At 67.9% G+C, this 113,225-nt stretch carries 109 protein-coding genes, 1 tRNA gene, 1 pseudogene and 1 other annotated feature (1 of these 112 cut by a window edge); of the genes and pseudogenes, 60 read left to right on the top strand and 51 right to left on the bottom strand.

Annotated features, from left to right (window positions below; genetic code table 11):
* The first annotated feature begins 8 nt into the window (after positions 1-8).
* Both JS278_RS14575 and JS278_RS14570 read left to right on the top strand, forming a co-directional pair.
* Positions 9-221, top strand: coding sequence for an antitoxin VbhA family protein (locus JS278_RS14575; protein ID WP_114045821.1), 213 nt, complete (start codon positions 9-11; stop codon positions 219-221).
* Positions 222-453: 232 nt separating this feature from the next.
* On the top strand, positions 454-1,008 hold the full coding sequence (locus JS278_RS14570; RefSeq protein ID WP_245935136.1) for a DUF4232 domain-containing protein: 555 nt from the start codon (positions 454-456) through the stop codon (positions 1,006-1,008).
* An 11-nt stretch (positions 1,009-1,019) separates the two neighbouring features.
* Here JS278_RS14570 and JS278_RS14565 read toward each other — a convergent pair whose 3' ends face one another.
* Positions 1,020-1,958 carry a right-handed parallel beta-helix repeat-containing protein gene (locus JS278_RS14565; protein ID WP_181833753.1) on the bottom strand — a complete coding sequence of 313 codons (939 nt, stop codon included), beginning with the start codon at positions 1,956-1,958 and terminating at the stop codon, positions 1,020-1,022.
* 87 nt (positions 1,959-2,045) lie between these two features.
* Here JS278_RS14565 and JS278_RS14560 point away from each other — a divergent pair, with 87 nt between their 5' ends.
* From JS278_RS14560 to JS278_RS14545, 5 genes are all read left to right on the top strand, one after another.
* Complete coding sequence (locus tag JS278_RS14560; protein WP_114045818.1) at positions 2,046-3,080, top strand: NAD(P)-dependent alcohol dehydrogenase; 1,035 nt, start codon at positions 2,046-2,048, stop codon at positions 3,078-3,080.
* Positions 3,081-3,104: 24 nt separating this feature from the next.
* Positions 3,105-3,263 (top strand): hypothetical protein, encoded by a 159-nt coding sequence (locus JS278_RS16085; RefSeq protein WP_181833752.1) that lies wholly within the window; start codon positions 3,105-3,107, stop codon positions 3,261-3,263.
* 236 nt (positions 3,264-3,499) lie between these two features.
* Positions 3,500-4,207 carry a DUF4232 domain-containing protein gene (locus JS278_RS16480; RefSeq protein WP_245935135.1) on the top strand — a complete coding sequence of 236 codons (708 nt, stop codon included), beginning with the start codon at positions 3,500-3,502 and terminating at the stop codon, positions 4,205-4,207.
* A gap of 93 nt (positions 4,208-4,300) precedes the next feature.
* Complete coding sequence (locus JS278_RS14550) at positions 4,301-6,175, top strand: transketolase (RefSeq protein WP_114045816.1); 1,875 nt, start codon at positions 4,301-4,303, stop codon at positions 6,173-6,175.
* 17 nt (positions 6,176-6,192) lie between these two features.
* Complete coding sequence (locus JS278_RS14545) at positions 6,193-6,996, top strand: Cof-type HAD-IIB family hydrolase (RefSeq protein ID WP_147243239.1); 804 nt, start codon at positions 6,193-6,195, stop codon at positions 6,994-6,996.
* On the opposite strand, the gene JS278_RS14540 is transcribed toward JS278_RS14545, so the two are convergent.
* Positions 6,993-7,529 (bottom strand): GNAT family N-acetyltransferase, encoded by a 537-nt coding sequence (locus tag JS278_RS14540; RefSeq protein WP_114045814.1) that lies wholly within the window; start codon positions 7,527-7,529, stop codon positions 6,993-6,995. The genes JS278_RS14545 and JS278_RS14540 overlap by 4 nt on opposite strands.
* Between JS278_RS14540 and JS278_RS14535 the strand changes: the two genes are divergently transcribed.
* Positions 7,507-7,911 (top strand): AbrB/MazE/SpoVT family DNA-binding domain-containing protein, encoded by a 405-nt coding sequence (locus tag JS278_RS14535; RefSeq protein WP_220149992.1) that lies wholly within the window; start codon positions 7,507-7,509, stop codon positions 7,909-7,911. The genes JS278_RS14540 and JS278_RS14535 overlap by 23 nt on opposite strands.
* A gap of 305 nt (positions 7,912-8,216) precedes the next feature.
* Here the strand turns inward: JS278_RS14535 and JS278_RS14525 are convergent, their stop codons facing one another.
* Both JS278_RS14525 and JS278_RS14520 read right to left on the bottom strand, forming a co-directional pair.
* On the bottom strand, positions 8,217-9,260 hold the full coding sequence (locus JS278_RS14525) for a hemolysin family protein (protein ID WP_114045813.1): 1,044 nt from the start codon (positions 9,258-9,260) through the stop codon (positions 8,217-8,219).
* Positions 9,257-10,594 carry a hemolysin family protein gene (locus tag JS278_RS14520; protein WP_220149991.1) on the bottom strand — a complete coding sequence of 446 codons (1,338 nt, stop codon included), beginning with the start codon at positions 10,592-10,594 and terminating at the stop codon, positions 9,257-9,259. Before JS278_RS14520 ends, JS278_RS14525 begins: the two co-directional genes overlap by 4 nt.
* A 441-nt stretch (positions 10,595-11,035) precedes the next feature.
* Between JS278_RS14520 and JS278_RS14515 the strand changes: the two genes are divergently transcribed.
* Entirely contained in the window at positions 11,036-11,707 is a 672-nt protein-coding gene (locus tag JS278_RS14515; RefSeq protein WP_114045811.1) for an MOSC domain-containing protein, read from the top strand.
* A gap of 21 nt (positions 11,708-11,728) precedes the next feature.
* Here JS278_RS14515 and JS278_RS14510 read toward each other — a convergent pair whose 3' ends face one another.
* The gene (locus tag JS278_RS14510) at positions 11,729-12,256 is read right to left on the bottom strand and encodes a GNAT family N-acetyltransferase (protein WP_114045810.1); all 528 of its coding nucleotides are present in this window, start codon (positions 12,254-12,256) and stop codon (positions 11,729-11,731) included.
* 104 nt (positions 12,257-12,360) lie between these two features.
* On the opposite strand from JS278_RS14510, the gene JS278_RS14505 reads away from it, so the two are divergent.
* Entirely contained in the window at positions 12,361-12,759 is a 399-nt protein-coding gene (locus JS278_RS14505) for a VOC family protein (protein ID WP_114045809.1), read from the top strand.
* A 184-nt stretch (positions 12,760-12,943) separates the two neighbouring features.
* Here JS278_RS14505 and JS278_RS14500 read toward each other — a convergent pair whose 3' ends face one another.
* A complete protein-coding gene (locus JS278_RS14500; RefSeq protein WP_245935134.1) occupies positions 12,944-14,557 on the bottom strand; it encodes an HNH endonuclease signature motif containing protein in 1,614 nt (537 codons plus the stop codon).
* Positions 14,558-14,938: 381 nt separating this feature from the next.
* Between JS278_RS14500 and JS278_RS14495 the strand changes: the two genes are divergently transcribed.
* A complete protein-coding gene (locus JS278_RS14495; RefSeq protein WP_245935133.1) occupies positions 14,939-16,066 on the top strand; it encodes an NAD(P)-binding domain-containing protein in 1,128 nt (375 codons plus the stop codon).
* 295 nt (positions 16,067-16,361) lie between these two features.
* Positions 16,362-16,928, top strand: coding sequence for an alpha/beta hydrolase (locus JS278_RS14490; protein WP_342767027.1), 567 nt, complete (start codon positions 16,362-16,364; stop codon positions 16,926-16,928).
* Between the two features lie 160 nt (positions 16,929-17,088).
* Here JS278_RS14490 and JS278_RS14485 read toward each other — a convergent pair whose 3' ends face one another.
* Both JS278_RS14485 and JS278_RS14480 read right to left on the bottom strand, forming a co-directional pair.
* Positions 17,089-18,012 carry an aminoglycoside phosphotransferase family protein gene (locus JS278_RS14485; protein ID WP_245935132.1) on the bottom strand — a complete coding sequence of 308 codons (924 nt, stop codon included), beginning with the start codon at positions 18,010-18,012 and terminating at the stop codon, positions 17,089-17,091.
* 43 nt (positions 18,013-18,055) lie between these two features.
* The gene (locus JS278_RS14480) at positions 18,056-18,430 is read right to left on the bottom strand and encodes a VOC family protein (protein WP_114045807.1); all 375 of its coding nucleotides are present in this window, start codon (positions 18,428-18,430) and stop codon (positions 18,056-18,058) included.
* 430 nt (positions 18,431-18,860) lie between these two features.
* Here JS278_RS14480 and JS278_RS14475 point away from each other — a divergent pair, with 430 nt between their 5' ends.
* A complete protein-coding gene (locus JS278_RS14475) occupies positions 18,861-19,481 on the top strand; it encodes a dihydrofolate reductase family protein (protein WP_114045806.1) in 621 nt (206 codons plus the stop codon).
* Between the two features lie 106 nt (positions 19,482-19,587).
* On the opposite strand, the gene JS278_RS14470 is transcribed toward JS278_RS14475, so the two are convergent.
* The 3 genes from JS278_RS14470 to JS278_RS14460 all read right to left on the bottom strand — a co-directional run bounded on the left by JS278_RS14470 (position 19,588) and on the right by JS278_RS14460 (position 22,293).
* Positions 19,588-20,454, bottom strand: coding sequence for a hypothetical protein (locus JS278_RS14470; protein ID WP_147243238.1), 867 nt, complete (start codon positions 20,452-20,454; stop codon positions 19,588-19,590).
* Between the two features lie 325 nt (positions 20,455-20,779).
* Positions 20,780-21,238, bottom strand: a complete 459-nt coding sequence (locus tag JS278_RS14465; RefSeq protein WP_114045804.1) for a Cif family virulence factor — start codon at positions 21,236-21,238, stop codon at positions 20,780-20,782.
* Between the two features lie 65 nt (positions 21,239-21,303).
* Entirely contained in the window at positions 21,304-22,293 is a 990-nt protein-coding gene (locus tag JS278_RS14460) for an alcohol dehydrogenase catalytic domain-containing protein (protein ID WP_220149990.1), read from the bottom strand.
* 113 nt (positions 22,294-22,406) lie between these two features.
* Here JS278_RS14460 and JS278_RS14455 point away from each other — a divergent pair, with 113 nt between their 5' ends.
* From JS278_RS14455 to JS278_RS14445, 3 genes are all read left to right on the top strand, one after another.
* On the top strand, positions 22,407-22,841 hold the full coding sequence (locus tag JS278_RS14455; protein ID WP_220149989.1) for an MmcQ/YjbR family DNA-binding protein: 435 nt from the start codon (positions 22,407-22,409) through the stop codon (positions 22,839-22,841).
* The gene (locus JS278_RS14450) at positions 22,838-23,227 is read left to right on the top strand and encodes an MmcQ/YjbR family DNA-binding protein (RefSeq protein WP_220149988.1); all 390 of its coding nucleotides are present in this window, start codon (positions 22,838-22,840) and stop codon (positions 23,225-23,227) included. The genes JS278_RS14455 and JS278_RS14450 overlap by 4 nt, the downstream gene beginning before the upstream one ends.
* Positions 23,228-23,364: 137 nt before the next feature.
* The gene (locus tag JS278_RS14445; RefSeq protein ID WP_114045802.1) at positions 23,365-23,958 is read left to right on the top strand and encodes a TetR/AcrR family transcriptional regulator; all 594 of its coding nucleotides are present in this window, start codon (positions 23,365-23,367) and stop codon (positions 23,956-23,958) included.
* Positions 23,959-24,244: 286 nt separating this feature from the next.
* Here JS278_RS14445 and JS278_RS14440 read toward each other — a convergent pair whose 3' ends face one another.
* The 3 genes and pseudogenes from JS278_RS14440 to JS278_RS16690 form a co-directional block, all read right to left on the bottom strand.
* The gene (locus JS278_RS14440; RefSeq protein ID WP_245935131.1) at positions 24,245-24,769 is read right to left on the bottom strand and encodes a transposase; all 525 of its coding nucleotides are present in this window, start codon (positions 24,767-24,769) and stop codon (positions 24,245-24,247) included.
* A gap of 7 nt (positions 24,770-24,776) precedes the next feature.
* Positions 24,777-24,887, bottom strand: a pseudogene (locus JS278_RS16820) (hypothetical protein); the annotation flags it as partial.
* Between the two features lie 113 nt (positions 24,888-25,000).
* A complete protein-coding gene (locus JS278_RS16690) occupies positions 25,001-25,177 on the bottom strand; it encodes a putative immunity protein (protein WP_342767026.1) in 177 nt (58 codons plus the stop codon).
* A 201-nt stretch (positions 25,178-25,378) separates the two neighbouring features.
* Between JS278_RS16690 and JS278_RS14435 the strand changes: the two genes are divergently transcribed.
* On the top strand, positions 25,379-25,732 hold the full coding sequence (locus tag JS278_RS14435) for a type II toxin-antitoxin system RelE/ParE family toxin (RefSeq protein WP_114045801.1): 354 nt from the start codon (positions 25,379-25,381) through the stop codon (positions 25,730-25,732).
* A 1-nt stretch (position 25,733) separates the two neighbouring features.
* A complete protein-coding gene (locus JS278_RS14430; protein WP_114045800.1) occupies positions 25,734-26,057 on the top strand; it encodes a helix-turn-helix domain-containing protein in 324 nt (107 codons plus the stop codon).
* 621 nt (positions 26,058-26,678) lie between these two features.
* Here JS278_RS14430 and JS278_RS14425 read toward each other — a convergent pair.
* The gene (locus JS278_RS14425) at positions 26,679-27,059 is read right to left on the bottom strand and encodes a VOC family protein (protein WP_114045799.1); all 381 of its coding nucleotides are present in this window, start codon (positions 27,057-27,059) and stop codon (positions 26,679-26,681) included.
* A gap of 66 nt (positions 27,060-27,125) precedes the next feature.
* Here JS278_RS14425 and JS278_RS14420 point away from each other — a divergent pair, with 66 nt between their 5' ends.
* On the top strand, positions 27,126-27,857 hold the full coding sequence (locus JS278_RS14420; RefSeq protein WP_114045798.1) for a TetR/AcrR family transcriptional regulator: 732 nt from the start codon (positions 27,126-27,128) through the stop codon (positions 27,855-27,857).
* Positions 27,858-28,126: 269 nt separating this feature from the next.
* Here the strand turns inward: JS278_RS14420 and JS278_RS14415 are convergent.
* From JS278_RS14415 to JS278_RS14390, 6 genes are all read right to left on the bottom strand, one after another.
* Positions 28,127-29,322 (bottom strand): IS3 family transposase gene (locus JS278_RS14415; protein ID WP_425451447.1). Its coding sequence is split into 2 segments (ribosomal slippage): positions 28,127-29,088 and positions 29,088-29,322, totalling 1,197 coding nucleotides; the frame shifts between segments, so codons are not numbered across the junction.
* Positions 28,967-29,095 (bottom strand) — a sequence feature (AL1L pseudoknot). It overlaps the preceding gene by 129 nt.
* A gap of 68 nt (positions 29,323-29,390) precedes the next feature.
* Positions 29,391-30,527, bottom strand: coding sequence for an ISAs1 family transposase (locus tag JS278_RS16475; RefSeq protein ID WP_245935063.1), 1,137 nt, complete (start codon positions 30,525-30,527; stop codon positions 29,391-29,393).
* Between the two features lie 330 nt (positions 30,528-30,857).
* Positions 30,858-31,721: an IS3 family transposase gene (locus JS278_RS14405; RefSeq protein ID WP_245935328.1), complete on the bottom strand. Its 864-nt coding sequence runs from the start codon at positions 31,719-31,721 to the stop codon at positions 30,858-30,860.
* A 17-nt stretch (positions 31,722-31,738) separates the two neighbouring features.
* Positions 31,739-32,026, bottom strand: coding sequence for a transposase (locus JS278_RS14400; RefSeq protein WP_114045796.1), 288 nt, complete (start codon positions 32,024-32,026; stop codon positions 31,739-31,741).
* Between the two features lie 560 nt (positions 32,027-32,586).
* Entirely contained in the window at positions 32,587-33,633 is a 1,047-nt protein-coding gene (locus tag JS278_RS14395) for an NADP-dependent oxidoreductase (RefSeq protein WP_114045795.1), read from the bottom strand.
* Positions 33,634-33,710: 77 nt separating this feature from the next.
* The gene (locus tag JS278_RS14390) at positions 33,711-34,097 is read right to left on the bottom strand and encodes a DUF1304 domain-containing protein (protein WP_114045794.1); all 387 of its coding nucleotides are present in this window, start codon (positions 34,095-34,097) and stop codon (positions 33,711-33,713) included.
* Positions 34,098-34,187: 90 nt separating this feature from the next.
* On the opposite strand from JS278_RS14390, the gene JS278_RS14385 reads away from it, so the two are divergent.
* The 3 genes from JS278_RS14385 (at position 34,188) to JS278_RS14375 (ending at position 36,544) form a co-directional block, all read left to right on the top strand.
* A complete protein-coding gene (locus JS278_RS14385) occupies positions 34,188-34,766 on the top strand; it encodes a TetR/AcrR family transcriptional regulator (protein WP_062818758.1) in 579 nt (192 codons plus the stop codon).
* Positions 34,767-34,991: 225 nt separating this feature from the next.
* A complete protein-coding gene (locus JS278_RS14380; protein WP_062818757.1) occupies positions 34,992-35,318 on the top strand; it encodes a hypothetical protein in 327 nt (108 codons plus the stop codon).
* A 75-nt stretch (positions 35,319-35,393) separates the two neighbouring features.
* Positions 35,394-36,544, top strand: a protein-coding gene (locus JS278_RS14375) for an IS3 family transposase (RefSeq protein WP_114045793.1) whose coding sequence is annotated in 2 segments (ribosomal slippage) — positions 35,394-35,664 and positions 35,664-36,544 — 1,152 coding nt in all. Because the reading frame shifts where the segments join, the coding sequence is not laid out codon by codon here.
* Positions 36,545-36,774: 230 nt separating this feature from the next.
* On the opposite strand, the gene JS278_RS14370 is transcribed toward JS278_RS14375, so the two are convergent.
* The 3 genes from JS278_RS14370 to JS278_RS14360 form a co-directional block, all read right to left on the bottom strand.
* A tRNA-Ala gene (locus tag JS278_RS14370) sits at positions 36,775-36,850 on the bottom strand.
* 98 nt (positions 36,851-36,948) lie between these two features.
* Positions 36,949-38,202, bottom strand: coding sequence for a M16 family metallopeptidase (locus tag JS278_RS14365; RefSeq protein WP_181833916.1), 1,254 nt, complete (start codon positions 38,200-38,202; stop codon positions 36,949-36,951).
* Between the two features lie 146 nt (positions 38,203-38,348).
* The gene (locus tag JS278_RS14360) at positions 38,349-39,659 is read right to left on the bottom strand and encodes a M16 family metallopeptidase (protein ID WP_114045792.1); all 1,311 of its coding nucleotides are present in this window, start codon (positions 39,657-39,659) and stop codon (positions 38,349-38,351) included.
* Between the two features lie 80 nt (positions 39,660-39,739).
* Here JS278_RS14360 and JS278_RS14355 point away from each other — a divergent pair, with 80 nt between their 5' ends.
* From JS278_RS14355 to JS278_RS14320, 8 genes are all read left to right on the top strand, one after another.
* Positions 39,740-40,159: a DUF5318 family protein gene (locus JS278_RS14355; RefSeq protein ID WP_114045791.1), complete on the top strand. Its 420-nt coding sequence runs from the start codon at positions 39,740-39,742 to the stop codon at positions 40,157-40,159.
* Positions 40,152-42,419 carry a transglycosylase domain-containing protein gene (locus tag JS278_RS14350; RefSeq protein WP_114045790.1) on the top strand — a complete coding sequence of 756 codons (2,268 nt, stop codon included), beginning with the start codon at positions 40,152-40,154 and terminating at the stop codon, positions 42,417-42,419. Before JS278_RS14355 ends, JS278_RS14350 begins: the two co-directional genes overlap by 8 nt.
* 114 nt (positions 42,420-42,533) lie before the next feature.
* Positions 42,534-43,946: a hypothetical protein gene (locus tag JS278_RS14345; protein ID WP_114046360.1), complete on the top strand. Its 1,413-nt coding sequence runs from the start codon at positions 42,534-42,536 to the stop codon at positions 43,944-43,946.
* A 29-nt stretch (positions 43,947-43,975) separates the two neighbouring features.
* Positions 43,976-45,133 carry a glycosyltransferase family protein gene (locus JS278_RS14340; protein ID WP_114046359.1) on the top strand — a complete coding sequence of 386 codons (1,158 nt, stop codon included), beginning with the start codon at positions 43,976-43,978 and terminating at the stop codon, positions 45,131-45,133.
* 20 nt (positions 45,134-45,153) lie between these two features.
* Positions 45,154-46,425, top strand: a complete 1,272-nt coding sequence (locus JS278_RS14335) for an O-antigen ligase family protein (RefSeq protein ID WP_181833749.1) — start codon at positions 45,154-45,156, stop codon at positions 46,423-46,425.
* Between the two features lie 9 nt (positions 46,426-46,434).
* Positions 46,435-47,418, top strand: coding sequence for a glycosyltransferase family 2 protein (locus tag JS278_RS14330; protein WP_114045788.1), 984 nt, complete (start codon positions 46,435-46,437; stop codon positions 47,416-47,418).
* 85 nt (positions 47,419-47,503) lie between these two features.
* Positions 47,504-48,751: a hypothetical protein gene (locus tag JS278_RS14325; protein WP_114045787.1), complete on the top strand. Its 1,248-nt coding sequence runs from the start codon at positions 47,504-47,506 to the stop codon at positions 48,749-48,751.
* On the top strand, positions 48,751-49,227 hold the full coding sequence (locus JS278_RS14320; RefSeq protein WP_114045786.1) for a GtrA family protein: 477 nt from the start codon (positions 48,751-48,753) through the stop codon (positions 49,225-49,227). The genes JS278_RS14325 and JS278_RS14320 overlap by 1 nt, the downstream gene beginning before the upstream one ends.
* Here JS278_RS14320 and JS278_RS14315 read toward each other — a convergent pair.
* The gene (locus JS278_RS14315; RefSeq protein ID WP_114045785.1) at positions 49,185-50,453 is read right to left on the bottom strand and encodes a glycosyltransferase; all 1,269 of its coding nucleotides are present in this window, start codon (positions 50,451-50,453) and stop codon (positions 49,185-49,187) included. The two genes, JS278_RS14320 and JS278_RS14315, sit on opposite strands and share 43 nt — an antisense overlap.
* Positions 50,454-50,466: 13 nt before the next feature.
* On the bottom strand, positions 50,467-51,738 hold the full coding sequence (locus JS278_RS14310) for a glycosyltransferase (protein ID WP_114045784.1): 1,272 nt from the start codon (positions 51,736-51,738) through the stop codon (positions 50,467-50,469).
* A gap of 68 nt (positions 51,739-51,806) precedes the next feature.
* Between JS278_RS14310 and JS278_RS14305 the strand changes: the two genes are divergently transcribed.
* From JS278_RS14305 to JS278_RS14295, 3 genes are all read left to right on the top strand, one after another.
* Complete coding sequence (locus tag JS278_RS14305) at positions 51,807-52,919, top strand: glycosyltransferase (RefSeq protein ID WP_114045783.1); 1,113 nt, start codon at positions 51,807-51,809, stop codon at positions 52,917-52,919.
* 257 nt (positions 52,920-53,176) lie between these two features.
* Entirely contained in the window at positions 53,177-54,295 is a 1,119-nt protein-coding gene (locus JS278_RS14300; RefSeq protein ID WP_245935128.1) for an O-antigen ligase family protein, read from the top strand.
* A gap of 676 nt (positions 54,296-54,971) precedes the next feature.
* On the top strand, positions 54,972-56,312 hold the full coding sequence (locus JS278_RS14295) for an O-antigen ligase family protein (RefSeq protein ID WP_114045781.1): 1,341 nt from the start codon (positions 54,972-54,974) through the stop codon (positions 56,310-56,312).
* Here JS278_RS14295 and JS278_RS14290 read toward each other — a convergent pair.
* The gene (locus tag JS278_RS14290) at positions 56,251-57,537 is read right to left on the bottom strand and encodes a tyrosine-protein kinase domain-containing protein (protein ID WP_114045780.1); all 1,287 of its coding nucleotides are present in this window, start codon (positions 57,535-57,537) and stop codon (positions 56,251-56,253) included. The genes JS278_RS14295 and JS278_RS14290 overlap by 62 nt on opposite strands.
* 111 nt (positions 57,538-57,648) lie before the next feature.
* Here JS278_RS14290 and JS278_RS14285 point away from each other — a divergent pair, with 111 nt between their 5' ends.
* From JS278_RS14285 to JS278_RS14250, 8 genes are all read left to right on the top strand, one after another.
* Positions 57,649-58,923, top strand: a complete 1,275-nt coding sequence (locus tag JS278_RS14285) for a glycosyltransferase (RefSeq protein WP_114045779.1) — start codon at positions 57,649-57,651, stop codon at positions 58,921-58,923.
* A gap of 11 nt (positions 58,924-58,934) precedes the next feature.
* Positions 58,935-60,338 (top strand): O-antigen ligase family protein, encoded by a 1,404-nt coding sequence (locus JS278_RS14280; RefSeq protein WP_114045778.1) that lies wholly within the window; start codon positions 58,935-58,937, stop codon positions 60,336-60,338.
* Between the two features lie 39 nt (positions 60,339-60,377).
* On the top strand, positions 60,378-60,986 hold the full coding sequence (locus tag JS278_RS14275; protein WP_114045777.1) for an acyltransferase: 609 nt from the start codon (positions 60,378-60,380) through the stop codon (positions 60,984-60,986).
* A gap of 78 nt (positions 60,987-61,064) precedes the next feature.
* On the top strand, positions 61,065-62,177 hold the full coding sequence (locus JS278_RS14270) for a DegT/DnrJ/EryC1/StrS family aminotransferase (RefSeq protein WP_114045776.1): 1,113 nt from the start codon (positions 61,065-61,067) through the stop codon (positions 62,175-62,177).
* Position 62,178: 1 nt separating this feature from the next.
* Positions 62,179-63,171 (top strand): Gfo/Idh/MocA family protein, encoded by a 993-nt coding sequence (locus JS278_RS14265; protein ID WP_114045775.1) that lies wholly within the window; start codon positions 62,179-62,181, stop codon positions 63,169-63,171.
* Positions 63,172-63,278: 107 nt separating this feature from the next.
* Positions 63,279-64,718, top strand: coding sequence for an O-antigen ligase family protein (locus JS278_RS14260; protein ID WP_147243237.1), 1,440 nt, complete (start codon positions 63,279-63,281; stop codon positions 64,716-64,718).
* 326 nt (positions 64,719-65,044) lie between these two features.
* Positions 65,045-65,560 (top strand): hypothetical protein, encoded by a 516-nt coding sequence (locus JS278_RS14255; protein ID WP_147243236.1) that lies wholly within the window; start codon positions 65,045-65,047, stop codon positions 65,558-65,560.
* A complete protein-coding gene (locus JS278_RS14250) occupies positions 65,560-65,889 on the top strand; it encodes a hypothetical protein (RefSeq protein ID WP_147243235.1) in 330 nt (109 codons plus the stop codon). The genes JS278_RS14255 and JS278_RS14250 overlap by 1 nt, the downstream gene beginning before the upstream one ends.
* Before the next feature lie 327 nt (positions 65,890-66,216).
* On the opposite strand, the gene JS278_RS14245 is transcribed toward JS278_RS14250, so the two are convergent.
* The 3 genes from JS278_RS14245 to JS278_RS14235 all read right to left on the bottom strand — a co-directional run bounded on the left by JS278_RS14245 (position 66,217) and on the right by JS278_RS14235 (position 69,853).
* Positions 66,217-66,474 (bottom strand): HPr family phosphocarrier protein, encoded by a 258-nt coding sequence (locus JS278_RS14245; RefSeq protein WP_114045771.1) that lies wholly within the window; start codon positions 66,472-66,474, stop codon positions 66,217-66,219.
* A 252-nt stretch (positions 66,475-66,726) separates the two neighbouring features.
* Positions 66,727-68,805, bottom strand: a complete 2,079-nt coding sequence (locus JS278_RS14240) for a PTS fructose transporter subunit IIABC (RefSeq protein WP_114045770.1) — start codon at positions 68,803-68,805, stop codon at positions 66,727-66,729.
* A gap of 88 nt (positions 68,806-68,893) precedes the next feature.
* Positions 68,894-69,853, bottom strand: a complete 960-nt coding sequence (locus JS278_RS14235) for a 1-phosphofructokinase family hexose kinase (protein WP_114045769.1) — start codon at positions 69,851-69,853, stop codon at positions 68,894-68,896.
* Positions 69,854-70,215: 362 nt separating this feature from the next.
* Here JS278_RS14235 and JS278_RS14230 point away from each other — a divergent pair, with 362 nt between their 5' ends.
* Entirely contained in the window at positions 70,216-71,694 is a 1,479-nt protein-coding gene (locus JS278_RS14230) for a hypothetical protein (protein WP_147243234.1), read from the top strand.
* 2 nt (positions 71,695-71,696) lie between these two features.
* Complete coding sequence (locus tag JS278_RS16220) at positions 71,697-72,317, top strand: hypothetical protein (protein WP_220149987.1); 621 nt, start codon at positions 71,697-71,699, stop codon at positions 72,315-72,317.
* A gap of 60 nt (positions 72,318-72,377) precedes the next feature.
* Here the strand turns inward: JS278_RS16220 and JS278_RS14220 are convergent, their stop codons facing one another.
* The 5 genes from JS278_RS14220 to JS278_RS14200 all read right to left on the bottom strand — a co-directional run bounded on the left by JS278_RS14220 (position 72,378) and on the right by JS278_RS14200 (position 76,710).
* Entirely contained in the window at positions 72,378-73,145 is a 768-nt protein-coding gene (locus JS278_RS14220) for a DeoR/GlpR family DNA-binding transcription regulator (RefSeq protein ID WP_114045767.1), read from the bottom strand.
* A 191-nt stretch (positions 73,146-73,336) separates the two neighbouring features.
* Positions 73,337-74,251, bottom strand: a complete 915-nt coding sequence (locus JS278_RS14215; RefSeq protein ID WP_114045766.1) for an amino acid ABC transporter permease — start codon at positions 74,249-74,251, stop codon at positions 73,337-73,339.
* Entirely contained in the window at positions 74,248-74,931 is a 684-nt protein-coding gene (locus tag JS278_RS14210; RefSeq protein ID WP_114045765.1) for an amino acid ABC transporter permease, read from the bottom strand. Before JS278_RS14210 ends, JS278_RS14215 begins: the two co-directional genes overlap by 4 nt.
* Positions 74,932-75,030: 99 nt before the next feature.
* Complete coding sequence (locus JS278_RS14205) at positions 75,031-75,873, bottom strand: glutamate ABC transporter substrate-binding protein (RefSeq protein WP_114045764.1); 843 nt, start codon at positions 75,871-75,873, stop codon at positions 75,031-75,033.
* 54 nt (positions 75,874-75,927) lie between these two features.
* Positions 75,928-76,710, bottom strand: coding sequence for an amino acid ABC transporter ATP-binding protein (locus tag JS278_RS14200; RefSeq protein ID WP_114045763.1), 783 nt, complete (start codon positions 76,708-76,710; stop codon positions 75,928-75,930).
* 261 nt (positions 76,711-76,971) lie between these two features.
* Here JS278_RS14200 and JS278_RS14195 point away from each other — a divergent pair, with 261 nt between their 5' ends.
* The 4 genes from JS278_RS14195 (at position 76,972) to wecB (ending at position 82,047) form a co-directional block, all read left to right on the top strand.
* Entirely contained in the window at positions 76,972-78,273 is a 1,302-nt protein-coding gene (locus JS278_RS14195) for a nucleotide sugar dehydrogenase (protein ID WP_114045762.1), read from the top strand.
* 54 nt (positions 78,274-78,327) lie between these two features.
* On the top strand, positions 78,328-79,641 hold the full coding sequence (locus tag JS278_RS14190) for an O-antigen ligase family protein (RefSeq protein WP_114045761.1): 1,314 nt from the start codon (positions 78,328-78,330) through the stop codon (positions 79,639-79,641).
* A gap of 113 nt (positions 79,642-79,754) precedes the next feature.
* The gene (locus tag JS278_RS14185) at positions 79,755-80,888 is read left to right on the top strand and encodes a glycosyltransferase family 4 protein (RefSeq protein WP_114045760.1); all 1,134 of its coding nucleotides are present in this window, start codon (positions 79,755-79,757) and stop codon (positions 80,886-80,888) included.
* An 85-nt stretch (positions 80,889-80,973) separates the two neighbouring features.
* Positions 80,974-82,047: a non-hydrolyzing UDP-N-acetylglucosamine 2-epimerase gene (gene wecB / locus JS278_RS14180; protein ID WP_114045759.1), complete on the top strand. Its 1,074-nt coding sequence runs from the start codon at positions 80,974-80,976 to the stop codon at positions 82,045-82,047.
* A gap of 25 nt (positions 82,048-82,072) precedes the next feature.
* On the opposite strand, the gene JS278_RS14175 is transcribed toward wecB, so the two are convergent.
* The 4 genes from JS278_RS14175 to JS278_RS14160 form a co-directional block, all read right to left on the bottom strand.
* Positions 82,073-82,552, bottom strand: coding sequence for a GtrA family protein (locus JS278_RS14175; protein ID WP_245935127.1), 480 nt, complete (start codon positions 82,550-82,552; stop codon positions 82,073-82,075).
* Positions 82,553-82,610: 58 nt separating this feature from the next.
* Positions 82,611-83,669, bottom strand: coding sequence for a glycosyltransferase family 2 protein (locus JS278_RS14170; RefSeq protein ID WP_114045757.1), 1,059 nt, complete (start codon positions 83,667-83,669; stop codon positions 82,611-82,613).
* Positions 83,666-86,188, bottom strand: a complete 2,523-nt coding sequence (locus JS278_RS14165; RefSeq protein WP_181833748.1) for a YfhO family protein — start codon at positions 86,186-86,188, stop codon at positions 83,666-83,668. Before JS278_RS14165 ends, JS278_RS14170 begins: the two co-directional genes overlap by 4 nt.
* 185 nt (positions 86,189-86,373) lie before the next feature.
* A complete protein-coding gene (locus tag JS278_RS14160; RefSeq protein WP_147243233.1) occupies positions 86,374-89,004 on the bottom strand; it encodes a YfhO family protein in 2,631 nt (876 codons plus the stop codon).
* A gap of 203 nt (positions 89,005-89,207) precedes the next feature.
* On the opposite strand from JS278_RS14160, the gene JS278_RS14155 reads away from it, so the two are divergent.
* Both JS278_RS14155 and JS278_RS14150 read left to right on the top strand, forming a co-directional pair.
* The gene (locus tag JS278_RS14155) at positions 89,208-90,353 is read left to right on the top strand and encodes a glycosyltransferase (RefSeq protein WP_114045755.1); all 1,146 of its coding nucleotides are present in this window, start codon (positions 89,208-89,210) and stop codon (positions 90,351-90,353) included.
* Positions 90,354-90,454: 101 nt separating this feature from the next.
* Positions 90,455-92,185, top strand: a complete 1,731-nt coding sequence (locus JS278_RS14150) for a hypothetical protein (RefSeq protein WP_147243232.1) — start codon at positions 90,455-90,457, stop codon at positions 92,183-92,185.
* Positions 92,186-92,269: 84 nt separating this feature from the next.
* On the opposite strand, the gene JS278_RS14145 is transcribed toward JS278_RS14150, so the two are convergent.
* Positions 92,270-93,091: a hypothetical protein gene (locus JS278_RS14145; protein ID WP_114045753.1), complete on the bottom strand. Its 822-nt coding sequence runs from the start codon at positions 93,089-93,091 to the stop codon at positions 92,270-92,272.
* Between the two features lie 227 nt (positions 93,092-93,318).
* Here JS278_RS14145 and JS278_RS14140 point away from each other — a divergent pair, with 227 nt between their 5' ends.
* Positions 93,319-93,759: a hypothetical protein gene (locus JS278_RS14140; RefSeq protein WP_114045752.1), complete on the top strand. Its 441-nt coding sequence runs from the start codon at positions 93,319-93,321 to the stop codon at positions 93,757-93,759.
* On the opposite strand, the gene JS278_RS14135 is transcribed toward JS278_RS14140, so the two are convergent.
* Positions 93,744-93,989 (bottom strand): hypothetical protein, encoded by a 246-nt coding sequence (locus tag JS278_RS14135; protein ID WP_147243231.1) that lies wholly within the window; start codon positions 93,987-93,989, stop codon positions 93,744-93,746. The two genes, JS278_RS14140 and JS278_RS14135, sit on opposite strands and share 16 nt — an antisense overlap.
* A 132-nt stretch (positions 93,990-94,121) precedes the next feature.
* On the opposite strand from JS278_RS14135, the gene JS278_RS14130 reads away from it, so the two are divergent.
* Positions 94,122-94,949 carry a sulfurtransferase gene (locus JS278_RS14130; protein ID WP_220149986.1) on the top strand — a complete coding sequence of 276 codons (828 nt, stop codon included), beginning with the start codon at positions 94,122-94,124 and terminating at the stop codon, positions 94,947-94,949.
* A gap of 21 nt (positions 94,950-94,970) precedes the next feature.
* Here JS278_RS14130 and JS278_RS14125 read toward each other — a convergent pair whose 3' ends face one another.
* The gene (locus JS278_RS14125; protein ID WP_114045750.1) at positions 94,971-96,326 is read right to left on the bottom strand and encodes an NAD(P)/FAD-dependent oxidoreductase; all 1,356 of its coding nucleotides are present in this window, start codon (positions 96,324-96,326) and stop codon (positions 94,971-94,973) included.
* A gap of 171 nt (positions 96,327-96,497) precedes the next feature.
* Here JS278_RS14125 and JS278_RS14120 point away from each other — a divergent pair, with 171 nt between their 5' ends.
* The 3 genes from JS278_RS14120 to JS278_RS14110 all read left to right on the top strand — a co-directional run bounded on the left by JS278_RS14120 (position 96,498) and on the right by JS278_RS14110 (position 100,908).
* On the top strand, positions 96,498-97,112 hold the full coding sequence (locus JS278_RS14120) for an NUDIX hydrolase (protein ID WP_114045749.1): 615 nt from the start codon (positions 96,498-96,500) through the stop codon (positions 97,110-97,112).
* Complete coding sequence (gene hrpB / locus JS278_RS14115; RefSeq protein ID WP_245935126.1) at positions 97,109-99,649, top strand: ATP-dependent helicase HrpB; 2,541 nt, start codon at positions 97,109-97,111, stop codon at positions 99,647-99,649. The genes JS278_RS14120 and hrpB overlap by 4 nt, the downstream gene beginning before the upstream one ends.
* Before the next feature lie 83 nt (positions 99,650-99,732).
* A complete protein-coding gene (locus JS278_RS14110; protein ID WP_114045748.1) occupies positions 99,733-100,908 on the top strand; it encodes a glycosyltransferase family 4 protein in 1,176 nt (391 codons plus the stop codon).
* 173 nt (positions 100,909-101,081) lie between these two features.
* Here JS278_RS14110 and JS278_RS14105 read toward each other — a convergent pair whose 3' ends face one another.
* Positions 101,082-101,741 (bottom strand): DNA-3-methyladenine glycosylase, encoded by a 660-nt coding sequence (locus JS278_RS14105; RefSeq protein WP_114045747.1) that lies wholly within the window; start codon positions 101,739-101,741, stop codon positions 101,082-101,084.
* A 49-nt stretch (positions 101,742-101,790) separates the two neighbouring features.
* On the opposite strand from JS278_RS14105, the gene thpR reads away from it, so the two are divergent.
* Positions 101,791-102,408, top strand: a complete 618-nt coding sequence (gene thpR, locus JS278_RS14100; protein WP_114045746.1) for an RNA 2',3'-cyclic phosphodiesterase — start codon at positions 101,791-101,793, stop codon at positions 102,406-102,408.
* Here thpR and JS278_RS14095 read toward each other — a convergent pair.
* Positions 102,384-102,704, bottom strand: coding sequence for a hypothetical protein (locus JS278_RS14095; RefSeq protein ID WP_114045745.1), 321 nt, complete (start codon positions 102,702-102,704; stop codon positions 102,384-102,386). The genes thpR and JS278_RS14095 overlap by 25 nt on opposite strands.
* Before the next feature lie 91 nt (positions 102,705-102,795).
* Positions 102,796-103,794, bottom strand: coding sequence for a zinc-binding alcohol dehydrogenase family protein (locus JS278_RS14090; RefSeq protein WP_114046354.1), 999 nt, complete (start codon positions 103,792-103,794; stop codon positions 102,796-102,798).
* A 110-nt stretch (positions 103,795-103,904) separates the two neighbouring features.
* Between JS278_RS14090 and JS278_RS14085 the strand changes: the two genes are divergently transcribed.
* The 4 genes from JS278_RS14085 to trxA are packed head-to-tail and all read left to right on the top strand — an operon-like array spanning position 103,905 to position 106,341.
* Positions 103,905-104,402 carry a MarR family winged helix-turn-helix transcriptional regulator gene (locus JS278_RS14085; protein ID WP_114045744.1) on the top strand — a complete coding sequence of 166 codons (498 nt, stop codon included), beginning with the start codon at positions 103,905-103,907 and terminating at the stop codon, positions 104,400-104,402.
* 13 nt (positions 104,403-104,415) lie between these two features.
* On the top strand, positions 104,416-104,934 hold the full coding sequence (locus tag JS278_RS14080) for a glutathione peroxidase (RefSeq protein ID WP_114045743.1): 519 nt from the start codon (positions 104,416-104,418) through the stop codon (positions 104,932-104,934).
* A gap of 39 nt (positions 104,935-104,973) precedes the next feature.
* Positions 104,974-105,984, top strand: coding sequence for a thioredoxin-disulfide reductase (trxB, locus tag JS278_RS14075; protein WP_114045742.1), 1,011 nt, complete (start codon positions 104,974-104,976; stop codon positions 105,982-105,984).
* A 39-nt stretch (positions 105,985-106,023) separates the two neighbouring features.
* Positions 106,024-106,341: a thioredoxin gene (gene trxA, locus JS278_RS14070; protein WP_114045741.1), complete on the top strand. Its 318-nt coding sequence runs from the start codon at positions 106,024-106,026 to the stop codon at positions 106,339-106,341.
* A 333-nt stretch (positions 106,342-106,674) separates the two neighbouring features.
* Here the strand turns inward: trxA and JS278_RS14065 are convergent, their stop codons facing one another.
* The 4 genes from JS278_RS14065 to JS278_RS14050 form a co-directional block, all read right to left on the bottom strand.
* Positions 106,675-107,922, bottom strand: coding sequence for an MFS transporter (locus JS278_RS14065; protein WP_114046353.1), 1,248 nt, complete (start codon positions 107,920-107,922; stop codon positions 106,675-106,677).
* Positions 107,923-107,960: 38 nt separating this feature from the next.
* A complete protein-coding gene (locus JS278_RS14060) occupies positions 107,961-108,455 on the bottom strand; it encodes a hypothetical protein (RefSeq protein ID WP_114045740.1) in 495 nt (164 codons plus the stop codon).
* A gap of 4 nt (positions 108,456-108,459) precedes the next feature.
* The gene (locus JS278_RS14055; RefSeq protein WP_114045739.1) at positions 108,460-108,738 is read right to left on the bottom strand and encodes a hypothetical protein; all 279 of its coding nucleotides are present in this window, start codon (positions 108,736-108,738) and stop codon (positions 108,460-108,462) included.
* Between the two features lie 75 nt (positions 108,739-108,813).
* A complete protein-coding gene (locus tag JS278_RS14050) occupies positions 108,814-109,149 on the bottom strand; it encodes a hypothetical protein (protein ID WP_114045738.1) in 336 nt (111 codons plus the stop codon).
* A gap of 242 nt (positions 109,150-109,391) precedes the next feature.
* Here JS278_RS14050 and JS278_RS14045 point away from each other — a divergent pair, with 242 nt between their 5' ends.
* Positions 109,392-110,099 (top strand): NPCBM/NEW2 domain-containing protein, encoded by a 708-nt coding sequence (locus tag JS278_RS14045; RefSeq protein WP_181833747.1) that lies wholly within the window; start codon positions 109,392-109,394, stop codon positions 110,097-110,099.
* Positions 110,100-110,108: 9 nt separating this feature from the next.
* Here JS278_RS14045 and nhaA read toward each other — a convergent pair whose 3' ends face one another.
* Both nhaA and dnaB read right to left on the bottom strand, forming a co-directional pair.
* Positions 110,109-111,938: a Na+/H+ antiporter NhaA gene (nhaA, locus tag JS278_RS14040; RefSeq protein WP_114045736.1), complete on the bottom strand. Its 1,830-nt coding sequence runs from the start codon at positions 111,936-111,938 to the stop codon at positions 110,109-110,111.
* A gap of 357 nt (positions 111,939-112,295) precedes the next feature.
* Positions 112,296-113,225, bottom strand: the 3' portion of a protein-coding gene (gene dnaB, locus JS278_RS14035) for a replicative DNA helicase (RefSeq protein ID WP_114045735.1). It continues 426 nt past the right edge of the window; only the last 930 of its 1,356 coding nucleotides appear in the window; the start codon falls outside the window, past its right edge; its stop codon occupies positions 112,296-112,298.

Genomic DNA, 113,225 nt, shown 5'->3' with positions numbered 1-113,225 from the left:
GGAGATGCATGATGCCGGAGGAGTTCGACGTTGAGAGGCGATGGCCGGATCTGTTCGACAAGCTCGGGGGCCAGCAGCGAAGGTCGGTGGCCCAGGCGCTGGAGGAGGCGCGCGCGGAGGGGCGCGAGGTGACCCGTCAGGAGGTCGCCGATCTCATCGAGGAGACCCGCGGCACGATCGGTGCCGACGAGTACACCCGCAAGGACATGCCGCCGCGGTGACCGCCCGGGGCCGGCCTGTGCGCCTGACCTGAGAATGCGCCTGACCTGAGAATATGAGAAGCACCCCGCCAAGATGAGGAAATCTGATCCGGGGAATTCTTAGAATCGGGCAAAGTCACTTGCCAGCCCGATGAACACGGACGTTCTCGCGAATAAGAACGGCCGATGAATGTACCCGCCTGAACCTGTGCCGACCTATGGTTGATGGCGCAATTCAGAAAGGGGTACGGAAATGAAGACACGCAGATTCACCAGGACTGCCGCAGTCGCAAGCGCCGCCCTTCTCGGACTGGGGACGGTTGGTGCGGCAGCAACCACGGCCGATGCCGCGGGGGTTCCGAGCCAGACCGTCCCGGAATGCACGCAGGCGATGCTGAGCGCCTCCGTGACCCACATCCCGGGCTCTGACGGCGCCGGCCACACCGCCTACCAGCTGCGCCTCCAGAACGTCTCGACCCAGAACTGCCGCATCGCCGGATACCCGGGCGTCTCGGTGGTCGGCCACGGTGACGGCACCCAGATCGGACGGCCGGCCGATCGGCTCGATCCCGATGGGCAGCCGAAGGTGCTGATTCCCAATGCCAGCTCGTACGCCAGAATCGTCACCGTCAATATCGACAAGAACGGTGGCCCGCTGGGCTCGGACTGTCAGGTCGTGAATGCCGACGGGTGGCGGATCTACCCGCCGAATGAGACGAAGGCCCTCTACGCCCCGTCCCCGGGCCTGATGGCCTGTTCCAGTGACGTCAACTGGATTCAGGTGACCCAGATGAACACGTCACGCTGAGTGATCACGGGTCACAACCTGAAACCCAGCCGGGTCAGGAGCGGGTGGAGTCGTGGGAAGGCGCGGCCCCGCCCGCTCCATGCGGGGACCGGCTCGGCCTGCCAGATGGAGAAGGGTCGGCGATAGCGGTGGACGCGGTTGTCATGGACCCGGCCGGTCGCCGGGTTCCCCTCGATCCCCCGGAAGGCCACCGCCTCGAGTGCCGCCGTCCTGGCCCCGGTGGCGTCGATCAGGTTCCGCGTCACCAGGCACCGCTGCGGTGCGACGATCCGGCTCTCGTTGCCCGAGACCACCGCGATGCCGCGGGCGCATCCGCGCACCGTGTTGTCGGTGATCCGGATCCCCAGCCCGCCATGGGTGTCGATGCCCTCGCGGTCCACCAGTTCGATGACATTGCGCACCGCCCGGCAGCGGCGCGAGCGGGAGGCCTCGGTGTTGTCGGCGTCGGAGAAGGCGATGCCGTAGCCGTCGACGGTGCCCTCGGTCAGCGGGATGTCGACGATTCGGTTGCCGGCCACCAGCACGTCGACGCACGACAGGCACATCACCCCGGCGTAGAGCACGTGGTCGATCGAGTTCTCGAGCACCGACGCCCCCCGGCACCATTCCAGTCTCACGGCGTCCGATCGGCTGGCGGACAGGGAGCATCCTCGGATGACGACGTCGCGCAGCGGCGCCGCCGACGAGCCGTGGGCGCGGATGAGCTGTTCGCCCGGATCGCGCGTCGATCCCGGGACGGCCGACCCGCGGATGCGGACTCCCTCGATCCGTACCCGTGACGAGGCGATGTCGAATGCGGGTGCCCCCGGGGGAGCGACGACGTCCCCACCGATCAGGATGGTCGGCCGGGTGATGGGAAGCGGCTCCTGAAGCTCCAGGGGTGCGGTCGAGGAGACTCGCACGAGCCCTCCCGCATCCAGTGCTCGGCGCAGCGAATCGACAGTGTCCACCCGCCCAAGCATGCCCGATCGGGGCCGTGAAGGCCTTGACCGCGTCGGTGCCGCACCTACCGTCGGAGGTGGAAGGGGGACATAGCTGTGAAGGCTGTCGTACTCGAGAAGAAGAACGAACTCACTGTCCGCGAGGTCCCCGATCCGGGTCGTCCGGGAGAGGGCGAGCTGCGGATCGCACCGAGGTCAGTGGGGATCTGCGGATCCGACGTCCACTACGTCGAGAACGGGCGGATCGGGAAGTTCGTCGTGGAGAAGCCCATGGTGCTGGGCCACGAGGCCTCCGGGGTGGTGACCGAGGTGGGCCCCGGCGTCGAGGGATTCGCCGTCGGCGACCGGGTGGCGATGGAACCCGGAATCCCAGACCTGTCATCGAAGGCCTCCCGGCTGGGCATGTACAACGTCGACCCGGCCGTCCGGTTCTGGGCCACCCCGCCCGTCGACGGCTGTCTGTGCGAGGCCGTCGTCCACCCCGCCGATTTCACCTACCACCTGCCCGACGAGCTGAGCTTCGGCGAGGGGGCGCTGCTGGAGCCGATGGCGGTGGCCGTGCACGCCGTCGAGAAGGGCGGCGTGAAGCCCGGCGACACCGTGGCCGTCTCCGGCGCCGGAACCGTTGGGCTGCTCACCGCCTGCATCGCCCTGGCCTGCGGCGCGGGGAAGGTGTACATCTCCGACGTCGCCGTGGCGAAACTCGACACCGCCGGTCAGATTCCCGGCCTGCGCACCGTCAACCTCCAGCAGGAGGTGCTCTCCCAGGCCGTCGCCGACGAGACCGACGGCTGGGGAGCCGACGTCGTGCTGGAGGCGTCCGGGGCGATGAGCGCCTACAAGGACCTCTGGAAGGTCGGTGCTCCGGGCAACACCACGGTGCTGGTGGGGATGCCGGCCGGCGAGGTGCCGGTCGACGTCGTGGAGCTGCAGAGCCGCGAGACACAGGTCGAGACCGTGTTCCGCTACGCCAACGACTACCCGAGGGCGATCGAGCTGGCCGCCTCCGGGAGGGTCGACCTGTCGAGGTTCATCACCGAGACGTTCAGGATGGAGGACGCCGTACGCGTCTTCCAGCGGGCCGCCGAGTCCCGTCCCACGGACCTGAAACTGCAGTTCGATCTGAGCTGAGCCCCGGAAGGAGACGATGGGAAGATGACCAGGAGATTCCGGATCCGAATTCCCGGCCTGCTGCGCTCTACCGCCAGGACCAGGCGCCGCGGCTCCTGGGGAGTGTCGGTCAAGCGCCGCGGCCGCCCGAGGCGCTCCGTCACGGTGCGCACCGGCGGGCGCCGGCGCCGGGCGCGCCGCTGAGGCCGACAGACACCGGAGGAGCCGAGATGGGCAACGGCAGGAACAGTGGGAAGAGGGCAGTACCGCCCGACGTCGCGCCGACCCTGCATGCCAGGAGTCCGATGGTGCGCCGTCTCCCGCGCCCGGCCTCCGGCACGCCTGACGGGCTGCCGAGTATCGGCCGATGAGCCATTTCGGTTCACCCTCCCCGGAGTACGGTGCCGGAAAATGCATTCGATCAGCATTGGGGTGGGCTCATGATCAACCGGAATGCGACACGTACCGCGGCACTGACCGGGGCGGCCCTGCTCGGCCTTACGATGACGGCCTGCGGAGGCGACGGCGGCTCCTCGGCCGCCACGCCGACGGCAGGTGACGGCAGCTCGACTGCCGCCGCACCGACGTCGGCGTCGAGCCCCAGCAGCGTTCAGACCACATTCGCGTCCTCGGGCACCGGTGGGGACCAGACGACGCCGACCGGCACTACCAGTTCGTCGGGGTCGTCAGGCACAACTGGATCGGGCGACCGGCAGCCGGCGCGTTGCGGCACATCGGCACTCAAGGTGAGCGTCGCCGAGGGCCATCCCGCGGCCGGGCACCTGAGCTACCGCATCCGTTTCCAGAACACGTCGGGGCACCCCTGCGTCATCCAGGGCTTCCCGGGCGTCTCGGCGGTCGGCCACGACAACGGCACCCAGCTGGGCAAGGCCGCCTCCCGTTCCGGGGACAGCGGCAGCAGGATCACGCTGATTCCCGGCGCCAGCGGCTACGCCTCCATCTACGCGGTCAATATCGGTGACGGCGGAGGTCCGCTCGGAGACGAGTGCAAGGTCGCGAAGGCCGACGGATGGCGGATCTACCCGCCGGGTGAGACGCGCGCCGTCTATGTGGCCCAGTCGGGGATGACGGCCTGCACCTCGCAGTCCGACTGGCTGCAGATCGGCTCGGTCCAGCCCGCCTCGTGACCGAATTCACTCAGGAGAAGGGCTGGTCTGCGCGTCGCAGCGTGCAACAGTGGGCACAGATATCAGCGGTGAACCTCTCGTGAGGAGCATTCGATGACCACATCCGCGACAAACACAGACCAGATCAACACAGAGCAGCTGCGGGAGTTGGCCGCCCAGCTGCGGGTCGACTCGATCCGCTCCAGCACCAGCGCCGGATCCGGCCACCCGACGTCCTCCCTGTCGGCGGCCGACCTGCTGGCGGTGCTGATGAGCCGGCATCTGCGCTACGACTGGGACGAGCCGGAGAACCCGGCCAACGACCATCTCATCTTCTCCAAGGGGCACGCCTCCCCGCTCATCTACTCGGTGTTCAAGGCCGCCGGGCAGATCACCGAGGAGGAGCTCGTGGAGGGCTACCGGCGCTTCGGCTCTCGGCTTCAGGGTCACCCGACCCCGGTTCTGCCGTGGGTCGACGTCGCCACCGGCTCGCTGGGGCAGGGCCTGCCCGACGGGGTCGGCGTCGCCTTGGCCGGCAAGTACCTCGACAAGCTGCCCTACCGGGTCTGGGTGGTGTGCGGCGATTCCGAGCTCGCCGAGGGATCCATCTGGGAGGCCGTCGACAAGGCCTCCTACTACGACCTCGACAACCTCGTCGCGATCGTCGACGTCAACCGGCTCGGCCAGCGCGGCGCCACCGAACTGGGCTGGGACGTCGACGCCTACGCCCGCCGGTTCGAGGCCTTCGGCGCCCGCGTGATCACCATCGACGGCCACGACCTCGATGCCATCGACGCCGCCCTGACCGACGCCGAGAATCCCGACGGGCGGCCCACCGTCATCCTGGCCCGGACCGTCAAGGGCAAGGGCGTCCCGCAGGTCGAGGACAGCCCCGACTGGCACGGCAAGCCGCTGCCCTCCGACATCGCCGATGCCGCGATCGAGAGCCTCGGCGGGGTGCGCAACGACGTCGTCACGGGGCCGCGACCGGGCGTGACGACCCCGTCCCCGGCCCCGCTCGCCACCACGGTGGAACTGCCGAGCTACGAACCCGGCCAGGAGATGGCCACCCGCAAGGCCTACGGTGCGGCGCTCACCGCGGTGGGCCGGGCTGATCCCAAGGTCGTCGCCCTGGACGCCGAGGTGTCCAACTCCACGGGCACCGGCGACTTCGTCAAGGCCATCCCGGAGCGCTACTTCGAGATGTTCATCTCGGAGGCTCAGCTCATCGGCTCGGCCACCGGGCTGAGCGTGCGCGGCTACAAGCCCTTCGTGTCGACCTTCGCGGCGTTCCTCACCCGCGCCTTCGACTTCATCCGAATGGGTGCCATCTCACAGGCGGATCTGCGCATAGCCGGCTCTCACGCCGGGGTGGAGATCGGCGCCGACGGCCCCTCCCAGATGGCCCTGGAGGATCTGGCCATGATGCGCGCCGTGGAGGGTTCCACGGTGCTGTATCCCAGCGACGCCACCAGCACGGTGGCGCTGGTGGCCCGGATGGCGGCCACCGACGGCATCAGCTACCTGCGCACCACGCGCGGCGGCTACCCGGTGCTCTACGACTCCGACGAGACCTTCCAGATCGGCGGGTCGAAGGTGCTGCGCTCCGGCGAGCAGGACCAGGTGACCCTGGTCGGCGCCGGGGTGACGGTGCATCAGGCTATCGCGGCGGCCGACCGACTCGCCGAACAGGGTATCGGCGCCACGGTGATCGACGCCTACTCGGTCAAGCCGATCGACGCCGGCACCCTGGAGAGGGCCGTGCGCCGGACCAACGGGAGACTCGTCATCGCCGAGGACCACCACCCGCAGGGCGGCCTGGGCGAGGCGGTGCTCTCGGGGCTGGCCACCTTCGGGATCCGCGACCTCGACGTCGCCCACCTGGCGGTGCGCGGCATTCCCGGATCGGGTACGAGCGCCGAACTGCTCGGGTGGGCGGGCATCGACGCCGACGGGATCGCGAAGGCGGCGAAGCGCCTCATCGGCTGACCCCCTAGGCTGGGGCCGTGAGCGCAGCAGGCGGGACGGGCCGGGTGCGGGCGATGGCCTTCGACATCGACGGGACGCTGGCCGGGGGCGACATGCAGGTCTCGGAGCGGTCCTGCCGGGTGCTCGCACGGCTTCCCGCCGCCGGCATCACGCCGATCACCATCACCGGGCGCGCCCTGCCCGCGGCGCGGCTCCCGCTGGAATCGGTCGGCACCCCCGGCTACGTGGTGGGCTGCGGCGGCGGCATCGCGATCTCCACCCCCGGCCAGGACGTCCTGTTCCGCAGGCCGATGCCCCCGGCGGTCGTCGATGAGGTGCTCGGGATCGCCGAGGAGTTCGGCCTGGTGCCGACCGTCTTCGGCGACGAGGAACTGTACGCCACGACCCGCGACGACCGCTCGGCGCGGATCCTGGAGGCCTCCAATCTGCACCGCCGCGTCGTCGTCACCGATGACCTGCGCGGCGTCGAGGCCATCAAGATGATGGTGCAGGGTCCGAAGGATCATCTCGACCGGATCACTCCGCGGATCAAGGCGCGGTTCCCCACCATGCACAGATCGCTGCCCGAGTTCTTCGAGACCTCGGCGCCGGGGGCCGACAAGAAGCCCGCCATCCTGGACGTGCTCGACCGGATCGGCGTCGAGGCGTCCGACTGCATGGGATTCGGGGACGGGGAGAACGACGTCGCCTGGCTCGAGGCGATCGGCCACCCGATCGCGATGGGCAATGCCCGGGACGACGTCAAGGCCGTCGCCGGGCGGGTGATCGGGCCCAACACCGACGACGGGGTCGCCCGGTTCCTGGAGGACTGGCTGGGCTAAAGGCCCATCGAGAACTCGACGAAATGCAGCCCCTCCACCCGCGGGATGCCGAACCGCTCGTCGCCGTAGGGGAACGGCGAGGTGGCGCCGGTGGGGCGGAATCCGCGACGCTCGTACCAGGCGATGAGATCGGTGCGCGCAGCGATGACGGTCAGACGCATCTCCGCCAGCCCCCAGTCCTCGCGGGCCACCCGGCAGGCCTCGGACAGCAGGTGCTTGCCCAGCCCGTGGGCCTGGGCCGCCGGGTCGACGGCGAACATTCCGAAGTAGGCGTGATCGGGCCTGCGCTCCACCTGGCAGGTGGCCACGATGCGGCTCCCCTCGCGCAGGGTCAGCAGGCCGCCGTCGCGCTGGTCGATGAGGTCGCCGATCTCCTCCAGATCGGTGCGCTGGCCGTCGAGCAGCCCCGACTCGGTGGTCCAGCCCGCGCCTTCCCCCTTGGCCCGGTAGGCGGCCTCCACGATCCGGTGGATGCGTCCGGCGTCGTCGGGGGCGGCGAAGCAGGTGCTCATGGTGGTGGTCACATCGGTCACGACGGCAAGTATGCGTCCGGACCCGCCCCGTATAGAGCCATGTTCATCTGTCGACGACTCGGGTAGAATGTCGGAAAGTCTGATTGTCGAACCAGGTGAGGTGATGAGGATGAAGACGCGTCTACGTGGCAAGGGCCAGATCACCCTGCCGGCGGAGGTCCGGAAGTATCTTCACGTCCGAGAAGGGGATGACATCGCCTTCACTCTCGAGTCAGGGCGCGTCGTCCTGACCGGGCTGACCGAGGTGCCAACGGATCAATCGTGGTTCTGGACGGAGGGTTGGCAGCAGGGGGAGCGAGAGGTCAACGAGCAGATCGCTCGCGGGGAAGGCACCGTCCACGGCGACGGGGACGAGTTCTTGGCCGCACTCGACGAGCGCTGATGGCGCCCACATTCGAGACCGAACCGCGATTCTTCAAGGACCTACGGGCGCTCAGTCCGACCGATCGGCGTCGCTTCAGATCCGCAGTGACACAGTTCATCGAAGACCTCAGGAGGGGAGACGGATTCCGTAAAGGCCTGCGGGTGAAACGTGTCGAGGGCACCGCAGACATCTGGGAGATGACTTTCGCGCCAAATGGTCGGGCTACCTGGCAGTACGGGGATGAAGTGCATCCAGGTGAGCCTCATGTCATCTGGCGTCGCGTCGGAACCCATCAGATCTTCGGGCGGCCGTGAGGCGCCCCATCAGCCCTGGTCGCGCTGCAGCCCGTCGCGCACCTCTCCGACCAGCTCCTCGAGGATGTCCTCCAGGAAGAGCACCCCCCTCACCGTGCCGTCGGCGTCGACCACCTCGGCGCAGTGGCCGCCGGTGCGCTGCATGTGGTGCATCGCGTCCTCCACCTCGTCGGTGTCGTGGACCCGCTCCATCCGCCGGATCCGCCACGGCGTCACCGGTTGGTCGCGATCCGGGCCCTGGGCGTAGAGCACGTCCTTGAGGTGCAGGTAGCCGACGATGACGCCGCTGGGGTCGGCGACCGGGAAGCGGGAGAAGCCGGTCACCGCCACCTCGTGCTCCACCTGGGCGGGTGTGCAGTCGGCCGGCAGGACGTCGAGTTCGGTCAACGGGACCATCGCGTCGCCGGCCGAGCGCTCCGAGAACTCCAGGGATCCCGACAGCAGCCCCAGGTCGTCGCGGATCTTGCCCTCCTGCTCGGACTGCTCGACGATCGAGGCCACCTCCTCGGCGGTGAAGGCCGCCGAGATCTCGGAGCGCGGCGTCAGCCCGGCCTTGCGGACGAACCAGTTCGCGACGTGATCCATCAGGTAGATCACCGGTTTGAAGACCCTGCCGATCGCCACCAGCGGTGGAGCCAGCAGGAGCAGCGCGTTCTGCGGCATCGCGATCGAGAGGTTCTTGGGCACCATCTCGCCGAAGACCACATGGAGGTACACCACCAGCAGGAGGGCGACGGCGAAACCGACGACGTGGGAGGACGCCTCCGGCAGTCCGGCGGCGACCAGCGGGCCCTCGACCAGGTGGGCGATGGCCGGCTCGGCGACCACACCGAGGGTGGTCGACGCCACGGTGACCCCCAGCTGGCAGATCGACAGCATGTGGGAGACGTGCTCCAGGGCGTACATCGCCGTCGTCGATCCGCGCCTGCCCTCGGCGTACAGCGGCTCGATCTGGGCGCGCCGCGACGAGGTCACGGCGAACTCCCCGGCCACGAAGAAGGCGTTGACGCCCAGCAGCAGGACGGTGATGAGAAGACCGGTCACGGGGCTCACCTGTCGGCCTCCTCGTTCTCTTCCTCGGGTTCGGGAGCCGGTGTGACGGTCAGCGTCAGCACCCGCCTCTCGCGCATCCGCGCCACCTGGAGGCCGACGCCGTCGACCTCGACGCGATCTCCCGCCTCGGGGATCTTCTCGAGGTATGCCATCACGAGTCCGCCGAGAGTCTCGTAGCGGGCGTCCTCGGGCACGACGACGCCGGTGCGCTCCTTGAGCTCGTCGGGCCGCAGCCGTCCGGGCACCAGGTAGGTGCCGTCGGGCAGCGGCCGGATTCCCAGGCGGCGCTGGTCGTGCTCATCGGCGACCTCCCCGACGATCTCCTCCACGACGTCCTCCAGGGTGACCACCCCGGATACGCCGCCGTACTCGTCGACGACGACCGCCATCTGGAGGCCCTCCTCGCGCAGCCGCACGAGCAGCGTCTGCAGATTCACGGTCTCGGGTACCCGGGGGGCCTCGGCGATCAGCGAGGAGGACATCACCGGGACCTGCTCGCGGCGCTCGAAGGGCACGCCCACCGCCCGGCGCAGGCTCACCAGGCCGAGCACGTCGTCGAAACTGCTCCCGATCACCGGGAAGCGGGAGTGGCCGGTCTCCTCCGCCAGAGCGACGACGTCGGCCGCCGTCGCGGACTCGGGAAGGGTGGTGACCAGGCCGCGGTCGGTCATGACGTCGACAGCGGTGAGCTCCTTGATGTGGATGGACTTGGTGAGCAGGCTGGCGGTGGAGATGTCCAGGGTGCCCTCCTCGGCGCTGTGACGCACCAGGGCCGCGAGCTCGGTGGCCGAGCGGGCCGAGGAGATCTCCTCCCGGGGTTCGATGCCCATCCGGTGCAGCAGCCAGTTCGCTGAACCGTTGAGGACGACGATGAGGGGGCGGAAGAGGGTGGTGAAGAACATCTGGACCGGGGCCACCTTGCCGGCGGTCCACATCGGGTGGGCCATCGCCATGTTCTTGGGCACCAGTTCGCCGAAGAGCATCGAGAACAGGTTGATGAGGACGGCGGCGACGAAGGCGGCGATGGCGGTGGCCAGGGCCTGGGCGAGGCCGGCATTGCCGAGCGCGCCGGTGAGCATGTCGGCGATCGACGTCTGGGTGGTGTAGCCCAGCAGGATCGTGGTGAGGGTGATGCCCACCTGGGTACCCGACAGCTGGGTGGACAGCGATCGGGAGGCCTTGAGGACGGTGGCGGCCCCGGACTCCCCGGAGGCGGCCTTGCGCTCCACGGAGGCCTGGTCGAGGGCGACCAGGGAGAACTCCGCGGACACGAAGATCGCGTTGCCGGCCACCAGCATGACGCCGAGAACCAGCATGAGGATGTCAAACCACACGGAGCGCCTCCTGGAGGTGGGTCTCCGGGGTGGCGGGGGCCTCAGGAATGGAGGGAGGAGCCGGTAATCGGCCGCTACTGTCACTGTCCATGGTGGGGCCAGTGTAGTGACTTCCGGCCGGCGGCGACCCGGTGCCGGGCCTTCGCCAACAGCTCACAGGGTCGATGACCGGCTTCCCGCACATGCCTGTTGGCTGCGTCGCAGATCGCGTTACGGTGATGATTGTCCCCAACGAGAGGAGACCATATGGCCGAGGATCAAAGTAGGTAAGGACGGCTTCGGGCACGTGCCCGTGTCGTCGACACAACGAACCCTGTGGGGGCGCACCGCTTCGGTGCGCCCCCACAGGCGCGTCCGGGGTGGATAGCGGCGGCCGCCCTCGGGGGGCCGCGTGCTGTGCTCACCGATTGCTCACCGATTGCTCACCGATAGAGTGCCGTCATGCCAGGGGTGATCGAAGCCGTCAACGTCGTCTCCCAGTTGCACCGGTCCCCGGGGACCGTCGGGGTGACGGCCATCGACAAGCGGCCGGTCGAGGGGGCTGTCGCGGTGCGGCCGTACGGGCTCTACCGGGACGTCCAGGCCGATCGGAAGCATCACGGCGGGCTGTTCCAGGCCGTCTACGCCTTCTCCCGCGAGGAGTACCGCTACTGGCGGGGACAGTTCGGACGGGATCTGGAGGCGGGGGAGTTCGGGGAGAATCTCACGACCTCGGGCATCGCGCTGGATGATCTGGAGATCGGCGCGACGGTGCGGGCCGGTTCCGCGGTGCTGGAGGCCACGGCGCCGCGCACGCCCTGCAATGTCTTCGCCGACTTCCTGGAGCGGAAGAACCTCATCAAGGAGTTCACCGCCCACGGGCGCACCGGGGTGTATTTCCGGGTGGTGCGTCGCGGGGAGGTGAGCGCCGGCGATCAGATCACCGTGCTGGCGACGCCGGGGCACGGCGTCAGCGTGGCGGACGTGTTCGGCGGGGTCGACGAGGCGTCGGCGCGTGCGCTGATCGACTGGTCGGTGGGCACCGGGACCGCCCTGCACCGCGAGGTGGCGGCGATCGCGGCCCGGGCGTCGGGGGTTGACGTCGCCTCGATCCCCACGGAGGTGCGCGGCTGAGAGCCGGGGATGCGGTCGGCGTCAGGACGGGGGTTCGGCGCGGTCGTCGAGGGTGAGCTGGAGGAAGGTGAGATCCAGCCATCCGCCGAATTTGACCCCCACCTGGGGTAGGTGGCCGACAGCCGAGAACCCGAAGCGTTCGTGGAGGCGGATCGAGCCGGTGTTGGCGGCGTCGATCCCCGCCACCATGACGTGGACGCCCCGAGCGCGGGCGCGATCGATGATGGCTGCCATGAGTGCGGTGCCGGTGCCGCCGCCGTGCAGATCGGGATGGACGTAGATCGAGTGCTCCACGGTGTGGCGGTAGCCGTCGAAGGGCCGCCACTGGCTGTAGGAGGCGTAGCCCAGGATGTGTTTCTCGCCGGGCGTCTCAGTGTTGACGGCCACCAGGACCGGATCGCCGGCCTGCTGATGGTCGGCGATCCAGGCTCTGCGGTTCGCGACGTCGACGGTGCGGGTGTCCCAGGTGGCCGTCGAGTGTCGGATCGCATGGTTGTAGATCTCGGCGATGGCTGCCGCGTCCTCGGCGGTGGCGTCGCGGATGTCCAAGGTCTTCTCCCTCTTCTCATCGGAGTGCGGGCTTCGAGAATATGGGCGGTGCCCGATCCATGATGGCGCACCGGTGGCCCCGGCCTCGACTAGCCTCTGCCGACATGGCTGTCGCACGGTGTCCCTCCTTCGTCATGGACTGCCCGGATCCGCGGGTGCTCGCGGAGTTCTACGGTGAGCTGCTCGGCTGGTCAGTCGACATCGACGATGACGGTGAGTGGGCCGAGATATGCCGTGGGGAGACGGACTGCATCTCCTTCCAGCGGGTGGCCGGCTACCGCGCGCCGCAGTGGCCGGGGCAGGAGGTGCCCCAGCAGATGCATCTCGACGTCGAGGTCGACGATCTGGATGACGCCGAGGCCGCCGTGCTGCGGATGGGCGCGACGAAGCACGAATATCAGCCCAGTGAGCGGGGCAGCTTCCGGGTCTTCCTGGATCCGGCCGGCCACCCGTTCTGCCTGTGCGCATCGGCCGGCGGCGGGGCGGTGGGGTCTGGGAGCTGAGCCGGTTGGCCTCCAGTGGTTTTCCACTGCTGATCGGATCCCGATCACTTCCGGTGGGCCGCCGATCATTCTTGCGTGGAGCCCGGCGCCTGGTGCCTGACGGCTTCTGCTCCGGTGCCTGTTCCTGGCCCGGGTGTGGGGGTGGGGGGATGGAGGTGCGGGCTTCCCCTCCTCCTTGTGTCATCTATGCGATGAGGGGTGTCTGCTCGGGTGGGTCGTCATCCCGGTGCCCCATTCCTGCTGGGCTCGATTCGGTGCCCGGTGGAACCACAGCCTTCCCCCTGAAATCCACTCCTGATCCGTGGGCGGAGTTCTCCCGGTGTTCAGGGGTCTGTCCTTGCGCGGGGGCCTGATCCTGGGCTGTGGCGAGGTGTCGGGCGAGTCGTCGGGGTGGGGTGAGCTTCGGCCGTTTGTGCTCGTCGAGGGTGATGGTCCACTGGTCGGCGGCGGGGTTGAACCGGTCGGGTTCTACGACGCCGTGGTGGTGGCGGCACAGAGTGGCGAGGTTATCGAGGCTGGTGGGTCCCCCGGCCCACCACGGAGTGATGTGGTGGGCGTCGCAGACCGCGGCGGGGATGGCGCAGCCGGGGAAGACGCAGGTCTTGTCGCGCAGCCTCAGCGCGGCCCGGATCTGGGGTGTGATCAGGCGCCGCGTCCGTCCGACGTCGAGGACCGCGGAGTCGGCGCCCAGGATGGCGGGAAGGATATCGACGTCGCAGCAGATGCGCCTCAGTGTTGAGGCGGGGATCTGCTGGCCGGTCTCCAAGGTTCCGGTGAGCCGGTTCAGTTGATCGGGGGTCATGGCTGTGTCGTCGGGACGGGTGCCGGACTGGGCTGCGGTGGTGGCCAGGTTGAGGAGGCTGGTGTAGTCGAGGGTCACGACCAGGCGCGCGGCCTCGCCTGTCCGGGTCGCTCCGCCGTTGTGACCGGCCGTCTCGCCTGCTGCTCGGGTGAGATCCAGGAGAGCGTCGGACTGCCGTTGAGCGGTGGTGCGGGCCTCCTGCTCGGCCAGCTGCTTGCGGGCGGTGAAGTACTCAGTGTCCGCGAGTGTGCCCGAGCGGCGCTGCTGCTGGAGGGCCTTGATGTGGTCGGACTCGTCGCGGCGTCCGTGTTCGACGGCGGCCTGGACGGCGGCTTTCAGCTGAGCTGCTTCCAGGGTGGGCAGCTGGCCCCAGAAGCGGACCTGGCCGTCAGTCTCCTCACTGAAATGCAGGGCGCGGTTCTTGACGGCCTGGCGGCGTTGGCGTTCCAGCCGTGCGGCCTTGTCGGCTGCTGAAGGAGCGAGGTCGGGGGCGACGCGTTCCAGGACGTGGTCGGCACTGCCTGTGATCTGGCGGGTGGTGGAGGTCTCGGCCGTGTTGAGGAGTTCGGCCGCGGCGGCCTGGCGCTGGGCCGGCGTCATCTCGTGGCGGGGAAGATCGCGCAACACGGCGCCGATGGCGGCGGCCTTGGTCGGGGAGACGGTTCCGGCCAGGGCGGCGTCGCGCACCTGGGGGTCGGTGGTGATGCGGGAGGCCTGATGGATGACGCCGAGGGCCTCTTTGGGGTTGCGGGCTTCTGCGGTGGCCAGGTAGTCGGACAGGGGTGTGCCGGCTGCCTTCTCGGCGGCGCAGGTTTTCGCGGCCCGGTCGGTCCAGATTGCGGCTTCGGCGCCGATGCGGTCGGCGAGGCGGCGCATGGCGTTCATGGCGGCCAGAGTCTGGGCTTCCGTCATGGTGGCGGCGCAGGTGTGGTCGAGGTGGTCCAGGGCCTCCTTGATGACCATTACGGTCTGCCACACGTCGCGTTTCCCATCCATGTACACACTGTATTAGATGACAACACCGGAATCCATACCGTGTCCCTAAGAATCTGGCCTCCATATTCTTAGAATGAAACCTTGACGGGCTGGTATGTGTTGTGCCTTTGGCTGAGCAGGTATTGCTGGAGTCAGGAGATTCGTACGCGTGAGACTGTGTCGGACTCTGACGGACAGACGCATCCGGGGAACGCCCTTTTCAGGGACTTCCATGCCGCATCCCGCACGCAGCGCCAGAGTTTGAACGCAGCGCCTGAAATACCTGGCGCTGCGTTCAAACTCTGGCGCTGCGTGAATTCTGGCGGACGGGAGGATGTGAGGCTGTGTCAGATCCGTGCGGATTGACGTCCCGGGAGTTGGTGTTCGCTGTACCGTGGCCAGATGGCGGCGCGAGGGATGCAGGAGGCGACGGTCGTCGTCATCGGCGCCGGTCAGGCGGGCCTGTCGGCCGGATACCACCTGGCGCGCCGTGGCTTTCACAGCGCTCTGATTCCGGCATCGGCACCCGGCGCGGCTTCGCCGGCCCATCGGCCCAGCTTCGTCATGCTCGACGCCAACCCGGCCCCCGGTGGAGCCTGGCAGCATCGATGGGAGTCGCTGCACATGGCCACGGTCAACGGCATCTTCGGACTGCCCGGCTTCCCCACTCCCGACGTCGATCCCGAAGAACCCAGCAGAGAAGCCGTACCCACCTATTTCGAAGCCTTCGAGGAGCGCAATCGACTTCCGATTCTGCGCCCGGTCCGGGTTGAGGTGGTCGGCAGGGCCGATGACGATCCGGAGGGTGATCTCGTTGTCGAGACCGACGCCGGCCGATGGTGGACGCGCGCCGTCATCAATGCGACTGGTACCTGGAACAATCCGGTGCTCCCTGGATACCCGGGCAAGAATGTCTTCACAGGCCGTCAGCTCCACACCCGCGATTACGTCTCCGCCGCAGAGTTCGCCGGGCAGCGGGTCGCGATCGTCGGAGGCGGCATCTCGGCCGTCCAGCAACTCGAGGAGATCTCCCGATCGGCCACGACGTTCTGGTACACGCGTCGCGAACCGGTCTTCCGCGATGGCCCGTTCCGTCCCGAGGTCGAGGGGCGTCAGATCATCGCAAGTATCACGGCCGCCATCGAGGCCGGGGCGCCGCCCGGCAGTATCGTCGCCAACACCGGTCTCACGTGGTCGCCCTACGCCATCGCCGCCCGTGATCGGGGAGCCCTGGTGCGCCGACCCATGTTCACCGCGATCGAACCGCACGGCGTCCGCGAGGCCGACGGCTCATTCACCCCCGTCGATGCGATCCTCTGGGCCACCGGATTCCGCCCCGACCTGGCCCACCTGGAGCCGCTGCACCTCAAGAACGACCGCGGCGGCATCGAGATGCGCGGTACGCAGGTGCTCGCCGAACCGAGGGTTCATCTCATCGGTTACGGACCCTCGCAGTCGACGGTCGGTGCCAACCGGGCGGGGCGCGACGCGATCCGTCGGCTGACACGGTGGTTGGGCATGTCCAACTGACCGATTCCGTCGCTCGGCAGGATGCCGGGAAACTCCGGGAATGACCCTGGCAGGGGGACAGAATCGGGGGTCATGGAAGCCTTCGGGGACTCCGAGTCGGTGCGGGTGACGTCTGCCGACGGCACCGCGATCCAGGCGTACCGGTTCGGCAGCGGCGCCCCGGTCGTCATCGTCGGCGGGGCGTTTGCGACCGCGGAGGCCGGTGTCGATCTGGCATCTGCCCTGGCCGGAGCCGGGTTCGAGGGCTGGACTTATGACCGGAGGGCGCGCGGCGGCAGCGGCGACACCACGCCCTATGCCCCGCAGCGGGAGGCCGAAGGATCTGGCGGCGGTGATCTCGGCGACCGATCGTCCGACTGCTGTGCTGGGCCATTCCTCCGGTGCCGTGCTGGCCTACTTCGCGGCCGGAGAAGGGGTTCCGGTGCGCCACCTCTTCCTCTCCGAGCCGCCCTTCAGTTTCGCGGACGACCGGGCGGCTGCCGCCCTCCCGGCCCGGCTCCAGGCGATGGTCGACGCCGGGCGGGCCGCCGACGCGGTGACCACCTTCCAGATAGAGGCGGTCGGGCTTCCGGAACAGATGGTCGAGCAGATGAGACAGACGCCCATGTTCGCCCAGCTCGTCCCGCTCGCGCAGTCGGTCGTCCACGACGCCACGCTGCCCCGACCCTCGCAGAACATGCTGGCGGTGACGTCGCCCATCACCATCCTGCTGGGCGACGAGACCTTCCCGATCCTGTCCCGATCCTGCGAGCAGCTCGACGAGGCCCTTCCTGGCGCCGAGCTGGTGAGGGTCCCCGAGTCGAAGCACCACAGCATCGACGCGGCGGCCACGACGAGAGTCATCACCGCCAGGCTGGCCTGAACGCCGGATCGACGGCGGGGATCCCGGCAGAACTGGATCGACGAGTGAGGACGAGACGATCCCTACGGCCGCCTGGCGCACGATCGTGGTCGATGCGGGGTGCCCAGGCCGCGGGATGAGGATGTGCGAGGTCGTTCTGATCAGTTGAGAATTCGATATCTCACGGACCGGTGACCGCACGCAGGAGACGGTCGCCCATTCTCGCGAAGCGCTCGCTGTCGGCGGAGTGGAGCAGGAAGTTCAGCCCGAGGTGGACTGCCCATAGGCGCGCCCGGTCCCAGGTGGCGTCGTCGACGGGCTCCCCGCCGCCGGCGGCGGTCCGAAAGCGGCGGCGGGCATCGGCGTCGAAGAGCATCCATGCGACGGCCAGGTCGACCGCGGGATCGCCGGAGGTGAGGTCTCCGAAGTCGAGGACTGTCGAGATCCGATCGTCGGTGACGAGTAGGTTCGCGGCGTGCAGGTCGCCGTGTACCCACACCGGGGGCCCGTGCCACGCCGGTGTCGGGGCGAGTTCGTCGACCAGTTCGGCAAGGTGATCACGGCCCGGGCCCAGGCGCTCGAGGTTGTCGCGGATCCTCGGCAGCAGGGCGGTGACCGGAACGTCGCGGTAGGGGTTGCTCGGGGCGTCGGCCGGTGCCGGACGGTGAAGGGCGTGCAGGAAGGAGCCGAGCCGATCGGCCTCGCGGGAGGGATCGGCGAGGGCGACGTCGGCGGCCATATCGCCGTCGAACCACGGGCAGATGCTCCAGGCCCAGGGATATCCGAGTCCTGGCCGACCCTCCCTGACTGGGGAGGGCACCGAGATCGGCAGCCCTTCGGCCAGACCGGGTAGCCAGCGCTGCTCGTGGAGAACCAGGCTCGCGGCGAGACGGCGGCGGGGAAGGCGGGCGAGGAGGTCGGCGCCGATCCGCACGATGACGTTGTCCCAGCCATTGGCCGCGACAGTCAGTTCGCGATCGGCCAGGTCGGGATGCTGGTCGGAGAGCAGGGCTCGCAGCAGATCAACCGTGATGTCGACCTCCGCCGGGGGAGTCGACTCCAGGGTGGGCGGCAGGCCATCGTCGGCCGTGGGCGTGCTGGTCATCTGGTGGAGCATAAGGGACAGTGAGACCTGCCTCGGTGCTCCGTCAGAGATACGGCCGGGTGATCAGTTCGAGGTAGTGACCAGATGGATCGAGCAGGTAGACGCCTCGGCCGCCGTGCTCGTTGTTGATCTCGCCCGGTCGGGTGCGCTGAGGGTCGGCCCAGTGCTCTCGGTGCTGCGCCTTGATCGTGGCGCAGGCACGGTCGAAGTGCGCATCATCGACGAGGTAGGCGTAGTGCTGGGGAGGGAACTCGACGGGTGGTGCTGCGAACTGCAACATAACGCCGTCGCCGATCCTGACGTTGACGAACGGCCCCCATGAGGGCAGCTCCTCGGCTTCGAGAAGGTCGCGGTAGAACGCGGCCATCTCGGCCGGATCGGTTGAGGCGATGATCGTGTGATTGAAACGCGCTGTCATGATTCTCCTTGTGGTCTGCGTTGACGGGTTGAGGTCACGCAGACACTCGGAGGGGCGCGGATCAGACCGCGACCAGGTTGCCGTCCCGGGAACGACCCAAGCGGGTCTGACTGGTCATCACCTTCGGCAGCCTACCAACTCGCGGTCCTGCCGACGCCGGGCCCGAGTTCCAATCCGAAGCCCTGAGCAGGACCGTCGAGGTGACCGCCACCTTCGGCGCCTGCGAACTCATGGTCTCCTCCGACTGAGAGCGTCGATATGGTCGACGTTGCGGCGGTGCCCCCCGATGCTGTGGCGCATGGCATCACTGAATAACCCCGTGCGGCGTGGTTCTCGTCGACGGCGCCGCATCCACGGGGGAGCACAGGACGCATTTCGGCTGTGACCCCGTCGTCGGAAATGGTGATGTCGAACACGAGAGGAGCCCACCATGCGCAGACTCATCGTCAACAACATCGTCTCCCTCGACGGCTACTACGCCGACGCGGTAGGCAGCCCGCTCGCACTGAACATGGATGCGATGTTCGATCAAGCCAATCTGGACAGCATCAGCGTCGCGGACGTACTGCTGCTGGGCCGGGACTCGTTCGACGGATTCAGCTCGCACTGGCCGTTCGTCGCCGAGGCCCCCGAACCGGTCGACCCGGATGCGCCGGAGGCGCGGGTCTACAGCGACGTGAACCGGGAGACCAGTCGCTGCTACAACGCTCTCCCCAAGGTTGTCGTGAGTGATCGCGGGCCAGTGGCTGATGACAATGCCTGGGCGGGGAGTACCACGGTGATTCCGCGCGATCAGGCTGCCCGATGGGTTTCTGAGGCGAAGCGGTCCGGTGATGGTGACATCGTCGTCTTCGGCAGCCGCCGCACCTGGAATGCACTCATGGCGAAGGGACTCGTGGATGAGTTGCACCTGATGGTCAGCCCGACTGTGATCGGCAGCGGCGTGCCACTGTTCTCCGCCCCCGCCACTCTCGACCTCATCGACTGCCGACGTGAGGTAGATTCCCCGAACGTTCAACTCCGATACTGCGTGGTTTCCTCTTCTCATTGAGTGGATTGGCGACCGGCCTGTCGAACTGGTGTCCAGGATGCGCCCCCCCATCCGCATCCAACAGCAATCCGGATACTTGGCTCAGGACTCCATGTCACGGTGAATGCTACAGCCCGCCGGCTTTGAGACCACGATCCATGATCCCGGCGAAGTCGTACGATTCATGATCGTCACCCGGCAGGACAGTGCGGGTCGTCGTGAAACCATGTTCAGCATAGAATTTCCGTCCCTCGGCGGTCGCTTTCAGCGCCGACCACTCAGGGGCGTTCTCAGACTGGCCGACGCCGTCCCGGGAGCCGACGAACCAGTGCAGATCGAATGACTTCTTGAAATCTTGTGGCGGATGATCAAAGCTGATCCAGCTGCCGTCATCATTCCTGGCGCCGCCTCCGGCAAGGAGTATCGCACCGCCTTTTCCGTATCCGTCTCGATATTTCGGTGCCAGCACATAGGTGATAAATTCCGCGCCACCGGAATACCCCATGTACCAGGTGCGCTGAGCGGACGCACAGGTGCTCGTGCACAGATGCCGACTCAGCTTCAGTATTGCCTTACCGGTGGCCTCAGAATTCTCCCACCATGTGTATCCGAGTTCATCGGAGTAAGCGAATGTGGGATGACGGGGAATCACCAGGACCATGTTCCGCTTGGCCGCCATCCTGGCCATGCCCCGCGCTTCGTCCCCGTTCGGGTGATTGGAAATGACTCCTCGCTCGCCACGGTAGTGATCGCCATCGAGGTAGATCATGAGTCCTACCGGAGCCGAGAAGTCGATCCCATTGGTCGAAATCGCATAGTCCAGACCGGCATAGTGTTCTTCTGTGCTGGTGACGGGGATTTGAACCGGCGTGCGCTCCTGCGCTCCGCGGACTGAGTCGCCGTGGTCACCTCCGCAGGCAGTGCATGCCAGGAGCAGGCCGACCAGAAAAGCGGTCGCCATCCTGGCAGGGGCGGTTGATCTGTCCTTCTTCACCCCTCCAATGATCCTCCCCATCCCCACATCGAGCGAGCACGCCGTCGGGGCGGGCTGAGACCCGCGGAATCGCGCGACCAGCTCGCCTTCCTCGTCGACGACTACGACTTGGTCTGGCAGGACCACCTGCGCTGTGGCGGATTCCCCGAGCCGTCCACGAACACGACATCACGGGGGCTGTCTCCACTGGATACTCGCGCGAGCCGAGCTACGGGGTTCAAGGGTCAGCTCAACCGGCTCCTCACCTGACTGATCTGGCCCTTCGGTCAGTGTTGCGAAGGGGGCGGGGCTGCGTTGCTCGCCACGAATGAACTACGATTCTGCACTATACGATCTCTTTCACGGAGGTGAAGTCCATGTCCATAGGACGTATGAAGGACCAGGTCGAGTGGATGACACGCCATTGATCGTCTTTTTCTCTCTGATACAGCTCGACGCAGTTGTACTTCATGTCGATGAGGTTCGTATCTGCAAACAGTTGGAATGTCAGTAGAGCCATGTCGATGCCAAACTGAATGCGAGGGCTGTGCAATTCATAGACGTCGGCGTGGAGTTTGCCGTCCAACGCGTCGAGGAACTGGTCGATCGTGTCATGGTCCTCGACGCGCTTGGGGTTGTCCCCGTCAAAGTAGGTGAAGCTGGTGCGCGACCAGATTTCGCGATAACCGGAGACGTCTCCGTTGAACCACTTGTCGAGCGCTCCCTTTTCGAGATCAATGAGATGCTCGGCGAGCCTGGTCTGTTCGGCAGTGTAGTTCCGCTCGTATGGAGTTGGACTGGTCATGTCGCTCCTTTTGGCGAGGTCCAATTAGATAAATTGAGGAGTCGGCCGTGCGATACCCGGTGATGTCACAGGACCACGACACGCTTCCCAGGCGTGTGTCCGCCTTCGAGGTCCGCATGAGCTTGGGAGGCCTGAATCAAGCCGTGGTAGACCTTTGCGATCACGGGTTTGATGCGTCCTGTACTGATCCCAGCGAGCTGGTGTGCAAAAGCGTCCGTGGGGAGATCGGTTGCTTCACCCGCATAGGTGGTCAGGCGCACGCCGGAGGGGATGACTTCGAAGGGAGAGAAGCTCTCCAGGACCCAGGTTCCGCCGAGTGCTCCGGTGAAGCATGCGGTGCCTCCTCGCCGTACAGCGCCCATGGTGTCGGGGAGTACGTTGAGACCGACAAGTTCAAGCGCTGCGTCTACTCCATCTGCGGCGAGGTCATGAACCTTGCCTGCCAGATTGCCGTCGTCGATGAGGACATGATCGGCTCCGTGCTCGCGCAAGAGCCCCTCATGATCGGGGTTTCGGGTAGTGGAGATCACTGTGGCACCGATGACCCTTGCGAGTGTCGCTGCGGACAGTCCGACGGCCGAGCTGCCGCCACGGATCAGAAGGGTCTGCCCCGACCGGAGCCCGAGCCCGGTGGTCAGCGAGCCGTACGCAGTCTGGAACATCTCAGGCAGTGCGCCCACGACATCCCATCCGAGATCGCTCTCGAATGGGATGACTTGCCCCTCGGGGACGACTGTGTAATCGGCATAGGAGCCGTCGAAGCTGCGACCCATGCCGCCCATCATCGTCACGACCTTCTGTCCCGGCGTGAACGCGCTTCCCGGTGCGACAGCGTCAATGATGCCGGCGCCCTCGATACCAAGAATGCGCGGAAACGTGAAGTCCGGGGAGGATTCGCCCCTGCGGCTGGTCACCTCGGACTCGTTGACCCCGAATGCCTTCACCCGGATGCGCACCCACCCGGGCTTGACATCGGGCTTCGGGACGGCGGTTACGGCCAGGGTCTCGGGTCCTCCTGGCCCTGCAATTCGGATGGCCTGCATCATGTCAGTCATGACTGTTCGATCCTCTCCACGTTCTTCGTTCCGGCCAGACCATGACCGTTTGGTGACGCGTCCACGATGACGCCGATCACCACACGTGTCAGGCTGCGCACGCCACCACAAGTATGTACTATCGTACACACATCACCGGTGAAGGGAAGAGAATGGATACCTCAGTGCAGGATCGGGCTGCCGCTCGCACCCAGAAGCTGCCGGGTGCGGAACTGACGCATCCCTTCGGGGAGGACTGGGGGGTGTGGAAAGTCTGTGGCAAGGTGTTCATGTTGCAGACTCAGATCACCGGCGAGCCACTGGTGATCCTCAAGTCCGCTCCCATGGAGGCACGGGCCTTGAAGCAGGCGCACGAGTCGATCACCCCCGGCTACCACATGAACAAGAAGCACTGGATCAGTCTGACCCCTGGGGGCGACATGGACCCACGCTTGGTCGACGACCTCGTCACGGAGTCCTACCTCCTCGTCGTGGAGAAACTGCCTAGGAGCGAGAGGCCGGTTGACCCGGACACATTCGGCCAGCCCACGAACGGCGAGGCGAAGTGAGCATCTTGAACGGGCAGCAACTCCAACGAGCCGCACGGCATACTGCTGATTCTCTGCCCGAGGTGATGTCCGGCTATCCCTTTACGCCGCACCTGGCGGTGTACAAGGTCGCCGGGCATGTGTTTCTCATCGTCACGGAAGATCCTGACGAGCAGATCATCACGATCAAGGTAGAGCCCGCGCATGCGATCGCGCTGATCCGAGAGCATGCGTCGATCGAGGCCGGGCGTTACCTCGACAAACGCCACTGGATGTCCGTCGGACCTGGAGCTGGTATCGCCGCGTCGCTGATCGACGATCTCGTGCGAGGCTCCTACGAGCTCGTCGTCGAGCAGATGAACCGATCCGACCTCGACCGCATCCACAGGAAATTGGACGAGGAGTAGCGTCCCTACTGGGCAAAGAGAGAAAGCCCAGAATGGTTGAAGAAGAGCAAGAGGAGGAATAGACGGCTCGCCATGTGGCGAGTGATCAACCGAACAGGACTAATTGATAACACTACCTATGGGGAAGAAGGCGCAATGTGAATCGCAAAGGCATCGCCAATGACCCCGAGCGCAAGGCTCGAATCGCCCAAGCCGCGCTGGACCTCATCGCCGAGGGTGGAATCAAGGCAGCGACCTACAGAAAAATCGCTGTCGCAGCAGCGGTTCCACTCGGGTCGGTGACGTACCACTACACATCGATGGACCACATTCTTGTGGAAGCATTCACATTGTTCGGCAATCAACTCGATCCACGGTACGGGATTGCGATCGCTTCCGCCCCCACACAAATGGATGCGAGAGACGTCCTCGTCGATGCCATCTGCGGGGAGCGTCGCGCCACACAGCGCGAACTTCGTCTGTTCCGTGAGATGTATGCCTACGGGTCGACCAGTCCTCGGGTGCAAGACCTCGTACGATCCTTTGAAGCGCGTTCGATCTCCGCCCTCAAGGGCCACTTCGCCGAGCCGGCAGCGCGGGCAATCGACGCCCTCGTCGAAGGATGGTGGATCTACCAATCGTGGACGCCCGGCGGCCTCGAACCGCACATGGTGCGCGACGCCATCGACGCGCTGGCGGACAAGTTTGCGGATGGCCCTGGCGACGCCCAGTATGCGGACAACGAGGCCTGACGGACAAGGATCTGTCCGTCAGCCGTGCGGCAGCCCCGGAATCTTGCCGTGATCGGCTTCTTCCATGATGAGGTCGATGAGGCCGGGACCGAACATCCCGGGCGTCACCATCTCCTGATCGACATCGCGCCCATCGCCGTGCCCCCGAGCAGCGGAACATGGAGACTGCGCTGATCATGACTGGGTGTTGCACCGGTCGAAGCCTTCGCGGCTCGCCGACCAATCAGACTGAACCGTGGCGGGCTTCCTTCCGGGTAGCTCTACTTTCCATCAAACCCGCCACGGTTCAGTTCCAGGCCGGCCCGGTCTCAGCGGTGGCGACCTGGAGGCCCAGGACCTCCCGGTGGCCGTCCGCGTTGACCCCGGTGGCAGTCAGCACGACCGCGTTGATGACCCGTCCGTCCTCCCTGACCTTCATCGTCAGGGCGTCAGCGGCCACGAACGTGAACGGGCCCGCCTCACCCAGCCGCCGGTGCCGGAAGGCCTCGACCTGGGCGTCGAGGTCAGCGGCCATCCTCGAGACCTGGGACTTCGACAGGGAGTCGATACCCAGGCTCTTGACGAGCTTGTCCATCCGGCGGGTGGAAACCCCGGCCAGGTAGGCGTCGGCGACCACGGTGATCATCGCCGAGGCGGCGCGCTTGCGCCGCTCGGCAGCCACTCGGGGAAATACGTCCCCTGCCGCAGTTTCGGGACGGCCACGTCGAGGGTGCCGACCCGGGTGTCCAGGTCGCGGTGACGGTTCCGTTGCGCTGGACGAGGCGGTCGGGATCGGGGCGGCCGTACTCGGCTCCGGCGACCTGGTCGGCATCGGCCGACAGCAGCATGTTGATCATCGTCTGCAACAGCGTCCGCAGCAGATCCGGAGAGGCCTGGCCGAGGGCTTGGTCCAGGACCCGGGCAGGGTCGACAATATGGGTAGCGGTCATCGTGATCGGTTCCTTTCGAGTGAGAAGTAGAGAGCTTTCTCGAAGGATCACACGGTGGCCGCGCTGCCGTCCACCATGAAGTCGCGGAGGCCGACGGGCTGGTCACCAGCGGGTTACGCCACCATAAGGGGCACTACTCCGTACCCACGGGCCCGTTCGATGCCGTCACTTGCGCGGTCATCATCGGGAGCTTCGACCTCGAACAGCGGCAGCACTCGCTCGGCGCAGTCTGCTGCCCATAGTGAGACGAGACGCCGGTCAGTGTCGTCGAGCGTCTGCGGGGAGCCCATGGATCAAGAGTCTCACGATGAAGCCATTATGCGAACAGCCAGCGGAAGCGGGCCTCAGCGTCGCAACGATTGCGCGGCGGTTCTGCGTGCATCGTGGCATGTTTTGGAAGTCGACCAGGTGATGTGGATGCCGTCAGTGCCCACAGGAACTCTGCCGATCATAGTCTTGAATCTATATCGTTCAGGATCTATACTCTTACCATGCCGTGGGAGGTTCGCTTATGGGAGGATGTCGAGTCATGGGTCCTCGCTCTGGATGACGTGACCTACAACTTGGTTGCCGCCGCGATCGCTCGTCTGGAGGCTGTGGGGCCGGCACTTGGGCGCCCAACAGCGGATCGCATCAAAGGATCTCGCCATCACAACATGAAGGAGCTTCGTCCTGGGTCAGCGGGACGAAGAGAGATCCGTATCCTGTTCGCCTTCGACCCGAAACGACGAGCCATCCTCTTGGTGGCTGGTGACAAGTCGGGGCGTTGGCGGCAGTGGTACGCCAAGAACGTTCCCGTAGCCGATGCCAGACTCGACGAGTGGCTGAGCGCAGAGGAGGAGTGAAATGCCCGAATCAAGAACTGTGGCGTGGCAGGGTGTCCGTGCCAAGAGGCCCGTCGACGAGGCCGCCGTCGCTGGGCATGTCGCGCGGATGGAAGCCGAGGAACGGGCCTACCGTTTGCGCGAGATCCGTGAGGAGCAGGGCGTCACCCAGAAGCAGCTCGCCGAACGCATGCACTTGACCCAGCCAACGATCTCGGCGCTGGAGTCCGGCGATCTGGATCGATCAGGACTGGCCACGCTCAAGTCCTACGTCGAGGCGCTCGGGGGAACCATCGAAGTTGTCGCCACCTTTGGCGACCGCAAACTCGTGGTCTCCTCAGAATGACGATGCCGTTCGGCGGCCCTGTCTCTTGGTCCCTCGACGGTCACCGCTGTGACATTCGTTGTGCGGGCGCTGTTCGACAGTCCGTTGAAGCAGGTGCGGGTGACACGCGGGTCTTGCCGACAACTTTCGGCCTATCGATCAGCAGAGTGCCGACAGCCTGCATGCGCTCATTGAGTGCCGACTTCCACGACACAAGATCGGCAATCCGTCATCTCTGAAATCTACGGATCGTCATATGACGCGAACCGAGTCGCCGCCCCCGACGGGGTCAGCCGCGTCCGGCAGCTGCACGGCTGTGTGTTCGAAGTTGTGACTTCTGGTGGACCTAAGGGGACTGTTTTCGAAACTTGCCCCGCCAACGAGGCGTACGAATCCGGAGCGCTTCTCCGGCTCCCGACGAGGTCACGGAAATGGCACGACGCTACCAGACCGGTGAGTCGTCGGAGCGAATCGGCGCAAAGCTCGGGTTCAATGGAGGAACTGTTCGAAACTATCTCCTCACCTCCGGCGTGGCCCTAAGGGACGTGCATGGACACGTGTTGACCGAGTGAGCCCCGGCTGTTGGTCACTCCAACTTCATGCCTTCCGCTGAGCGCCTAGTCGAGAGTCGCAGCTAATGAGTCAGTTGACCCACTGCACGAGTTGCCAGATGAGCCCGTTTGGGTCCGCGAACTGGCAATAGCGTTCGCCCCACGGCTCGGTGGTCGGCGGTGTCACAACGTGGGCTCCAGCCTTCTCGATCCGCTTGAACTGCTCGTCGAAATCGTCCACCACGAAAACGAGCAGCAAGCCCTGGCCAGCCGGTCCGGCGATCTCGCTCGGCTTGAAGGTAGGCAGACCGGTCGTCAGGAAGATGAGGTTCGGGCCAGCCGTGGCGTGCTGGAGCGAGACAAACCCGTCTGACGCCATTGCTTCCTCGTAGCCGAAGTGCGTCTTGGCGAACGACGCCGATGCGTCGATGTCGGCAACGTTAAGTGAGATTGCGGTTTGAGTGATGTTCACGCGAGCCTCCAAACGCTAAACTATGTACGACGTACAGTGTAACAGAGTCGGAGAGAGGGTTCCGAAGTGCCGAGATCGCTGATTGACCTGCTGTGGCGAGATAGCCCGGGCGCGCCAGGCAGGGGCCGTCGTGGCCCGAAAGCCCGCTACTCGACCGGCGACATCGTCAGCAAGGCCATCGACGTCGCAGATGCGGGCGGCCTCGATGCGGTGACCGTCCGACGGCTCGGGCAGGCCCTCGAGATGACGGCGATGTCGGTGTATACCCACGTCAACAGCCGCGATGACCTCCTCGTATTGATGGCTGACCATACGTATGCGGAGATGCCCAAGACATCCTTCGGGTGCTCGGCTTGGCACACACGTGCGCGCCGTGTCGCCGAGGATAACCTCGCCCTGCTCTCCGCTCATGCATGGCTGCTCGATATTGACGACCCGCGCACAGTGCTCGGCCCCGGCACTATCGCCAAGTATGACCACGAGCTACGTATCTTCGACGGCACGACTTTCAGCGACCTCCACCGAGACGCTGCATTGACGTTCTTGCTTGACTTCGTGCGAACCTCGGCGGGCAGGATCGTCAGGACGACGCCAATGGTCCAGGACTTCGGCGCAATTTGGGAGCAGTCCGCTCACCGCCTGGCGAACTATCTGGGGGACAATTTCCCGCTCGCTCAAAGGGTCGGGGGTGTCGCTGGCGAGGCGATGAACGCGCCCTACGGCGCCGCGCAGGCTTGGGAGTTCGGGCTGGATCGGGTGATTGCCGGTCTCGCAGGATTCATAACTCAACCCAACTGACCCCGAGTCGCGCCGCCACAGAAGTGCCTGACGCGCCTACATCGATCGGAGCCTCACTCCTGACCGGTGGCTAAGCCACGGAACTGCTCGCCACGGGTCGCGTTCCGATTCGCGAGGGCGGTGGACGACGCCTCCGGGTGGCCAGCGCCTGCTGAACCGCGACAGCTCCCTGAGTGGTGATGGCCTATGCGAGCACGATTGAGATGAGGTTGGCCAGTTCGACGGGTGCTACGACACGCTCGAACGTCAGGTGAATCGCCCCGGGTTTGTTAGAGGCTCGCAAGTGCCGCGTCGGCGGTCGCCGGCACGGTCTGGTGGTGATGGTAGATGTCCTCGAGCTCAACGGGCGGGATCATGCCGATCTCGCCGTGGAGTCGTCGGTGGTTGAACCAGTCGATGTACTCCGCGGTCGCGATCTCGAGCTCGTCGATGCCCGTCCAGGGCCCGTGGTTGCGTACCAGCTCGGCCTTGTAGAGCGAGTTGAAGGCCTCGGCCAGGGCGTTGTCGTAGGAGTCGCCGGTCGAGCCGACCGAGGCGACGGCGCCGGCCTCGGCGAGCCGCTGGGTGTAGCGGACGGCGACATATTGAACGCCTCTGTCGCTGTGATGCTTGAGTCCAGTAACGGCCTGGCCTGCGTGCTCGCGGGTCCAGATCCCCATCTCCAGCGCGTCGAGCGCGAGGTCGGTCCGCAGCGACTTCGACAGCTGCCACCCCACCACGCGGCGAGAGAACACGTCGATGACGAACGCTGCATACACCCACCCAGCGAACGTCCGGCAGTAGGTGATGTCCGCGACCCACAACTGGTTCGGAGCCGTCGCCGTGAAGTCCCGCCCGACCAGGTCAGGACGAGAATCCGGTCCGCGACCGGGGACCGTGGTCCGCGGGCCCTTCTCTCGACTGATCCCGCGAAGCCCTTCCGCCCTCATCAGCCGTTCCACGGTGCAGCGCGCCACCGAGACCCCTTCCCGTCGCAACTGAGCGTGGAGCTTCTTCGCGCCGTAGACCCCAAAGTTCATCGCGTGAACGCGCCGCATCTGGACCAGCAGCTCCTCATCCCGGATCGCCCGCTTCGAGGGCGGGCGGGTCTTGAACGCGTAGTAGGTGCTCGGCCCGATCTGGGTGCCCGCTGCGGTGAGCGTGCGGCAGATCGGCTCGACGCCGAACTCGTGCTTGTGCCGGTCGATGAACTGAACGATCAACGCTGTGGGCGGTCGAGCTCCGCCGCGAAAAAAGCCGAGGCCGACTTCAGGATCGCGTTCGCCCGGCGCAGCTCGCGCACTTCCTTCTCCAGCTCTGCCAGCCGCTCGGCATCACTGGTTGTCGTCCCAGGCCGGTGGCCCTCGTCGATCTCGGCCTGCCGGACCCAGTTCCGCAATGTCTCGGGATGGATCCCGAGCTGGTCGCCCACGCGACGGAACGTTCCCGCCCTCGTCGCTGGATCCAGTCGAGCTTCCAGGGCCATCCTCGTGGCCCTCTCCCGGAGCCAGGGCCCCGGAAAAGTCGCGTCTCCTCCCTGTGGTGTTGTTGTGTTCAGAGTGTGAGGAGCATGTTGCAAGTGGCGAGTGGGTCCCAGGCGGCCTGACGGGTGGCTTGGGCCATGTTGGTGGCCCCGGTCAGCCGGTGGATGCTGATGGCCAGGTTGCGCAGGCTGGCCATCACGTGCGGGCCCTGGCCGGTACGGATCTGGCTGCGGTCCTCGTCGAACGTGACGTCGCGGACCCAATGGAGCCGGTTCTCCACGCCCCAGTGACCCCGGATCCAGGTCGTGATCCGGGCCGGGGAGGCGGCCGGCAGCCTTGCGGAGGTGATCAGGTAGACCACCTCGACGGTCTTCTTGCCGCCCCTGGTGGAGATCCGGCGCAGCTGGGCGATCTGGGAGGCGCCGGGGAACCCCAGATCGCGGGGGGCCTGGATCACCTTCAAGCTCCGCCGTGTGCGGCGACCGTGGAGCTTCTCCACGCTCACGTGGCCGACGGGAACGTGCTTCCAGGGCTGGCCGGCCAGTCTCCTCAACAGGGTGGGCTGGTTGGACTTGACGGTGAACACGTAGTCCGCCCCGGCGGCCAGGATCGCGGTCGCGGAGGCGGTCTGGGTGTGCAGCGCGTCGGCGGTGATCACCGCCCCGGCGGCCCGAGAGCCCAGGGCGGCGATCATGGCGGGCAGGGCGGGGATCTCGTTGGACTTGGCCTGGACCTCCTCCTGGGCCACGACCGTGCCGGAGGCGTGGTCGAGGCCGGCGACCAGATGGCGGGCCCGCTGGGTGGTTGAGCGGGAGCCCCGCAGTGTCTTGCCGTCGACCGCGATGACCCGGCGCCCCTCGACGGTGGTGGTGCGGGTCCAGGCGTACAGGCACAACTCGGCGTCCAGCATCGCGGCGTCGATGCGCGCGAAGAGTTTGCGCAGGGTGGATTCGCCGGGGGCCGATCTCAGCCCGAACTCCTCCAGCGCCGCGGCGGTCAGTCTGGCGGCCCATTCGCCGGTGGCGGTGAATCCCCGGCAGCCGGCCATCGCCGCTGAGACCGCGACCAGAAGCAGTCCTGGCAAGGGGTATCGCTTGCCGCGGGGTTTGCGGGGGTCGGGGATACGGGCCAGGTGATCGGCCAGCCGGGCATCGGGTGGGGGCGTGTCAAGGGTGCGTGCAGACACTGCGCTGGGAGAGGATGGCATCGCGGGCGGGGTCCTTATGGCTGGACGGGTTGTAGGAGTACTTCCATCCAATCCATGGCGGCCTCGCCCGCCCACCAGACACGCCGAACCTGGCTCAACCCCTAGTCACAGCACACACGACCGACTTTTCCGGAGCCCTGCTCCCGGAGCTCGTCGGGGTACTTCCTCGGTGCTGCCATGATGCTCATCCTCCCGTGGGATCAGAGCCTCCACCAGACCCAGGGCGATTCACATCCTCACCCACGCCAACAACACCATCGTCATCAACAAAACAACCGGTGAAATTATTGGACTGCTTGCCGTTTCTCGGACACGTCCAAACACTTGGTTTCAGGCCACCTGACGTGATTCCCTGTACTCCGCCTCAATCTCATTAGGGGTCCGATACCCCAACGACGAGTGAAGACGTTTCTGATTATACCTGAGCTCGATCCACCGCACAATATCCCGGACCGCCTCATCCTTGGTCCGATAGATTACCCGGTGCACCCTCTCGTTCTTCAACGTCGCATTGAACGACTCCGCCCACGCATTATCCCAGCACAGTCCCGTCCTCCCCACGGACAGTCTGATATCATAGGACTCGAGCAGCTCGGTGAATTCCTTCGACATGTACTGCGACCCATGATCCGAATGGAAAATGGTCGCCCCTCTCACATACTCACAATTCCTGACGGCCATGTCGATGGCCCTGCAGATCAATCCGGTCCTCATGTGATCATCGATCGCGTAACCCACGGCCCTCTTCGTGCAGCAGTCCAGTACCGTCGCCAGATAGCAGAATCCTTCCAGGGTGCGAATATAGGTGATGTCACCGACCCATTTGTATCCCGGCTGCGCCGCGGTGAAGTCTCGTTCCACCAGGTCTGGGCGCCCGTCGGCGTCGTCGGCCGGGATCGTGGTGCGGACCCTCAGGCGGGGCTGTGCGGCCACCAGCCCCTCGGCCCGCATGATGGAGCGGACCGTGTCCGGGTGCACCGCCTCACCGGCCCGGGCGAGCTCGGCGGCGATCCGCCGGTAGCCGTAGGTACCGTCCGAGTCAGCAAAATAGAAACGAATCTTGAAAGCGAGGTCACGGCGTCGACGTGCGGTCGCAGAAATGGGCCTGGCTCGCCAGTCATAATATCCCGAGGGAGACACGGTGAGGCATCGGCACATGAGCCGAACGGGGTAGTTGCCTTCTTGCGAGAAGATGTACGTGTAGCGGACAGCTACTGTGATTCCTTCGCGAAGAAGGCTGCCGCTTTTTTTAGGAACTCGTTCTCCATCCGGGCCTCACGGAGATCCTTCCTCAACCGTTCGAGTTCGGCCGACTCGGCACTGGTAAGGTTCTCGGTTTCCGGGTCCGGATTCTTCTTGCGATACTCCTTGACCCATACGCCGACAGTCTGAGCGACAAGATTGTATGATTCTGCTACGGCTTTGATGGTGCGATGCTTGTCCACGACTTCAAGAACGACCTGGTTCTTGAACTCCGGACTGTACTTCGATTCTGACATGATGTGATCCTACCCGATTCTCGAAACTATGACTTTCCTCAGAAGTCCGGGAAGCTTCACTCAGTCCATATCGCCGAACGCACCATCGACCCGACCCACAGCTACCAACCCAAGAAGTCCACACCCACCCACCAAACCGGAACGATGACGTGAGACACCAGCGGAACGATGACCCGAGACATCCCCACACGAACAAAGCGTCAACCATGATGCGAGAGATCGTGTCAACAATGACGCGAAACATAAACAACGAATCTGCCAAGACATCTGTAAACGATGTCCCGACAGATCACAAAAGTGGACGCGGGTGGACTCAAACCGAACACCTGGCAGAGGTTCGAGCGGCTCGGCACCGCGTGGGAACAGGCGAAACTCGGTCTTGGCGACGAGCCGCGAGGTGCCGCCGACGATGAACCCGGAGTCGTAGTGAACGCTAGGAGACGAGCTAGAACACCTCTGACGGACAGCCAAGTGGACGCTATTACGCCACGTCTCCACGGTGCCGGAGCGTTGCCCGCGGATGAGGCCGCCGTCGACGGGAACTACGAGGGTGTCGTCCCTCACGCGTGCGCATCCTCCTCGCCGCGGGTGTCGGTGGGGATGCGGACGAGCATCTTGCCGGTGTTCGCGCCGCGCATCATGTCCAGGAACGCATCCACGGTGTGGTCGATGCCGTCGACGATGGTCTCGTCGTAGGCGATCTTTCCCTCGGCGAACCAGGGAGCGATCTTCTCCTGGAACTCCGCGCCCAGCTGCAGGTAGGCGGCCAGGGTGAAGCCCTTCAGGGTGAGGGCGCGGGTGATGACGTTGGCGAGGTTGTCCGGACCCGGGGCGCGTTCGGTGGTGTTGTATCCCGCGATCGCCCCGCACAGTGCTGCCCGTCCGCTGTCGTTGAAGACGTCGAGGGCCGCTTCGAGGTGGTCGCCGCCGACGTTGTCGAAGAATACGTCGATGCCCGCGGGGGCGGCTTGGGCGAGCTGGCCGCGCACGTCACCGTTCTTGTAGTTGAAGGCCACGTCGTACCCGTAGTTCTCGGTGAGCAGGGCGAGCTTCTCGTCGCTGCCGGCAGAGCCGATGACACGGTCGGCGCCGAGGAGCTTCGCGAGCTGTCCGACCGCGGTTCCCACCGCGCCCGCAGCGCCGGAGACGAACACCGTCTCACCCGGCTGCAGCTTCGCGATCGCCGTCAACCCGACGTACGCCGTCAGCCCCGTCACCCCGAGAATGTGCAGGCGCAAGGAGGACGGCACGCCGGGAAGATCTGGCACGGCGCGGAACGTCGAGGCGGCATCCTGCACGAGGTCACTCCACCCGTGCTGGTGCAGCACCAACGCACCCACCGGCAACTCCGGCGCCTCCGAGGCGACGACGCGGCCGATCGCACCACCGGTGATCGTCTCACCGAGCTGGTACGGGGCGACATAGCTGCGGACGTCGTTCATCCGCCCCCGCATGTACGGGTCGACCGACACGAACTCGTTCCGCACCCGCACATGCCCGGCCTCGAGCGCCCCCAACGGCACCCTCACGGTGCGGAAATCGTCGTGGGTGGGCCAACCCTGCGGGCGGGCGGCGAGCTGGATCTGCGTGCTGACAGGCGTGGACATGACTGATGAAACTTCTCAAAGCAACAACGAACAGTTCCGGGCGCCGGGCGCATACCCCCGGCATGGCAACGAAACGACTACAGGGCGACGCCGATGGCCAAGGCGATCACCCCGAGCAGCGGCAGGATACCCTGCTTGAGCGCGGCGCCGCGCTTGTCGGGGCTGGAGGCGAACAGCACGAGCGCAGCGGCAGCCATCGACCCCGCACCGGTGAACACGAGGGCCGCGCCGACCGCTGTCGCACCCGTGGCGAGGAAGACGATGCCCGCGACGACGGCGATCGCGAGGAACAGGTTGTAGAAGCCCTGGTTGAACGCAAGACTCTTCGTCGCCTCCGCTTCTTCGACCGTGGTCCCGAACGTGGCGCGCGCCTTCGCGCCCGTCCAGGCGATGGACTCCATGTAGAAGATGTAGACGTGGATCAGCGCCGCCAACCCGGCGAGCACGAGACCTGCGATGACCATGATGCGTTCCCTCTCCGGACTCCTGCCCGTTCTGTAATGACTCTTCCAGTATATACTGGACTGAACGTTACGGAACGAGCGAGGTGCAACATGGCCCGGACGCAGGCCTTCGACCGCGACACTGTCGTGCGCGCCGCCCGCACAGTGTTCTGGGAACACGGCTACGACGGCGCCTCCATCCCCGAACTCGAGGAAGCGACCGGCATCCGCCGCTCCAGCCTGTACAACACCTTCGGCTCGAAGCGCGGTCTCTTCGACGAGGCCGTCCAGTCATACCTCGACGAGGTCATCCGCCCCCGCCTGCGCCCATTCAAGGCCGACCCCGTCGCGCCCGATGCCCTCACGGACTACCTAACCGGGCTGTGGGACGCGTTCGGCAACCTCGACTCCATGCCCGCCACCAACGGGTGTCTCCTGGTGAACACCGCGAGGGAATCCATCGCTCACGACTCCGCAGTGGCACAGCTCGTTGCCGAGTATCGGGCAGAGCTCGCCTCGGCGATGAGGCGGGGCGTACACGCCCAGCGACCCGCATCGTTAGCCACGCAGACAGACGATCTCGCGGAGAACATCGTGGCGCTCGTGATCGCGGCCTTCGCACTCGCCCGAGTCGACTCCACCCAGGCCCGCCACAACCTCACCCTCGCACTCCGCCTCGCCCACGACTGAGCTGAGACGGCCGATACGAGCAGACCGTGGCCGAAGACACCCGCGTCGTCCCTGTTCCCGCTGACGAACTCGCCAAGAAGGCGACGTGACGGCGCTCACCGCCGTCTGACGGCGGTCCGGCGCCACCCCACCACGGCGGCGCCTGCCCGGACCTGGAGAACCGCGAGATCTCGGCGCGGACCAGTCGCCGCCACTTTCGTGCCAGGACGCGCCTCCCCCGATTGCATGGGCAACCAGCGCTCACATCGAGACACAGGCAACGCTCGCTGCTACCGGGACATCGCGATCACCGAGGTCGAGTACGCGGCGCTCGCGGCGCAGGTTGAGGCCGCGTTCGACGAACGCCTCGCCTCCCGTTCCCAAGAACTGGCCGAGCTGACCGAGAACCGCAAGCGGCTCCAGAACGAGAGCGACAAGCTGCTCGCCGCGCACTTCGCCGACGCGATCGACCTCGACACCCTCAAGCGTCACCAAGACCGCATCCGCGCCGGCCTCGCTGACATAGACCGTCGGCTCGCCAGCGAGCACGACCACCACGAGGGATTGGGCTGACCCCGTTTCGTAGGTCCGGCGGTTCTGAGAGTCGTCCTGTTGCCCGAAGGTTCGGGCAGGGAGACTGGTCAGATCATGTCGAACAGCAGGAAGCGTCACACCCCGGAGCAGGTCGTCCGCAAGCTCGGGCAGGCCGACAGGATGCTCGCCGACGGCGCGGATGTCGCGGCGGTGTGCCGGGAGCTCGGGGTGTCCGAGCAGACGTACTACCGGTGGCGTAACCAGTACGGCGGGTTGAAGTCCGACGACGCGAAGCGCCTGAAGGAGCTCGAGAAGCAGAACGCGACGCTCAAGCGGCTGCTCGCCGAGGCGGAGTTGGAGAAGTCCGCGCTCAAGGAGTTGGCTGAGGGAAACTTCTAGGCCCGGGCAGGCGCCGCGCCGCCGTCGCTCACCTGATCAGGACACTGCAGGTGAGTGAACGGATGGCGTGCCGTCTGGTCGGGCTGTCCCGCTCCGCGTACCGGCGGCCGCTCAAGGGCGACACGACCGCAGACCCGGACCGGGCGTTGCGGGACTGGCTGCGTGCCTGGGCGAAGAAGCACCCCCGCTACGGGTACCGACGCGCGTATCACGATGCGCGCGCCGAGGGGTGGGTGGTGAACCACAAGAAGATCCAACGCCTGTGGCGTGACGAAGGGCTCCGGGTCCCGCAGCGGCGTCGACGCAAGCGCGTCGGGTCCTCGACCGTCGACGCGCCGACGGCGGACGCGCCGAACGTGGTGTGGGCGGTGGACTTCCAGTTCGACGCCGACGAGCAGGGCCGACCGATCAAGATCTGCTCGATCGTCGACGAGCACACCCGGGAGTGCATCGGTGGGCTGGTGGAGCGCTCGATTACCGCCGACCGACTCACCGCCCACCTCGAGGACCTCGTCGCCGCCCGGGGCGCCCCGGCGGTGCTCAGGTCGGACAACGGGCCGGAGTTCATCAGCGAAGCGATGGCCGACTGGGCAGGCACCCGCACCGGCCTGTCCTACATCCCACCGGGCTCGCCGTGGCGGAACGGGAACGTCGAGTCGTTCAACAGCCGGCTCCGTGACGAGTGCCTCAACATCAACAGCTTCTACTCGCTGCTGCACGCGCAGGTCGTGATCGGCGACTGGAAGGACGAGTACAACCATCACCGCCGGCACTCCTCGCTCGGCTACCTACCCCCAGTCGAGTACGCTCGGCAGTGCAACCATCAAATGGAAACCGACGACTCACAGAGCGTCCGGACCGAATGAAGGGGGCGGCCCAGGATCATGTAAGCAACTCAGCACCGCACTCCGCCTGCTGGTCGACTGCGCCACCCTCTACGCACGGACCGACGAGCACGGCAAGCGGCTGGCGAACCAAGCCTTCACTGATGGCATCGAGATCAGCGAGGACGAGCAGGCGACGATCCGACTCGCCGAGCCCTTCACCGCCCTCACACCGGCATCAACCGATGTCAGGTGTTCTAGTACGTCTTCAATGGTGGAGCATAGGGGATTCGAACCCCTGACCTACTGCTTGCAAAGCAGCCGCGCTACCAACTGCGCCAATGCCCCCTGCCGATCCGTCCTGGTCGGACACATCAGCGGAACGACGACAGTGTACGTGACCCGACGCGACACCGCGAAACTCGACGAGGCCCGCTCAGGACAGCTCAGCCCAGCAGGTCCCCGGGCTCCACCACCTCCACCTCGAATCCGGCCGCCTCGAGTTCCGGCGCCAGTTGAGATGCATTGCCCGCCATCCCGATCCTCCACGCCGACGCCGGCAGCAGGGTCTCCCACGCCTCATTGGCGGTCGGGGCATCCACCGACGCCATGGCAGCCAGGTGCTCGTCCACCCAGGCCGCGCCCAGCCCGGACATCTCGAGCACCGAGACCTGATGGGCCACCGCCGAGGCGGTGTCGTACTGCAGCGGCGCCAGCCCCACCGCATGGTCGCGCGCCGAGACCACCTCGGCCCCCGACAGCGGCTGTGACGCGGGGCCCAGCAGCTCCAGCCCGGCCACCAGGGCCTGCGCGGCGACCTCGGTGCGGAACGCCCCGCCCATCGTCGCCAGGCCTCCCACCCGCATCGCCTGGGCGAACATCGACACCCCGTAGGACCAGCCCTTCTCCTCCCGAAGCACGGTGTTGAGCCGCGATCCGAAGGTGCCGCCCAGTGCCCCGCAGGCCACCTTCAGCCCCGGCCAGAGCGGATCGTCGCGTCCCGGCACCCGCGTCTGCACCCGCACATCGGCCTGCACGGCGTCCGGCCGGTCCACCAGCATCACCCGGCGGCCACCCGCCCCCGTGCCGCCGGCAGGCACCTCCGAAGCAGACCCCAGACCCTCGCGGCTCCCGGTCCAGTCTTCGAAGGCCTCCACCCCCACCGAGGAGACCCCTTCACCGGCCAGCACCAGCACCCCTCCGGCGGGCCGCCACATCGCCTCGTGAAAAGCTCGTACAGCGGTGGGTGTCACGGCATCGAGACTGCTCTCGGTGCCCCCGGTCGGCCGGGACGCCCTGTGATCGAGCGGCCACACCTGGCGCGCGACCGCCAGCCCGGCCAGGGCCGGCCCGCTCTGGGCCGCCTGCGCCAGCCCGGCCCGAGCCTGGGCCACCTGGCGCATCACGTCGTCATCGGCCAGTTCAGTACGGCGCACCACCTCGGCCAGCAGCACGAGGGCGTCCTCGACGTTGCTGCGCGGCACGTCGATCCCGGCATGGGTGGTGGTCAACCCGCAGGATCCGTCGTAGCCGGCGCCGATGCGCTCCATCGCCTCGGCCATCGCCGCTCCCGGGTGGTCCCTCGTCCCCTCGTCGCTGGTGGACAGCACCAGATTCGCCACTCCCTCGGTCGCCCGCGGTTCCGTGGCCAGTGGGACGTCGAGGGCCAGTTCGGCGGTCACCACCTGCTGGCCGGGCATCTCCACCCGCACCACCTCCAGGCCGGAGCCCAGCGCCTCGATGGTCGCCGACGGAAACTCCCACGGCGAGGCCGCCGAGACCTCGGGGCGGGCATTGAGGGGATTCACGGTGCTGTTGATCCCGGTGCCGCTCATTCCGACGCTGCTCATTCCGACTCCTGCTCGGCTCGATGGTGGACGATGACCGACGCGTTCCCGGGGTCCAGCCAGGTGGCGGCCGCGGCGCGGACCTGCTCGGTGGTCACGGCGCGGACCCGGTCCAGATAGTCGTTGATTTTCCCGGCTCCGCCCAGGACCGACTCGTGGAGGTTGATCATGTCGGCGCGGCTGTCGACGGTCGCCATCTCCAGCAACCAGTCCCGCTCGGTCTGCACATGGGCCCGCGCCAGTTCCTCAGACGTCGGCCCCGACGTCGCCAGCGCCACCAGTCCTGAGTCGATGACCTCGCGCAGTCTCTCCACGCTCACCCCGGGCCGAAGATGAGCCATCAGCAGGCTCGCCGAACGCCCCCGGGACAGTCCCAGATTCGACGCGGAGACGCCGTCGACCAGTTCGGTCTCCCGCACCAGGCGGCGCACCAGACGCGAGGCCATCCCGGTCCCCAGCACCGTCAGGGCATCCTCCAGATCCACCTCGTGCGGATCGGCCACCGGTGGGCTCGGCCAGGACAGGGTCACCGCGGTGCGCGGCACGTCGCGCTCCAGATCGATCCGCTCCGGGGCAGGGACGTCGTCGAGGCCGGCGCCGGCTCCCGGCACGGATGCCCGTCTCGACGGCACCGCCTCCGGCGCCGGGCCCGGGGCTGCCGGCACGGCACCGAGGTACCGGTCGGCCAGCCGCAGCCCCTCATCGACCGAGACGCACCCGGCCAGCACCAGACAGGCGTTGTCGGGCCGGTACCAGTGCTCATGGAAGGCCACGACGTCGTCGAGGGTGGCGGCCTCCAGATCCGGCACCGAACCGATGGTCGAGTGGCCATAGGGGTGCCCCTCCCCGAACTGCGAACCCAGCAGGACGTCGAAAAGGTCTCCGTAGGGCACATTGTCGTAGCGCTGGCGCTTCTCCTCCTTGACCACCTCCCGCTGGGTGGCGAGGTTCTCGGGCGTCACCGCAAGATGGGCCAGCCTCTCGGACTCCATCCACAGGGCCAGCTCCAGGGCCCCGGCCGGCACCGACTCGAAGTAGTTGGTGCGGTCGAAGCTGGTGGTGGCGTTCGCCGTGCCGCCGACCGATTCCATCGTCGCCAGATGCTCCCCCGAGGCGATCCCGCTGGTGGTGCCGGAGAACATGAGGTGCTCGAAGAGATGCGCGAAGCCGAAGTGCCCGGCCGTCTCGTCGGCCGAACCGACCCGGTACCAGATGTTGACCCCGACCGCGGGACTGGTCATGTCGGAGTTGACGATGACCCGCATCCCGTTGTCCAAGGTGGTTGATCGCAGGTCGATGGCGTCAGACATGGGGCTGAGACTAGGCCATCGTCCAAGCCCCGGCGCCACCCAGGAGGAACCGCACAGCAGGTGGCCGTACCCTAGGGGCCATGAAAACGCAGCGTCAGGTGGTGTCCTACGCGCTGCAGCGGCGCCGGGCACTGGAGGCGCTGCGCAGCCCGAGGGTCGATCTCAACGCGCCCGCGTCCTGTGACGCCGACCCTATGCTGGTCCGGGCCGCGCTTCATCACGGCGAGCCGATGGATCACCCCTGCCCGGTGTGCGAATCGCCCCGCCTGTCGCTGCTCAGATACACCTTCGGTCATCAGCTCGGGCAGTTCTCCGGCCGGATCAGGTCGGTGGAGGAGCTGGAGGAGATGGAGAACCGGTTCGGGGAGTTCCGGGTCTACGAGGTCGAGGTCTGCCCGGACTGCTTCTGGAACCACATCCTGACCCATTACCTTCTGGGCGACGGCCGCCGTCGCCGCCCACCGCGTCATCAAGAAACAGTGGAGGACATCTATGGCTGAACCCAGACGCAGCAGCGGTCGGGGCCCAAGACATGGAAAGGGACGCAGGAGCGGCTCCCGTGTGGGGCTCTTCGTCAGGCGGACGCTGTTCTCCCTCCTGATCCTCGTCCTGGTCCTGGCTATCGCCGCCGGTGTCGGAGCCATCATCTTCTACAACCGGACGAGCCTGCCCGATCCGAACAAGGACTTCCAGACCAACACGTCCTTCATCTATTTCAACGACTCGAAGACGAAGCTGGGCTCCCTGTCGGTGCAGAACCGGCAGACCGTCAGCTACGACCAGATGCCCAAGTCGATCAAGGACGCCGCCATCTCGGCGGAGAACCGCACCTTCTGGGAGGATCAGGGCATATCGGTCGGCGGTATCGTCCGCGCCGCCTGGACCATCGCCCGCGGCGGTGAGATGCAGGGCGGCTCCACCATCACCCAGCAGTACATCAAGATCCTTTATCTCTCCCAGGACCGCACGATGCAGCGCAAGCTCAAGGAGCTGGTGCTCGCGGTGAAGATGGGCAAGCAGGTGCCCAAGCAGGAGATCCTGGCCGGGTACCTCAACACCATCTACTTCGGACGCGGTGCCTACGGCATCGAGGCCGCCGCGAAGTCCTACTTCAACGTCCCCGCCTCCAAACTGACCATCGCGCAGTCCGCAGTGCTGGCCTCGGTCCTCAACAATCCGGCCCTGTTCGATCCCTCGACCGGTACCAAGGCCCGCGAGCGGCTGCTCAACCGGTACCGCTACGTGCTCGACGGCATGCTGGAGGCCGGCAACATCACCCAGGCCCAGCACGACGAGTACTACCGGAAGCTGCCGACCTTCCCCGACGTGCCGATCAACAACCGCTGGGCGGGCACCAACGGCTACCTGCTGAAGATGGTGCAGAACGAGCTGCTCGACGACGGCTTCACCGACTCCCAGATCAACGGTGGCGGCCTGCGGGTGACCACCACCTTCGACGCGGCAGCGCAGAAGGCGGCCGTGGCGACCGGCCAGAAGTACAAGAAGATCGCCGGCGCCAACGCGGGCAAGAACGGTGCCAAGAACCTGCATCCGGCGATCGCCTCGGTCAAGGTGGGCACCGGAGAGGTGCTGGCCCTCTACGGCGGCGACGACTACATCCAGAACACCCGCAGCTGGGCCCTGCAGGCCCGCCCCGCGGCGTCGACCTTCAAGACCTACGCGGTGGTCGCCGGCATGCGCAACGGCTTCAGCCTGAAATCGGCCCTCAACGGCGACACCTTCACCCCCCGGGGCGATTCGGTGCCGATCCGCAACGAGTTCAGTGAGCAGTACGGGACGGTGTCGCTGCAGAAGGCCACCGAGGACTCCATCAACACCGCCTTCGTCGACATGATGACTCAGATCGACAACGGCCCGTCCGCGATGGTCAAGGCGGCCAATGACGCCGGTGTGCCCAAGGGCTCCGGCTGGGATCTCAACAACCGCATGCCCCTGGGTGTGGCCGAGGTGAGCCCGCTGGATCAGGCCACCGGCTACGCCACGATCGCCAATCAGGGCAAGTACGTGCCCAGCCACGTCGTCGCCAAGGTCACAGACTCCAGCGGCAAGACCCTCTACACCGCCAAGACCACCGGCAAGCAGACGATTCAGAAGGACATCGCCCACGACACCACCTACGCCCTCGAGAATGTGGTGAACGAGGGCACCGGCTCGGCCGTCTCCAACCTCGGCTACCCGGTGGCCGGCAAGACCGGCACCAACGGCGTGGGCGACGACATCACCTCGGCCTGGTTCGTGGCCTACACCCGCCAGATCTCCACCGCGGTGATGTACGTGGCCGGCGACTCCGGTAATGCGGACCTGGATCCCTACGCGGCACCCGGGGACGCCACCTTCTTCGGCGGCACCTATCCGGCCCGCGCCTGGGCCGACTACATGAGTGTCGCGATGAAGGGGCTGCCGGCCAAGGACTTCCCCGATCCGGACTGGGTGAACCTCTCGGGCAACCACTACGGGGACACCGAGCGGGAGACGATGTCGACGTCGACTCCCACGGCGACGGCCACCAGCCAGCCGACGACGGCCAGCAGCCAGCCGACGACCACGGCCACCAGCCAGCCGTCTCAGCAGCCGACCACCAGCCAGCCGACGGCCACCATCCAGCCGACTCAGGAGCAGACGACGAGTGAACCGACTCAGACCCAGTCTGCGGCGCCGCCGAACCCGGGTGGTGGGGAGACGTCCACCACAACTGCCCAGAAACCTGCTGCCGCCACGACTACCAAGGAGAGCGACTAGCGCGCGGCCGACTAGCCTGTGGCCGTGACCACCTCCCCGCAGCCACCCCGATATGCCGTCGCCCGGCGCTCCCTCGTGTCGCGCTGGGGCCTGGACGAGAGGCTCGGCGGCTCGGTGGGGCGCCACGCCCACCGGAGGGGGCCCTTCTTCGACCCCGCGCCCTGGGCGGTGCTGACCGCGGTCCTCGTCTGGCTGCTCGCCATCTACCGGATGACGCCGTGCGTCCAGCACCAGGCGTCGAAGACCGTCGACCCCTACCAGCGGCTGTGCTACTCCGACATCCCGGTGGTCTTCCGCTCGTCGGGGATGGGGCAGGGCAGCGGACTGCTCAGCAATGTCGGCATCGCGGAATCACCGCTGGTGGTGGCACTGATGGCCTTCTGCCGCGCCGTCGCCAGGGTCCTGGGCGCCCCGATCCGCCCGGGGGCCGGCGCCCAGCAGGTGGTCGACGCCTCCAACGCCTACTGGGCGGTGGCGATGGTGGTCCTCTTCTGCGCCTTCCTGGGCACCGTGGTGGCCGTCATGCTGATGGGCCGCGGTTCCGACGTCGGCATCGGGCTGGACGCCGAGGGCCGGCCCGATGCTCCTCGCAGGCGCAGCTGGGACGCCTTCTTCGTGGCCGCCAGCCCGGCCCTTTTCATGGCCGGGCTCATCGATTTCACCCTCGTCCCGGTGTGCCTGGCGCTGCTGTCGATGCTGGCCTGGGCGCGCCGCCGGCCGGTGCTCGCCGGGGTGCTCATGGGCCTGGCCTGCGCCGGGACCCTGCAGGCCGCACTCATCGTGGTGGCGGTGGTCGTGCTGTGCCTGCGCACCACCAAGCTGCCGGAGCTGAGCCGCTACCTCATCGCCGCCTCCGCCGTCCTGGCCGCCTGCCACATCGTCGCGGCCCTCATCAACCCAGGGCAGTGGTGGCGCACCTTCCACGACACCTACTGGTCGGGCACCGGGCTGGGCACCATCTGGTTCATCATCCAGGACCTCACCGGATCCCACGTCCCGTGGGTCGGCTGGTTCGCCGGAGCCCTGACCGCCGCCGGCCTGCTGGCCCTGTCCTGGTTCAGCCTCACCCTGCCGCGTCGCCCCCGGCTGGCCCAGGTGGCCTGCCTGGCCGTGCTCGTCTTCTTCGTCACCAGCAAGGTGTACTCGCCGCAGTTCGTGCTGCTGCTGGTGCCGCTGGCGGTGCTCGCGCGGCCCGACTGGCGCGACTGGACGGTGCTCACCGTCACCGAGACGCTGTACTCGGCCGCGGTGTGGGCGCATCTGGGCGGGCTGACGATGCCCGGCGGGGCGGACGCCGACGTCGTCTACTGGGCGGCGATCGTGCTGCGGCTGGCCGGCGAGGTGTGGTTCGGCTGGGGCGTGCTGGACGACATGCAGCGCCCCTGGATCGACCTGGTGCGGACCGGGCACGCCGACGATCCGATCGGCGGGGTGCTCGACCACGCCCCCGACGGCTCCGACGAGCCGGCGGTCGATTCTGACGTGCCGGACGAGCGGGCCGTCGATGCCGCGGAGGCTGATTCGTGACCGGCCGGCGGACGGCCACCCGATCCACGATGCCCGCCGACGATGCGAAGCTGGTGGCCGCCACCTGGGCCGGGTCCCGGCTCCTGCTGGCCGCGATCCTGGCGGCGATCGTGGTCTCCGGTCACGGGCTGCGGGCGGCCCTGGGCAACTGGGACGTCCGGCACTTCATCACCATCTCCCGGCACTGGTACGCCGACCCCTTGGAGATGGCCTTCTTCCCCGGCCTTCCGGCGGTCATGGCCGGTGGTGCGAGGATCGGCCTGGCCCCCGAGATCACCGGCGCGGTGCTGGCCCTGGTGTGCTCCGGAGTGGCCGCCGCCGCGCTGTACCGGATCGGCGGGACGGTGCCCACCTGCCTGTGGCTCATCGCCCCGACCGCCGTGTTCACCACCGTCGGCTACACCGAGGCCCCCTTCTGCGCCGCCGCCTTCTGGGCCTGGGAGCGCGCCCGGGCCGGCAGGTGGTGGCAGGCCGCCGGGCTGGCGGCCCTGGCCTGCACCTTCCGGGTCTCCGGGCTCTTCCTGGTCGGCGCCCTGGCCGTGATGGCCGTGGTCGGTGACGGGCAGTGGAGAGACGGCAGGGGGAGAGACGGCAGGACGCGGAAGGCGAGGGCGCCGAAGCGCGGCCTGCGGGCTGGCGTCGAACGCATCGCCCCGCTGCTGCTCCCGGCCCTGGTGCTGGTGGCCTATGTGGTCTATCTGCACGGGCTCACCGGTTCCTGGACGGCCTGGTTCCAGGCCCAGGACCGGGGCTGGGGGAGGGGATTCACCACTCCGCAGGAATCCCTGGCCAACACCCTGCCCGCCACCCGCACCGACACCTGGCGGGCCACCTACGGGGCCGACGCCGGGATCGTGGCGATGCTCTTCAAGCTGGAGATCGTCTCCATGCTGGTGGGCGTGGCCACAACCGTCTACTGCCTTGTCAGACGTCGTTGGGCGTCGGCGGCCTGGGTGGGGGTCCAGGTCATCGCCTTCTCCATCGGCCACTGGTTCATGAGCGTCAATCGCGCCGTGCTGCTGTGGTTCCCGCTGTTCATCGCGCTGGCCGAGCTGACCCGGGGGCCGGGACGCCCGGTGGGGCTCAAGCTGCTGTGGCGGGGGATCGTGGCGGTTCTGGTGCTCGCCGATCTGGCGGTCATGGGATGGTGGGGCTGGTTGTTCTTCACCGGACGATGGGCGAGTTGATGACACGCTGGCGTGATGGGATGGCTCGCTGGCGCGAGGGGCTGCCCGTCGCGGGGCTCTCGGCCCTCATGGTGGTCGAGACCTTCTTCGATCTGCGCCGGTCCCTGGCACCCAGCCCGTGGCTGTGGAACAGCTACCTCATCGTCTACCTGGTCGCGGCCCTCGCCTGCCTGGTGCTGGCGGCGATGATCCGGGGCGCCGGCGGTCATCCGGTCGCCTTCTCCCGCGCCGGGTGGGCCGTCGTCGTCGCGGCTGCCGCGCTCATGGCGTACTGCCTGGTCTCCTCGTGCCTGACGCCGCGGCCCCGGGTCTCTTACGTCACGGTGCCTCGGGCCTACCTGGTGGTGCCGACCCTTACCGCGATGGCCACCCTGCTGCTGGCGGTGACGGCGGTCCGGGCGCTGCCCGACCGGCCGGTACACCGACTGCTGTGGTGGCCGGCGGCGGTCACTCTGGTCTGCTCCTTCGTGCAGTGGCCGCGCTCTGCCCTGGTACACGGATCGCCGCGGCTGGCCACCGGGATGGGCGGCTCGGCGGTCGTCCACGTCCCGCTGCTGCTGGCCACCGGGGTGGTGCTGGCCGCCTTCCTGGCCGGCTGGCACCGATGGTGGAGCCTGGCGCTGACGGTGATGGGCGCGGCGGCGGTGGTGCTTACCGGATCGCGGTCCGGGGTGGTCTGCCTGGTGCTGGCCGGGGCGGTGGTCTGCCTCCAGTGGCTGCGCAGCCGCCGGGCCTGGCTGGTCGCCGGAATCGTCGCGGTGGTGGCCGGGGCGGTGGTGGTGGCGGTGCCGATGCTGCACCGGCTGCTGAACCCCACCGACGAGCTGCGCGCGAAGAACCTCGAGACCGCTATCACCTTCTGGACCGCCACCCCGAAGCACGTTCTGCTGGGCGTGGGTTCGGGACGGCTGTGGCCCTGGTACGCCTTCGACTCCCATCTGTTGCGGACGCCGTGGCGCGGCCTGGTGGGCACCCAGTGGGGCCCGGCGCTCAACAGCTCCCATTCGACCTTCCTCCAGGTGTTGGTGGAGCTGGGACTGGCGGGCATGCTGCTGCTCCTTCCGGTCGTCACCGTCCCGGTCCTCATCCTGGTGCGACGGCTGTGGCCAGGTCTGCGCGGGGTGGCCCGACCGGTTCCCGACGTCGTAACCCTGGTGGCCCTGGCGGCCACCATCCCGGCCTTCTTCCTGGACACCTATCTGCTCAAGAACTACGGCGCCAGCCTGTGGTGGTGGCTGGTGATCTTGTGCTGTCTGCGTGCCGGTCACCAGTGGCCGAGCGGCCGGGCATAATATGCGGCTGTGAAACTTCTGTCCTTCGTGTTCCCGATCTACAACGAGTCGGAGAACATCGACCTGCTGTACCAGGAGATGACGCGGGTTCTCGGGGCCGTCGAGTACCGCTATGAGCTCATCTTCGTCAACGACGGCAGCGCCGACGACTCACTGGGGAAGCTCATGGCTCTGCAGGGCCGGGATCCGCGGGTGGTGGTGATCGATTTCGCCCGCAACTTCGGCCACCAGATGGCGGTCACGGCCGGACTCGATCGGGCCGACGGTGACGCCGTGGTCATCATGGACTCCGACCTCCAGGATCCCCCGGAGGTGGCCCTGGAGCTGGTGGCGAAGTGGGAGGAGGGGTTCGACGTCGTCTACGCGCAGCGCCGCAGCCGCGAGGACACCGCCTTCAAGAAGTTCACCGCCAATATGTACTACCGGGTGCTGAGCTCCCTGTCGGATATTGACATCCCTCGCAACACCGGGGACTTCCGGCTCGTGGACCGCAAGGTCGTCCTGGAGCTGCGCAAATACCGCGAGCAGGACCGCTTCCTGCGCGGCATGGTGAGCTATGTCGGCTACCGGCAGACCGCCGTGAAATTCGACCGGCACGCTCGACACGCCGGCGAGACCGGATACCCGCTGAGAAAAATGATCAAATTCGCACTGGACGGCATCATCGGGTTCTCCGACAAGCCGCTGCGGCTCATCTCCGGCATGGGGGTCCTGATGGCCGTCATCTCGGTGATCGGCATCATCTACGCCCTGGTCCGCCGCCTCTTCTTCCCCGCCCAGGTGGTCAACGGGTGGACCTTCACCATCATCGTCGTGCTGCTCGTCGGCGGCATCCAGCTGCTCATGATGGGAATCATGGGCACCTATCTGGGCCGTATCTATACGCAGGTGAAGGGACGGCCGCTGTACTCGGTGCGCTCGATCGCCTCCACCCCCGGTGCCGAGTTCCATGATCCCGAGGCGCTGACCGGCGACCCGCGGAATGCGGCGTGACATGACGAGATCACGAACGGTGCGTCTCCAACCCGAGAGGGCGGCTCAGGAGGCGACTACCAGGCCGGGGGACAGTACTCCGGAAATGGGCATCCAGCCGCGATTCAACGTCGACATCGTCGTCTGGCTGCTGCTGGCGGCCGCACTGGTGGTCTCATTCATCGCCAGGCTCAAGGTGTTCGACCACCAGAGCCCGGACTTCCGGTTCTACCTCGTCCACTGGTACGAGCACGTGCGCGCCGAGGGCTACCCAGGTTTCCGCACGGAGTTCGCCAATTACAACTTTCCCTACCTGTACATGCTCTACCTGGTGTCGCTGTTCAAGGTGCCCACCATCATCGCGATCAAGAGCATCTCCATCTTCTTCGACTATCTGCTCGGTTTCGCCGTCTGGTGGCTGGTCAGGGGGATCAGGCCCGAGAGCCGGTTCCTGCCCGTCTTCGCCGCGATCACCGTGCTGTGCATGCCCACCGTGATCCTCAACAGCGCGGTCTGGGGGCAGGCCGAGGCCATCTACGTCAGCTTCCTCATGCTGGCCCTGGGGTTCTGGGTGCGCGGCCGATTCCCCTGGGCCTGGCTCGTCTTCGGTGTCTCTTTCTCCATCAAGCTGCAGGCGGTCTTCCTGCTGCCACTGCTGGCTGTGCTGTGGCTCATCGACCGGCGTCAGAAGCTGTGGGCGCCCGCGCTCTTCCTGGTGGCCCCGGTGCTCGCCCCGATCCCGGCGATCATCTGGGGGCGTCCGGTCGGAGAGGCCTATGGCGTCTATGTGAACCAGGCGTCGGGGTACTTCGACTCGCGGACCTCCAACTTCATGGCGTGGATGAGGGTGCCCTGGCAGCAGGCGTTGAAGATGGACTACCTGGGGAGCATGGCGACCGCCATCACCATGGGGATCCTGCTCATCAGCGTCGCTGCATTCCTGATCCGCCACAAGGGGCGGCCGGGCATCGACTCGATCATGGCGATGGCCGCGTTCGCCACCATGGTGGTGCCCTTCTTCCTGCCGGACATGCGGGACCGCTACTTCTATGCCGGCGAGATGCTCACCTTGGTGTGGGCCTTCCTGAGGGGCCGGCGGCGGGCCTGGCTCCCGCTGCTGGTCTCGGTGCCGATCATGCTGGAGTACACCTTCGGGTTGTTCCACTCGAATCCCGGCGTCAGCTCGGCGTGGCGATCCTTCGCACTGCTTGCGGCCATCGTCGTCCTGGCGATGGACGCCTTCCGCAACGATCCTGAGGTCGGGGGACAGGTGGTCGAAGAACCGGTGAGCAGGACCCCTGAGCCCGAGAAGGGGTCGGCCGTCGAGAAGGCCGCCGAGGGCGGCGGCACCTGATGTGGCCCAAGCTGCTGCGATTCGTCCGGTTCGGCTGCGTCGGCCTGGCCAACACCGCGGTCTATTACCTCATCTACCGGCTGCTCCTGCACTTCTGGCCCTACTTGGCCGCCCACTTGGTCGGATTCGCCTGCGGTGTGGTGTTCAGCTTCTTCGCGAACTGCCTGTTCACGTACCACGTGCGGCCCACCTGGCGGCGGTTCATCGAGTTTCCCGCCACCACGCTCATCAACTTGGGCATCACCACCTTCGGGTCGATGCTGCTGGTCGCACTGGTGCACATGGACACCCGTTACGTCACGCTCATCATGACGGTCGTCGCGGTGCCCTTCACCTACTTGGCGACTACCTTCGTGCTCGCCCGCGACCGCGGGGCGAAGGATCGGGCGGGTGCCGACGGCGCCCCTGAATGGACCGAGCAGAAGAACAAGGGTCAGGATGATGCGCCGAGCACCTCGGCGCAGAACCTCGGATAGACGACGGCCTGGTCGTAGTTGGTCTGCCAGATGCGACGGGAGGCTCCGCAGACGCCGCGGTAGTCGTCCTCGGGCAGTTCGGCGAGCCACTGGAGGGCGTCGGCGGCCTGGGTGTCGGTGTGCTCGGGGTCCAGGAGGCGGCCGTTGACGCGGTCGGTGATGATCTCGGAGACGCCGCCGACGTCGGTGCCGATCAGGGGGATGCCCAGAGATGCGGCCTCCATCATGGAGACCGGCAGGCCCTCCGATGAGGACAGGTTGATCAGGCAGGAGGGGCTCAGGGAGCACTCCGTCTCGATGATGTCCGCATTGGGGATATGCCCCAGCAGCTGCGTGGAGTCGTCGACGCCTGCGACGTGGACGGCCTCGCGCAGGGCAGCCATCTCGGTGTCGGGGCCGTCGCCCAGGTGGGTCCAGCGGGCGTCGACGCCGCGGCGGCGCAGCTCGGCCAGGATCGCGGGCATCCGCGTCATCCGCTTCACCGGGATGAGGAACGCGCAGCTGATGATGTGGAAGGGCTCGCGGGAGCACTTGGCCGCCCGGCCCGGATCCACGGTGCCCAGGTGGCAGGTGGCCACCTCGTCGGCGAACCCGGGCCAGCTCGCGTGCAGCGCGCGGGTGCCCTGTGCGGAGACCGGTCGGACGGCGTCATAAGCGTCCAGCAGCAGCCGCCGCTCAGGCAAGTGGCCGAATCTGTTGCGGTTCTCGTAGAGGTCATAGCCGTGAGCGCGGGAGACGAGCCGGTCGACGACCACCCCGCGGGCCCGCAGATCGGCGGCCAACAGCATTCCGACCCGCGCGGTGGTGTGGAACCAGAACGAGTAGATGACGACGTGGCTGCCCGGCTGCAGGTTGAGCGCCGGAAGCTTGCCGAGCAGTTCGTCGGCCGACGCCCGGGCGCGCTGCTCGAAGAGGGCATCGACGGCGATCGCCGACGGATGCCTGACAGTGCTCTGCGAGAACACCGCGAGGGGCAGCTTGCGCAGGCCCGCCGCAACGCTGGGGATCATCGCGCGGCCGGAAGGGCGCGGCTTGCCAGCGGTGATTACCTCGACATTGTCGGGGACCGACCTGGTGATGACGTCGCCGGGCAGGGTCTGGGTGGCCACGATGATGACGCGACTGAACCTGCGGGCCAGATGTTCGATCTCATTCTCGATGAACTCCTCCCCCTTTGAGAGGGGGTAGACGTTCGTGAGGAGGAACAGTGTCCGCGGGTCCGGCATGGCGTCAGCTTACTTAATCGGCCCCCGCAGGTGTGCCAAGGGCCTCGGCACAGAACCTCGGACCGACGACGGCCTGGTCGTAGTCGCTCTGCCAGGTGAGGCGGGAGGCCCGGCAGACCTGCTGGTAGGTGTCGGCGGGCAGTTCGGCGAGCCATTGGAGGGCGTCGGCGGCTTGGATGTCGGTGAAGTCGACGGGGATCAGACGGCCGTTGACGCTGTCCGTGATGATCTCGGGGACGCCGCCGACGTCGGTGCCGATGATCGGGATGCCCAGGGATGCGGCCTCCATCATGGAGACCGGCACCCCCTCCGAGGAGGAGAGGTTGATCAGACAGGAGGGGTGCAGGTCGCGCTCTGTCCCGAGGATCTCGTCGTGACCGACGTGGCCCAGAAGGCCCACCTGGCCGCTCACCCCGGCGTTGCGCGCGGCTTCCTCCACCGCTGCTGTCTGAGGGCCGGCACCGATGTGCGTCCATCGGGCGTCGATCCCCCGGCCCCGCAACTCCGCCAGGATCTCCGGCATCCGGGTCATCCGCTTGACCGGCAGCAGAGACGCGCAGCTGACGATGTGGAAGGGCTCCCGCGAGCAGGCGGCCGGTTGCCCCGGATCGGGTGTCCCCAGGTGGTGGGTGCGGACTTTGGCGGCGTACTGCGGCCACTCGGCCACCAGGGAACGCCGGCCCTGCTCGGAGACCGGGCAGACGGCGTCGAAGGTCTCCAGCAGCAATCTGCGCTCGGGCAGGTGCCCGAGCGGGGAGCGCTCCGGGTACAGGTCGTAGCCGTGGGCGCGGGAGACGAGCCGGTCGACCATCACCCCGCGGGCGCGCAGGTCATCGGCCAGCAGCATCGCGACACGGGCGGCGTCGAGGAACCAGTAGGAGTAGACGACGGCGTGGCTGTCCGGCCGCAGCCTCAGCGAGGGGAGCTCGGCCAGCAGCTCGGCCTCGGTGGTGCGGGCGTGGTCCTCGAACATCGCCTCCAGACCGAGTCGGCGCGGCGGGCTCAGCAGGTCGCGGCTCCAAGAATTGCGCGGGAGCCGGACCAGCCCGCGGAGAGCGGACAGCAGCGCCGCGCGGCCGGTCGGTCTGGGGCCGCCGGCCGTGATCACCTCGACATTGCCGGGAACCGGACGGGTGACGACGTCACCGGGGCGGGTCTGGGTGGCCACCACGATCACCCGCTGGAAGCGGGCGGCCAACTCGTCGATCTCGTTCTCGATGAACTCCTCGCCCTTCGCCAGCGGATAGGAGTTGGTGAGGAGGAACAGCACTGTCGGCTCTGGCACGCAGCCATGCTAGCGACTGGACGACCTCATAGACTCTGGGTGAAGGATCGTCTGTCCCTGGAGAATCCATGCCGTCGTCGGAGCACCGCTGCGTATATCACTTGCCCTATCCCCTGAACATGCACTCGCAGTTCGGGGGGCAGGTGCGTCCGGCCCGCATGATGGAGGCCTTGTCAGACTGGGGCGAGGTGTGGCTGGTGGCGGGCACAGCTGCCCAGCGTCATCGTCAGATGAGTGTGGTGAGGCGTGCGGTCGGGTCCGGGGTGCATTTCGACTTCTGCTACTCGGAGTCCTCGACGATGCCGACCGCGCTGACGGAACGCCACCACCTGCCGACCCACCCTTTCGAAGACTTCGCCTTCTTCGCCCGGCTGCGTCGGGCTGGAGTTCCGGTCGGCCTGTTCTACCGTGACATCCACTGGCGATTCCCCCTGTACGGGCAGGGAATGCCACCCGTCCAGAAGCAGGCGGCCCTGGCCATGTACCGCTACGATCTGGCCGCCTACGGCAAGTGCCTGGACGTCATCTTCCTGCCCTCGCTGCAGATGGCCGACCATGTGAACCTTCCGAGCCAGGTGAGGTGGGCCGAACTCCCACCGGGGCACTCGATCCACGACGCACCCGCGGAGCCCCCCTCCCACCCGCTGTCGCTCTTCTACGTCGGAGGTTTCGGGGACAATTACAGGCTCGATCGCCTGCTTGAAGCGGTCCACGGTCTGCCCGACATCCATCTGACCGTGTGCACGCGTCGCGAGGAGTGGGAAGCGACGCTGCCCAGGATCGGCCGGTGGATCGGCGACAATGTCGAACTGGTGCAGGCGCAGGGCCCCGAGGAGACGGCCCCGTACTTCGCCCGGGCCAACGTCGCCGTGCTCGCCGTGGAACCTCAACCGTACTGGACTTTCGCGGTCCCGTTGAAACTGTATGAGTACATCGGCAACGGCAAGCCCATCCTGGCCACCGAGGGGACCCTCGCCGGTGAACGGGTCGCTGCGGAGAATCTGGGCTGGACGGTCCCCGACACTGCCGAGTCCCTGGCCGACACGCTGTCGGGGCTGTCCGCTCATCCGGAACGTGTCGAGGAGGCCCGGCAACGCGTGATGGCGGTGCGCGACGCGCACAGCTGGGCCGGCCGGGTCGAGGACCTCGCCGCCGTGATGGCAGAGGCGGACCGTCGATGACCAGCTCCTCCGGACACTGGAAACCCGGGATCGCGCTGGGCACCGTCGCCGCGCTTCTCGTGATGCGCCTGCCCTTGAGCTTCGTGCTCTTCCTGGTTGTCCCGTGGGCGATGATCGTGGGCGGTTGCCTGAGGCGCAGAGGCCCGCGATCCTGGCCATTCAATATGTTGCTGGCCTGCTGTTTCGCTGCCTCCTTCGCCAGCATCGTGCTCCTGCATCCCAGCTCGGTCCTGAGCACCGGCAACAATGCGGCGATCATGACCGCGGCCATCGGCTACACCCTGGTGATGTTCCGGAGCGAACACCCCGGCCTCGCCGCGCGGAACGCCATCCAAGGGCTGTACATCGGTGCGGCGTGCGTGTGGCTGATGGGCATTGGTGAGATGGTCACCGGCATCAAGCTGTTGCCGATTCTCTATCCGGGAGCCAACACGATCGGTTACGTCGCCAGCAGTCGATTCATGGTGAGCGCCACCTACCCCAACATCAACGATTTCTGCGTCGTGATGACAATGCTGTTCATCGCGGTGCTTGCGAAGATGTGGTTCGCCCCGGTGCGCGGGGCCCGCAGGTGGGGGAGATGGCTCCTGCTGCTGACGTCCACGGCGATGGTGATCATCATGGGATCGCGCGGTGCGCTGATGGCTTGCATTGCCGGCCTGGGCCTTCTCGCCATCCTGAACATCCGCCGTCAGTACCGTGCTGCCCTGGGATGGCGTGCCGTGATTTACGGCGGCGGAGCCGCTCTGGCCGGGCTGCTCGCCCTGTCCCAGACCCATTACATCCAGGACAACTCGACGTTGATCCGTGCCAGGATCCTGCGCAGCGCGATGGCGATGCTGGCCGACAGCCCGGGCAACTCGCTGCTGGGATACGGATCCCTGGCCGACTACCAGAGCTACGCGAAAGCAGCGTTCGGGCCCGTGCTCATGGACCCGCACAATCTGCTCCTCGAAATGTGGCTGCGCTACGGCGTCGTCGCGCTTGTGCTGTTCATCGTCGTGTGGCTGTGGGTGCTGCTCCGCGGGTTCCTGCCGCGCCGCCCGATGGTTGACTGGCAGACGGCCTTCGGTCTCACGATCGTGGTGCTGCTTCCGGTGATCGGGATCGTTCCGTCATCCATGCTGCGCTACCACGTCACGTGGCTCTACCTCGCGGCTGCCTGCCTGCTGACGGCCGAAGGCATCACACGCCGGGGCGGCGTCGAGCCGTTCGTCCTTTCAGGCGCGACGCCGACGGTGACTGCCGATGACCTCGGCGACGCCCATGACGACAAGACCGACCACAACCCCGCCGAGGACGGCGACCAGGGGCGAACTGATCATGCGGCTGAGCCCGCCGGAGCTCGGGGCGTCCGGACTGGGGCTGGCGATTGAGGGCTGGGCCTTCTGCACGAGCGTGAAAGTCGGGTCGTCCCCGTCGGCGACGACCGGCGGCATCATCGCGGGAGCGTGATCCACGAAGGCCTGGGCGTAGGCGTTCGCCCGCTGCTCCGCCTGAGCGGTGTCCGAGCCGAGGGCGTACACCGCAATGATCTGACCCCCGCCGGCCCAGTAGAGGTTCGTGTTCTCACGAAGAATCGTCGTGGTCATGCCGTGCCCCAGGATCTTGGCGGCCGCTCCCAGAAGCTTGTCGTCGCCGTCCAGGGCGACATAACTGTTGATGAGCCTCGAGCTCGCCTCGGCCTGGACGGTCGCGTCCGCCTCATTCTTCGGAGTTGGCAGAGTCACCATGACATGGGCCTTCGCCCAGACTGTGCCGACCGGGATGGTGGACCTCGTGGCACCGAACCCCAGCAGTGCCCCGGCGACGATGACGGCGGCGACCAGCCCGGCGATCCAGTAGTGCCCCATCCTCCTGAGGTAGCCCAGCAGATCGACGGGTTCAGCGGCCTGGTGCTCGGCGGGCTCGTGCTCGGCGAGGTTGTGCGATTCGGTCGAGTTGCTCACACCGCTGAATGCTACACACGGCGACACGGTCGGCCGTCGCTGACCGGTTGCCTGGGGGCGGGGTCGTGGAGGAGCCGCCACCAGGATGGAAAGATGGGGGGCCATGCGCTCGCCGACCGAATCCGACCGTTCCGAATCCGACAGGTCCGACAGATCCGCCCTGTGGCCCTCCCTGCTCGGTGCGACCGTCATCCTGGTGATGGCCGCCATGCAGTTCGTCGATTTCCGGCACGGGGTGGCCGGGCGACCCTGGATCGTCAGCTTCCAGTTCGTGCTGTGCGCCGCCGCCACGCTGGTCGCCGCACCCTCGGCATGGCGTCGGCGCGGCGAGCTGAGCCCGGCGGCATGGTGGCTGGCCGGTGCCTTCAGCCTCATCTCCGCATGGTCGGTGGTCTCGTCCCTGGTGGCTCCCCGGGCCGTGATCCGGCAGGGGGAGATCCCGCGGATCTACCAGCTGATGCCGGCGGCGACCGGATGGCTCACCATGACCGCTGCGCTGACAGTCGTCGCGGCCATGGGGCGAACGGTGCGCGGCCGGGTGCTGCCCGGGGCGGGGCTGGTGGTGCTCACCGGCACGCTGTCCGACTGGCCGGTACAGGCCGACATTCATCACAGCCCCCGGGTGGCGTCGGGGATGGGCGGCTCGGCGGTGCTGCACGTCGCCCTGCTGCTGGCCGCCACCGTGCTCGTCGACCGGGGCCTGGCCGCCCGCCGGGACGGGCGGCCGCGCGGCGTCGTCCTCGGATGGTGGGCCGGTGCCGCGGCGGGGCTGGCGCTCACCTGCCTCACCGGCTCGCGCAGCGGGCTGGTGATGCTGGCGGTCACCGCGGTGCTGGTGCTGGTCACCTGGGGGCGCGGCACGGCCCGTCGGGTGATCCTCGGCCTCGTGGCGGCCGGGGCGCTGATCCTGTGGGCGGCGGTGTCCTTGGTGCCCTCGCTGCACCGCTTCACCGTCTGGCAGTCGCCGTTGCGCGTGGCCACCTACCGGGCCGCCCTCGACGCAGTCACCGCCGGGCCCGCCAAGATCCTGGCAGGGGTGGGATCGGGGACGCTGTTCCCCTGGTACGCGGTGGAGGCCAAGCACATCCCCGCTCCCGGTGACGGCCGGGTGATCGGTCCCGACGGGGCGGTGCTCAGCTCGGCCCACTCGCTCTACGTGGCCGTCGGGGCCGAGCTGGGCGTCGTGATGCTGGCCGTCCTGCTGATGATCGTCGGACTGCTGTGGAAGAAGGCCGTCGACGCCGTGCGCTCAGGCGGGAGGATCGGCGCCCCGGTGACGACCCTGGCCCTGGCGGCCACCACCGTCGCCTGGGTCTTCGACACCTATCTCACCAAGAACTTCTCGCTGAGCCTGTGGTGGTGGACGGTGGCCTTCACGGCTCTCAGTGCTGCGCCGCCGTCGCCAGCGGGGAATACGGATCCTTCCCGCTCGTCGGGCGCGTGACGCCGGTCAGCACCACACCGCCCAGCGTCGCGTCGCCGGCGTCCAGCAGCTCGAGGCACTCCACCAGATCGGACCTGTTCACCCGGCCCAGGCCGATCACCGGTACCGTCGCGGCCACCAGCGGTGCGATGAGCAGCGAGTCCGATCCCGACAGGATCGGCGCGCCGGCCAGGATCACCTCGTCGTAGTCGCCGGCCAGGGCGGCCAGCGTGGCGGCCGGCTTCTCGCCGGCCAGCAGCTCGGCGGGGTTGCCGACCGCTGAGCCGGCCGGCAGCAGGGCGGCGCCCTCGTGCCTCGACGTCTCGCGCGTCACGATGACGTCGGACGCCTCGGCGCGCCCGGCCAGCACATCGGCCAGCCCCTCGCCGCTCGCACCGGCCGCGGTGGTGGCCTGGTGGCCACGCAGGTCGGCGTCGATGAGCAGTACTCGGTCTCCGGTCCCCGCCAGCTCGTCGGCGGCGCGCAGGGCCACCTCCCCGGCTCCCTCGCCCGGCACCGAGGAGGCCAGCAGGACGGTCCGGGCTCCGTCGCGCGGGGCGATGAATCGCAGGTTGCGGGCCAGCACCGTCACATCCGTGCCGACGCCCACCGCCTTGGGGAGGGCGCCCAGCACCGAGGAGTCGGTGACCTCCATGACGGCGTCGACGCTGCGCACCCGGGTGTCCAGCAGGGCCCGCAGGAACAGGTAGACCAGGCCGATCACCAGCCCGATGAGCAGCCCGATGGCACCGCTGCGGGTGAGCGAGGCGGTGGTGCCAGCCACCTGGGTGGTGGAGACGCTGGTCCGGGCGATCTCGATCACCGGGGTCTTGTCGCTGGTGGTCGGGGTCTGGCCGACCGCCCTGCGCACCTCATCGGTGAGGGCCTTCATCACCTTGTCGCCCTGGGCCTTGGAGCCGCTCTCGTAGCTCAGCTGGAGCAGCATCGGCCCCGGGGTGAACTCGATGCCCTGCTTGAGGTTGGAGGCGTTCATGGCCGGATCGATGGAGTGGGCGATCGGGCCCAGCACGCTGGGGGACTGCAGGTAGTTGCTGTAGGTCTGCACCAGAGAGGTGGTGTAGGAGGCCGCGGAATCAGGATCGCGGAAGGACTCGAAGGCGCGGGAGGTGAAGACGACGTCCGCATTGCTCGTGTAGGTCGGCTTCGATGTGGAGTAATGGACGAACCCGACGACCACCGTGCTGATCAGGGCGAGGACGACCGCCGAGATCCAGTAGTGGCGCATGTTCTTTGCTACCGCTCGAAGCTGCATCCGTGGAACACCGATCTGTGAGTGTCGACTGCTAGGATCGCGACCACCCTAGACCAGCAGACGGCATCTCTGGAGGAGGAACCCGTGGGCGAGGCGCGGCGTCCGGTGATCGTGATGCTCACATCGCGGTTCCCCTTCGGGCCCGGTGAGCAGTTCATCGAGAGTGAGCTGCCGCACTGGGCGGAATGCGACGTCGACCTCGTCGTGGTTCCCGAGAAGAACGACCATCCCGACGCCGCGGTGCGACCCGTGCCGCCCGGGGTCGAGGTCGACACCAGGCTGACGCGGCGCTGGACCGGCCCCGGCTGGCGGGCCCTGGGAGCGTGCGAGGCGCTCGCCTCGCCGGTGCTGTACCGGGATCTGGCTCAGCTGCGTCGGATGGGCCTGCTGGATCCGCGACATATCGGCTACGTGCTGCGCACCGCGATCCAGGTCGCGGTGGTGCGCAGGATGCTGCGCCGGATCGCCGCCGATCGCGGCGGGATCGATCTCGCCTACGCCTACTGGCTGTCGGTCTCCGCGGACGCGGCGGCCTTGGAGCGCGGGCGCGGCCGGCCACGAGTGCGGCACGCCGTCGCGCGGACCCACAACGCCGACGTCTACGAGGAGCGCCATCCGCTGCGCTTTCACCCCGTCGTCCGCCAGATCGCCGAGGACCTGGATCTTCTGATGCCGATCGCCTCCGACGGCGGACGGCACGCCGTCGAACGCTACGGTTTCCCGCCCGAGCGGGTGCGGGTCAGCCGGCTCGGCGTTGCCCTCCCGTCGTCGGCGCAGCGGTGCCCGGCCACCGGGGCGGGGGAGTTCACCGTCGTCTCGGTGAGCACCATGAGCCGCTTCAAGCGCCTCGACCTGCTCATCGACTCCCTCGCCGCACTGGCCGGGATGCGCCCCGACCTGCACCTGACCTGGCGCCACTTCGGGGCCGGACCCCTCCACGACGAGCTGGCTCGACGCGCCGAGGAGGTCCTGGCGCCGCTCGGGATCGACGTGGAGTGGATGGGCCAGCTGCCCAACGAGGAGCTGCTCGCCTGGTACCCCGGCCACCCGGTCGATGTACTGGTCAACACGAGCTCCTCTGAGGGGATCCCGGTCTCCATGATGGAGGCCATGGCCCGGGGGGTGCCGGTGATCGGCACCGACGTCGGCGGGGTGCGCGAGATCCTGGCCGAGCACTGGCTGATGGACGCCGACCCGGCACCCGACCAGGTCGCCGCCTTCATCGCCGGGCGGGCCGAGGCCGTCAAGGACCCGGCCGTCCGCGAGCAGATGGCCGCCCGGATCGCCGAGCGCTACGACGCCGACGCCAACTACCGCCGCTTCACCACCACCCTCACCGAGCTGGCCGGCCGGGCCTAGGCTGAGGGCCGATGTCAGTTCTCAACGTGGCGCGGGTCACCGGCGCCGAACCGGGCACCGCCGGTGCGCGCGCCCGGTTCCTGGAGTTCTGCCTCCGGTGGGCCTTCCTGCTGCTGCCCCTCGCATCGGCGTGGGCCTCCACCGTCACCCTGGGGCCGATCGTGCCGGTGCGGGCCCTGGCCGCCGTCCTGGTGGTGCTGGTGGTGGCCTGCCGCGACCGGATGAGCAGCGTCGCCTGGTCGGTCGTGCTGGTGGGGGCGCTCTGGCTGGTCTGGGGGGTCTTCCTCGCCCGGCCGGGGACCGGATACCGGGAACTCCTGGGGGTCGGCATCGGGCTGGCGACCATGGTGGCGATGACGATGGCGGCCAAGGACGCCAGCTGGCTGGTCCGGCTGTGCCGGTCCTGGCTCATCGGCATGATCATCGTCTGCCTGCCCGCCTTCTTCGAGGTCGCGACCGGCATCCACATGCCCAACTACCGCGAGGGCTCCTCGGAGTACGTGCGCAGCCGGGCCACCGATATCGCCTCCTTCATGGTCAACCCCAACCTCTTCGCCTACTTCCTCATCGTCGGCATGGGCGTGATGATCGTGGGCTGGCGGTTGGAGACCGGGCGGCTGCGCCACCTCTACTTCCTCTTCGCCCTCATCGCGCCGGTCCTGGTGCTGCTCACCGGCTCGCGGCTGTGCCTGGCGGCCGTCGCGCTGCTGTTCGTGTGGATGTTGCTGCTCAGCCGGCCGTTGACGCTGACCGTGGCCGCCGTCGGGGTGCTGGGGGCAGGTCTCATCGTGGTGACCGGACGCCTGCACAGGCTGCTGCGCGTGGTCGACACCGCCCTGTTCAACCTGGGCTCCCTGTCGGGCCGCTCCCGGCTGCACGTCTACCAGGACGCGCTGTGGATGTTCGCCGACAAGCACGGCCTGGGCCAGGGGCCCGGCCAGTTCACCATACGGCTCGAGTACGCACCCTGGCCGACGTACACCACCGTCGACCCGCACAGCGGATTCACCGAGGTCTTCGTCGGCTACGGCCTGCTCGTCGGCTCCCTCATCGTGGCCCTGGCACTGGCCACCCTGGTGCGGGCGGTGCGCCGCGACTGGCGGGCAGCGTCCCGCAGGCGCCCGCGCGCGGCCGCGGAGAGCCTTCTGCTGCAGGGGGTCGTCCTGCTGCTGGCCGTCTCGCCGCTGCTGGCGATGGCCAACAGCTCCTACCTCAAGTCGCCGGTCGTGTGGTGCCACATGGGCACGGTCGCGATCTGGTGCCAGGCCCTTCTGGAGGCCCGTCGATGGCGGCTGCGGGAGGATCTGAAGACCGTTGTCACCGCCCCGGGGCAGGCGGGCCGCGGGCTGCCGCGGCGGTACCGGATCGCCCGCCGCGCGGCTGCCAGCCGTGCGGCGGCCCGGGGCCACGAGTAGGCTGAGCGCGGAAGAAACCCAGTTCCGAAGGGCGAACAGATGAGTGAACCACGGATCATCCCGACCGCTGACCTCGACGACGGGGTGACCATCGGCGACGGCTCGTCGGTGTGGCACCTGTCCCAGGTGAGGTCGGGCGCCCAGCTCGGCGAGAACGTCGTGGTGGGCCGTGGGGCCTACATCGGCGAGGGCGTACACGTCGGCGACAACTGCAAGATCCAGAACTACGCCCTCGTCTACGAGCCGGCGTATCTGGAGGACGGCGTCTTCATCGGACCGGCCGTCGTGCTCACCAACGACCACTTCCCGAGGGCCTGCAACCCCGACGGCAGCGTCAAGAGCGCCGACGACTGGGAGCCGGTGGGGGTCACCCTCAAGCACGGCTGCTCGATCGGCGCCCGCAGCGTCTGCGTCGCACCCGTGACCATCGGCGAGTGGGCCACCGTGGCCGCCGGATCGGTGGTCGTCAAGGATGTGACTCCCTTCGCCCTGGTGGCGGGGGTCCCCGCCCGGCGGATCAAGTGGGTCGGGCGCTCCGGCTTCCCGCTGGAGCCCGAGGGCGAGCACCGCTGGATCGACACCCGCACCAGGGACCGCTTCGTCGAGGATCCCGCCACCGACACCCTGACCCTGGTGAGCGAGGGCTGAACGGCCCGTCCACCCCCTGACACAGTCCGTCCCTGACATATTTCGGCGTACCGACGCCGCAGAACAAGGAGTTACACGTTGACCTACGAATTCATTCCTCCGGCCAGGCCGATCATCGGTGAGGACGAGCGCAGGGCCGTCGACGCCGTCCTCGCCTCCGGACAGGTCGCCCAGGGTCCGCAGGTGCATGCCTTCGAGGAGGAGTTCTCCGAGCAGGTGGCTGACGGCGTCCACGCGGTGGCCGTCAACTCCGGCACCTCCGCCCTGCACATCGGCCTGCTGGCCTCGGGCATCGGGGCCGGCGACGAGGTGATCGTGCCCTCCTTCACCTTCGCCGCCACCGGCAACTCGGTCGCCCTGTCCAACGCGAAGCCGGTCTTCGCCGACGTCGATCCCGTCACCTTCACCCTGGACCCGGCCTCCGTGGAGGCCTCGGTCACCGAGAAGACCGCCGGCATCCTGCCCGTCCACCTGTACGGCCTCCCGGCGAACATGACGGCGCTGCGCCAGATCGCCGACAAGCACGGCCTGGCCCTCTTCGAGGACGCCGCCCAGGCGCACGCCGCCGCCATCGACGGCCAGCACGTCGGCACCTTCGGCACCTTCGGCGCCTTCTCCTTCTACCCCACCAAGAACATGACCGCCGGCGAGGGCGGCATGATCACCACCTCCGATGCCGAGGTGGCCCGCAAGGCGGCCATGATCCGCAACCAGGGCATGGAGAAGCGCTACGCCAACGAGCTGGTCGGCCTCAACAACCGGATGACCGACATCAACGCCGCCATCGGCCGGGTGCAGCTGGGCAAGCTGGCGGGCTGGACGAAGACCCGCCAGCAGAACGCGGCCTTCCTGTCGGCCAACATCACCGAGGCCGTCACCCCGCACGTGCCCGAGGGCTACGTGCACGTCTACCACCAGTACACGATCCGCCTCGAGGGGGCGACCGGCGCCGAGCGCGACCGCTTCACCGCCGCCCTCAAGGACGAGTACCAGGTCGGCTCGGGCGTCTACTACCCGATCCCGAACCACCGACTGCCCTCGCTGGCCCCCTACGCCCCCGGCCTCGAGCTGCCGAACACCGAGAAGGTCGCCTCCGAGTGCGTCTCCCTGCCGGTGCATCCCTCGCTCACCCAGGCCGACCTGGAGCGCGTCGTCGAGGCCGTGAACGCGGTGGCCAAGGCGGGTGCCTGAGATGGCGAACCTGCGCGCCGGCATGGTCGGCATCGGCTCGATGGGCAAGAACCACGTCCGTAACCTGCGGGCGATCGACGGGGTCGACCTGGTCGCCATCGCCGACGCCGCAGGCAAGGACCCGTTCGGGGTGGCCGGCGATCTGCCGATCCTGCCCGACGTCGACGCCGTGATCGCCGAGGGGGTCGACTACTGCGTGGTCGCCGCCCCCACCAAGTTCCACGAGGAGATCGGGCTCAAGCTGGCCGAGGCCGGCGTCCACGCCCTCATCGAGAAGCCCCTGGCATACGACACGGTGGCCGCGCGACGTCTGGCCGACGCCTTCTCCAGCCGCGGGCTGGTGGGCGCGGTCGGGCACATCGAGCGCTACAACCCCGCCCTGCAGTCGCTGCGCAAGCGCCTGGAGAACGGCGACCTGGGCGATCTGTACCAGATCGCCACCCGTCGTCAGGGGCCCTTCCCGGCCCGTATCGCCGATGTCGGCGTGGTGAAGGACCTCGCCAGCCATGACGTCGACCTCACGTCCTGGGTCACCCAGCGGGACTTCGAACTGGTGGCGGCACGCACCATGTTCAAGGCCGGGCGCGAGTTCGAGGACATGGTCTCGGCCACCTGCCAGCTGTCCGGCGGGCTGATGAGCAACCACCTCGTCAACTGGCTGACCCCCACCAAGGAGCGCCGCACCTTCGTCACCGGTGAGAAGGGCATGTTCATCGCGGACACGCTCACCGCCGATCTCACCTTCTACGCCAACGCCAATGTGGAGACGGTGTGGGACGATATCGCGAACTTCCGCGGCGTGGCCGAGGGCGACGTCACCCGGTTCGCGATCCCCAAGCCCGAGCCGCTGCGCACCGAGCACGAGAACTTCCGCGACGCCGTGCGCGGCTTGGACTCCGACATCGTCACCATGACCCAGGGGGCCAAGGTGGTGGAGGTCTGCGAGGCGATGATCCGCTCCGCGGCCACCAACGAGTTCGTCCAGGTGGGCTGAGCACGTCGTCCGAGACGGTCGGGACGCCGTTCTGACGCGGTCCAGGGCCCGGGACTCCAAGGGGAGCCCGGGCCCTGTCGGCGCCCGGCGATCGCGGGAGGAGAGGGATGAGCAGTAGGACGCGCAACGGCGGGAGCGGGCCGAGAGGACGCGCGCGGGCCGCAGGAACGGCTGCGAGGACCTGGTGGTCCGCCGATCCGGTGGCCGGGTGCGCCGAGCTCCTGGCCGCCCTGCTGCTGGTCGTGCTCACCTTCATCAGCACCGACCAGCCCATCGCTTCCGATCGCGCCTACCCGATGCTGCTGGTGGTCATGGGGGTGGCCGGGGCCGCCTGCCTGGTGCTGGCGGTGGTCCGAGGCCGGGAGTCAGGGCGTCACGGCGGGACGGGAAGGCAGGGGCGGCGGTCCCTGGGGCTGATCGCGCTGCCCTTCCTGGCCATGCTGTGCTGGGCGGGCATCACCATCCCGATGACCACCCATGTGGCGCTGACCACCCGTTACGGCCCCCTGGAGCACATCCGGCTGCCGATGGCGTCGATGGTGGTGCCGCTGGTCGAGGCGGCGTTGACGGCCCTGGTGGCTGTCGGGCTGGTGGCCCTGATCGGACGGGATCGGCTGCCGGGGGCGCTGTGGCGGATCTTCCTGGTGCTGGCGGCGTCCACCCTCGTCGCGATCGGCTGGGAGATCGCCACCCGCCAGGCCTTCGTGCGCCGCGCCGTCGACGGAATGCTGATGTGGCGCACCTCCACCCAGCTCGGGGGGCAGGCCACCTACCACCTGGCGCTGCTGCTGGGGATCGGGGCGGCTGTCGACGCGATCCGCAGGCGCCGTCTGGTCGGGGCGTCCTGGTTCGTCATCGTGGCCCTGGGCCTCGCCATCGGGCTCAGTGGATCGCGGGCCGGGCTGATCTGCCTGGGGCTGTTCTGCGTCCTGCTGTTCTTCTGGGGGCGGTCCGCCGGCCGGCCTGCGGGCAGTCGGAGAGTGCGGATCCTCGGCGCCCTGGGGTTGGCGGCCCTGGCCGTGATCGGCCTGGTGGTGGTGTGGCTGCGTGGCGGCGGGCTCGTCGACCACGACCGGGCCGAGACCTGGAAGGTGGCCTGGCGGGCGGTCAGCGTGGATCCCTCGACGATCATCATGGGCCGTGGCTACGCCACCTTGTGGCCGTGGTTCGCCATTGAGAGCGGGATCGTTCCCGGGGCGATCCACGGGCTGCGTCGCGGACCCTACGGCAAGTCCCTGGCCCACGCCCACAACACGATCGTCCAGGTGACCGGGGAGCTGGGCGTCGTCGGGCTGGTGCTGCTGATGGTCTGCCTGGTGACCGTCGTGGCGTGCTGCCTGCGCGGGTTCCGCGGCCGGTACGCGGGGACCTGCATGGCCCTGCTGGCCAGCTGTCCCGCACTGCTGCTGGACACCTACCTGGTGAAGAACTTCCAGGTCTCCTTCGTGTGGTGGCTGGTGGCCGCCGCGGTGGCGGTGCTGATGGCGAGGCCGGGGGATGACACGTCCCTCGAGCCTCCCGAAGCCGACCGGCCCGGCCGTCCCTGACCTGCTACCGGGTCGCCAGGGCCGCCATCCACGGGCTCTTCCTCGCCATTGCCTGTGTCTTCGCTTTGCGTCTTGAACTCTGCTTTGGCCCTCCTGCAAGAGGGACAAAGCAGAGTAGGAGGCGGAAGGCGAAAAATCCACTTGTCCACAGGGCAATTTCGCTGAAGTGTGCTTTCCACAGATTTTCGCACAGAACCTTGCCATGAAGTTCGGTGATCTGGCGGACTCTTCCCATGAATAGCGGAATGGATGACGCCGTGGCGAGGGTTCGACTCGTCAGGGACCTGACGTGCAATGGAATCGACGCCGACAAATTGGCTCGTGGAGTGCGGGACGGCACTTGGTCGAGGGTGCGGCGCGGCGCCGTCGTGGAGGGAGCCCTGAGCGACGACGCCGTCGTCCGCCACTGCCAGCTGATCGCGGCGACGACCCCCATTCTGAGGGCCGACTCCTGGGCATTGAGCCACACCTCTGCGGCAGTGATCCTGGGGCTCCCGGTGCCCTACGAGGGGCTTGAAGCGGTCTGGATCACTCGGCCGAAGGGACGCAGTGCCCACCGGCGGGAGCAGTTGATGACGCGGGTCTGTGACATCGAGGACGACGAGGTCATCACCGTCGATGGTCTCCCCGTCACGTGTCCTGAGAGAACCGCGATCGACCTGGCGCGCCAGCACGGGCTGGCGACCGGTCTCATGGAATCGACGCCGTCCTTCGTGCCGGCGGGAGCCTCGGGCGGATGCAGGAGCTCGTGGGCCGGAGTTCGGGGTGGAGGGGGAGCAAGGCCGCTGCCCGAGCGGTGGAACTGGCGAGTGCCGTGCCGGAGAGTCCCGGAGAATCAATGATGCGGGCCCACTTGGCGGCACTGGGTTGCCCGTTGCCGGTGCTGCAATTCGTGCTGCGCGATCCGGACGGGCGGTTCGTGTCCAGAAATGACTTCGGGTGGCCCGACTGGAAGGTCGTGGCGGAGTACGACGGAATGGGCAAGTACACCACGCTTCTGAAGCCCGGGGAGACTGCCGCCGACGCCATCGCAAGGGAGAAGGCCCGCGAGGCTGACATCCGTGCTCAAGGATATGAATTCACGCGTTTCATGGCCCAGGACCTCAGAAAACCCGAGAAGGCGGCCGCACGGCTGATGAAGCTGTTGAGGGCCAACGGCTACCGCGGCTGACAAGCGGGCCGTCCTGTCGGGGTGCGGCGTCCGTGAAGACGGCTTCGGGATCCATCCTGTCTCGCCCACCTGTCGATATCGGGTCCCGTGAGACTGCCTTTCGCCTCTTCCTCGGCTTTCATCCCCCTGCAGGAGGGCCAACGCCGAGTTGGAGACGCAAAGCTACCTCACAGCATCTCGGCGGGTGGCGGGTGCCAAGGCCGGGGAACATGACGGGGTGAGCGGCGTCTGGGGAAGGTGGAGGCCACGATACCGAGCCGGATCGGCGTGTAGAGACACTGAGGGCCGGCCCCGACGGGGCCGGCCCTCAGGCGTGAGGTGGTGGAATCAGGCGTCCAGGTCCTTGGCGACCAGAGCGGCGACGGCCTCGACATCCGCGTCGTTGTCGCCCTCGACCGTGACGTAGTCGCCGGCACCGGCACCCAGGGTCATGATGAGCAGGGTGGAGCGGGCATCGATGGGCTCGTGCCCCTCGGTGGCGAGGGTGACGGCGCTACCGAGCTTGGCAGCCTCCTGGGAGATGGTGGCTGCGGGACGGGCGTGGAGTCCGACGGACGAACCGACCGTGACGACCTTCTTGGCCATGGTGAGCCTTCTTTCCTTCTGAATCCGTCTGGTGGGACGGGGTGGTTGATCTTGATGTGGCGCTGGCCGTTCCGGGGAGCCGGGTGGCTTCCCGGGACCGTTGCCGGTGCCGTTGACGTCAGAACCGCGACAACTGCGAACGCACTCCTGACGGGGTGGACAACTACGACGATATCCAACACTCACCCCGGGAGTCGACGCCGGTACTCGCAATAGGGATGTGAACCCGACTCCCGGGACCGAGGACTGACGTCACGCGGCGGCTGAGGCCGTCACCTCCTTGGTGCTCTCCTTCTTGGCGGCCCCTCTGGATTTCAGGAAGGTGACCAACAGGCCGGAGACGACGGCACCGGCGATGATCGCCAGGGCGAAGGCCCAGAACCGGTCAATCGCGAAGAAGACGAAGATCCCGCCGTGCGGAGCCTTCGACGCGGCGCCAAGCCCCATCGAGATGGCTCCGGTGACTGCCCCGCCCACCATCATCGAGGGGAGCACCCGGCCCGGGTCGGCGGCGCCGAACGGAATCGCTCCCTCGGAGATGAAGGAGGCTCCCAGCAGCCAGGCGGCAGTGCCGTTCTCCTGCTCGGCCTTGGTGTACAGCTTGGGCCGCAGCACGGTCGACAGGGCCATCGCCAGCGGCGGGACCATGCCGGCGGCCATCACGGCGGCCATCACCTTCATGGACGCCTCGTCGGTGACGCTCAGCCCGGCGGTGGCGAAGAGGTAGGCGGTCTTGTTGATGGGCCCGCCGAGATCGGCGCACATCATAAGGCCCAGGATGATGCCCAGCACGACGGTCAGTGAGGCCGGCATGTTGGCCAGGCCGTTGGTCATGGCCTTCATCAGCAGGGCGATCGGGCGGCCCAGCACGAAGAGCATCAGCAGGCCGGTGATCAGCGATGTCAGCAGCGGGATGATGACCACGGGCATGAGACCGCGCAGCCACTTCGGCACGGTCCAGGAGGCGATCCACATCGCGATGAGACCGGCGATCAGGCCGCCGATCAGGCCGCCGAGGAATCCGGCGGACATGAACACCGCGATGGCACCGGCGACGAAGCCGGGGGCGATACCGGGACGATCGGCCAGCGCGAATCCGATGTAACCGGCCAGGGCCGGCACCAGGAAGCTGAAGGCCAGGTTGCCGATGACGTTGAGTGCCGAGCCGAGGAAGATCAGGAACCCGGCGTGGTTCAGCGACGATATCTGGGCGAGTGTGAACGGCGCGTCGGCGAGCCTGGTCGCAGCCTGCAGGTCCGCGAATGAGGGCAGGTGGGTGATCGAGAAGTTCCCCATCACGTACTCGGAGATGAACGACACCTGGAAGCCCGCGACCAGGAAGCTCAGGGCGATGAGCAGTCCGCCGGCGGCGACGAACGGGATCATGTAGGAGACGCCGGTCATCAGCGCCTGCTGGATCCGCTTGCCCCAGCTGAGCTGGGACTTGTCGTCTCCACCCTCCTCGGCCCCGCCGTCATCGGCCGCCACCCGGTGGGCGTGCGGATTCTTGGCGGCCGCGACGGCCTCCTCGATCATCTTCTTCGGCTCGTTGACGGCGCGCTTGACGCCGGACTCGATCACCGGCTTGCCGGCGAACCGCGCCTTGTTGCGCACGCCGACGTCGGTGGCGAAGATGACGGCGTCGGCCTTGGCGATGTCGGCGTCGTCGAGGGGCTCGACGCCGGTGGAGCCCTGCGGCTCGACCTTGACGTCGACCCCCATCTCCTTGCCGGCGTCGGTGAGGTAGTCGGCCGCCATGTAGGTGTGGGCGATGCCGGTGGGGCAGGCGGTCACCGCGACGACGTGGACCAGGTCGCCGGCGTCGGCCGGCTCGGGGGCCGAGGCCGGTGCGGGAGCGGGTGCGGATGCGGGCGCCTCGGAGGGCTCGATGACCCCGCGGATCAGGGAGACCACGGCGTCGGCGTCGGGGGCCTGCCGCAGCTGCTCGACGTAATCGGCCTTGACGAGGGCACGGGCGAGCTTGGTGAGGAGCTTCATGTGGTCCTCGCCGGCGCCCTCCGCCCCGCAGATCATGAAGACCAGATCGGCCGGCCCGTCGGGCCCGCCGAAGTCCACCTTGGGGTTCAGGCGCGCGAAGCCCAGCGACGGCTGATTGACCGCCTCCGAGCGGCAGTGCGGGATGGCGAAGCCGCCGGGCATGCCGGTGGGAGCCAGCTCCTCGCGCGCCATGGCGTCGCGGGCCAGGCCCTCGCCGTCGGCGCGACCCGATTCGCCGACCACGCCGGCCAGCGATCTGATGACATCTTGCTTTGTAGATCCCAGGTCGACGTCCAGGACGACGATCTGCGGATCGATGAGTGAGTCCGACATCAGGGATTCCTCTCCGAATCCGGGATTGGTTGGACGGCTCCGGGGTGGCGCCGTCCGGTGGTGCTGTCCCCCGAGAGGGGGACAGGTTCTAGGGGAGTTGCCTGACGGTGACCTCGATGGAGGACGCCAGGTCGATGGTCGGGGTGGTGGAACCGGGCAGCGACGCCGCCGCGGAACCCCAGCTCACCGCGGTGCGCAGGCATCCGGCGTCGTCAAGTCCCAGGGAGCGGCCCAGCAGCAGGCCGGCCAGGGAGGAGTCCCCGGCACCGACGGTGGACCTGACCTCCACGGGCTCGGCGACGGCGTGCCAGGCGCCGTCCTTGTGGACGAGCAGGGCCCCGGCGCCGCCGAGAGTGACCATCACCTCGGCGATGCCCCAGCCGATGAGGTCGCGTGCGGCGCCGATGACCGGCCCGAACGATCCTGCGGCCGCCTCGGCCTCCATGGCGTTTCCGTCGCCGCCGCACAGCTGGGCGAGCTCGACGGAGTTGGGCTTGACGAGGTCCGGGGCCGACTCGGGAAGGTTGGAGGCCAGTGCCACCAGTGGGGAGTCGGAGGTGTCGACCGCGATCCGGGCGCCGTGCGCGCGAATCCGCGGCACCATCCGGGCGTACCAGTCGGTCGGCATCCCGGGCGGCAGGGAGCCGGCCATCACCACCCAGTCGGCGGTGTCGGCGGCGGCCAGGACGGCGTCCTCGAAGGCTGTCAGCTCGTCGGGAGACAGGTGTGCGCCGGGCTCGTTGAACTTGGTGGTGGTGCCGTCGGGTTCGGTGACGGTCAGGTTGACGCGCACCGGCTCGGAGACCGGCACGCCCATGGTGGGGACCCCGTCGGCGAGGAGCCCGACCAGCAGCGGGTCGTTGCCGGCCGCGGGAACGACGGCGGTGGTGGGTACTCCGGCCCCGTGGAGCCCGCGGGAGATGTTGACCCCTTTGCCGGCGGCGACGACTGTCGAACCGGAGAATCGATGCACCTGGCCGCGGACGATCGGTCCGGGGAGGCCCGCGGTGCGATCCAGGCTGGGGTTGGGGGTGACTGTGACGATCATGACGTCCTCGCATCGTTGGGTGGTCGCCGCGCATCTGTGGCATTCCGCATGTGGGAACATGTTGGAATATATGGGATTCGGGGAGAGAAAGCAACTAGTTCTCACATGCTGGCGGGATCGCTCCCTCCGATTATGAAGGAGGGACCCGGTGCGCGGGCCACGACTCGCGCACCTGACCCGGTCGAACGGGCGGCGAGTCAGGGCGAGAGCTGAGGAGGGATGCGGCCTTGCGTCCTCGTGGCTCCAGCTCTGTCTCCGCGTTGCCCCGGGGCTGTGTGACAGACTGTCGTCCGAGCAGTCGGGTGCGGACGCCGTTTCGGGATCTCCAGGCATCCGGCACGAACGATGCGGTGAGGTGCGCCTTGACTCCTGATGACAACACAGCGGGTGAGTCCCAGGACTCGTTGACGGCCGTCTCTCCCGACGAGCGCTACCGCGCCGCGAGGACTGCGTTCGAGGCGCTGCTGGAGCGTGACTTCCCGGATTTCACGGTCGAGCAGTACGCAGCCGAGAAGGCTGCCGAGGAGGGGATCGACAGGGAGACGTTGGCCGACCAGGTCTGGTCGGGGGTCCGCTCGGTTCCGGATCGGCTTGATGTGACCGGAGACGGGAAGATCGGTCTCGATGACGCTCAGGCCGTAGCGAAGCAGGCCGCGGACCGGATCGGGAAGACCTGGAAGCGGGTCAGCGGAATTCGCAAGGAGGACGTCGCCGAAGCGACGTCGTCGGCCGGGCATGCGGCGGCTGAAACCGGCAGGAGGATCACCGGGTTCGATTACGGTGCCGCTTTCGGGCGGGCCGCGCACCGGACGAAGGAAGCTGTGCAGGGTGTCGACGCCGATACCTTCAGGGCGAGCGGTCACACGATGGCGAAGATCGGCAAGACCGCTTCGGGGGTCCAAGGATTTCAGGATCGTCGGAGTTCCGCGGAGATCAAGCAGATCTGCGAGGATTACGCCAGTGCCGCCGAGGATCTCACCGGTGAGCGTCGCGATCAGCTCAAGGAGCGCATCGACGAGTTCGGCCGGCTGCGACTCACGGCTCTGCATGAGACCCTGGGGAAGTTCCTGGTGATCCTCGAGGCACTCAAGCAGAAGAACCGTGCCAAGGAGTACGAGCTGCTCGACGGGATCGGCATCGGTACCCAGGCCATCGAGTCCATGGGCGCCCTCGATATGACCGTCAGCAAGACTTTGGGGGCCACGGCGGCCACGGGTGCATTGGGCGCTGCCGCGGTTCTGGGTACGCCCGCCCTGGTCATGGGCGGTGTGACGGCGATCGGGGCTGCCTCAACCGGTACCGCGATCTCGACCCTGTCAGGAGCGGCGGCGTCGAACGCCGTCCTGGCGTGGCTCGGTGGGGGCAGCCTGGCCGCCGGAGGCGGTGGCGTCGCCGCCGGCACCGCGGTCCTGGCTGCGACGACCGCAACTGTCACCGTCGGCGTCGCCCTTCTGGCCGCGGGCACCATCCTGTCCGCCCACTACGCGCAGAAGCTCACCGAGGCGAAGATCCACGAGGAGGACGTCGCTCTGGCCGTCACCGGCCTGGAGAGCGCGTGGATCGTCATGGACGGGATCCTTCGCCGTGTCGACGAACTCACCGGGGTGACCAATGAGCTCCGTGAACGGCTGATGCCCCTGCTCGTCCGCCTCGAGGGCCTGGTTCCCGTGTTCGACCCCGCCGACGCCGACCATGCCGCGGTCTTCAACCAGTGCGGGATTCTGATCAAGACGATGGTGGAGCTCGCTCAGGTTCCGCTGCTGGGTCAGGACGGCGAGCTCACCGATGAAAGCCTGTCCGTCACCGTCCACGTCAAGAACGTTCTGAACACAGAGGTGTAGCAGTGAACCAAGATTTCAAGAAAGTCGTGACCTTCCTGTATCAGGAGTTCGGTGATCAAGGAATAGCCTGGGTGAAGGAGCAGGTCGCAGCGCACGGGAGCGATGCGTCACCCGCGGCCGATGGGAAAGGCGCGTCACCTGTGCCGCAGGTTGAGGTGCCCACCGAGGACGACGCAGCCTTTGAGGATGGGGCAGCCTTTTCCGCCGGCGTGATGGCTGACGTCAAGGAGCTGGCGGATGACACGATCAAAGACCCGACCCAGGTGGTCGACGCGGTGCTCGGCCTGGTGATGATGGCCGGCGAGGTGCGCAAGTTCGAGGAGGTTCAGGTCACGAAGCGGGTGGGGATCGCCGCCCAGCGCGATATCGCCATTGCCAACATCAGGGCCCAGCAGGACCTGCTGCAGAACTATCTGGACCGATCATTCGACGAGAGATCGGAGAACTTCAACAGGCTGTTCTCGGTCGTCGACGATGCTCTGGAGACGAACAATATGGCTGCGCTGGCGATGGGGCTCGAATCCGTGGTGAAGTTGGCCACCTCGTCCCCGTTCAAGGATCTGCGCAGCGTCGAGGAGACCGCTGCCGCGCTGACGGACCCGAATCACGAGTGGGACTTCTGAGGCGTCGCTCACCCGTTCGTGGGGCCAGCGAGCCCTGGCGAGCGGAGAGGGGTTGCCCCGTCAAGACACAGCGACGACCACCGTCAGGCCCTCCTGCTCGAGGCCTTGTCGTTGGCGGTCGGTGATGGCGTCGTCGGTGATGAGGACGTCGATGTCGGAGATCTCGGCGAAGCGCGCGGTCGATTCGGCACCGATCTTGCGGGAGTCCACCAGTGCCACGACGGTGTGGGCGCAGGCGACCATGGCCGCTTTGGTGGCGGCCTCCTCGATATCGGGGGTGGAGAAGCCGTGGCTGAATGAGACGCCGTTGGTGCCGATGAAGGCGACGTCGACGCGTAGCCGTTCGATCTCGCGGCTGTTGCCGACGGTGGCCTGGGTGGTGGATCGGACGCGCCCCCCGATGAGCTGGACGTCGCAGGCGGTGCGGGCGGCCACCACCGATGCGATCGGGGCGGAGTCCGTGAAGACGGTGAGCCGCGAGGAGGCGGGCACCAGTGCGGCGAAACGGCCGGTCGTGGAGCCGGCGTCCAGGACGACGGAGCCCCGGCCGTCGGGCAGGTAGGCGAGTGCCGCCCGGGCGATGGCCTCCTTCTCGGCGACCGCCGAGGAGTCGCGGGTGTCGAGCGGCTGGTCCCCGAGCGTGTCGAAGCTGGCAGGTATCGCCCCGCCATGGACCCGGCGGAGAAGCCCCTGGGAGGCGAGGGTCTCGAGATCCCGGCGGATGGTCTCGGGGACGACGCCCAGCTCCTCGGAGGCCCGGGAGACGGAGACGCGCCCCTCATCGGCGGCGGTGTCGATGAGCCACTTGTGCCGTTCGGCGGGGTACATCTTGTAGCCTCCTGTGGGAACGTGTGGGAACGTCCCCGGAGTCTACCGGCCCCCGACGGGGCACCGACATTTTCTCGTTCCAGAACCGCCGAGCCGTTGTCGGTGACGCCCGATCCGGGGTTCGGGAGAGAGAAATTGCCGGTGCATCGGGGAGGAAGGAGCGAAGCGACGTGGAGGGGTCGGCTCCTCCGTCAATCAGCCCGGTGCTGGTCCACCGCCTCCTCGAGGGCCCCCTCGTCGGCGAGGAAGGAGCCCTGGTGGGCCTCCTCGATGGTCACGACATGCCCGCCGCGGCGCCTGCGCATCCGGTCCTGGAGGTGCTCGGCGAAGTTGCTCAGGGCGTAGTTGATGATGATGAACAGCAGGGCCGCCACGAGGAACACCGGGATGATGTTCGTGCCGCCGCTGGACAGGTTGGTGGCCGAGCGCAGCAGCTCCGGGTAGGTGATGATGTACCCGAGTGCGGTGTCCTTGACGATGATGACGAGCTGGCTCACCAGTGCGGGCATCATCGCCGTGATGGCCTGGGGCAGCAGGATCATCGTGCGGGTCTGGCCCAGGGACAGGCCCACCGACAGCCCGGCCTCGGTCTGGCCCCTGGGCAGGGAGTTGACGCCGGCGCGCAGCAGCTCGGCCATCACGGCGCCGTTGTAGAAGGTGAGGCCGGCGATGACCCCGACCAGCCCCTTCAGCGCGGGGTCGACGAGGGTGTCGAAGGGCTGGGCGAAGACCATCAGGTAGTAGAAGAAGAGCATCGCCATAAGCACCGGGACCGCCCGGAAGAACTCCACCAGCACCGAGCAGATCCAGCGGACCGGACGCACGAAGCTCATCCGGCCGAGGGCCAGGATGAAGCCCAGGATCGACGCCAGGACCAGTGACGCCGCGGCGGCCTGGAGGGTGTTGAGGATGCCGGGCAGGAAGTAGTTGAGCCAGGCGCCGCCGGTGAAGATGGCCGACCATGCGTCCCAGCCGAGCTGGCTGCGCAGGCCGTAGATCAGCAGGGCCGCCAGGACGAGGCCGAGGACGACCCCGATGACGCCGATCGCCCGGTGGCGCCGCAGCGCCCTGGGGCCGGGGACGTCGAAGAGAACCGAGTTGCTCATCGCTGCACCGCCATCCTGGTCGAGGCCCAGGACACGAGCGCGCCGATGGGCAGGGTGAGGATGACGAATCCGAGGGCCATCAGCAGGAAGATCGCATAGATGAGCTGGGGGGAGAACTCGATCATGTTCTTCATCACGTAGGAGGCCTCCGCCACCCCGATCGCCGAGACCACCGTGGTGTTCTTGGTGAGCGAGATGAGGGTGTTGCCGAGCGGGGTGATGGCCCCGCGCATCGCCTGGGGAAGGATGATCTGGCTCAGGGTCTGGCCGAAGGTGAGCCCGATGGAGCGGGCAGCCTCGGCCTGCCCGACGGGGACGGTGTTGATGCCAGACCGGATGCCCTCGGCCACGAAGGTCGAGTGGTACACCGACAGGGCCACCACGCCCCACCAGAACAGCTGGGTGGCGGATCGGGCGTCCGGTCCGGCGAGTTGCCAGGCCAGCACGTTGTAGAAGGCCAGGGCGCAGAAGGTGACGATCACGGTCAGCGGAGTGTTGCGGATGGTGTTGACGTATCCCCTGCCGAAGACCTGGAAGGCCTTGACGGGGGAGACCCGCATGATGGCGACGACGGTGCCGAGGATCATCGCGCCGACCGCCGCGACGAGTGTCAACTTGATCGTCATCCAGAAACCGGACAGGACGTCATACTGGCGCATCAGCTCGGTCAGGCCGGACATTGATCACCTCCGAGGTGAGAGGACGGGAACCCCCGCCCGGCACGGGCCTTGATGCCGGCCGGGCGGGGGTGTGGGGACGGGAACTTCGGGAGCTCAGGCTCACTGCCCCGACGTCGGGTTCGGCGGGTTGACCTTCTTGTTGTAGCTGAACTCCGGGGTGTTGGCCTTCAGCGCCTTCTCCCATGAGCCGTCGTCGATCATCTTCTTGACCGAGGCGTTGACCTTCTTGGCCAGGGCGGTGTCGCCCTTCTTGATGCCGACGCCGTACTTCTCGGTGGTGAACGGCTTGCCGACGACCTTCAGCTTGCCCTTGTACTGGGACTGGGAGGCGAATCCGGCGAGGATGATGTCGTCGGTGGTGACGGCGTCGATGGTGCCCGCCGACAGGGCGGCGACGCACTTGGAGTAGGTGTCGTACTCCTGCAGGTCGACCTTCGAGGAGTAGCTGTCCTTGATCTTCTGGGCCGAGGTCGAGCCGGTCACCGAGCACAGCTTCTTGCCGTCGAGGGAGTCCGGGCCGGTGATGTCCTTGTTGTCGGCCTTCACCAGGAGGTCCTGGCCGGCGATGAAGTAGGGCCCGCCGAAGGAGACCTTCTGCTCGCGCTCCGCGGTGATGGAGTAGGTGGCGAAGATCATCTTGACCTGGCCGGACTGCAGCATCGTCTCGCGCTGGGCCGACGGCGTCTCGACGAACTTCACCGAGCTGTAGCCGAGGTCCTTGGCGACGTAGGTGGCGACGTCGACGTCGAATCCCTTGTAGGACGAGCCGTCCTTGAGCCCGAGGCCGGGCTGGTCGTACTTGATGCCGATGGTGATCGAGCCGCCCGACGAGGAGTCGCCGGATCCCGAGGAGGAGTCGTCGGAGCCGGCGACGCAGCCGGACAGCAGCGACAGGCTCAGGGCGGCGGCGCCGACGGCGGCCGCGACTTTACGCAGTGACATGGTGTGCTTCTTCCTGGTTGTGGGCCGGGCTGGGGAAGACGGTGGAGGAAAGGCTCAGTGCAGGATCTTGCCGAGGAAGTCCCGGGCGCGGTCGCTGGTCGGGTTGTCGAAGAAGGACTCCGGGTCGGCGGTCTCGATGATCTGACCGTCGGACATGAAGACGACGCGGTTGGCGGCCTTGCGGGCGAATCCCATCTCGTGGGTGACGACGATCATCGTCATGCCCCCGCGGGCCAGGGAGACCATGACGTCGAGCACCTCCTGCACCATCTCGGGATCCAGGGCCGAGGTGGGCTCGTCGAAGAGCATCACCTGGGGCTCCATCGCCAGTGAGCGGGCGATCGCGACGCGCTGCTGCTGGCCGCCGGACAGCTGGGCCGGGTACTTGGCGGCCTGGTTGGCCACCCCGACCCGTTCGAGGATGTCGCGGGCCTGCTTCTCCGCCTCGGTCTTCGGCTTCTTGCGGACCTTGAGGGGCCCGAGCATGACGTTCTCGAGGATCGTCTTGTGGGCGAAGAGATTGAAGGACTGGAAGACCATGCCCACCTCGGCGCGCAGCTGGGCGAGCGGCCTGCCCTCGGTCGGCAGGGGGGTGCCGTCGATGGTGATGGTGCCCGAGTCGATGGTCTCCAGGCGGTTGATGGTGCGGCACAGGGTGGATTTGCCCGAACCCGAGGGGCCCAGGACCACGACCACCTCGCCCTTGGCGACGGTGAGGTTGATGTCCTGGAGCACGTGCAGGTCGCCGAAATGCTTGTCGACGTGGGAGAGCTCGACGATCGGCTTCCCGATGGTGTGCACCAGGGGGCCCGTGTCCTCGCGGTTGAATGCTGCCATGCCGGAAGGCTAATTGGCTGTCGGCGAACCGGCGGGCATTTCACCACTTTCTCAGGGCGATTGTTGCAGAACTGTGACCGCTGTTAACAAGTTGTAACACGACTCATGGCCGGGGGACTTGACCCGGATGCCCGGGTGTGGTGATGAAGGGCCGGGATCCGAAGGGCCGGACGCCGCGGTCCCCGGATAGACTGGCTCCGATCGCCGCCCGCAGGGCCCTGCGGGGGGCCGCTCACAGTCCGTCTCATGAGGAGCCACCGTATGAAGATCGCCGTCGTCGCCATGGGCAAGATCGGCCTGCCCCTGGCCGTGCAGTTCGCCGAGAAGGGACACGACGTCGTCGGCGTCGACGTCCAGCAGAGGGTCGTCGACGAGGTGAACAAGGGCAACGAGCCGTTCCCCGGCGAGGCCTTCCTGGACGAGAAGCTCAAGAAGCTCGTACCGGCCGGAAAGCTGCGCGCCACCACCGACTACGCCGACGCGATCCCCGACGCCGACGCCGTCGTCCTGGTGGTGCCGCTGTTCGTCAACGACGAGACCTGGGAGCCCGACTTCGGCTGGATGGACGACGCCACGAGGTCGCTGGCCGCCCACCTGACCAAGGACACGGTCATCTCCTACGAGACCACGCTGCCGGTGGGCACCACCCGCAACCGCTGGAAGCCCCTCATCGAGGAGATCTCGGGCCTCAAGGAGGGCGAGGACTTCACCCTGGTGTTCTCCCCCGAGCGGGTGCTCACCGGCCGCGTCTTCGCCGACCTGCGCCGCTACCCCAAGCTGGTGGGCGGACTGAGCGCCGAGGGCACCGCCAAGGGCATCGAGCTGTACGAGCAGCTGCTGGACTTCGACGACCGCCCCGACCTGCCCCGGCCCAACGGCGTCTGGAACATGGGCACCGCCGAGGCCGCCGAGATGGCGAAGCTCGCCGAGACCACCTACCGCGACGTCAACATCGGCCTGGCCAACCAGTTCGGCAAGTTCGCCGACAAGAACGGCATCGACGTCTACAAGGTCATCGACGCCTGCAACTCCCAGCCCTACTCGCACATCCACCGTCCCGGCATCGCCGTCGGCGGCCACTGCATCCCGGTCTACCCGCGGCTCTACCTGTGGACCGATCCCGACGCCTCCATCGTGCGCACCGCCCGGCAGGCCAATATGACCATGCCGCAGTACTGCGTCGACCAGGCCGCCTCGGTGCTGGGCGATCTGAAGGGCCAGAAGATCGTCGTGCTCGGCGCCTCCTACCGCGGCAAGGTGAAGGAGACCGCGTTCTCCGGGGTCTTCCCGACGGTCAAGGATCTGGTCGACGCCGGGGCGGAGGTCACCGTCCACGACCCGATGTTCACCGACGCCGAGCTGGAGAAGTTCGGCTTCACCCCGTATCACATCGGTGAGGCCGTCGACGGCGCCCTGCTGCAGGCCGACCATCCCGAGTACAAGGACCTGGGCCCCAACGATCTGCCCGGCATCAGGGTGCTGGTGGACGGCCGTCACGTCGTCGACCCGGCGAACTGGGAGGGCGTCGAGGTGATCGTCGTCGGCGACGGAGAGGCGCGCTGAGGATCTGAGTCCGGCCCCCGGACGCTCAAGGATCCCATGCCGGGCCGAGATCCCATGAAGGGCAGCACGCCCGCACCGGGGCCGCGGAGGGCGCTGCCCGCCGCGGCCCCGGACCCGACCCGCGGACGCTGGGGGAGTGGTCTCCCCCGCCTGGTGGGCGTGCTGGTCGGCGCCCTGCCGGTCGCGGCCCTGCTGGGGCCCTGGGCCGGCCACGGGCCGGTCTTCGCCTTCCGGGTGCTGCTGATCGCCCTGGTCGTGCTCGCAGTGATCTGTGGACGACGCCACCGGGCGAGCCTGGTGATCGCCGGGCTGGCGGTGCTGTGGCTGGGCGTGGGGGGTCTCGACGTCGTCCTCGGAGCCGCCGGGCGGCGCTGGAGCGAGTTGGCGGCGGTGGCCCTGGGCCTGGCGGGGATGTGGGCGGTGGTGCGGCTGCGCCGCTTCGACCCGGTGACCTGGCTGGCCCGCGGCTGGACGCTGGCAGTGCTGCTCAGCCTCCCGGTGGCCGCCTGGGAATACCTCACATCCAGGCACCTGACCACCTACCTCAACGGAGCCTGGATCGGCCGTCCCAATGTGTACCGGGCCCCGGCGACCTGGCTCACCAACCCCAATCTGTATGCCGTGCTGATGGCCGTCGCGGTGCCCCTGCTGGCGGTCCGGTCGCAGTGGGAGGGCCGTTGGCGGCGGTGGATCATGATCGTCGCCGCAGCGGTGGCCTGCGTGCTGCTGGTGCTCACCTCGGGACGCTCAGCGATGGCCGCGCTGGCCCTGGCGGCGGCGGTGCGGCTGGCGGCCACCGGGCGGGGACGCTGGGTGCTGGTGGCTGTTGCGGTGGCGGTCGTGGGGATCGTGACGGTGCACCGGTCCGGCCTGGAGATGGCGGTCCATCGGGTGGTGGGGGTCATCGTCCACCACTCCAACGAGGGGCCCTCCTCGTTGTCGGTGCGCGCCGCCCTGATCGCGGTCGGCCTGGCGCTGACGGCGTCCTACCCGCTGCTGGGGGTCGGGCCCGGCGGCTACGAAGCGCTGGTGCGTGCCGGTGGTCTGGGCTGGCACACCCATGGGAAGGTGAATCCGCACTTCGGCGTGCTGGAGATCTCCTCCCAGTACGGGCTGATCGTCACGACCGCTCTCGCTGGGCTGATGGTGTGGGCCGCGGTGGCCGTGATCCGGGCCCGCGGCGAAGGGGGATCGCGCTGGTGGGTGATCGGGTATCTGTGCGCGCTTCCTGTGCTGTCTCTGGCCAACAGCACCTACCTCGTCCAGTCGGTCACCCAGTTGCAGTGGGTGCTGGCCGCGGCCCTGGTGTGCGCCACCGCGACGCGGGTTCCGTCCCGGTACCGTCGTCCGCCGCGCCGCGCTTGCTAGAATCGGCCGTTGTCGACACTGGTTCTCTCGCCGCGGGCTCACCGTGGGCGCAGCGGCCTTGTGGGCACGCCGCCCACGTCCCAACTGTTGTCGCGGAGCAGGAGACGTACTCAATGACATCATCGGCCCGGGTCTGCCACCTCTCCACGGTGCACAACCCCCGCGACAACCGCGTCTTCCGCAAGGAGTGCGCGAGCCTCGCCCAGGCCGGCGTCGATATCTGGTTCATCGGGGCCCAGGAGGGCGAGGAGATCGTTGCCGGGGTCCACGTCGTGGGGGTCGGGGAGGCCACCGGTCGGGTGGACCGCCTCACCCGCCGTCAGTTCCGTGCCTGGCGGGCACTCGACCGGATCAGCCCAGACGTCGTCCACGTTCACGATCCCGAACTCATCCCGATGGTGCTGGCCTGGCGCAGGCTGCGAGGCCGCGCCGCCGTCTACGACGCCCACGAGGATCTCATCGGCCAGATCGAGGGCAAGGAGTACCTGGCCGACTGGGTGAAGCCGGTGGCCCGGCTCGCCGCCCGTGGCGTCATCGGCGCCGCCGACCGGTTCTTCGACGGCATCGTCGCCTCGACGCCGACCGTGCTGAGCTTCTACCACAATCCCAACCGCGCGGTGGTGCGCAACTATCCGCTGCTCACCGACTATCCGCAGGGTGCCGACGCCGCCAAGAAGGACGGCCAGGCCGTCTACGCCGGGATGCTCTCGGCGGGTCGTCAGGTGGATCGCATGTTCGAGATGATCGAACAGGTTCCCGGGAGCCATCTCACCGTGGCCGGGGAACCCGACCCCGAGGTGAAGCACTTCTTCCAGGACCTGCGACCCGAGCAGCGGGTCGAGTGGCTCGGCCGGATCCCTGGCGAGGAGGTGCCCCGGGTGCTGGCGGAGTCGCGGGTCGGGATCGCCTTCTTCAAGCCGCTGAAGAACTACCAGGAGGCCCTGCCGACCAAGCTCTTCGAGTACATGGCCGCGGGCATCCCCTTCATCTCCACCGACCTGCCCTTTCTGGTGGATCTCTTCGAGGGCAAGGACTGCGGGGTCTTCGTCGACACCTCCCAGGGCGCCGAGGCGGCCGCCGAGGCGCTGCGCGCGCTGCTGGCTGATCCCGACCGGTGCGCCGAGATGGGCGCCAACGGCCGCCGGGCCATCGAGGAGGAGTTCAGCTTCGAGGCCGAGTTCCCCAACCTCAAGGCGGTCGAGGGCGGCGCCGTGAAACGCGAGGGCACGGTCCTCGTCGGCGACTGAGGCGCCCATCGAGGTGGCCGAGCCGCGTGACGGCCCCTTTCACAGAGTACTGACAGCAGACGTCAACAACCAAGGAGTGAATGCCGTGCGAGTCGTGAGCATCGTCGGGGCCAGGCCTCAGTTCGTGAAGCTGGCCCCGGTGGCCAAGGCCTTCGCGGCGGCCGGGATCGATCACAGGATCATCCACACCGGCCAGCACTACGACGTCAACATGTCCGACTCCTTCTTCGTCGAACTGGGAATTCCCGATCCCGACCTTCACCTGGGAGTGGGCGGAGGCTCCCACGGCGTGATGACCGGACGGATGCTCGAGCAGCTCGACCCGGTGCTCGAGGACATGGCGCCCGACTGGGTGCTGGTCTACGGGGACACGAACTCGACGATCGCCGGGACCCTCTCGGCGGTCAAGATGCATCTGCCGGTGGCTCACCTGGAGGCGGGCCTGCGCTCCTTCAACCGCAGGATGCCCGAGGAGCACAACCGCGTGCTCACCGACCACGCCGCCGACCTGTGCCTGGCGCCGACCCAGGTGGCCATGGAGCACCTGGCCGATGAGGGACTGAGCGAGCGCTCGGTGCTGGTGGGCGACGTCATGACCGATGTCTGCCTGCAGGTGCGCGACTCCGTGCTGGCCAGCCCCCGCGCGGTACCCGGGGTGGAGGAGGGCGAGCCCTATGTCATGGCGACCATCCACCGCGCCGACAACACCGATCAGCAGGCCCGGCTGGAGCACATTCTCGACGCCCTCGGCGGTCTGGACCGCAAGGTCATCCTTCCGGTGCACCCGAGGCTGCGGGCCCGTGCGAAGAGCGACGGCATCCGGATCGCCCGCGGCAACCTCGTCACCATCGATCCGCTGGCCTACCCCGAGATGGTCAACGCGGTGGTGCATGCCGACGGGGTGATCACCGACTCCGGCGGCCTGCAGAAGGAGGCCTTCCTGCTGGGGGCCGTGTGTACCACGGTGCGCACCGAGACCGAGTGGACAGAGACCGTCGACAACGGCTGGAACGTCCTGGATCCCGATGCCGAGCACCTGGCCGAGACGGCCGTCCGTCCGGCGCCCGAGGGCGAACCCGGGCACCCCTACGGCGACGGTCACGCCGCCGTGAAGGTGGCCGAGGTGCTGGAGCGCGCCGAGATCACCGGGGAGCGCTGATCCAGGCTGATCCAGGAGGTACCGCTCAGGCGTCCGGGGAGTCCTGCGGGTCCTGGGGCGTTTCCTTGCCAGATGCCCGGGCCGCCGGTGTCTCCAGCTTCTGGCTGGTGAGGATCGTGCTCGTGAGCAGATAGGTGAAGGGGATCGCGGCGATCCCGGCCAGCACCGTCGCGTAGCGCTCGTCGACGTGCAGGCCCTCCACCAGCAGCACCGATCCCAGGGTTGAGAAGGCCACGTTCACCAGCGTCGTGGCCGGGAAGGCCAGCAGCTTCTTCCAGGTGGGCCGCACCCGGTAGGTGAAGTAGCAGTTGGCCAGGAACGAGAAGACGACCGACAGCGCCCAGGCCACCAGATGGGCGGCGAGGTAGGGCCACAGGATCAGCAGGATCCGGTAGAAGAGGTAGTAGACGGCGGTGTTCGCGACGCCAACCATGCCGAACCGGATCAGTCGGGCGAGCCGGAACCTCCACTGCCGGGAGGGTGACTTCTCCGTGCCGACATCCACGCGATCACGATCCTGCCCGCCACCCGCGGCCCCGGTGCCCGCCGTGTGGGCGTCCGGCTCAGGCATCCTGGCCCGATCCGGGCCGGGGTGCGATCGCGTGGATATCGGCGCGCTGCTCCAGATGAGGCTCCTGAGCAGGGACATCCGACGGCGTGAGACGTCTGGTGTCGCTGGGTACGGTCCCTCCGATATCGGTGGCCACGATGTAGTGCGGCCGTTTCTTGGTCTCGGTGTAGGTGCGCCCGACGTACTCGCCCATCACGCCGAGGCAGACCATCTGCACCCCTGACAGGAAGACGATCACGGCGATGGTCGTGAGGTAGCCGGGCACCTGCACCCCGTGGCGGATCCATTCGACGACGAGCCATATCAGGTAGAGCACTGCCAGAGTCAGGCTGAGCATGCCGATGTGGATGACCATCCGCAGCGGCTTCTCGTTGAAGGCGATGAGGCCGTCGATGGCGTAGTTGAACAGAGACCTGAGTGTCCAGGAGCTGCCTCCGGCCTCGCGCTGGACGTTCTCGTACTCGATGACGTCGGTGGGGAAGCCGATCCAGGAGAACAAGCCCTTGGAGAAGCGGTTGCGCTCGGTGAGTTCCAGCAGGGCGTCGAGGGCCTTGCGGCTCATCATTCGGAAATCGCCCTCGCCGTCGGTGACATGCATCTTCCCGAATTTGTTCATGGCGACGTAGAACAGGTGGGACAGTGCGGTGCGCACTCTGGGGTCGCCGGTGCGGTTGCGTCGGGCGACGACCTGGTCGGCCATTCCGGCCTCCAGGTGGTCGGCCATCCGGCCAAGCAGCTCCGGGGGGTGCTGGAGGTCTCCGTCCATGATCGCCACGGCCTCGCCCCTGGCGGCTCGCAGGCCCGCGAGCATGGCGGCCTCCTTGCCGAAGTTGCGGGAGAAACCGAGCACCCGTACGCGCGGGTCCTGGCGGGTCAGTCTCTCGGCCACCTCGAGGGTGTTGTCGGGGCTTCCGTCGTTGACGAGGATCAGCTCGATGTCGCGGGTGGGGGAACTCAGCGCCGCCATGCATCGTCGGTGCAGTTCGACGAGATTCGCGGCCTCCTTGTAGCAGGGGACCACGATTGAGTAGAGGGGGTTCGAGGCGGTCATGATTCTTCGTCTTTTCCGGCCCGACGGGGGCGCTGGGCGATGGTGATGAGTGCGGTGGCGAGCAGTGAGGCGACGCCGGCGGCGATGCCGGCGAGCAGGCCCGGGGAGCGATAGCCGCAGGCGAGCGTCCCGGCTCCCGGGGCTCGCACTGACAACATGCCGGTCAGAGGAGTGATGGGAACGCGTTTGCCGTCGACCCGACACCTCCAGCCCTTCGTCGCTGGCGTGGCGATCACGACGAGGTCGGATGATGGTGAGGCGGTGAGCCGGGCCTCGACATGGCCGGGGGAGATGGACAGTCCCGCGGGAATCTGCGTTGCGGTGACCTCGCGCTCCAGCGGCGCCGGGTCCAGACAGGCCAGCGGGTGGGCCCCCAGAGGGACGTCGCCAGGGAAGAAGCGATCGTTGGCGGAGATACGCACAGTTGTCGGCGTGCCATCAGACCTCCTCACCAGGAAATGGGAACCCACCAGGGCTTGGTCCTGGGTCTCCTCGGCTCTCGCGATGCTGGCTGTTGTGTAGCCACTGGGCAGCACGACCCGGGCGCTGCCACGGGCATAACTGTGAGTGATGACGTACTGGCCGACCGGGCAGGTTATCTGCAGATCGGTATGGCCACCGCGGGGCACCATCGACTCTCCGGAGACGAGGACGGGGCCGGCGGTGGTCATCCTGTGGACGGGCGGCGTGGAATAGATCCGGGCGCCGAGCAGACGCTCGCGGGCAGCCAGGTCCGGTGGCTGTCCGGGGCCCAGCCGGATATCGGGGACGCGTCGGACCATCGGCATCGGATCGAACCGCGATCGAGAGTCCTGGGCGGCCAGCAGGGCCGAGAGCACCTCGTCGTCGGGACGGTAGAGGGTGCGGCCGCCGCTGACCGTCCGATAGCCCAGCTCGATCAGTGCATCGGCCGTGCCCGCCTCCACTGTGGTGCTGTAGTAGCCGAGGCCGGGATAGGAGTAGCGTCCCGACGCGTTGTACCGGGCCCACATCGGATCGGAATCGGTCAGATGGGCATTCACCCGGTGGGCGGGCCAGCCGGCCTCACTGGTGAGAACGGCGGCTCTGTGGTTCCGGTACCGGTCGGTCGAAGCCTTCGTGTCGAGCTCTCCGACCCAGTCGCGGAGGTTGTCATTGACATGCACCGCGGTCGCCAGATTCTCGTGGAGGGTGAGAATGATTCCCGCGGCGATGGCGATGATGAGGACGACGCAGGTGAGGATTCTCGGGGTGTCTGTGACAGCAACCGCTGCGAGGGCCAGAGAGGCCGTCGCTGCAATCCCGAGAAGGGCCCAGCTGAGACTTGCTGCGCCAGGTGCCACCACGAGGAGTCTGTCCCTCGGGCAGAGGAGGTTGCGGGAGAGGAGCCCGAGGAGTACCGCGGCGCAGGCGCACGCGGGCAGGCCCGGCCAGCCGTGCGGGGCCAGGAGGGCCCCGACCGCGGACATCCGCACAGGGTGGCCGGTGTGTCGCGGCGGCCATGCGGTATGGGCAGCGAGCACCAGGAGCCCGCAGATGATGAAGGCGAAACGGAACGGGCCACCGTGCGGCACGGCGAAGGCGCTCCATGCCACCAGCAGTGCCGGAATGCGCAATGGGAGGACCACCACGGCGCCGATCCCGACCAGTACCAGCCGCAGGCGCCGGCTCAGATGGGAGGCACAGGGTAGGCCGAGGACAAGCAGGAGCGCCGCGCTTGAGCAGAACAGGGCAGGGGTGAGGGCGACGCCGGCAGTGAGCGGAAGCGTGCGCACCAGGATGCTGGACCACGGCAGGGGGATGATCGGGGCTGCCGGGTAGGGCACGCCGTTGTGCATCGCGACGAGTGCGGGTATCAGGGTTGGGGCGGTGAGGGCGACCCCCAGCACGCCGGTGAGGGCGAAGCGCCCGACCCGGGCGGCGGAGGCGCGCAGGCTGTGGCTGACCGACAGCTCGATCGCCACCAGGACGATGGCCGAACCCAGGCTGGCCATGTAGGCGGTGTAGTAGTTGGACCACCAGAACAGGGCGACCACCAGGACGCCCGGCCACAGCCGACGGCGGCGACCGCGGCATCTCAATGCAACCAGACAGAGGGCCGGGAACGCGATGAGCCCGTCCATCCATTGCGGGCTGCGCCAGCCGACCTCGATGACCCAGGCCGAGGTGGCATAGGCCACCGCCAGTATGCCGGAGACCAGTGGATGACGGCGGGGGCCGAGGGTGCGCAGCAGGCCGAACATGACCGCGGCGGCGACCGCGATCTTGGCCATCACGATCACCGAGAGGGCAGTGGCGATGCGGTTCGCGGGGAAGAGGGCCACCAGGAAGGTGAACGGGCCACCCAGATAGGTGGCGTAGGTCGCCAGGAAGGGCACTCCGGTGCCGAGCGCCCAGCTGAACTGAAGGCTGGAGAGGCCTGATCCGGTGATGATGTCGCGGAAGACGGCGTAGAAGTGAAGGTACTGCGCTCCCTCATCGCCGAGGATGCCGGATCGTGGTCCGAAAGGCCGGATTCCCGACGCGTTCAGGATCAACACGGAGATGGCCAATCCGCACGCGGCGCTGCCGAGCGCCCCGGCGATCGTGGCCGGCGACGATCTCCTGCAACTTCCGTGGGAGTGCGCTATGTCTGAACGGTTGAACGATCCGCCCGGGGGGCGACGGGGAGCCGGCGCGATACCGTGCTCAAGCCGATTCCACGCTCTCCCGTGGCATGACTCAGTCACGATCTCTCGCCTTGCCCGAATCCCCGTCGCCACGGGGTCGTGGCCATGATTACGATCACAAGACCGGCGAGAGCGGCGACCGAGATGCCGAGGCTCAGGCCCGGAGGCTTGTAGCCGCAGCTGAACTCGCGAGCCCCGGAGGTCTTGACCGCCAGCATCCCGGCCAGTGGCTCGATCGGTGCCGATCGGCCGTCCACTCGGCACCGCCAACCATCGGCGGCAGGTGTGGCGACGACGAGTCGGCCGCTGCGAGGTTGCGAGAAACGGGCCTCGATGCGCGAGGGCGTGATCCTCAGTGAGGAGGGTGCCTCGCTGACAGCGATCTGCCGTTCCAGAGGCCTGAGGTCCAGGCATGCGAGGCCGTCCGGCTCGATGGTGCGCAACTGCGGCGGGACGGCCCCATTGGCCTTGAACTCGACAGTTGTCGGTGTGCCGTCCGAGTACTTGATGAGGAAGTGGGGGCCGACGACGCGCTTCTTGGGGATCTCATGGGACTCGGCGACCTGCACCGAACCGCCATCCCGGTTCCGGAGCATCATCATGCCGTTGAAGTACTGGTGGGAGACGACGTACTGCCCGGCCGGGCAGCTGATCCGGACATCCTGGTTGGTGCCGGCCGGTACGACCAGGGGCGAGGCGATGGGTCGCTCTCTCCGCCCGGTGACGCGGTACAGCCTCGGAGAGGAGTACAGGTGCGCGCCGAGGAGTGTCTCCCGGGTCGCCATGTCGGTGGACAGACCGGCCTGCGGCTTGATGGTCGGGACAGTGCGGACCATCGGGAGCGGATCGAACCGGGAGTGCGGATCATAGGCGGCGAGGAGACTGGACAGCACCTCGTCGTGCGGCCGATAAAGGGTGCGTCCGCCGTTGCGGTCGGAATACCCCAGGTTCACCAGGGGGCGAGCAGTGGAGGCCTCGATCGTGGTGCTGTAGTAGTTGATCCCGGGGAACGAGTAGCGCCCCGAGGAGTTGTATCGCGACCAGATGGGATCCTCGCTCACCAGGTCGACGTTGACCCGGTGCAGCGGCCAGCCGGCCTTCCGGGTGGCCGCCTCGGCGGCCCGCAGTCTGGCGGCGTCCTGGCTCGCCCTCGGGAACAGCTCGGAGGCCCAGATCCGCAGCTTGACGTTGACGAAGAGGCTGTTGGCCAGGTTCTCCCTGAGCGTCAAACCCGTCCCGCCGAGGGTCGCCAGGACGAGTACCACCGACATGACCCGCCGCCAGGAGCGACCGCCCCGCGCGGTGGCCGCCGTCACGACCAGGGATGCGACCAGCCCGATCCCCAGGGCCGCCCATCCCGGCTGCGCGGCCCTGGGATCGACGAAGAGGAATTCCTCTCCCGGGCCCTCGACGATCCTGGACAGGAGTGCGAAGAGCACCGCCGCGCAGCCCCAGGCGAGGGGCCCGGGCCAGTCGCGGGAGGCGGTGAGAGCCCGCCGGAGCCCCGTCGCCCCGCGGACGGCGCGTGGATGCGTGCGTCGGGGAGGCCAGGCGGTGTGGGCGGCGACGATGATGAGACCGCTGATCACGAAGCCGCAGCGGAAGGGCATGCCGTGGGGCACTTGGAAGGCGTTCCAGGCCAGCAGCAGAGTGGGGGCCTTCAGTGAGGCCAGCACCGCGACGGCGACCACGACGAGCACCGCGCGGGTGCGGACGGACAGGTGGAGAGCCGCGGGGATTCCGAGGACCAGGAGTAGCGCGGCGCTGGAGCAGAACAGCGCCGGGGCGAGGACGACCCCCTCGGTCATTGGGAGGAGTCGCACCAGGATGCCGCTCCACCGCACGGCCGCCAGATCGGTTCCGGGCGTCGGTGACCCGTTCCGCAGGCCCGTCAGGGTAGGGATCAGGGTCGGGGCTGTGAGGGCGACACCGAGCACACCGGTCAGGGCGAAGCGCCCTATCCGCGCCGCCGAGCGTCGCAGACCGGTGCTGGAGGCAGCCTCGACGGCCACCAGCACGATGACCGCCCCGACGCTGGCCATGTAGGCCGAGTAGAAGTTCGACCACCAGAACAGCGCCACCACCAGGACGCCGGGCCACAGGTGGTGCTTGGGGCCGCGGCATCGCAGAGCGACCAGCGCCAGGGCCGGGAAGGCGATGAGACCGTCGAGCCACTGCTGGTTGAACCAGCCGATATCGAAGACCCAGGTGCAGGTGGCGTAGGAGATCCCGAGAAGACCTGCCAGCAACGGGTGGCGTCGCGGCCCGAGGGTGCGCAGCAGTGCGTACATCACGGCGGAGGCCACCACGAGCTTGGCCACCACGATCACGGTGATGGCGGTGCTGACGCGGTTGGCGGGGAACAGCGCGACGAGGAAGGTGAAAGGGCCGCCGAGGTAGGTGGCGTAGGTGGGCAGGAAGGGCACTCCCGCCCCCAGCGCCCAGCTGAACTGCGGGCTGGACAGGTGGGAGCCGGTGAGGATGTCGCGGAAGACGGCGTAGAACTCGAGGTACTGCGCGCCGTCGTCGCCGATGATGTTGGATCGGACGCCGAACGGGCGGATTCCGGATCCGCGCATGATGAGCAGCACCGTCATCAGGCAACAGACCGCCGTGAGGCCGGCGCCGACCAGGGAACGAGGAGCCCCGCGACGGCGGGGGCGCGCGGGATCCGCGAGTGCGTTCACGGACGGTCAGTCTAACCGACCAGTGAGTCTACTGAGGGGGCAAGGTGCATAATCATAGAAAACACTGTGAACATAAATGGATATGCTGTGAACATCGCGATGGATCGGGGGTCGTGCAGAGAATCTGACGGAACCCGTAGAGTGGGCGCGGTTCCGTCATCGCGACGGACCGGCTGACAACCGGGCTGACAACGAGGAGGGCGATGGGCACCACCGCCACAGAACCGGCGGGGGACCGGCGACCCAGGGTCGTCCACCTCTCGACTGTGCACAACCGCCACGACAACCGGGTCTTCAACAAGGAGGCGCGGGCCCTGGTCGACGCCGGTTACGACTTCCATCTGGTGATCGGAGCCGAGGCCGACGTCCTCGACGACGGCATTCCGGTGGTCGCCCTGCACCGCACCGGAGGGCCACGGCTGCATCGGATCGTGACGGGACAGACGGAGGCATGGCGGGTGCTGGGACGGCTGCGCCCCGACCTGCTGCAGATCCACGACCCCGAGCTCATCCCGATGGCGCTGCTGTGGGGGCGCCGTCATCGCTGCAAGGTGATCTACGACGCCCACGAGGATCTCGTCGGGCAGATCGACACCAAGCCCTACCTCAACCGCCTCACCCGTCCGATGGTCCGCCTCGCCGCGCGATGCCTGGTCGGGCTGGCGGACCGGGGGGCAGACGGGATCGTGGCGGCCACGGAGCCGGTGGCCGACGGATACCGCAATCGGCACATCGCGGTGGTGCACAACTATCCCTGGCTCACGAATTTCACCGCCGACCCGTCCCCGGTCCCTGGACGGATGGTCTACGCCGGCGACCTCACCCAGGAGCGCAAGCTCTCCTTCATGATCGACGTGGTGCGGGCGCTGCGCCGGAGAGTCCCGCAGGCTCACCTGGTGCTGGCGGGGCGTGCCCTGGCGGGCTGCGGGCCGGCGGTGGACGCGGCGGTGGCCGAGGGGCTGGTCGACTATCGAGGACTGGTGGGGCCGACCGAGGTGCCGGGCGTGCTCGCCTCGGCCCAGGTGGGGCTGGTCTTCCTGGAGCCCCTGCCGAACTATCTGCGCTCCCTGCCCACCAAGCTCTTCGAGTACATGGCCGCCGGGGTGCCCTTCTGCGCCTCCGACTTCCCCGCATGGCAGGACATGTTCGCCGGTTACGGGGCCGGGGAGTTCGCGGACTCGCAGTCGGTCGATGCGACGGTGGGGACGCTGGCCCGGATGCTGGAGGATCCGGCCGACTGCGCCCGGATGGGTGCGGCCGGACGCCGTGCCATCGACGGCGGCCTCACCTTCGAAGCCCAGGCCGAGGAACTGCTGGGGCTCACCGCCTCCCTCATCGGCCCGGCCTGATCCTTCCCGCCTGATCCGGCCAACTCGATCCGCAGTATGTGAGCAGGCGCCACCGAGAGGTGGCGCGGTGGCAGCCGCTGTGCCGGTGATATGTTCACACCATGAATATTGGCGTCCCGGTCGGCGCGCGGCGCCCCGTTCGCAGATGGTTGTCGGCCCAGACGATGGCCTGGATCTGTCTGGCCGCCTTCTGGCTGTACATCTGGCGGACTCCGATCTGGTCCGCGGATGATCTGCTCTTCGCGACCCGCAGCGGCACCAGTCACGGCCGGATCGCGTGGGACCGCGTCCTGCCCCTGCTGGCCGACGACGTCAACAACCGGGTGGGCCGGAGCGCCGACATGCTCGCCCAGTTCATCTTCTCCACCGGCCCGCTCATCGGCATCATCATGGCCGCCTGCTGCTTCCTCCAGTCCTTCGCCGTGTGGCGGCTGCTCCGTGCGGTCTCCGCGCAGTTCGGCAAGGGGGATGACGTCGTCTCCCGCATCGTGGCCCTGGCCGCGGGAGTCGCCCTGCCACTGAGCCTGCTGGCCACCGAGCCGGGGCTGGCCGGCTCGACGGTGATGTTCATGGCGGCGAATGTGGGCTACGTGCTCGGATCGGCCATGATGGTCGCCGCCGCCGTGCTGCTGTGGCGGGTGCGCGAGCGTGGCTCGGCGCCCCTGTGGCAGCTGGTGCTGGTGGTGGCTTTCGCCTGTTTCGTCGGGATCCACCATGAGCTGCTCGCGCTGGGGATCGCCGGTGTCGTGATGGGGCTGGCAGTGGTGACACGCAGGTCGGACTGGCGGCCCTCCTGGGTGATCGCCCTGCTGGTGGTGCTGGCGGTGTCCTTCGGACGCTACGCGGCGGGCGGGCTGTGGAAGCGCCAGGACCGCCTGCTGCGGCCCTTCCCGATCGATGACCTGTCCGCCGTCCAGCAGCACCGGGTGCTCGCGGTGTTCGCGGTCTCCCAGTCCCTGGGCGTCCATCCCGAGCTCTACATCTGCCTGGCAGCCGCTGTGGCCGCCCTGGCCTGGGCGGTGCGCAGGAAGGTGGCCCACCCCCAGGTGTTCGTGGCGATCCTCGTCGTCTTCGTGGTGTCGGCGGCGGCCATGGCGATGGTGGCCACGAAGGTGCGCAGGAATGTCACGCTCAACGCGGCCACCCTGGGCCGGGCGGAGATCTATTCGGCCGGTTCCGCGACCCTGCTTCTGGGGGTGACCGCGGTGGCGGTGGCCGCCATGGTCGTCCTGGTGGTCAGTGTGCGCACCATCGCGCAGGCTCGCATCGTGGTGCCGGTGACGGGCATGATGCTGGGGCTCTACAGCATGCCGGTGCTGCTGGGCAGCCCCTACGGCCGGACGCTGTACGTGCCGATGCTCATGTGCATGGTGGCGTCGGTCACGATGGCCATGGTCGCCCTCGCCATGGTGCGCGCCGACGCGGCGCAGGCGGCTCAGGGGGCTGACTCGGCTCAGGGGGTGGGGGCGTCCGCGACGATGGCGGCCGGGGACGGAGAGAGGGCGAACGTAGTGGCCGAGGACGGGGAGCGGGCGTCGAGAGTCCCGGCCGCAGCGGTGGCCGCCGTGCTGGTCCTGGCGGCGTCGATCGGGCCTGCGGTGCAGGGTGGCACGCACCTGGTGAACGCCGTCGACTCGAATATCGTCGTCTGGAAGCCCGTCGTCAGGCAGCTCGAAGCCGCCGAGATGGGTAGTGCGAGGGCGGTCGTCATCCCGAAGAACCTGCCCCGCGCCGATTACGCGGCCGATTACACCGGAGTAGGCGTGTACTACCGCGGGAACCTCGCGAAGTACTGCGGCATCCCCGCCTCGATCCGGATCAAGACACGTTGACGCCGGCCTCCCGACCGGCACCGCGACGGTCGCCCCGGCCAGGCGAGGTGCAGGACCTGTCGGGCTCCTGAATCAGCGAGGCCGTCAGCCTGCCAGCGGATCCCACATGCCCTCGGGATCGAAGGCGAAACCCTCAGGAGCGGGGACATCGAGATCCACGACGAGGCGGGTGTGAGCCGGGGAGCTTGCCGGGGCGATACGTGCCACCCTGGCGCTGAGGTCTTCGGGACTCATCAGGCGACGGACGTCGCTGGAGATGGCCATCGGCACCCAGCCGACCGGCGTGCCGTCGGCCACAATGAGACAGGCGCGCGCGTCGATACGATTGCCATGCTCAGGCTGAAGTTCGACCAGGTCGCCGGGATTCAGCGCACATAGAGCCGCTTCCTGGCTGTCGCGCGTGACCTTGATGACCCGGCCTCCGACGTCTCGGGGCATTTCGGGTACGTGGCGGATGCCGTTCGCGAAGAAGCGTGCGTGTGCCCTGCCGTTACGTACCTCGGGCATCTGCATGAACTGCAACGTGTCGCCTACCCGGGTACCGCCGGAATGGACGATCTGCTCCCACGGGGTGGCGTTCTCAGGGAGAAGTCCGATGCGGCTGAGGTAGTCGTCGAAGTCGGGCCGCCGAGGACTCATCACCCGCTGCTCGAACACCAGTGGCATCTGGGCGCTCCGATAGGTGCGGTGGAGGTCTCGCAGCTCGGGCAATGGCCGCAGCCCCTGAATCTCCGCGGCCTGGCGCGTGTAGTTGAAGGTGTACAGCTCGCCGTCGTAGCCGAAGCGCCCGATCGGAAGAATGGCCATCGTCTCGGGGTGCTGCCACATCACCAGTAGCTCGCTGACCTGTGGGGCTGCTGGGCCGGCCTCATCGCCCGGGCGTCGCAGTACATGCGTCGAACTCATCTCTCAACCTCCTCAGGTTCGTCTCGAGAACCATGCGCGCAGGGGTAATCGCCGGCTCCGACACTTCCGGAATCGGAGCCGGCACTCATGGGCCCCGGAGATCTGGGCGGGCCCTACTCCCCGTGACAGCGTCGACCATTGGTGGATCGGACGGAGAGTTCGCCGTCGGATCCACCAGTGCTCCTGGCCCGAGGCTCGGTGGAACCCAGGATCGGATAATCGGCGGCATGAATTCCACACCCGGACTCAGTCGGAGACTCGCCCTCGTCGCGGCGCTGCTGCCGTGGCTGACCGTGGTCCTACCGATCCGCTCCACCAGGAAGGAACTCGGCACCGAGGAATTCCTGTTCGATGAGGTCTCCTTCGGGCTGCTCGTGATGGCGGTGCTTTTCGCGGTCACCGCCGTCCTCGCCCAGGTTCCTGCTACGCGGCGCTGGTGGAGCTGGTGCGCCGCAGGGGTGAGCCTCGCCGCAGCCGTGGTGCTGGCCGGCAGCACCGTTCCGGGAGAGGTGATATGGGACGGGGTGGACTCTCAGGGCCGCCCGACCGGAGGGGTGGAACCCATCCTTCCCGACGTGGGCTGGGCGATCCTGGTGGTCGCCTGGGCCGCGATGACGGCGGCGGCGGTGATGGCGTTGGTGAGGCGACGCCGTCAGGCCTTGAAGTAGTCCGGAGCGGTCTTCGGCCGGGCGTCCCCGCCCGCCGGGGTGGCATGGCCGTCGGCGTAGGGATCGTTGCGGCGGGTCCGTCGCCCGCCCGACGGCTTCCTCTTCTGGAGATCGCGCAGATCACCGAGGTCGGCGTCTGAACGGCGCTTCTCCGGACGGCGCTTCAGGGCGATGATGAGTCCTCCCGCCAGGAGGGCGGCGGCCACTGCGACGATGGTGTTCCTGCTCATGCTGCGAGGTTAGTGCGGCCGGTGGCGGGAACCGAGCGATTCAGCCCGTGGAGTGCATCCCATGCCCGGGCGATGCGAATCTGCGGCGGACATCCTCCTGTGTTCATGGAAGTGCGGTGGAATGATCTGGGCATGACCAGTCTGCTGCCCACCCCACTCGTGACCGCCGATGACCTGGCCGACGCCCTGGCAGGCCCGGACGGCCGGCGGATCGTCGTCCTCGACGTCTCCATGGGGGCCTCCCCGGCCGACCCCCATATCCCCGGCGCGCTGCGCTTCGACCTGGACGGCCCGATGAGCGACCAGACCACCGGGCTGCCGCACTCGATGCCTGCCGATGACGTCTTCCAGGACGCCCTGCGCGGGCTGGGCATCACCGCCGGCTCCCATGTCGTCGTCACCGAGACCGACTACCTCTTCGCCGCCGCCCGTCCGTGGTGGATGCTGCGCGCCATGGGCATCGACGACGTCTCGATCCTCGACGGCGGAAACCCCGCCTGGGTGGCGGCGGGGAATCCGCTGGTCACAGAGGTGACGCCGCCACCGGAACCGGGCGACGTCGTCGTCGACCCGAGGCCCGGACTGCTGGTCGACGAGGAGCACGTCGAGCGGTCCCTGGCCACGGGAGACACCGTTGTCGACGCCCGCTCCCGGGCCCGCTTCGCCGGCACCGCGCCCGAACCCCGCCCGGGGCTGCGGGCCGGGCACATGCCGGGTGCGGTGAACCTGCCCTACACCGAGCTTCAGCGAGACGGTCGGCTGCTCCCGGTCGCCGACCTCACCGCCGCGGTAGATCGCACGGTGGGCGACGCCCCGATCGTCGCCAGCTGCGGTTCCGGAGTCACGGCCTGCGTCGTCGCCCTGGCCGCGGTGATGGCAGGGCGCGACGACGTCGCCGTCTACGACGGCTCCTGGAGCGAATGGGGGCGCAAGGGCGGCCCCGCCGTCGTCACGGAGTGACGCGGCCGTCGCGGGATCAGCTCAGTCGTCGTCCTCGCTGGTCGCGGCGGGCTTCTCGGACTCGGGCGTGGTCGCCTCCGGCTTGCCGTCCTCGTTGAGCACGTCGCCGACGATCGCTCCCGCCTCCTTGTTGAAGGTGAGGTAGCGCGAGCCCAGGTTGACCATCGCCTGGATGCGGTTGCGCCCGCCCAGCAACTGGAAGATGTGCAGCACCACCCAGGCGATCCAGGCGATGAAACCGGTGAACTTCGGGCCGTTCGGCAGCTCGACCACCGCGGCGTTGCGACCGATGGTGGCCATCGTGCCCTTGTCCACGTAGTGGAACTCCTCCAGGGCCTCACCGCGCTCCAGATGCGCCACCTGGCTGGCCACCAGCTTTCCGCCCTGCATGGCGGGCTGGGCCAGCTGGGGGAGCGGGTTCTCGTCGATGATCGCCCCGTCGCCGATCGCGAAGATCCGGTCCTGGCCGTGAACCCGCAGGCTCGAGTCGGTGACGATCCGTCCGCCGCGGCCGGTCTCGAAGCCCCAGCCCTTGGCCTTCTTGTGTCCGCCGACGCCGGCCGCCCAGATCACCATGTCGGCCGGCAGTGTCTGCCCGTCGCCCAGCAGCACCGAGTCGTCGCGGATCTCCTTGATCGTGGTGTCGGTGCGCACGTCGACCCCTCGTCGCTGCAGCTGCCTGCGGGTGTAGTGGCGCAGGCCGGGATCGAAGGGCGGCAGCAGGTGCGAGCCCATCTCCACCAGAGTGACGTGCACCCGGTCGATCGAGACGTCGGGGAAGATCGCCGGGATGCCCACCGACTTCATCTCCGCCAGGGTGCCGGCGGTCTCCACACCGGTGGGCCCGCCGCCGACGATGATGACGTCGAAGGTCTTCGACTTGTCGGTGTCCAGGGCCTCCAGGTGGGAGAAGATGACGTCGCGGGCGCGCAGCGAGGAGGCACGCGTGTAGATGGTGTCCGAGCGCTCCGCCGCCCCGGGGATGCCGAAGAAGTTCGCACCCACGCCCTGGGCCAGCACCACGTAGTCGTAGGGGATCGGATCGCCGTTGTCACAGTGCACCAGCTGGGCGTCGGTGTCGATCCTGGTCACCGAGGCGCGGCGGAATCGGGCATGGGCGCCGAGCTTCGCGATGAAGCTGCGCAGCCGGTAGGTGACGTCGCCGGGGTTCAGGCCACCGGTGGCCACCTGATAGAGCAGCGGCTGGAAGGTCGTGTACGGGTTCTTGTCGATGATGGTGACATGGCAGCCCTCCGCCGCCAGGGCCTTGGCGGCCGCCATCCCGCCGAACCCGCCGCCGACAACGGCGACCTTCGGCCTGTCGCGGGTGAACGCGGGCTCATGTCCGAAACGGGAGAACAGGGCGGGCAGTGGCATCAGAACCTCCGACAGGTGGGCGCGGGAAGATGTGTTGCTCACATTACGGCAACCCCTCGAGCCGTCGACAATGTGAGGTAGCTCTCATCGCGGGCAGCGATCATGCCCGTGGCGATACCAGTGGAAAGTGCCGGGATCGGGCGTCGTGCAAGGTTGTGCAACTCTTGGCCCATGGCCCATCTCAACACTGAACCGCACGGTCACGACGTCACCATCAGTGCCTGGATCTTCCGGCAGGTCGACGGGGTGCTGAAGGCGCTGGTGCACAAGCACCGGAAGATGGGCATCTGGCTGCAGCCCGGCGGCCACATCGAGCACACCGAGAATCCCTGGCAGGCGCTGGTCCACGAGATCCGCGAGGAGACCGGCTACGAGCCCGAGCAGTACAGCGTCCTCCAGCCTCTGCCGAGGATGGCCGACGGGGTACACGACGTCATGCATCCGGTACCGGCCGTGATGAACACTCATTCCCCTTATCAGGGGCACTTCCACTCCGACCTCATCATGGCCCTGCGCACCGGCCAGGACCCGGCCCATGAGCCCCGGCCGGGGGAGTCGAGGGAGATGGCCTGGCTCACTCCCGACGAGTACGCGGCCCACCAGGACGCCGAACCCGACGCCGTGGCGATCATGACGATGCTCGCCCGGCGGGTCGTCCGGCACTGGTACGAGATCCCCGCCACCGACTGGAGCCTGCGCGACGCCGAACCCGAGCCGCTCACCGATCGCACCGCTGCGCAGGCCACCGCTCCCGATCCCGAGGGCGAGCGGGAGACGTCCTGGTGATCGATCTGGACGCCATCGGTTCCGGGCTGCCGGTCGCCGGGCACGCCCGCGAGCTGCGCGACGCCCTGGCGGGGCGGCGGATGGTGGTGCAGGCGCCGCCGGGCACCGGCAAGACCACCTTCGTCCCGCCGCTGGTGGCCTCCACGGTGCCCGGCCGGGTGGTCGTCACCCAGCCCCGCCGGATCGCCGCCCGGGCCGCGGCCCGGCGTCTGGCCGCGCTGACCGGCACCCGGGCCGGCGAGTACGCGGCGCACACCGTGCGCGGGGAGTCGACCCTGACCCCCGGCACCAGGGTGGAGTTCGTCACCACCGGTGTGCTCATCCAGCGGCTGCTGCGCGATCCCGAGCTGGCCGGGGTCGACGCCGTCATCCTCGACGAGGTGCACGAGCGCCACCTGGACGCCGACCTCGCCGTCGCGATGGTGTGCGAACTCGCCGAACTGCGCGACGACCTCACCGTCGCCGCGATGTCGGCCACCCTCGACGCCGCGATGTGGGCGGGACTGCTGGGCGCCGGGTCGACGGGAGACGGGGAACCGGCGCCGGTGGTGGAGGTCGGCTCGGTGCTCCACCCGCTGGAGATCCGCTGGGCGCCCGCCGCTGGATCTGCCACCGACGCACGCGGGGTGCGCCGGGCCTTCATCGACCACGTCGTCGCGCAGACGGTGCAGGCCTTCTGGGACACCGGGGGCGGCGCCCTGGTGTTCATGCCCGGGGCCCGCGAGGTCGACGCCGTGGTCGCCGGGCTGAAAGGGCTCCCCGAACTGGCCGGAACCGACGTCATGGCCCTCTACGGCCGAATGGATTCCCACTCCCAGGACGCCGCACTGAGACCCACCGAGAAGCCCAGAATCGTCGTGGCCACCTCGGTGGCCGAGTCCTCCCTCACCGTGCCCGGCGTGCGACTGGTGATCGACTCCGGTCTGTCGCGCGAACCCCGACTGGACCGCGGCCGGCAGATGACCGGCCTGGTCACCGTCCGCGAGTCGAAGGCTTCGGCCACCCAGCGGGCCGGACGCGCCGCCCGGCTGGGCCCCGGCGTCGCGGTCCGCTGTCTGCGCCACGAGGACTGGGCCGGGATGGACGCCGAGTCCCCGCCCGAGGCCGAGCACGCCGACCTGGTCGGCCCGCTGCTCACCCTGGCCTGCTGGGGATCGCCGCGCGGACAGGGGATGCGGCTGCCCGGCGCGCTGCCGCCCGACCGGGTGGCCGGAGCCGAGGAGGAACTGCGCGGCCTGGGCGCCCTGGACGCCGACGGGCGGGTCACTCCGCGTGGCCGGGAATTCTCACAGATCCCCGCCGATCCGCGCCTGGCCCGCGCTCTGCTGGATTCCGGTGAGATCGGTTCCAGAGCCGCCGCCGAGGTGGTGGCCATGCTGGCCTCCGACGAGAGGGCCCCCGATGGCGACCTCGTCGCGCTGCTGCGGACGCTGCGGTCCGGACGCCACCCGGGATCGCGCGGCTGGCGGCGGCAGGCGCGTCGTCTCGAGGGACTCGTGCCGCATGTCCCGGGCCGCCGGACCACCGCCGACGCCCAGGTCGGCACCGTCGTCGCCCTGGCGCATCCCGGCTGGATCGCGCGCAGCAGAGGAGGCCGGGGAGACGGGGGCGGCGGCTACCTGCTCGTCTCGGGCACCGGGGCCGATCTGCCTCGCGGATCGGCGCTGGCCGGTCAGGAATGGTTGGCGGTGGCCGAGACCTCACGGGTGGCCGGGCACGGATCGGGGGCGGTGATTCGGGCGGCCGTGCCGATCGACGAGGGACTGGCACGAGCGGCCGCCGCCGGCCTGGAGACCACCGAGGACCGGGCCGTCTGGCGGTCCGGCCGGATCGCCGGGAGGCGGGTGCACCGGCTGGGGGCGGTGACGCTGACCTCCACACCGGTGAAACCCTCGCGGGCCGCCTCCCGGAGCGCCGTGGTGGCGGCGCTCCGGGAGGAGGGCATGGGGATCGACGGTCACGGCGTGTTCACTTGGAGCCGCAACGCCCTGGAGCTGCGACGTCGCCTGGGACTGCTGCATCGCGTCCTGGGCGACCCTTGGCCCGGCATGGACGAGGAGACCCTGGCCTCCCGGGCCGAGGAGTGGCTCGGTCCGGAACTGGACGCCCTGGCCCGGGGGAGGGGCGCCGGCGGGGCGTCGATGACAACGGCGCTGCGCAGGCTGCTGCCCTGGCCGGCGGCCGTCCGTATCGACGAACTGGTGCCCGAGGCGGTCGTGGTGCCCACCGGATCCCATATCCGCCTGGAATACCCCGAGGTGGGCTCGGACCTGGCCCCGGTGCTGGCCGTCAAACTCCAGGAGTGCTTCGGCTGGACCGACGGCCCCACAGTGTGCGACGGGAGAGTGAAGGTGGTGCTGCACCTGCTCTCCCCGGCCCGCCGGCCGCTGGCGGTGACTGACGACCTGGCCAGCTTCTGGGTCAACGCCTACCCGGGGGTGCGCGCCGAGAACCGGGGCCGCTACATCAAGCATCCCTGGCCCGAGGATCCGTTGACCGCTTCGCCGCAGCGCGGCACCAAACGGTCCGGGAGATAGGGGAGGTCCGGGAGGTAGCGGCGGCTCGTCGGCCGAACGGCCGTTTCGTTAGGCTTGGACGGAAGTCACTGCCAGGAGGACAGATGCCGAAACGCCGGGTCACCGTGATCAACCACTACGCCTTCCCCCCGGGTTCAGGCGGCATTACCCGCAACTTCGACATGTTCTCCCGGCTGAAGAACTGGACCCCGCACTTCTTCGCCGCCAACATCAACCACACCAGCGGCCAGAAGATGACGGTCGACGACCCGCGCTACACCCTGGTGCCCATTCCCGAGTATTCGGGCAACGGCGTCAAACGGATGCTCGGCTGGGTGGCCTTCGCGGCCGGGGCCGGAGCCCGCGCCCTGGTGCGCCCCGCCGACGTCATCTTCGCCTCCTCCCCGCAGATCCTCGCCCCGGCCGCCGCGATGGTGGTGGCCAAGCTGCGCCGCAAGCCCTTCGTCGTGGAGATCCGCGACCTGTGGCCCGACTCCCTGGTCTCCGGCGGGGCGGTGAAGGAGGGCTCCCTGCTGCACAGGGTGCTCGTCGGCCTGGAGCGCACCATCTACGCCCACGCCCGGCAGATCGTGGTGGTGCCGACCGGCTGGGAGGATCACTTCCGCGAGCTGGGCATCAACACCGACAAGATCACCGTGGTGCCCAACGGCGCCGACCTGGCCGAGTACGAGGTGCCCGAGACCAAGGAGGAGCTGCGCTCCCGGTACGGCATCTCCGGGTTCACCGCGGTGTTCTCGGGCACCCACGCCAACTACGTCGGCCTGGACCTCATCGTCGACGCCGCCGAGAAGCTGCCCGATGTCAACTTCCTGCTCGTCGGATCGGGGGCCCGCAAGCAGTGGGCCGTCGACGAGGCGGCCGCCCGCGGCCTGGGCAATATCACCTTCCACGACCAGGTGCCCAAGTCGGAACTGGTGCGCATCCTGCGGGCCTGCGACGTCGGCCTGCACACCGTCACCCCCCAGGAGGTCTTCAACAAGGGGATGAGCCCCAACAAGCTCTACGACTACATGGCCGCCGGGCTGGCGGTGGTGAGCAACGCCAAGGTGCCGCTGCGCGACGTCATCGTCGACGACGAGGTGGGCGCGGTCGTCGACCCCCACGATCTGGTCGAGGGGATCGCCCGGGTGCGCGACGCCGACGAGGCCACCATGGACCGCTGGCACGCCAGGGCCCGGGAGCTGATGGCCGACCGGTTCAGCCTTCAGGCCAGCGTCGACAAGCTCGAGACCGTCCTGGAGAAATCGTTGTACAGATGAGCGGAGGGGACGAGCCCTCGGCCTCTGCCATCGGGCGCTCCGGAGCAGCAATTATTCGTCCCAGAACCCCGGATCAGGCGTCGCCGATGCCATACCGCTGGTTCCAGGACGAGAAAACGTCAGTGCCCGCCTCAGCGCATCGGGAACTGGGGTCCGAATAGCGCGCCCGAACGCTAGGCGTGGTTCCCCGTGGTGTTGTGACCTGAGACGGTGGGATCCCCGGGGATGGCGAACCGCCACGGCTTCTCGGCATTGCGGGAGATGCCGATCCGGGTGCTGGTGACGTGGTCTGCCGGTGATGCCGGGGCCTCCAGCGTCCACAGTGATCCGTCAGGGGCCGGGGAGGCTCCCGCGGCCTGGGAGAGCGGTGCTCCGGAGTCGGTGAGTTCGGCGCCCAGAGCCTGACCCAGATTTCCCGGGCCCGAGGCAAGTCGCCTTGCCGGGAGCGGTCGCGCTGCAGGCAGACCCCGTGCCGCCGCACGGGCGCTGCGCCGGGCCCGGGCGAGGTCCTTCCCGATCACCACCTCGCCGGCTCGCAGCAGTACCGCCGAGGCCTGGCCGTCGGGGGAGCAGACGATGTTCATGCAGCGGTGGATGCCGTAGGACAGATACACGTAGATGTGCCCGGGAGGCCCGAACATCACCGCCGACCGTGGCGTGGGGCCGCCGAAGGCGTGCGAGGCGGGATCGTCGAGACCCATATAGGCCTCCACCTCCGTGAGCCGGATCCCCACCTCGCCCCGCGTCCCGTCGGCCAGCACCGCGGTGTGGCGGATCACCGCCCCCAGCAGCTGGGGTGCGACGTCGACGGCGGGCAGGCGGAGATCGATCACAGGCACGAGAATAGGCGTGTCGATCCGGCCACTGCGGCACCCTTGGAGCATGGGACAACGGATGTATGCGGCGCTGGTGCCACCGGCCGAGGTGCTCCGGAGCATTGACGAGACCCTGGAGCGGATGTCCGGGCGTACTCCGCCCTCAGACCCGCGCAGGCTGCGGTGGAGCCGGCCGGGAGACTCTCACATCACCTTGGTCTTCATGGCAGAGGTGGACGATCCCGACACCCTGATCGACGCCCTCACGGAGGCCCTGGCCGGCCGGCCGCCGGTGGCGGTGGGACTGGGCGGTGCCGGGGCCTTCCCGCGGCCCGACCGGGCGAAGATCCTGTGGCTCGGCGTCGCCGACCCCGCCGGAACCCTGCCCGCCCTCGCCAGGCGCGCCCGTTCGGCCGCCAGAAGTGCCGGGGCGCGGCCCGAGAGCGGCCCGTTCCGCCCGCATGTCACGGCCGCGAGGGCCCATGACGCCGACGTCACCGGCGAGATCGAGGCCCTGTCGTCATTCGGCGCACCGATGTGGGTGGCCCGTTCGGTGACCCTCTTCGCCTCGCACCTGCCGCGTCCGGGCGGCCGCAAGGGCCAGGGCCCGCGGCATGAGCCGGTCGCCGAGATCGGCCTGGAGGGGATCCCCCGGAGATCTCAGTTCCGGTCGCCGAACCAGTAGGCGGCCCCGGCGGCAGTCGCGGTGACGGTCAGCACCGACGGCCACGGGCCGATTCTCTTCGCCAGCGGATGGGAGAGGCCGAAGGCCCCCAGATAGGCGGCGCCGAGACCCGCGGTGGTGGCCGCACCCTTGCGGGCCAGCCAGCTGCGCCCCGCCAGCACCCCGGCGGCGGCCAGCACCGCGCCTCCGATCGGACGGATGCCGGTGGCCCGGGCGATCTGCCAGCCTCCGATCAGCCCGGCGGCGATGACGGGGGCGGTCTTGAGCGACTCGGGATCCTTCAGGCAGTTCTTCATGCCGCCAGCCTAGATGCGACGATCACTCCCGCCGGCCCTGTTTCCCGTGCCCGGACTCTCGCGAGGGGCCTTTGCGGGAGTGATCGTCGGTTCACCAGGCGTCGGCCTCCACCACGACCTTGCCGATCATGTGGCCCGACTCCACCATCTCGGTGGCCTTGCGCAGGGTGGCGGCGTTGATGCCCTGGAGACGAGTGGTCATGGTGGACTTCACCTTGCCCGAATCGACCAGCTCGGCCACCCGTGTGAGGATCCGGCCCTGCTCGGCGATGTCGGGGGTGTGGAACTGGGTGCGGGTGAACATCGACTCCGAGGTCACCGTCAGGGACTTCGGCTTGAAGGCCAGGATGTCGAAATCGGGCAGCCCGTCGATCGTCACCAGATGCCCGAATGGGGCCATCACCTCGGCCAGCTCGGCCACTTTGCCGACGGTGTGGGGCGACAGCACGCCGTCGAAGCCCTCGACGCCGATCTCGGCGGTCTGCTCGGGCAGCGGCCTGCGGTGGTCGATGACGGCGTCGGCGCCGAGCTTGAGGCACCAGTCGGCGGACTCGTCGTGCGAGGCGGTGGCCACCACCGGACCCTCGGTCAGGAGCTTCGCGATCTGGATCGCGATGGAGCCCACCCCGCCGGCCCCGCCGATCATGAGGAAGGCGTCATTGCCACTCAGCCGCATGTGCTCGCGCAGCGCCTCCGACGCGGTGATCGCGGTGAGCGGCAGGGCCGCGGCCTGAGCGGCGGCCAGAGTCCTGGGGCGTTTCGCCACGACCCGGTGATCGATGAGGGTGAACCGGGCATAGGAGCCCGGACGGGTGCGATCGCCCGAGTGCCACACCTCGTCGCCCATCGAGAACCCCTCGACGGACTCCCCGACGGCCTGGACGGTGCCCACGGCGTCGAATCCCAGCACCAGAGGGGTCTCGGGGGTGCCGGCGCCGTTGCGCAGCTTGACGTCGATCGGGTTCACCGAGACGGCTCGCACCTCCACCAGCAGATCGTTGGGGCCCGGAGTCGGCACCGGGATCTTGACGTCCACCAGAGACTCCGGATTGGTGATCGGGAGCGACCGGGTGACTGCGACTGCTGGCATGTCCATGTGGATCACGCTAGTTGACTTCTGCGGCGGCGGGGCCGTGAGGGAGATCTGAGCCCTCAGCGAACTACCTTGTATGCCAACTATTGGTGCGCGAGTATTCAGGCATGGACGAGGAATCGACAGCAACGGTCAAGGCCATCGGGCCGCTCGAGCAGCCACTCGAACAGATGGTGTGCTTCGCCATGTACTCGGCCGCCCAGGCCACCGTGCAGTACTACCGGGACGTCCTGGCCCCCTTCGGCATCACCTACCAGCAGTTCCTGGTGCTGGTGGAGCTGACGCTGGCGGGGCGCCAGTCGCCCAGTCACCTCGCCGCCGCCCTCCACCTCGACTGCTCGTCGGTCTCCGGGCTGCTCAACCGGATGGAGAAGGCCGGTCTGGTCGAGCGGATCCGCGACGACGAGGACCGCCGCGCGGTGAGCGTGGCCGCCACCGACCGCAGTCGTGAGATCTTCAGTCGGCTCGGCTTCCTGGGCGGCTGCGTGCCGGCGGCGATGAACCTGGAGCCCGGGGAGATGCGGGCTCTCGTCACCGCCCTCCACAAGGTCCGTGACGCCGTGACCGCGGCTCCCCGGCCCGAACCTGAACCCGTCATCGCCTGAAAGGACATCCGACATGACCACAGCACAGGCACCCCAGACCGTCGACCTCAAGGATCTGGCGGTCACCACCCTGCAGGGGGAGCACACCACCTTCGGCGCAATCGTCGGCGACCGGACGGCGCTGGTCGTCAACGTCGCCTCCCGTTGCGGGCTGGCGCCCCAGTACGAGCAGCTCGAGGCCCTGCAGAAGACGTACGCCGACCGGGGATTCACCGTCATCGGCTTCCCCTGCAACCAGTTCATGGGCCAGGAGCTGAAGTCCGAGGAGGCGATCGGGGAGTACTGCTCCACCACCTGGGGAGTCACCTTCCCGATGTCGGCGCGGATCAAGGTCAACGGCTCCCAGACCGACCCGATCTACGTCCAGCTCAAGAAGTTCCCCGAGGACGAGAACGGAAAGAACGGCCGCATCACCTGGAACTTCGAGAAGTTCGTGGTGAGCCCCGACGGCCACGTGACTCGGTTCAGCCCGACCACGAAGCCCGACGAGCCTCAGGTGATCGAGGCCATCGAGAGCGCGCTGGGTGACTGACCCCCGTAATCTGTGTCCAGAACGTTCTGAAAGGTATTCATGCGAGACGTCATCATCATCGGGTCCGGGCCGGCCGGACTCACCGCGGCGATCTACGCCGCCAGGGCCAATCTCAACCCGCTGCTGATCGCCAGCTCCGTCGACGTCGGCGGAGAGCTCATGCAGACCACCGAGGTGGAGAACTTCCCCGGCTTCCCCGACGGCATCATGGGCCCCGACCTGATGGCCGCCATGCAGGCCCAGGCCGAGAAGTTCGGCACCGAGGTGGTCTACGACGACGTCGCAGCCCTCGACATCACCGGCCCGGTGAAGAAGGTCACCGTCGGCGAGGGGGACACCTTCGAGGCGCGCACCCTCATCTACGCCACCGGCTCGGCCTACCGCAAGCTCGGCATCGACCGCGAGACCGAGCTCTCGGGGCGGGGCATCTCCTGGTGCGCCACCTGCGACGGCGCCTTCTTCCGCAACCGGCACGTCGCGGTGATCGGCGGCGGCGACTCGGCGATGGAGGAGGCCACCTTCCTCTCCCGGTTCGCCTCCAAGGTCACCGTCATCCATCGGCGCGATGCCCTGCGCGCCTCGGCCGCGATGATCGAGCGGGCGAACGCCGACCCGAAGATCGAGTTCCGCTGGAATGCCACCGTGGCGGAGTTCCTCGGTGATCAGAAGGTCGACCGGATGCGGCTTCTCGACACCGTCACCGGGCGGACCGAGGAGATGCCGATCGACGGCGTCTTCGAGGCGATCGGGTCGGATCCGCGCACCCACCTGATCCACGGCGTCCTGGACCTCACCAGCGCCGGGACCATCGAGGTGGACGGCCGCAGCTCCCGCACCTCGGTGCCCGGAGTCTTCGCCGCCGGGGACGTCATCGACCCCACCTACAAGCAGGCCGCCACCGCGGCCGGCTCCGGAGTGGTCGCCGCCCTGGACGCCCAGGCCTACCTGGCCGCCCTCGACGACGCGAAGAACGCTCAGATCGACGACGCGGGGAACACCGAGGCCGCCCGGGCCGTTGTGGCTGAGGACACGGCGCCCGCCGCCGTCTGAACAGATCGACACCAGATACTGAATCCAGGAGGTTCACATATGTCCATCAATGTCACCGACGCCTCATTCGAGACCGACGTCCTGAAGTCCGACAAGCCCGTCGTGGTCGACTTCTGGGCCAGCTGGTGCGGCCCCTGCCGCCAGGTGTCCCCGATCCTCGACAAGATCGCAGACGAGCACTCCGACAAGATCACCCTCGCGAAGATCGACGTCGACGCCAACCCGCAGATCGCCCAGCAGTACGGCATCACCTCGATCCCCGCGATCTTCGTCTTCAAGGACGGCGAACTGGCCAAGACCACCATCGGCGCCAAGCCGAAGCCGGTCCTGGAGCGGGAGCTCGCCGAGTTCCTCTGAGTTGAAAGAGGAGGGGCAGCTCCTCCACGTCGCTTCGCTCCTGCCTCCCCGGCGGTGGCGAAGCAGGTGAGAAGGTCGGTGTCGCCGGCCTGACGCTCGCGCTGGCGTTCCCTGTCCGCTGGCTATGCGCCCCGTTCTCCTGCGTTGGCCCTCCTGCAGGAGGGCCAACGCAGGAGAACGGGGCGCATAGTGCGTTCACAGCTGGTGGTGCCGGAGCCTGGGTGCATCCCTGGGACACTCGGACCAGGGTCTGTGGCTGGACGTGCGGTCGAGTTCTGCCAGCAGGCGGGAGCGAAGCGCACTGTCCACTCGGCGGCGGTGTGGTGGCAGAACTCACCCCCGTTCGCGGCCCGGGAGCGCCGACGAGCAGATGAGGGTCAGGACGCCGGCGGCCACGATCGTCAGCAGCCCGAACCGCAGCCCCACCGCGTCGGCGACCATGCCCACCAGTGGTGGTGAGGCCAGAAAACCGATCCGCATCAGCCACGACACCAGGGTCAGGCCCGTCCCTGGCCGCAGCCCGGGCAGCCGGTCGGCCTGACTCATCGCGGCGGGCACCAGGGTCGCCACCCCGAAACCCGCGCAGGCGAATCCGGCGATGGTGCCGGCCACGCTCGGCATCGCCAGCGTCAGCCCCATGCCGACGGCGCACACCCCACCGCCGGCCCGGGCCACGGTTCTTCGCCCGAACCGGTCGCTCATCCGGTCGCCCAACATCCGGCCGATGAACTGGGCGCCCACCAGGGCGATGAATCCGCCGGCCGCCACCGCGTGCGGGGCGCCCAGGGAGCTCGACAGGTACAGCGTCGCCCATGAGTTTCCCGCATCCTCCACCATGGTGCCCGAGATGGCGATCAGTACCAGTGCCACCAGCACGATCACCGCCCGCGGGCCGACCCGCGAGGACGCCGCCTCCTGCCCGGTGCCCGGTTCCCGGGTCTCCGGGGCGTCACGTCCGTCGTCATCGCGGCCCGGCAGGCAGAGCCTCAGACACGCCAGTGCGACCGCCGAGAAGACCACCCCCGACACCACCAGGTGCGCCCCCAGCGACAGTCCGGACGCGATTGCGCCCGCGGCCATCAGACCGCCGGTCACCGCCCCGACCGACCACACCGCGTGGAAGGAGTTGATGATCGAGCGCCGGTAGCGCCGCTCCACTCTCAGGCCGTGGGAGTTCTGGGCGACGTCGGTGAGGGCGTCCATACCGCCCGCCAGGAACAGCGCTGCCACCAGCATCGCCACCGATCCCGAGACCCCTGCCGCCACGATGCAGACGGCGGCGGCCATGGTGCCGGCCACCGCCACCCGCCCGGAGCCGAACCGGCGGATCATCCAGGCCGCCGCCGGACCGACGACGATCGCCCCGATCGGCATCGCGGTCACCGCCAGTCCGTAGGCGGTGTTGCCCAGCTGCAGAGCGTCCTTGATCTCCGGGTAGCGCGGCAGCAGGTTGGCCGGAATCGCCCCGTTGGTGAAGAACAGCGCCGCGACCGCCGACCGGGCCCGTCTGTCGACGGGCGAGGGACCGGAAGGCGAAGCACCGGTGAGCGAGGGATCAGGAGGTGCGGGGCGGTCGGCCATGGTCCTGACCATAGGGGATCGCGCCGGCCCCGATCCCGTTACGGGGAGTCGATCTCCTGGGCTGTGGCACTCGGGTCGGCGGCCCTGACTGCCGCAAGCACCTCCTCCCGGAGTCTCTGCATGCGGTTGATGTTCGCGACGACGCCGTCCGACACGGTCCACTTCGAGATCTGCACCAGCACGTCTGTTCCGCCGCCGTTCGCAGTGGTGTGGACGAGGGCGGTGAAGCTGTCCTTGAGCTTGTTGCCGAACCTGGAGAGGATCCGGTCCTCGCCGCGCGAGACCTCGTAGAGGTCCCCGACCGCCGCGTGAGGTTCCGGGCGCGTGGTCACCTTGGAGGCGATGTGCGGCCACAGGGCCTGGGCCGGGGCTGTGCTGTGGATGAGCAGGTCGGTCTTGGTGATCTGCTGGCCCTCGCGGTTTCCCCTCCGGTCGAACACATGCTTGTTCAGGCCCCGGGTCATGGCCTGGCGGATGTAGGTGATGGCAATGCCTACGAGGAGCAGTGCTCCGATGGCGACGACGGTTCCCATGGCCTCACCGATTCCCGATCGAGCGGCCGTGGATGAATGCGGCTACGCCGGCGACGAATCCGACCAGGCAGAGGATGAGGATCGGGAGCACCTGACCGACTCGCATGGCCACCCCGCAGGCGACCATGACCGCCCCGCCGCAGATCATCCAGACCGTGGCGATGGACTTGTTGCGTTCCCGCCGCTCAGGGGTGGGACGACCTGGTGCGGAGATCTCCTGGCCCGTCCCTCCATCCCAGGACCGGGGGCTGGAACCGGTATTGTCCGACGATGGATCAATCATTGATACTCCAGTGAAAGAGGTGCCGAATCCGGCATGGTGATTTCTTGACGGCGGGGGTGGTCAAGCCTTGATCAATCAGTCCAGACCGGGGATGTTGTCAACGGTTTTATCCTGATTGCTCCCGGACTGCCCTTCGTAGATATTGCAGTAGGCGATGATCCGCGTGTAGGCGAGCCCCTCATTCATGGCGTCGATGCTCTTGTCGTGGGCGCTGAGCATCGAGTCGATCACGTCCGTCTGGTTGTCGCTGGCGCTGATGCCCAGCCCGGTGTGGTCGCTCATCCCGGCGAACTGCTGGCAGGTAGTGGTGGATCCCTTGTCCTGGAGCATGGAGCAGCCGCCCAGGAAGCCGGTCATGAGCACTCCCGCGGTGACGGCGGCGGCTGTCCTGATGAGTCGTGCCGATGTCATGTCGCTGGACCTCCTTGAAACGATCGGTTCGGGGTTTCGGTATTAGCGTCGAAGTCTCCGTTTTCCCCGTTGACCCAATATTCGGCCACGCCTCCCTGGATGTCTACACAGTGATGTCACCTCTCGGGAGGACCTGTCACCGGAACGGGTGACAGGTCTCCGATATCTGGTGCCGCCGAAGGGTGGAGCGTGGCCAGTAGTATTCGATGGCCAGGGGTGCATTTCAAGGCGAAGGAGACGAGATGAAGACGGACAGGATTCCTGGCCGGAGGGCGGCCGTGCTGGGGCTGGTGGCGCTGACGATGCTGTCGGTAGGGGGCTGCTCCTGGGGCCGGGCGGCGACTCCCGTGGCTCAGGCATCGGCTCCGGTCGCCGATCCCACCACTGCGGAGTCGACCGGCGCGCCGGAGCCGACTGATTCCCCGACTCCGGCCGACCCGTCCCTTGACGAATCCGCCACGGCCACGCCCAGTGACACGCCTTCATCGGGCGCTGCACCGGACACCGGAGTGGTGACGTACCTGTCGTCGATGGTGCCGGTCAAGGACGCAGGCAATATGGATGCCGGTGCCTTTGAGATCAGCGGCAAGCTCTACTCGAGTTCGGTGAGAACGAGCGTGAGCAAGTACAGCGACGGTCCGCCTGACTCGGACTTCTTGCTGGCCAGGACCTGCACCCGGCTGACGGCCACCCTCGGCATGGACGACCAGCAGAAGGACACCACTCCGGCCGTCGCCTCCGTCCTGGTGGATGGCAAGGTGGCTTTCACGAAGAAGATCGTCTATGGGACGGCCACCCCGCTGTCGCTCGACGTCACGAACGCTCTGCGGATCACGGTGCGCACCCAGTGGCTGGCTTCCGAGGACGGTAATGCGGACGCCTACGTCGTCTGGGGAGACGCCGGCGTCCAGTGCACCGGAGACCTTCCGACCCCCGACGCCGACTCCTGACGGCGGTGATCAGGCCCCGGCCAGCGCCTTCCGGGCTCCCAGCGTCAGGGTCAGACTGTTGGCCGCGGTGGAGACGCGCTCCCCGTCGAGATAGATCACCGGCTTCTCGGAGAGCTCGGAGCCTGCCAGATCCAGGCCGTCGTCGTCCACCCTCTCGCGGTCGGTCTGCCTCTCGATCCGCCGCTCGAAACGCCCCACGTCGAGCCCGATCCGCTCTGCCGCGTCATGCACCAGATCGAAATCGAGGGGGCCGCGGATGCCGAGCATCTCGTCATGCATCTGCCAGAACTTCCCCTGCGCGCCGGCCGCCTCCAGAGCCAGGGCGCCGGTCACCGCATTGTCGCTGTCGGCGGCGTGCCGCAGCACCACCCGCAGCTGGTCCCCGAGGGCCGCCCTGGTCTGGCTGATGGCGATCGCGGTCTGACGACGGTAGGTGTAGTTCATCGAGGCGTAGACCACCAGGGTGGCGGGCGCATCCACGGGCCCGCGGATGTGATCGGCCTCGGGATCGACGTCGCGGGCCAGGTGGGCGTCCGAGGGCGGGGGCAGCGGCTTGAACTTCTTCGACAGATGGAAGATCACCCACGACAGTCCCAGAGCCAGCAGGGATGCGGCGATGACGCCGACCCGGGCCTGGTCGACGGCGGTCGGATCGTCCAGGGCCATACCGGCCACCAGCAGTGAGATGGTGAATCCCATGCCGGACAGGGCCCCCACCCCGGCGATGCGCGGGCCGTCGAGCCCGGGCAGCCGGGAGCCGGGGGAGAGCTTGAGCACGAGCATCGACGCGGCGGTGATGCCGATCGCCTTGCCGGCCACCAGACCGGCGATGATGCCCCAGGTCAGCCTCGAGGTGAAGGCCGAGGAGAGGGCGTCGCCCGACAGCGCGACGCCGGCATTGGCCAGGGCGAAGAGCGGCACCACCAGATAGTTGACGTAGGGGGCGATGGCCGAGGACAGCCGCTGGTTCATCGGCACTGTGGAGGTGAGCGCCTCCCGGGCCCGCTTGGCCATGTCGGGCTGGGGAGCCTGATGGAAGAGGTCGAAGACCTGGGAGGCGGTCTGGAGATCGCTGCGCCTCAGCGGGTAGACCGGCATCAGCAGGGCGATGAGCACCCCGGCGAGGGTGGCATGGACCCCGGAGGCGAAGAAGCATCCCCAGGTGTAGATCGCCAGCATCAGGTAGGGCCCGACCCGCCACACGTTCGCCCGCTCCAGCAGCCAGACGCCGATCAGGCCGACGCCCGCCAGGGCCAGGGCGAGCAGGTTGAGATCCGTGGTGTAGAAGACGGCGATCACGGTCAGCGCCGCGATGTCGTCGATGACCGCCAGGGCCAGCAGGAAGACCCGCAGGCGCGGCGCATTCCGGGGCGCGACGACGGCCAGCATGCCGACCGCGAAGGCGGTGTCGGTGGAGATCACCGTTCCCCATGCGGAGGCGGTCTCGGCGCCGCCCTCGATGATCAGGAAGAGGGCCGCGGGGACGATCAGGCCGCCCAGCGCCGCGGCCACCGGCAGCACCGCCCGCCGCTTGGACCTCAGCTCCCCCAGGGCCAGATCGCGCCGCACGTCCAGACCGACCATGAAGAAGAAGATCGCCATGATTCCTTCGTCGACCCATTCGTGCAGGGTGAGCTCGAAGTCGAGGGAGCCGAGGATGAATCCGAAGTGGGAGTGCCAGAAGGTCTCGTAGCTCGACCCGACATTGGCCCACACCAGGGCCGCGACGGTGGCCAGGGCCAGCGCGACGGCCGCGTAGACGTCATTGGTGAGCCAGCGGTGGATCCTGATCGAGCGGCGCAGGGGCTGCAGATTCTGGTGCTCCGGATGATTCTCCATGGCCTTCTTTCACAAGGGGGCGTGCGACAACGGGGCGTGCAGGTGGCTCGCCGCGCCGGGACAGGGGCCAGCACACTGAATCCTGAGTCACTCCGTACGACCATCCCGGCGGCCATGACTCGCAGAGCGAGTCGAGCGACAGTCGCTGCGGTGAGGTCTGGCGGGTGCGAGACCGGGGACCGGGGACGAGCGGAAGAAGAATCGGCGCGAGAACGTGCCGTAACTCAGCTTATGTGAGCATCGGTACTCACCCAAGGGTTCCGCTGCGAGACGATTCACTCGCCCGAGGCGCGATTCCGACATGAACATCCCGGGAACGGGGCCTCCAGCGAGTGAAATGCGCGCGGGACTCGAGCCTCAGTGCTGCTGCATGTCGACGAAGCGGGAGTAGTGGCCCTGGAAGACCGTCGAGATGGTGGCGGTGGGGCCGTTGCGGTGCTTGGCGACGATGAAGTCGGCCTCCCCGGCCCGGGTGGACTCGCGGTCGTAGACGTCCTCGCGGTGCAGCAGGATGACGATGTCGGCGTCCTGCTCCAGAGAGCCGGACTCTCGCAGGTCACTCATCATGGGGCGCTTGTCGGTGCGCTGCTCGGGGCCTCGGTTCAGCTGGGACAGCGCGATCACCGGGATGCCGAGCTCCTTGGCGAGCAACTTGATCTGGCGGGAGAATTCCGAGACCTCCAGCTGGCGGGATTCCACCTGCTTGCCCGAACTCATCAGCTGCATGTAGTCGATGACGACGAGTTTCAGATCGTGCTGCTCCTTGAGCCGGCGCGACTTGGCGCGGATCTCCATCATCGTGAGGTTGGGGGAGTCGTCGATGAACAGCGGGGCCTGGGAGATCTGGGTGGTCTTGGCCACCAGACGCTGCCAGTCCTCCTCGTTGAGCTTGCCGCCGCGGATCCGCGACAGCTCGACCCCGGCCTCGGCCGACAGCAGTTTCATGACGATCTCGGAGTGGCCCATCTCCAGGGAGAAGATGGCCGACGTCAGCCCGTGCTTGATCGCCGCCGCGCGGGTGAAGTCCAGCGCCAGGGTGGACTTGCCCATCGCGGGGCGGGCGGCCACGATGATCATCTGGCCGGGCTGGAAGCCGTTGGTGAGATCGTCCAGATCGGCGAATCCGGTGGGGATGCCCGCCATCGAGTCGCCCCGGGCCTCGATCGCCTCCATCTCGTCGAAGGTCGACTCGAAGAGTTCGGACAGCGGGTGGTAGTCCTCGCTGGTCTTGCCCTCGGTCACCTCGTAGAGGGCCTGCTGGGCCTGGTCGACGATGTCGTTGACCTC

It is taken from the genome of Acidipropionibacterium virtanenii (genome assembly GCF_003325455.1).
GTDB lineage: Bacteria > Actinomycetota > Actinomycetes > Propionibacteriales > Propionibacteriaceae > Acidipropionibacterium > Acidipropionibacterium virtanenii.
This window is presented reverse-complemented; position numbering and strand designations above follow the sequence as displayed.

Coding starts and splice junctions, on each gene's coding strand:
- JS278_RS14575 (WP_114045821.1), top strand. CDS start 9: ATGATGCCGGAGGAGTTCGACGTTGAGAGGCGATGGCCGGATCTGTTC.
- JS278_RS14570 (WP_245935136.1), top strand. CDS start 454: ATGAAGACACGCAGATTCACCAGGACTGCCGCAGTCGCAAGCGCCGCC.
- JS278_RS16085 (WP_181833752.1), top strand. CDS start 3,105: ATGACCAGGAGATTCCGGATCCGAATTCCCGGCCTGCTGCGCTCTACC.
- JS278_RS16480 (WP_245935135.1), top strand. CDS start 3,500: ATGATCAACCGGAATGCGACACGTACCGCGGCACTGACCGGGGCGGCC.
- JS278_RS14550 (WP_114045816.1), top strand. CDS start 4,301: ATGACCACATCCGCGACAAACACAGACCAGATCAACACAGAGCAGCTG.
- JS278_RS14535 (WP_220149992.1), top strand. CDS start 7,507: ATGGTGGTGGTCACATCGGTCACGACGGCAAGTATGCGTCCGGACCCG.
- JS278_RS14515 (WP_114045811.1), top strand. CDS start 11,036: ATGCCAGGGGTGATCGAAGCCGTCAACGTCGTCTCCCAGTTGCACCGG.
- JS278_RS14505 (WP_114045809.1), top strand. CDS start 12,361: ATGGCTGTCGCACGGTGTCCCTCCTTCGTCATGGACTGCCCGGATCCG.
- JS278_RS14500 (WP_245935134.1), bottom strand. CDS start 14,557: ATGGATGGGAAACGCGACGTGTGGCAGACCGTAATGGTCATCAAGGAG.
- JS278_RS14495 (WP_245935133.1), top strand. CDS start 14,939: ATGGCGGCGCGAGGGATGCAGGAGGCGACGGTCGTCGTCATCGGCGCC.
- JS278_RS14490 (WP_342767027.1), top strand. CDS start 16,362: ATGCCCCGCAGCGGGAGGCCGAAGGATCTGGCGGCGGTGATCTCGGCG.
- JS278_RS14485 (WP_245935132.1), bottom strand. CDS start 18,012: ATGACCAGCACGCCCACGGCCGACGATGGCCTGCCGCCCACCCTGGAG.
- JS278_RS14480 (WP_114045807.1), bottom strand. CDS start 18,430: ATGACAGCGCGTTTCAATCACACGATCATCGCCTCAACCGATCCGGCC.
- JS278_RS14475 (WP_114045806.1), top strand. CDS start 18,861: ATGCGCAGACTCATCGTCAACAACATCGTCTCCCTCGACGGCTACTAC.
- JS278_RS14465 (WP_114045804.1), bottom strand. CDS start 21,238: ATGACCAGTCCAACTCCATACGAGCGGAACTACACTGCCGAACAGACC.
- JS278_RS14460 (WP_220149990.1), bottom strand. CDS start 22,293: ATGACTGACATGATGCAGGCCATCCGAATTGCAGGGCCAGGAGGACCC.
- JS278_RS14455 (WP_220149989.1), top strand. CDS start 22,407: ATGTACTATCGTACACACATCACCGGTGAAGGGAAGAGAATGGATACC.
- JS278_RS14440 (WP_245935131.1), bottom strand. CDS start 24,769: ATGCCGACCAGGTCGCCGGAGCCGAGTACGGCCGCCCCGATCCCGACC.
- JS278_RS16690 (WP_342767026.1), bottom strand. CDS start 25,177: ATGGGCTCCCCGCAGACGCTCGACGACACTGACCGGCGTCTCGTCTCA.
- JS278_RS14435 (WP_114045801.1), top strand. CDS start 25,379: ATGCCGTGGGAGGTTCGCTTATGGGAGGATGTCGAGTCATGGGTCCTC.
- JS278_RS14430 (WP_114045800.1), top strand. CDS start 25,734: ATGCCCGAATCAAGAACTGTGGCGTGGCAGGGTGTCCGTGCCAAGAGG.
- JS278_RS16475 (WP_245935063.1), bottom strand. CDS start 30,527: ATGCCATCCTCTCCCAGCGCAGTGTCTGCACGCACCCTTGACACGCCC.
- JS278_RS14400 (WP_114045796.1), bottom strand. CDS start 32,026: ATGTCAGAATCGAAGTACAGTCCGGAGTTCAAGAACCAGGTCGTTCTT.
- JS278_RS14395 (WP_114045795.1), bottom strand. CDS start 33,633: ATGTCCACGCCTGTCAGCACGCAGATCCAGCTCGCCGCCCGCCCGCAG.
- JS278_RS14390 (WP_114045794.1), bottom strand. CDS start 34,097: ATGGTCATCGCAGGTCTCGTGCTCGCCGGGTTGGCGGCGCTGATCCAC.
- JS278_RS14385 (WP_062818758.1), top strand. CDS start 34,188: ATGGCCCGGACGCAGGCCTTCGACCGCGACACTGTCGTGCGCGCCGCC.
- JS278_RS14380 (WP_062818757.1), top strand. CDS start 34,992: ATGGGCAACCAGCGCTCACATCGAGACACAGGCAACGCTCGCTGCTAC.
- JS278_RS14365 (WP_181833916.1), bottom strand. CDS start 38,202: ATGCCCGGCCAGCAGGTGGTGACCGCCGAACTGGCCCTCGACGTCCCA.
- JS278_RS14360 (WP_114045792.1), bottom strand. CDS start 39,659: ATGTCTGACGCCATCGACCTGCGATCAACCACCTTGGACAACGGGATG.
- JS278_RS14355 (WP_114045791.1), top strand. CDS start 39,740: ATGAAAACGCAGCGTCAGGTGGTGTCCTACGCGCTGCAGCGGCGCCGG.
- JS278_RS14350 (WP_114045790.1), top strand. CDS start 40,152: ATGGCTGAACCCAGACGCAGCAGCGGTCGGGGCCCAAGACATGGAAAG.
- JS278_RS14340 (WP_114046359.1), top strand. CDS start 43,976: ATGCCCGCCGACGATGCGAAGCTGGTGGCCGCCACCTGGGCCGGGTCC.
- JS278_RS14335 (WP_181833749.1), top strand. CDS start 45,154: ATGGCTCGCTGGCGCGAGGGGCTGCCCGTCGCGGGGCTCTCGGCCCTC.
- JS278_RS14325 (WP_114045787.1), top strand. CDS start 47,504: ATGGGCATCCAGCCGCGATTCAACGTCGACATCGTCGTCTGGCTGCTG.
- JS278_RS14320 (WP_114045786.1), top strand. CDS start 48,751: ATGTGGCCCAAGCTGCTGCGATTCGTCCGGTTCGGCTGCGTCGGCCTG.
- JS278_RS14315 (WP_114045785.1), bottom strand. CDS start 50,453: ATGCCGGACCCGCGGACACTGTTCCTCCTCACGAACGTCTACCCCCTC.
- JS278_RS14305 (WP_114045783.1), top strand. CDS start 51,807: ATGCCGTCGTCGGAGCACCGCTGCGTATATCACTTGCCCTATCCCCTG.
- JS278_RS14300 (WP_245935128.1), top strand. CDS start 53,177: ATGACCGCGGCCATCGGCTACACCCTGGTGATGTTCCGGAGCGAACAC.
- JS278_RS14295 (WP_114045781.1), top strand. CDS start 54,972: ATGCGCTCGCCGACCGAATCCGACCGTTCCGAATCCGACAGGTCCGAC.
- JS278_RS14290 (WP_114045780.1), bottom strand. CDS start 57,537: ATGCGCCACTACTGGATCTCGGCGGTCGTCCTCGCCCTGATCAGCACG.
- JS278_RS14280 (WP_114045778.1), top strand. CDS start 58,935: ATGTCAGTTCTCAACGTGGCGCGGGTCACCGGCGCCGAACCGGGCACC.
- JS278_RS14275 (WP_114045777.1), top strand. CDS start 60,378: ATGAGTGAACCACGGATCATCCCGACCGCTGACCTCGACGACGGGGTG.
- JS278_RS14265 (WP_114045775.1), top strand. CDS start 62,179: ATGGCGAACCTGCGCGCCGGCATGGTCGGCATCGGCTCGATGGGCAAG.
- JS278_RS14260 (WP_147243237.1), top strand. CDS start 63,279: ATGAGCAGTAGGACGCGCAACGGCGGGAGCGGGCCGAGAGGACGCGCG.
- JS278_RS14250 (WP_147243235.1), top strand. CDS start 65,560: ATGCGGGCCCACTTGGCGGCACTGGGTTGCCCGTTGCCGGTGCTGCAA.
- JS278_RS14245 (WP_114045771.1), bottom strand. CDS start 66,474: ATGGCCAAGAAGGTCGTCACGGTCGGTTCGTCCGTCGGACTCCACGCC.
- JS278_RS14240 (WP_114045770.1), bottom strand. CDS start 68,805: ATGTCGGACTCACTCATCGATCCGCAGATCGTCGTCCTGGACGTCGAC.
- JS278_RS14235 (WP_114045769.1), bottom strand. CDS start 69,853: ATGATCGTCACAGTCACCCCCAACCCCAGCCTGGATCGCACCGCGGGC.
- JS278_RS14220 (WP_114045767.1), bottom strand. CDS start 73,145: ATGTACCCCGCCGAACGGCACAAGTGGCTCATCGACACCGCCGCCGAT.
- JS278_RS14215 (WP_114045766.1), bottom strand. CDS start 74,251: ATGAGCAACTCGGTTCTCTTCGACGTCCCCGGCCCCAGGGCGCTGCGG.
- JS278_RS14210 (WP_114045765.1), bottom strand. CDS start 74,931: ATGTCCGGCCTGACCGAGCTGATGCGCCAGTATGACGTCCTGTCCGGT.
- JS278_RS14205 (WP_114045764.1), bottom strand. CDS start 75,873: ATGTCACTGCGTAAAGTCGCGGCCGCCGTCGGCGCCGCCGCCCTGAGC.
- JS278_RS14200 (WP_114045763.1), bottom strand. CDS start 76,710: ATGGCAGCATTCAACCGCGAGGACACGGGCCCCCTGGTGCACACCATC.
- JS278_RS14195 (WP_114045762.1), top strand. CDS start 76,972: ATGAAGATCGCCGTCGTCGCCATGGGCAAGATCGGCCTGCCCCTGGCC.
- JS278_RS14190 (WP_114045761.1), top strand. CDS start 78,328: ATGAAGGGCAGCACGCCCGCACCGGGGCCGCGGAGGGCGCTGCCCGCC.
- JS278_RS14185 (WP_114045760.1), top strand. CDS start 79,755: ATGACATCATCGGCCCGGGTCTGCCACCTCTCCACGGTGCACAACCCC.
- JS278_RS14170 (WP_114045757.1), bottom strand. CDS start 83,669: ATGACCGCCTCGAACCCCCTCTACTCAATCGTGGTCCCCTGCTACAAG.
- JS278_RS14155 (WP_114045755.1), top strand. CDS start 89,208: ATGGGCACCACCGCCACAGAACCGGCGGGGGACCGGCGACCCAGGGTC.
- JS278_RS14150 (WP_147243232.1), top strand. CDS start 90,455: ATGAATATTGGCGTCCCGGTCGGCGCGCGGCGCCCCGTTCGCAGATGG.
- JS278_RS14145 (WP_114045753.1), bottom strand. CDS start 93,091: ATGAGTTCGACGCATGTACTGCGACGCCCGGGCGATGAGGCCGGCCCA.
- JS278_RS14140 (WP_114045752.1), top strand. CDS start 93,319: ATGAATTCCACACCCGGACTCAGTCGGAGACTCGCCCTCGTCGCGGCG.
- JS278_RS14135 (WP_147243231.1), bottom strand. CDS start 93,989: ATGAGCAGGAACACCATCGTCGCAGTGGCCGCCGCCCTCCTGGCGGGA.
- JS278_RS14130 (WP_220149986.1), top strand. CDS start 94,122: ATGACCAGTCTGCTGCCCACCCCACTCGTGACCGCCGATGACCTGGCC.
- JS278_RS14125 (WP_114045750.1), bottom strand. CDS start 96,326: ATGCCACTGCCCGCCCTGTTCTCCCGTTTCGGACATGAGCCCGCGTTC.
- JS278_RS14120 (WP_114045749.1), top strand. CDS start 96,498: ATGGCCCATCTCAACACTGAACCGCACGGTCACGACGTCACCATCAGT.
- JS278_RS14110 (WP_114045748.1), top strand. CDS start 99,733: ATGCCGAAACGCCGGGTCACCGTGATCAACCACTACGCCTTCCCCCCG.
- thpR (WP_114045746.1), top strand. CDS start 101,791: ATGGGACAACGGATGTATGCGGCGCTGGTGCCACCGGCCGAGGTGCTC.
- JS278_RS14095 (WP_114045745.1), bottom strand. CDS start 102,704: ATGAAGAACTGCCTGAAGGATCCCGAGTCGCTCAAGACCGCCCCCGTC.
- JS278_RS14090 (WP_114046354.1), bottom strand. CDS start 103,794: ATGCCAGCAGTCGCAGTCACCCGGTCGCTCCCGATCACCAATCCGGAG.
- JS278_RS14085 (WP_114045744.1), top strand. CDS start 103,905: ATGGACGAGGAATCGACAGCAACGGTCAAGGCCATCGGGCCGCTCGAG.
- JS278_RS14080 (WP_114045743.1), top strand. CDS start 104,416: ATGACCACAGCACAGGCACCCCAGACCGTCGACCTCAAGGATCTGGCG.
- trxB (WP_114045742.1), top strand. CDS start 104,974: ATGCGAGACGTCATCATCATCGGGTCCGGGCCGGCCGGACTCACCGCG.
- trxA (WP_114045741.1), top strand. CDS start 106,024: ATGTCCATCAATGTCACCGACGCCTCATTCGAGACCGACGTCCTGAAG.
- JS278_RS14065 (WP_114046353.1), bottom strand. CDS start 107,922: ATGGCCGACCGCCCCGCACCTCCTGATCCCTCGCTCACCGGTGCTTCG.
- JS278_RS14060 (WP_114045740.1), bottom strand. CDS start 108,455: ATGGGAACCGTCGTCGCCATCGGAGCACTGCTCCTCGTAGGCATTGCC.
- JS278_RS14055 (WP_114045739.1), bottom strand. CDS start 108,738: ATGATTGATCCATCGTCGGACAATACCGGTTCCAGCCCCCGGTCCTGG.
- JS278_RS14050 (WP_114045738.1), bottom strand. CDS start 109,149: ATGACATCGGCACGACTCATCAGGACAGCCGCCGCCGTCACCGCGGGA.
- JS278_RS14045 (WP_181833747.1), top strand. CDS start 109,392: ATGAAGACGGACAGGATTCCTGGCCGGAGGGCGGCCGTGCTGGGGCTG.
- nhaA (WP_114045736.1), bottom strand. CDS start 111,938: ATGGAGAATCATCCGGAGCACCAGAATCTGCAGCCCCTGCGCCGCTCG.